This window comes from Desulfatiferula olefinivorans (assembly GCF_054657895.1).
Window position 1 is genome coordinate 1 of record NZ_BAAHXV010000010.1, and the last position, 115,343, is coordinate 115,343.

Here is a 115,343-nt window from a genome sequence, read left to right on the forward strand (position 1 = left end):
GCCAGAAAATAAAAAAACCCCCGCTCAGTCGAGCGGGGGTTTTTTGATTCATGCGATCGACGGTGCGCAGGGCACCGGGCCGATTATTGGAGAGACTGATAGTATTTGATCAGGATCTCGGCAACTTCGGGGCGTGAGAATTCTTTGGGCGGTTTGATGCCTTTGCCCAGCATTTCACGAACCTTGGTACCTGACAGGAGCACGAAGTCGTCTTTGGTGTGGCCTTCAACGCGGCTCATCATGACCACTTTGTTGAGTTTCTTGGAGTAAGCGGTGTGGTCGGCACGGTAAATGTCGATGGCCAGATCGTCTTTGGAGATGTTGTCGAAGATGGTCTGGGCGTCGAAGGGACCGTAGTAGTCGCCAACGCCGGCGTGGTCGCGGCCCACGATCAGGTGGGTACAACCGCAGTTCTGACGGAAGCAGGCATGGAGAACGGCTTCACGGGGACCGGCATAGAGCATGTCGAAACCGTAACCGGTAACCATAACGGTGTTGGGCGGAAAGTAAACTTCAACCATCTTGCGGATGCAGGCGTCGCGAACGTCGGCGGGGATGTCGCCTTTTTTCAGTTTGCCCAGCAGCATGTGGATGAGGATACCGTCGGCTTTTTCATCTTCGTAGGCCATGCGGCACAGTTCTTCGTGGGCCAGGTGCATGGGGTTACGGGTCTGGAAAGCGACAACTTTTTCCCAACCGCGCTTTTTCATTTCTTCACGGATTTCGACGGCGGTCTTGAAGGTGCCGGCGAATTCACTGGGGAAGTAAGAGAAGTTGAGAACCTGGATGGGACCGGAAATACAGACCTTGCCCACGCTGTTGAAGGTGGCCACGCCCACGTGTTCCATATCGTCGGTGCCGAAGATGGCTTTGGTCATGACGGCCATCTGGGCATCGGTGAACTCTTCGACGGCTTCTACATCCTGAATGGCGATCACGGGGTTGCCCTTGACGTTGGGGTCTTTGAGGGCGATGCGTTTGGCGCCTTTGATGGCTGCGGCGTCTTCGATCACGTTCAGAACGGGAGTCGGCCAGAACTGACCGGAGGCGGTTCTCATGTTTTCAGCCACGCCCATGGCGTCGGCCACGTTCATGTAGCCTTTGAGCGGGGTGAAGTAACCGCCGCCGAGCATAACGGCGTTACCGGCGGCAGCGGAGCTGACAACGATTGAGGGAAGGCCTTCGGCTTCCTTGATCAGAGCGGCGCGTTTGGCGTCGTCGGCCACGTACAGGGGCATCAAAGTGTCTGAACCAAGTGGTTTAATCATGTGTTTCTCCTCGGGTTGCCCGTAAGCAACGATTAAAGTATTGAATATAAAGGTTTTTTGCTAACCAATATGACCTCGATTAACCATGATGTAAGCGGCGACCGATTGAAGGCGACGGACAATCTGATTGGGCCGACAATCCGAATCTACCTTAAAAAGCCAGATTTTAATATCAATTGATCGCCCCGGTGTCAAGGGGAATCATGGCCGGTGTTGCCCCTCCCCTTCGGATGAGGGGCAACAAGCGTCAAGAAATTCAAGATATTGGACTGAATGTAAACCCAGTGTCCGGCGCCGGACCTCATTGCGCACCCAGGGGCTGGATGATGATCGACGAGGTCTGTTTGCTCAAAAACGAGGCTTTTTTCGGCTGGATCGCATAGATCAGCTCGGTGTTTCCGTCGCCGTTCAGGTCGGCCAGGGCGAAGTCGGGAATATAGCCCGGCAGCGCCTGGGTGGTCCAGGCCGTGTCAAAGGACAGCCCCGTCCAGGTGAGGGCGATGATCCGGCCTTCGACAAAGTTTCTAAGATTGCTGAACATCCGGGGGCTGGCGTTCCGGTTGGCCACCGTGACGACCTCGGTTTTACCGTCGCCGTCGACATCATCGGCCACGATCCGCGCAGGCAGGTAGAACCGTTCCTGATCAGTCGATTTCCGGGGCTCGATGAAGGCGGCCGAGCCGCCGTAGCGCTCGCTGCTTATCCAGCTTTCCTCACCGTGAAGATCGAGAACCCGGATATGGTCCGACGGGGTGTAGGCGGCCGTCAGAAGCCTGCCGGTGTTGAACAGGTCGGCCGTGTCAAAGGCGAACAGGTTCATGCCGGTGTCGGGCAGGGGGCAGGCCGATTCAACGCCATACCGGTCCGTTTTCGGATCCCGGGTCATGATCGAAATCGTATCGGCAAAATAGCCGTTGGCGAAATGCTGTTCCTGACCGAGAAGAACCGGCGCGCCGGTATCCGGACGTTTGCCCTTGCGGAAAAAAAAGTCCAGGTTTTTGGCGGTCTGGACAACATCTTTTCCGTTCCATTCGAAAACACAGGAGGCCGTCTGGCGGTTGCGGGTGTGGACGGCCGTGACGATGATCTCGTCGATGCCGTTGCCGTTGCCGTCATGGGTGTCGACGAACAGAACGGTCAGGTAGGTCAGGGCATCAAGGGGGCGGGCCGGGCCGAAGACGCCGTCTTTGAACGGCTGGATGAACACCTGATGCCGGTCGGCGAAGACGATGTCCCGGGTGCCGTCTCCGTCCACATCCCCGGTGGAAAGCGCGATGATTTCCGTGGGGTACTTGGGCGAGGTGACGGGATGGGCCGCAAGGACGGTTGACGATGTCGGCGAAGGGGCTGGGCGAGGGGTTTCGGTCCGGACCGCATCGGGTTCGGGCGCCGGCGTTTGCCCGAGGCTGACCGTTGCGGTGAATCCGGTCAGGGCGTCGAAGAGGGTGCTTTTGTCCGGCTCGATTTTGGAAAAAGCCGTCAGGGTTTCTCCCGAGCGGGTGTCGATCAGCCAGAGCGAGATGCTGACGCTCTGACCGAGAAAGGTCAGGCTGCCGGTGATCAGGGCGTCGCGGTTCTGTTCGGACGCCAAGGCAAGGGCCTTTTGCCGGTCGGCGGGGGCATCCGCCCGGGTCACGGTGAAGCCCCGTTCACTCAGGCGGCTGTCCATCAGGTCGGCCGCGCCCCGGCTGATGAAATCCATGGGGGTATCGGCGTGGACCGTCAGGGGGAAAAGCAAAAGGGTTCCGGTTTCAGCCTGACCCGTGCGGGGCAGGGCGGCAAGGATGACGGCCGCGGTTACGACAAGTGTGTAAACGATCGGGTTAAGCTTCATGACAGTGTTCTCCGCGCGATAAAGAATGGGTGATCATGGGCAACGGGAATCGATCCTAATAGATCCGCCATGCCTGGACGACAATGACGGCCGTGGGCTTTGCGAACAGTCCTTTGCCGGGCTGATTGACCGCATAGACCAGCTCGGGGCGTCCGTCGCCGTCAAGATCGGTCAGGGCCAGGTCGGCAATGGAGCCGGTGACGGTTTCGGTTTCGAACACGGGGGCGAAACCGAAATCCTTCCGTTTGAGAAAGTCGATCCGGCCCCGGCTGTAATGACGGAATCCGGAAAACAGATGGTTTGCTGTTTCCGTGTTGGCGATGCTGATCAGTTCGTTTTGGCCGTCGCCGTCCAGATCGCGGAAGATCAGCCGGGGTTCCAGGTAGAGATGAAGGGTTTTGTCCCGGTCATGGGGATCGTCCATGGCCATGAACCGGTCGCTGCCGCCGTAATCCCCGTCGCTTTCCCAGGTGAGGGCCATGGTGTCGTCGTGGACCCGGAGGCGGTGGTTGAAGGCGTAGAGGGCGTAGTGGGTGCCTCTCACATCCCGGGTGGCGGTCAGGGAGAACAGGTTGATGTCCGTCTGGGGCAGGGGCAGGGGCCGGAGCGATTCAGGGGCCGACGTCGGATCGTAAAATACCACGGGGCCGCCGAGCAGGGCGTTCAGGCCGTCGTTTTTCTGGGCGAGGACGGCCGCAGGTTCGCCGTTGGCGCGGTCCAGCCGCCGGAACAGCCAGGGGAGGTCCGATGCCCGGGTCTCAAACGATGACCCGGTAAAGGTGAGTACCCGTGAGGCGATGGTATGGCGGTCGGCACCCAGGATGGATACATAGAGTTCAGGATTGCCGTCGGCGTCCAGATCGGCCTGGTCCAGCCCCACCACATGATGATCGGCGGGCAGGGCCACATCGCGTGTCGGCGTGATGCGATCGGCGGCAAGGGAGAATACCCTGAGGCCATGGTCGTGGGCCGTGATCAGGTCCGGCTTTCCGTCCCGGTCCAGGTCGCAGATCACAAGGCCGGTGACCGCATCGCCCAGGGGGGCACTTTTCCAGGCCGACACCGATGAAAACACCGGCTGCCGCGGCGCGGTGGGCGGGGCTGATCCGGCCGGGTCCGGCATGGCGGGCGGTGTGAACAGGGCGGTGACCTGGTCCGTAAACCGGGTCAGATGGTCGAGAAGGGCGCCGTCGCCCGAACCGATGTCGTGAACATGCAGGCGAAGGCGACGGCTTGCCCGGTCGTAGACAAAGGCGTCGGTGCTCAGGGTGTCCCCCAGACGGATCACGGTGCCGTAGATCAGCACCTGCCCGTTAAGGGCCTCGAGGACCGCATGGGCCTCCTCGGGGGTCGGGGTCGTGCCTGCGGGGACAGACGGCGTGTCGGCCGGAACGTGTTTGAGTGTGCAGGTGTCACCGGAAAGACGGCTGGTTAAAAACGCGTCGATGCTTTTTCCGATCATCGTTTCCAGGTCCCGGTCCGGTGCGATGACCCGGAAGGGCAGAAGGTACAGGGCGGGCGGTTCTGCGGCCCGGAGCGCATCCGTGAAGCCTCCGGCGGTCAGAAGGCCCAGGATGAACAGAATGACGGTATGTTTTTTCAATGGTTTCCCCCCGATGATGTTCGGTTGCGGATTGAGGGTCGGTCACATGAGCCCTTAAATAGCACAGTCGGTTTTAAAATCAAACGGATTATCCGGTCGGTGCCGTGACGGAAGGGGGAGCGTCGTGTTTGAATTGTGTTAGGAATGATGATCCGGCCTGATTCATGTGATTTTCCTCTTGATCTTGGGGAAACCATGGCATATAAAAAACGACATTCACCGGCGGCCGTAAACCGATCGGTGGCTTCATGCCCAACAGGCTGTTTCTTATTAGGTTGCACATATAAAAAATTTGAAAAAAAGGAGAGGCTTCAATGAAAAGAATGATGGTTGTTTCTTTGGCGATGCTGCTTGTGGCGGCCCTGGCCCTGCCCGCGGCGGCCCTCGAAAACGAATTTGGCGGCTACTGGCGGACCCGCGCCTTCAGCCAGGTGGACATCGACGGCAACGACAGCGGCACCCTGTCCGCCGTGGACACCCGGACCCGGATCTACTACACCGCGAAATTCGACGAAAAATTCAAGTTTGTCAACAAGTTCGAATTCGACCCCGTCTGGGGTGACGATGTGGCCGGCGACATCGGCGCCGACGGCAAAGCCTGGTTCGAAATCAAAAACAGCTACGTGGACTTCATGCTCGGCGCGCACAATGTCAAGATTGGTATCCAGCCGGGCAAAATTGCCCGGGGTTTTATCTTTGATGAAGATTTTTCCGGTGTGACCGCCACCTTCAAAATCGGCGACATCAGCCTGCCGGTGATGTGGGCCAAAACGTCTGACGATGATTTGGGCGTAGGTGCTTCTATTGACAATACCAGCCGCGACTACCTGGCTTTGAATCCCGTGTTCAAGGTCAGCGATACCATGAACGTCAACCCCTACTTTGTTTATGACAAGGAACAGGGGTCCGATACGAACGTATTCTACCTGGGTGCCGACGTCGACATGAAAATGGACGCCACGAAAGTCTGGGGTACCGCGATTTTTCAGGGAGGCGAAACCGCCGGTGAGGACAATATGGCCTTCCTTCTGGCCGCCGGTGCCGACGCCGGTCTGGTTCACGGTCAGTTCTTCTACGCCAGCGGCGACGACGATGCCAACGACGGCGACAACAATGAGTTTGCCGGTGTGGCCGGTCGCACCTATTACTGGTCTGAAATCCTGGGTCACGGCCTGTTCGGCGACACGACCTTCGCCGGTAATCTGGCCGCCAACGCCCCCAACACCAAAATCAGCAACGTGATGGCCCTCAACGTGGGCACCACCGTGAAACCCATGGACAAACTGACCCTGATCGGCGATGTCTGGTACGCCATGCTGGCCGAAGAAGTGGGCGGTGAAGACGAACTGGGTCTCGAAGTGGACCTGCGGGCCTCTTACGCCATTCTGCCCAACCTCAAGCTGGATGTCGTGGCCGCCTACCTGATGGCCGGCGACGCCATCGGTGACGAGGATCCCATGGAATTCGGCACCATGCTTTCCCTGAGCTTCTAAGCGCCGCCGCAGTTTTTTAGCGAGAGCGTCTGATCATCGACCGGGCAGGAGTTCCTGCCCGGTCGTTTTTTTTGTGACCGGCGTTTCAAAGGACCCCGCGCTTGCCAAATTCTGAAAACCCTGTACAATGACAGCCAATCATGACCACGGGCGATCATTCGATACCAACGGTGCAGGCAACCATGCAAATAACGAGACGATGGACAGAGGCCGTCATCATCGGGCTTCTTGCGATGCTCATGCTGATCCCCCCTTCGTTTGCCGAAGTCTCCCCGGGTCACGACTGGTCCCTGGCGTTGATTTTTGAGAACGATTCCTTTGCCGGAACGGACATCGGGTACACCAACGGGGTGTTCATGACCTGCTCCAGCGGCTGGCGGGATGACGGCACCCTGCCTGAGGAGGACCTGATCCATGCCCTGTCCCGGCCTCTGGCCCGCACCCTTTCCGGCGCCATTGAATTCCGCAAGTGTTTTTCCTTTGGCCAGACCATGATTACCCCCAGCGACATCGAGCGGCCCGTCCCGGATCCCGAGGACCTGCCCTATGTGGGCCTTCTGTTCGGACGTTTCGGTGTGGAATACCAGAACACGACCCGGGCCACGGCCGCCACCCTGCTTCTGGGGGTGATCGGTCCCAGTTCCCAGGCCGATAAGACCCAGAAGGCCATCCACAAGATGATCGGGGTGCAAAAGCCCATGGGCTGGCATTATCAGCTCGACGACGAACCGGCGGTCAATCTGCATCTGGAACACAAATGGAAGGCGGCCGACGATTTGGCCCGGCCCGCGCTCTGGCCGCCGGGATATGACCTGACCGCCTATGCGGGCCTGGACGCGGGCAACATCATGAGCGATGTCAGGCTGGGCGGCATCCTCCGCCTGGGCAACGGCGGCAGCCGGTTTCCCGCCTCGGTCTACAAGGGCGGCATCGGGTCCACCCCGGATATCAATATCAGCACCGGAAGTACCCTGGTGGTCAACGCCCTGGCCGGGGTGGAGGTGTCCTACGTGTTCAACTCCATCATCCTTGACGGAAACACCGTCGGCGGGGTCGAACCCGAACTCGATCGGGTGCCCCTGACCGCCGACCTGTTCTGGGGCATGGGTCTGGGGTTCAGGCGATGGTGGTTTTCCATGGTCATGGTCCGGGGCACCAACATGCACGAGGCCCAGGACCGTCCCTTCAAATACGGCTCCATGACCCTGGGCTATACCTTCTGATTTCACCGATAAAACCCTTGCCTCAATCCGAACCATGTCGTATGGTTTGCCCGTTTTCTGACCCCTTGTTTTTTTAGGAGAGTGTTCATGGAGTTATCGGCCCAGCAGCACGATGCGGTCTGTCACATCGGTTCGCCCGCCCTGGTGGTGGCGGGGGCGGGATCGGGCAAGACCCGGACCCTGACGGCGAAAATGTCTTATCTGATCGATCGGGGCTTCGACCCCACACGGCTTCTGGCCATCACCTTCACCAACAAGGCCGCCGAGGAAATGAAGACCCGCCTGGTCCGCCAGACGGGCCTGCCCATCGAAAAATTCCCCTGGGTCCGGACCTACCACAGCGCCTGTTTCGCCATTTTGAAGGTCCATGCCGGACTTATGGGCTACCGTCAGCCCCTTCAGATTTTCAGCGCCTACCATCAGCAGAAGACCTACAAGGAGATCGCGGCGGCCATGAACATCGACCGGAAGAACATTCCCGGCCTGATGAGCGATATCTCCCGGGCCAAGAATTCCGGCGATCCGGAGGCCTTCATCCAGAATCTTTCCGCCATCAAACGGACCATGACCGCCAATGTGTTTCGGGCCTACGAACAGGAGCTGAAGGCGAAAAACGCCCTGGATTTCGACAACATTCTCCTTCTGGTCCGGGACCTGTTGCGGGATCATCAGACGGTCCGCGATTATTACCGGAACCTGTTTCAGTTCATTCTGGTCGACGAGTATCAGGATACCAACAATATCCAGGAGGAAATCACCGGTCTGTTTCTCGGCCACCGGAACCTGTTCTGCGTGGGCGACGACTGGCAGGCGGTCTACGGATTCCGGGGCAGCAACGTCAACCATTTCCTGTCCTTTCCGGAAAAATACCCCGACGGGAAGATCTACCGGCTGGAGCAGAACTACCGGTCCGCCGACGAGATCGTCCAGATCGCCAACCACCTGATCGGCAACAACGCCGCCCGCATGAGCAAGACCTGTTTTTCGGACAAGCGGGGCGGGCTGGTGGACATCCACGAGTTCCCCAACGAGTTCGAGGAGGCCCAGTGGGTGGCCCGGAAAATAAGGTCCATGCGTGGCATGGGCGTTCCCTATTCGTCCATGGCCGTCATGTACCGCACCAAGTCCTGTTCGCTCTGGTTTGAAAAAACCTTCCGCCGCATGGACATCCCCTACACCATGATGGGGTCCAAGGGCTTTTTTGAGCGCAAGGAGGTGCTGGACATCAACTGCTACCTGATGGCGGCCCTGTTCCCCGAGGACGATGTGGCCTTCGAGCGGATCATCAACACCCCCAAACGGGGCATCGGCCCAAGCATCCTGAAAAAGATCGCGCAAACCCGGGTGCCCGGCACCGGCCTCCAGGCCGCGGCCCGGATACTCGTGCGGGACCGTCTGCTCAGCACCAAGGTCCACGGGGCCCTGACCGAGCTTCTGGACAGCCTGGACCGCTATAAAACCATGCGCCCGGACGAGGCCATGTACGATGTGATCGATACCTTCAAATACATGGACCATCTGTCCGATTACAGCAAGACCCGGGAGGAATTCGATTCGCGCAAGGACAACGTGGATGAACTGATTTACAACGCCTCTTTGAAAGGCACCATAGAAGAGTACCTGGAGGAAATCGTCCTGATCAACGAGGACAAGGACGACGAGGCCGATAAGCGCGGGGTCCGTCTGTCGACGGTGCATGCCAGCAAGGGTCTGGAGTACGGCCTGGCCTTTGTGGTGGGGGTGGAGGAGGAGCTGTTCCCCCACTGGCGGTCGTTGATGTCCGCGTCGGAGATCGAGGAGGAACGGCGCCTGATGTACGTGGCCGTCACCCGGGCCGAACGGTATCTGTACATCACCTCGGCCCAGCAGCGACGCAACCGGCCCAGCCGGCGAAGCCGCTTCGTGGGCGAGCTGAAAAAAGCCCTGGCCGCGTGCACCTGACGGCTTTCGTTTTGATGGGCACGCTTTGCTTTGCCCATCCTGCCGTGTTGCGCCCGTAGGGTGGGCAAAGCAAAGCGTGCCCACCACCGGAATAACCGGACTTTTTTTGAAAATATGCCCCGGGAGTGTGTGATGCCCCTTCAGATCGTTCAGATTCCTTTGTCGATGATGTCCACCTTCGCCTACCTGGTGGGCGATCCGGTGTCCCGGACGGCCCTGGTCGTCGATCCGGCCGCCGATACGGGAAAAATTCTGGCCGCCGCCCGGGGTCGGGACTGGATCATCACCCGGATCGTCAACACCCACGGCCATGCCGACCATACGGCGGGCAATGCCGCCATGGCGGCGGCGACTTTCGCACCCATCCTGATTCACCGGCTGGACGCGGAGCGCATGAGGAATCTGGCCGGCAGGGCCTTCTGCCGGGTTCTGGGCGGCAAGGTGTCGCCCCCGGCCGACCGGCTGCTCGACGACGGGGATCGTCTGACCCTGGGGTCGGAAACGCTGACCGTGCTGCACACCCCCGGCCACACCCCCGGCGGGATCTGCCTTTATACCCCCGGTCATGTGATCACCGGCGACACCCTGTTTGTTTCAGGTGTGGGCCGAACCGATCTGCCCGGAGGCTCCATGGGTACGCTGACGACATCCATCCGGAAAAAAATTTTTACCCTGCCCGATGATACCCTGATCTGGCCCGGCCATGACTACGGCCCCACCCCCCAGTCCACCGTGGCCCGGGAAAAAGCGTTTCACGGCCTGGGTTGACCCGTCAGGCCTCGCCGGTGATCCGGTCCGCTTCGATCCGGAACCGCTCGAAGGCCTGTGCCGTTTCCGAAAGCGTTTTTTCGATGCGGGGCCGGTCCTCGTCGATCAAGGCGGATTCCAGACGGGCGGCAGAGGCCAGAAGCTCTTCGGCCCCGAGATTGGCGGCGGCGCCCTTGAGGGAGTGGGCCGTGAGCCGTGCCCGGGCGATATCCTCCCCCGTGAGGGCCGACCGTATCTCATCCTCAAATCCCGCAAAACAGGTCCCGTATTCCCTGAGCATGGTGTCGTAGAACTCCCGGCTCGCCCCCAACCTGGCGACGGCCTTGTCCACATCCAGCACGGGCGGCTTTGTGCGGGCTTCAGACGGACTTTCCGGCGGGGTCTCATGGTTCCGATCGCCGATCGTCAGATTTTTTTTCAGCACGGACAGCAGGCGTCGGCTGTCGATGGGTTTGGACACGTAATCGTTCATGCCGGCCTGCAGGCAGGCCTCCCGGTCGCCGGACAGGGCGTTGGCCGTCATGGCGATGACGGGCAGTTCGGCAAGGCTCAGGTCCTGACGGATGCGCCGGGCCGCTTCGAGGCCGTCCATGTCCGGCATCTGGACATCCATCAGCACGCCGTCGTAAGTGCTCTCGCGCAGTTTGTGAAGGGCCACCCGGCCCGTTTCCGCCGTATCCACCGAGGCCCCCGCCAGCCGGAGCAGTTCCATGGCGATCATGCGGTTGACCGGGTTGTCTTCGACCAGAAGCAGGTGAACGCCGGAAAGGACCCGGGCCGTGCGAGGATCGCCGCCGGGCACCCCGGACCGTTCAGGGCGAAAGCCCCGGGCGGTCATGAGGGCGTCAAACAGGGTGGATTCCTTGACGGGTTTGGAAAGGGTCAGGGCCCCCGCCGGATCGTCGTGATTCAGGTCATGGAAAGACCTGAGCAGCAGCACGGCGGGGGGGCGGGGGCAGAGGGACACAAGGCGGTCCCGGGCCGTCTTTCCGGCGTCCGGCTCAAGGGCCTCTCCGAGGATGAGAATGTCGAACGGGTCTTCCCGGTGGGCGTCGATCAGGGCCCCGGCGTTTTCAGTATCGGCGGCCGATTTGAACCGGAAGCCGAACCGGCCCAGCATCTGGGCCAGCACCTTGCGCGCCCGGGGGCTTTTGTCGGCCACCAGAATGTGGATGTCCCGTCCGTCTGACGCAAGGGCGGGCACATCCTCTTCCTCGTCCAGGTAGCCCGCCCGGATGGTGAAGGTGAAGGTGGTGCCCGCGCCGGGTTCGCCGGTCACCCGGATGTCTCCGCCCATCATGTGGATGATTTTGCGGCAGATGGCCAGCCCCAGGCCCGTGCCGCCGTATTTTCGGGTGATCGAGCTGTCCGCCTGGGAAAAGGATTCGAACAGCTTTCCGCCCAGGGCGGGATCGATGCCGATGCCCGTGTCCTCGACCTGGAACATCAGCTCGAAATCCTCTTCGGAAAAGGTGCTGACCGTGACCGACAGGCAGATCTGTCCCCGGCTCGTGAATTTGAAGGCGTTGGACACAAGATTGACCAGCACCTGACGGAGACGGTAGGGATCGGCCACGATCCGGGTCGGCACATCGGGGTCCACGTCCACGATAAATTCGATGGCAGGGTTTTGGGCCTTGACCATGAACATGTCGGAGACCTCGTCGATCAGTTCGCGGATGCTGAAGGGGGTGCTCTCGAAGTCCAGCTTGCCGGCCTCGATTTTCGAGACATCCAGAATGTCGTTGATCAGGTTGAGCAGGGACCGGGACGAGGACCTGACGATGGTGATGTATTCCTGCTGCACCGGGCTTAAGGGGGTGGTGAGCAGAAGATCGCCCATGCCGATGATGGCGTTCATGGGGGTCCGGATTTCATGGCTCATGTTGGCCAGAAATTCGCTTTTCACCCGGTTGGCCCGGTCCGCCGATTCTTTGGCGTCCTGAAGTTCCCGGTTGAGGGCCTCCAGCTCGGCGGTGCGGTCCCTGACCTTTTCCTCCAGCCGGCCGCTGTACCCCTTCAAGGCTTCGTGGGCCTCGTTCAGTTCGTCCTGATTGCGCCGCAGCTGGTCGTTCAGGCGGTTGGACCGCTCGATTTCCCGGTTGAGATTGTCGTTCTGCCGGCCCACCACCACCCCGGCCAGGATCAGAAAACCGCCCCAGGCCGTCAGATACAGGTAGTAATCCGACATCTGGTGGGGCAGGGTCATGGCTTCGGGACGGGCCAGGGTGAACAGAACCACATAGATGATGCACATCAGCGCGCCCATGGCGGCCTGGCGCGCACCCATCATGTATCCGGCGATGATTACCGGCAGGAAATAGAAATTGAAAAACGCGATCTTGTTTTCGAACAGATGGCTGATCACCAGGACGGCGGCCAGAATCGTGATCACGAAAAGCCATTCGTATTTTCGTCTGAAAAGGAATCGGATCTTATCCATGGGGTTCTTTCATCGATAGAGAATTTCGGTAACTTCGGCTTGATGTGACCAACAGCCTATCAAAGCATGAAAGTTTTTTACAGGTTTTTTACATCCTTTTTACCCGGCAGTGACATCTTTTTTTCGAAGGGGGGCTATGCTTGAGCCAAACACTTGCGCCAAACGGAAAAAAACGATAACCCATGTCAGGAAAGGAACACGTTATGAAAACAAAGATGATGACACCCATGATGAAACAGACCCTGCTGGCGGTCGTGCTGGGACTGTCGATGATGATCGCGGTATTCGCGGTGCGCTGCGATGCCGCCGCCGTGACCTGCCGGGTGGAAACGGACCGGGACGTTCTCCCGGCCGGCGAGGCCCAGACCGTGGTGCTCAAGGTGACCCTCGCCGCGCCGCCCGCGCCTGTCGCCCATCAGCGCCCGGCGGTGAACCTGTCCCTGGTGCTGGACAGGTCCGGCTCCATGTCCGGCGATAAAATTGCAAAGGCCCGGGAGGCGGCCATGGAGGCCGTACGCCGCCTGAGCCCCCGGGATATCTTTTCCCTGGTGGTCTACGATGATCAGGTGAGAACCCTGATCCCGGCCCAGCCCGTGGAAAACATCGAGGCCATCATCGCGAAAATCCGGACCATCGAACCGGGAGGCAGCACGGCCCTGTTCGGCGGTGTCAGCCAGGGGGCCGCCGAGATACGCAAGCATCTGTCGGGGGATTATATCCATCGCATCATCCTTCTGTCCGACGGCCTGGCCAATGTGGGGCCCCAGACCCCCGAGGACCTGGGGCGGCTGGGAGCGGCCCTGGTCAAGGAGAGGATCTCCGTCACCACCGTGGGCGTGGGCACCGATTACAACGAGGACCTGATGGCCCGTCTGTCCCAGCAAAGCGACGGCAACATCTATTTTGTCGAGCGGAGCGCGGACCTGCCGGGAATTTTTACGGCGGAGCTGGGCAGCGTGCTCAATGTGGTGGCCACCGGCGTCAAGCTGATCATCGAGCTGCCGGACCAGGTCAGCCCCCTGTCCATCATCGGCCGGGACGGACGGATTAGGGGCCGTGAGGTGGAACTGTTCATGAACCAGCTTTACGGCGATCAGGAAAAATACGCCCTGCTCGACGTGCGTCTGCCGCGGACGGAGAACGGAAAAAAAATGGAAATCGCCCGGGCCAGGGTGTATTATGAAAACCCCGTAACCGGGGCGAACGAAATGAGCGAGGGCGTGAAAATCGCCGGCTTTTCCACCGATGCGTCCAAAGTCAAACAGTCGACCAACATCGCCGTGGTCCGGGAATACCAGATGAATCTCAACGCCCTGGCCCAGGAAAAGGCCATCCGCCTGTCCGATGAAGGCCAGGTAAAGGAGGCGGCCAAAACCCTGAAGGAATCGGCGGCCCAGTTGAAAAGCCTGGGCGGAACCTATGCGGACACGGCCCTGCTCGAAGAGGCCGAGGCCCTGGAACAGAAAGCCGAGACCATCGAGCGGGAAGGCATGAGCAAGAAAAGCCGCAAGGTGCTTCGGACGGAAAGTTATCAGTTGAAAAACCAGCAGTATGAAAAATAAAGGTCTCGAATATGATCCATGACACCCGGCGCAGCACCGTCATCTACCTGCTGCTGTTGATCGTTCCCACCTTGATTCTGGGCGGGGCCGGGCTGCGCCTGCTGGTCCATGAAAAGGACCGCATCCGGACCCAGGCCCTGGCCTCGCTGACCGACCGGGCCGGGGCCCTGGCCGAAAGCCTGGTGCTGACGGTGTCCGAGGTCGAGGCGGGTCTGACCCGTTCCCTGTCGGCCATGAATCCCGACCGCCTGGAGGCGGACCTCCGCACCTGGCAGGAGACCCATCCCCTGGTGAGAAACGTCTTTGTCTGGACGGATTCAGGCCTGGTCTATCCCCCGGACAGCCCGGCGGCCACGGCCGAGGAGAGGCGGTTCATCCGGCGCTACGAGGCCCTGTTTACCGGACGCCTGGCCTGGGATTTCGGGTCGCCGGACCGGATGAACGAGCCTTTTGCGCCTTCCGTTTCCTCCTCCTACGGCGGAGAACTCCGGCGCATGAGCGAGGCCCGGCGGGATCTGCTGAACCTGGCCAAGGACGGCCCGATTCAGGCCGGGGCCGATTCGGACATGCGCTGGGGTTTTATTCCCTGGTTCGCCGAAAACCAGCTGTTTATCCTCGGCTGGGTTAAGCGGGAGAAGGACGGCCCCGTCTACGGCCTTGAACTGGAAACCATGGCCCTTTTGTCCCGTCTGATCGCCCAGATGCCGGTGATCAACGACGATCATGCCGCCTACGCCCTGATCGGGGGCGACGGCCGTCTGCTGCATCAATCCGGGGCGTTCCCGGTGTCGGCGGATCAGAAACCCGCGGTCAGTGTGCCGCTGTCGGGACTTCTGCCCCATTACCGCATCGCCTTTTACCTGTCCGGACCGGATCTGACCGGCGGACGGGGGCTGGTGATGGTGGCGGGGATGTTTCTGATTCTGGCCACCGCCGCCCTTTTCACCGGCGGACTCCTTCTGATCCGGGACAGCCTTCGGAGCATGAAAGACGCCATGGAGAAGACCTCCTTTGTGTCCAACGTGTCCCACGAGTTGAAAACACCGCTGACCACCATCCGCATGTATGCCGAACTTCTCCGGGAGGGCCGGGTGACCTCGCCTGAAAAAACCGGTCATTATCTGTCGGTGATCGTCTCGGAAAGCCGGCGGCTGACCCGGCTGGTCAACAACGTGCTGGATTTCGGAAAGCTGGAGCAGGGCCGCAAGCATTACACCCGTGCCCCTCTTGATCTTTCGGCGGTGGTGCGGCAGATCATCGAGGCCCACGGGGACCGGCTGCTGGACGCCGGGCTTTCGGTGCATCTGACCCTTCCGGACGAGCCCGTTGTGGTGTCCTCGGATCGGGACGCCCTCGAACAGGTGATGCTGAACCTTCTGGACAACGCGGTGAAATATGCCGCAGACGGGCATTGGCTGGGGGTGGAGCTGGGGAACGCTTCGGACGGCCGGGGCGTTGAACTGCGGATCAGGGACCGGGGGCCGGGGATTCCGCCCGGGCATCGTTCCCGGATTTTCGAAACCTTTCACCGGGTCGACAACAGCCTCACCGCCGGGCAGGCCGGGTCGGGATTGGGGCTGAGCATCGCCCGCCGGATCATGCGGGACCTTAAAGGCGACATCCTCTATCAGCCGGAGGCGGACGGCGGAAGCTGTTTCCGGGTCAGGATTTTATCATGACAAAGCCCATTCATATTCTGGTGGCCGAAGACGATGCCCACATCCGCACCGGCCTGATCGATACCCTGGAAAGCGAAGGCTACCGGGTCACGGCAGCGGCCGACGGAAACGAGGCCCTTTCGCGTTTCGAGAGCGAGACCGCAGATCTGGTGCTTCTCGATGTGATGATGCCCGGAAAAAGCGGGTTTGACCTCTGCCGGCTTTTAAGGGACCGGGACCCCGATCTGCCCATTTTGATGCTTACGGCCAAGGGCGAGGAAATCGACAAGGTGTTGGGGCTGAAGCTGGGGGCCGACGATTACATCACCAAACCCTTCGGCATCCATGAACTGCTGGCCCGCATCGAGGCGGTGCTTCGCAGGTGCCGGAAACGCGTGGAACCCTCCGGCAGTCCGGACGCGGTGTTTTTCTTCGGCGGGCGGCGGGTCGATCCCCGACGTTACACCCTGGAGAAAAACGGACAGACGATCAGTCTGACCGATCGGGAACTCAGGCTGCTGCGTCTGTTCCATGCCCATTCCGGCGAGGTGCTCAGCCGGGAGACGCTGCTCAACGCGGTCTGGGGCATCGACTATTTCGGCACCACCCGGACCCTGGACCAGCATGTGGCCCAGCTAAGAAAAAAAATAGAAGACGATCCGGCCGCGCCCATGGTGATCACCACGGTTCACGGGGTGGGCTACCGGTACCGCGCATCATGATTTGAGTTTTTTGAGAGCCTGAAACGCCGGGTGCCCCACCACGGGGTTGCAGGTGCAGGGGGCAAGGTTCAGGTTGGCGCCGCAGGACGGGCACAGCCCCTTGCACAGATCCGAACACAAAGGGTGCAGGGGAAGGCCGAGCACCACCTGTTCCTCGATGATGTGCCGAAGCTCGATCACATCCCCCGAATAGTATTCGGTGGCGATGTCCTCCTCCCCGATTTCCATGTCCAGTTCCTCCTCGCCGGGGACCGTTTCGGTGCCGTCGGTCTTGATGAATCCCAGAACGAAGGTCTGTCTGAACGTGTATTCAAAGGGCTCCAGGCACCGTCCGCAGTCCATGCGGAGGCTGGTCGCGATCCGGCCGGTCACCTCGATCACGTCGCCTGTCTGGACCTGTGCGGCCAGGGAGACGTCAATGGGGGCGGTGAAGGCGTATTCGCCTCTGTCGATCAGTTCGGCCAGGACGGGAAACTCGCGGGCATCGGCGCTGAATGACCGGGAGAGGCCCCCGTATGGGATATGGGATACGGTGATATGCATGGCGGTCCTTTCTACAGGTTCGTTGGTTCGGTTGTCCGGGTATCCTTGTCCCAGCCCATGGCCGTGCGGAAGGCGAACACCCAGAACAGAATCGACCAGCCCAGCAGCAGGTTGGTCACAACAATCTCGCTGCGCCGGGGGTGCCGGGTGAAAAGGGCGATGGCCGACGGGGCGAAGTACACGCACAGGGCGATGCCTAAAACGGTCAGCAGCATGATGTCTCCTCGTTTTGGGGTTCATGGAATTTTTCATCATCATTACCATAAAACAAGCGACTTTGAAATACGTCTTGCGACTTGAATTAGCAGGCGGGCAATGATATGGCTGGATCAACCGACCTGTCAATTATAAGAATCATAAGGATAACAAAAACGCGATGATCGAGGATATTCTTGCGGGCGGCGCTGTCCGCCTGACCACACGTCCGGTGACCGTCTCCGACGGCGTGACCCTTTCGCTCTACGATTTTCAGCCGAAAAACCCTGCCTCGCCCCTGCCGGTGCTGGTGTTCGTGCCGGGATGGGTGTCACTGATGTCCGGATGGACCGAGGTTCTGAAGGTGCTGACCCCGAAGGCTCGGGTACTGTATCTGGAAACCCGGGAAAAACGAAGCGCGCGGCTGCCCGAAGGCCCCTTGCCCGAGTTTACCCTGGCGCGGATGAGTGCGGACCTGGCCGAGGTGATTGGTCAGGAACTGCCGGAGGACACGCCGTTCGTCCTGGCGGGAAGTTCCCTGGGCGCCACGGTGATTCTGGAGTACCTGAACGGCCAAAACGCCCGCCTTCCCCGGAACACCGTCCTGATCTCACCGATTACCGAGGTGGATTTTCCGATGTGGGCCCAGTGGATCATCCGCTGGGTGCCTCCCTCGGCCTATGCCCTGATCAGGTATGTCGCCATTTTTTACCTGACCCGTTTCCGGGTCGACAAACGGAAGGAACCGGAACAGGCGGCCAAGTACACCGGCACCCTGATGGCGGCCGAACCGGTGCGCCTGAAAGCCAACGCCCGGGCCCTGTCCGGGTATTCGGTCTGGAACCGGCCGACCGGGGTCGACGCACGGATTCTTCTGGTGGGGGCGCGGACCGACAAACTCCATGGGCTTGACGATCTCCGGCGGATGGCCGAAGCCCTCCCCCAGGCCCGGCTGTCGATCATGGAAAGCAATCGGGCCACCCACAGTGCGGCGGTGGCTTATTTGCTGCTTGACGAACTTACGCTCTGACGGATCACGATCCGGGGCCGCGGGGCGGACGTCGCCGTCGACGGAGCGGCCGGGGCCTGAGCGGGGGCGGGGGGACGGCCGGTGCGGTAGGCGTCGGCCATGGCCTGGGTGGACAGGGTGGTCATGTCCGGAATCAGGGAGAAATCCGGCACCGTGATGCCCCCACGGATCTTGACCCCGTTGCCCAGGTGGCAGCCTTTTCCGATCCGAGCCCGGTCTTCGATCAGCACGTGATGCCCCATGTGGGTGGCGAAACCCACCTGGCAGTGATCGCCGATTTTGACGCTGACGCCGAACGTGCAGTCGAACCCGACGACCGTGTGATGGCCGATGCGGGTGCCGCAGCCGACAATGCATCGCGCCCCGACGAGCGTATGATCGCCGATGGCGATGGGGGCCAGAATCAGGGTGCCCGGTTCGGGCTCCACATGCCCGTAGAGCACGGCCCATCCGCCGATCATGCAGCGCTCGCCGAAGCTCAACAAATCGAAATCACTGAGAAAGGAGCTGGAGATCCCAGAACTGTAGGCCAGTTTGACGCCGAACAGTTTCAGGCAGAGGTAGCGCAGAATATCGTTGGTGAAGATGATCCGGTTGAAGGGGGTCAGCACGTATTCGGTCAGCGACCGGCTGAGAAACCAGACAAAGACGTGACGGTCCGTGTCGAATTTGTACGTGCCCGGTTTGAGTCGGGGCAGGCAGAGGGTTTTGAGGGTTCCGGCGAGGATGATCAGGCAGACCAGAAACAGGTAAAAGGCCGCAGGAACGGTGAACACCAACCAGGGAAACCCCAGCCCCATCCCCCAGCGCACCAGCGCCCAGGCGGGAATCAGGGCCAGGCCGTAGAGTAAAACACCGAAAACCATCACCATCATATCGTAGGAACGTTCGAGAAGACGCACGGTTATGCCTCCTGTTGTCGTTGGGCTTGATGGGAGGGGTTGTAACCGGTTTTGGGTTTTTTAACAAGTGTTTTATGGTCGCGGGCGGTGGGCGGAGGCGGGCACGGACACACGGACGGACACGGACAGACACGGACTTGCACGGACACACGGACGCACGGACGCACACGGACTGCCGTGAACCACCGCGTGAAGGAAACGTCCGTGCAGGCCGCTTGAAGGGCAAGTCCGTGTCTGTCCGTGCTTGTCCGTGGTCGTCCGTGTGTCCGTGGTCCCTGCCCCCCCGCCCTTGCCCCCGCACCCAAACCATGATACATTCCAATCCGTTCACCCCCGGCATCAACCCAACTGACACGGAACCGTCGACGCATGAAACACAGGCCCATCCCGACACTTTTTTTTGCCGTTCTGATCGGCATGTTTGCCCTGGCTGCCTTGCCCGGCCGGGTTACCGCAGACACCCCCGGGGTCGGAACGGACGATCCGGTGACTGTTTTCGGCCTGGAGCAGTCCATCGATCAGGCCCTGGACCGTGAAAAGGTTCAGGTCGAGACGTTTCGCCGGGAATTGGCGGATGTCAAAGAGCGGGAACGGTCCATCGGGTCGGAGCTGGCCACCCTCAAGGTCCAGTATTCGATTTACTCCAACCTCTTGATTATGCCGGAAACCCCGGTCCGAACGCTGGAGCAGAGTTTCACCGGCAACGTGGCGGCCCAGGGCAGTGCCGGGGTCCGGACGGCGGATTTCAAAGATAAACGGGAAAAGGCCCAGGTTCTTCTCACCCAGACCGACGATCAGATCAGGCTCAATGACGAGCAGCTCACGAGTATCCGGGCCCACAGGAATCCGGGGCCCGATGCCCAGGTGCTGATCGAGAAGCTCAGGCAGCTTCTCGATCAGCTCAACCGGAAAAAAAAGATTCTCGAACAATTGGCGGTCCTCTACGAGGCCTATGAACGTCATTACGCCGAGCTTCGGGATCAGTTCTCCGCACTGTCCGGCACCTTTGACCGGGAGATCCGGAGCCGCAGGAAGCAGAATCTTATCCAGCGGACACAAAATGTGCTTTTCTCGAAAACGCCGGACCAGATGCTGGCGGATCTGGCTGCACTGCGGGAGCTGCCCGGGACCCTGATGACGGAACTTTCCGCGTTTCGGGCACTGGTTTCCGGCTCGGATATTTCGGGTCCGGTGATTCTGGGGCTGTTGTTCGTTTTTCTTCAGTATGTGCTGTTCAAGATGTCGCGGGCTCTGCCCCGTCTGGACGCCCGGCCTTTTTTTCAATCGTCGGTCTGGGCGGCCATGGCCCTTGCGGTTATCCGGCGATCCCTGTTTCTTACGGGCAACAGCCTCTTTCTGATCGCCTGCGGCGCCCTGCCTCTGGTTCGGGTCAAGTATCCGATGATCGTCGCGGCCGAGCAGATGCTGACGATCGTTCTGCTCAGCCGCTGGATCATCGATATTCTGACCTTCTTTCCGTCCGATCAGACGACCTTTTTGTCTCGGCCGATCCGGGCTCGTCTGAAAGGGATCGTCCGGCTGATCCGACTGTACGCCCTGGTGTATGTGCCGTGTGTCTGGCTGCTGGATTCGGATCATATGCTGCCGGTTCTTCTGCGCGTGGTGTTCGCCGTCCTTTTGTATGTCCGTCTGATTGGCCTGGCCAAGCTTCCGGGCCGGATGACGGCCCCGTCCGAGCGGGGGCCGCGGACCGTCGCCGTGGTGTCGGCCCTGCCCGTGTCCGTCACCGTGCTGATGTTTGCCGGTTTGATTTTCGATCTGGCCGGATACACCCCGCTGGTGCTGTTCGTGGGTGCAGCGCTGTGCCGGACGGGGGTGGTGGCGGCATGGGCCGTGGTTTTCTTTTTGATTCTGAAGGATTATAAAAAGACCGGCCATGCCCTTGCCGAAGGGGACAGTGACGATGGGGCACTTCCGGTACCCAACGCCCACTGGTTCATGTCCCTGGTTTTTTCGCTGGTCTGGTTTGTCTGCGTTTTTTTGGGCATCATTTATGTCTGGGGCGGGAAACAGGCGGTGGCCCAGGGCATCTACACCGGCTACACCACACCCCTTCGCGTGGGGGACATGAGCTTCAGCCTGATGGGGGTGACGGCGGCGCTGGTCCTCCTTGTGATCACCCACGGGGCCTCCCGGCTGTGGCGGGATCTCTTGCAGAGACGGCTGCTCACGGACAGCGGGATGGATATCGGGGTCCGGGAGTCCATCGCCACGATCAGCACCTATCTGATCTGGATCGTGGGCATCCTCATGGCTCTGAACGTTTTCGGCCTGAACATGACCTCCATCACCGTGGTGCTGGGGGCTCTGGGTATCGGGCTGGGCTTTGGACTCCAGAACATCTTCAACAATTTTTTAAGCGGCATCATTCTGCTGTTCGAGCGGCCCATTCAGGTGGGTGACGATGTGGAAATCAACGGGACCTGGGCCAATGTCCGAAAGATCAATGTCCGGTCCACCGTGGTCCAGACTTACGACAACGCCACCTTGATCATCCCCAACTCGGATTTTATCAGCAATCAGGTGACCAACTGGAGTTTCAAGGACAAACGGCTCAGGCGGAACATCACGGTGGGGGTGGCCTACGGCTCCGATCTGGATAAGGTGCGCGATACCCTGCTCGGCGTTGCCGACACGACGCCCCGGGTACTCCGGCTGCCCAAACCCGATGTGATTTTCAAGGATTTTGGAGACAGTGCCCTGATTTTCGTGCTGCGTATCTGGACCCGGGTCGAGTATTTCTATTCGGTGGAGTCGGCCCTTCGCTTCGAAATCGACCGTCTGTTCCGGCAGCGGGGCATCGAGATCGCCTTTCCCCAGATGGACCTTCATTTAAGGTCCATCCCGCCGGAGCCTGTCGTCAGCTTAGGCGACGATGCGCCGCCCGAAGGGACCGCAGCTCCCGACACACCGTAATCCGGGTCAACGCCCGGTCATCAGCCCGGCGGCCAGTTCATGGACCGTCCGGCCAGCACATGCAGATGGATATGGAACACCGTCTGGCCCACGCCTTCACCATTGTTGATCACCAGCCGGTAATCGGTGACGGATTTCTCCCGGCAGATCCGGGCCGCCACGTCAAACAGGCCGCCGATCAGGGCCCGGTCCCCTTCGTTCATGGAGGACACTTTGTCGATGTGTTTCTTCGCCACCACTAAAAAATGGGTGGGGGCCTGGGGGTTGATGTCGTTGAAGGCGAAATACTGGTCGTCTTCGTACACCTTGCTGCTGGGAATCTCACCCGCGATGATCTTGCAGAACAGGCAGTCGCTCATGCATACGCTCCTTGGCTGATGGTGGGGTTAGTGGGTCATGCCCGTTCATGCTTAAAAGGATTTGACGGTTCCGTCAATACAAAAAAAACGGAGCCGGAGCGGAAAACCGCGTGCCCCGGCTCCGTGAGGAGGGACTGGAATCAGGAGGGCCAGCTGAGTTTGAAATTGTCGCCGGTGACGATCTCGGGAGGGACGGTGTCCACCCGCTCGGGCACGATGATCCGGCAGGTGCTGTTGGCCAGGATGTCCCGCTCGATGTCGATGCCCGGCACCACCTTCCACAGTTCCACCCCGGCGTCGGTCAGGCGGAAAATGCCCACGGTGGTCACGTAAAACACCTTCTTCCCCGCTTTGAGGGCCTCTTTGGCGTTGAAGGTCACCTCGTTGAGCGTGTCGACGAATTTGGGAATGCCGCGTTTCCGGAGGCGGAGTTTGCCGTCTTTCAGACTGAATTTTGCCTTGGCCATGAAACTGCCCAGGAAGATGATTTTCCTGGCGCTCGATGAAATGTTCATGAAGCCGCCGGGTCCCACGTAGTCGTAGACCCTTTTCCCCCGTTTGGACACGTTGACGTTGCCGTCGGAGTCCACCTGAAGAATGCCAAGGACGGTCATGGCCAGGTTTTCCTTGTAGTGCTCGAACATCCAGGCCGAGCTGTTCAGCCTGATGGGGTTTATGGACCCGCCGAAGTAGAGGCCCGGGGTGGGAATGCCGCCCAGGGCGCCGGTTTCGGAACTGAAGGTCAGGTCTTCATGCAATCCGCCTTCATGGATCAGACGCCCCACCTCTTCGGGCAGGCCGATGCCCAGGTTGATCAGGTCTCCCTTTTTCGCCTCTTCGGTGAACAGGGAGGCGGCCATGCGGGCCATGGTGTTCTCCACCGGGCCCCGTCGGGGCGTGATGCGGGCCAGGGTGTTGATCAGCTTGAGTTTTTTCACCGCCTCCTGAGGGTCCTCATTGGCGCCCTCGGTGAACAGGGGCCAGTATTCTTTCTGGCGGATGGCGCCGGTCTGTTCGTTCCAGGGATTGACCACGATGCCGGTGACGACCTCCTTGGGAATGCTGATGGCGCTTTCGTCCTTGTCGATGACGGCGGCCACCGTGACGAAGACCTTGCCCCCGTTGGCGTGGGCCGCCATGGCCGCCTCGTAGTTTTCGGTGATGGTGGCCGCGTGTTTGAAGTAGATGTTGCCTTCATAATCGGCGTAGGGCGCCATCATGAAGGCCACTTCGACCTTGGGCATGGTGAACCGCATGTTCCCGTTGTTTCGGGCGATGTAGCTTTTGGCCGCTCCGGCCGTGACGGCGGTGGTGCCGCCCAGGCTGGGGTCGTAAAAGGTGCCGATGCCGATCTTGCTTTCCACGGTGTCCCGCCCTTCGGCCTGGGCCGTCAGAAGGGCCGTGATCTCGCCCTGGGGCAGGGTGTGGATTTCCACCAGCTTCCGGTCACCCATCTGAAGAATGGCCTTGGCGGTTTCCACATGACCGCAGATGTACTCGCGGATCAGACCGGGAATGGCGATGTCCTCGATGGTGCCCGGCGCCTTGCCCCGGCCGCCCTGGGCGCTGACGGTGATCCAGGTAAGATTGGCGGGCCCTCCGGTCTTTTTGAACACATCGCGTACGGCCCAGTAAAAGATGGCGCATCGGCCGTGGGACGCCATACCGGTGGACATGACGGTGGCATTGTTGTCGATCCGCATGACGGCCTCTCGGGCGCTCATGAATTTTTCCGATTCCAGCCAGGCGGGGCGGTAATCGATGTCGTACACTTTCTGGGTGAGTTTGTATTTGACAAGCTTGCCGATCAGTTTGGTCGTTTCAGTCAGATTCATGGTGATACCCTTTTTCGATAATGTGGTTTTGAGCTTTTATAGACAATCGGATAAAAAACATCAATTGTTTTGATAAACATCGTAACTTCATGCATACGACGGTCCTCCGAAACGGGTGACAATGGGCCTGCCCCATTGGCTTTAGGGCGTTCGGCGTTCGGGGTGATCTAAAAACTGATATGTCAGTTTTTACCGGGTGTCAATAAAAAAGGCGGTGCGGCCGGACCGGCGGGAACGAACGATACCGGACGTTTGATGAAGCCGTTAACGATCAGGCGAGAATGACGGTCACGTCTTCGAGCAGTTGATCGAAATCGTATAACGGGGTTTCGGAGCTGGGGGCAGGCAGGGTGATCTGCACCAGTCCCTGGATCAGTGCCCAGAGAACGGGCACGCAGCGTGCCGGAGGCAGTCCTTTGAGGGTTGACTGCATGGGCGGTGCGGCCAGGGTGCTTTCGACCAGGGCCAGCAGCTGGGCCAGGACATGCCGGAGGTCATCGACCATGGCCGTGTCCAGGTGGCTGAATCCGCCGTCTTCGCGTACCGAAAAGCTGAGGATGTTGATATACTTTCCGAACCGGATGAAATAGCGTTTGTAGTGATAGGCCATCTTCCGGATCGCTTCCATGGGGTTTTTGTCGTCGATGCAGGCTTCCATGTCTTTCCGCAACATCCGGAGGTTCAAGATGAGCATGGACAGCAGCAGTTCCTCCTTGCTTTTGAAATACATGTACATGGCTCCCGACGAGAGGCCGGCCTTTTTCGCCACGTGGCGGATGGTGACGGCCTCGAGCCCTTGGTCCCGGAGGATGCTTTCAGCGACATCGATGATGGCCAGTTTGCGGTTTTCCTTTTCCTGTTGCCTCAGCTGATCAAAAATGGTGGCGGTCATGGGGTCCTCGATTTCAGCAAAACCAATGGGATGTTGAACGGCCCGGCGCTTGTTTGTGCTATGCCGTCGGGAAACGGGGAACGGTGTGCGTGCGGACCGTTGAAAATGACGGAACAGTAATACGCAATGTTTGACAGTGTATAAGCGATTGATCAACCGCTTGTAAAGATTTAAATCGCCGATATAGGCGAAGACGCGCCGCTAAGCCGGTTAAATGAACTGTGAAAGAGGGGGGTTGACGCTGATTGGTCGGAATGCTTTTTACGAAGTCGTCATTTTCGGAGAAAAGAAGGGGGAAAGATCGCCGGACAGCGGGTCAGGGTATCAATTGGGTGGCCTGCAGGGGATCGTCAGGCCGCAGGATGAATCGGCCCCCCGGTCGAAAAACCGGGGGGCCGACGGGTACGGTCATCAGGCGACATCGCTGAATTCGGCGTCGATCACCTCGTCATCCTGGGCACCGGCGCCCGGCCGGGCGTCCTGATGCGCTTCGGACGACGGCTGGGAGAGCGACTGAAGCGCCGTGTTCAGGGCCTCGGTCTGTCGTCGGATCTCCGCCGCGTTCTGACTGTTGACGGCGGTTTTCAGTTGACCGATCAGATCGCGGACGGCCTCGGCGTTGGCGCCGTCTATCGTCTGAATCTGTTTTTCGGCGGCATAGATCAGGCTGTCCGCCGCGTTTTTCGCCTCGGCCAGATCCTTTTTCTGCCGGTCTTCCTCGGCATGGACCTGGGCGTCTTTGACCAGGCGGTCGATGTCCTCTTTGGACAGGCCCGACGAGCCGGTGATACGGATGGATTGTTCCTTGCCCGTGGCCTTGTCTTTGGCCGAGACATTGACAATGCCGTTGGCGTCGATGTCGAAGGTCACCTCGATCTGGGGCAGACCCCGGGGGGCCGCCGCAATGCCGGTCAGCTCGAAGCGGCCGAGGGACTTGTTGCCTGCGGCCATCTCCCGTTCACCCTGGAGCACATGGACGGTCACGCCGGTCTGGTTGTCTTCGGCCGTCGAAAAGACCTCGCTTTTCCGGGCGGGGATGGTGGTGTTCTTCTCAATCAGACGGGTCATCACGCCGCCTAAGGTTTCGATACCCAGAGACAGAGGGGTCACATCCAGCAGCAGCACGTCCTCCACCTCACCGGAAAGAACCCCGGCCTGGATGGCCGCACCCATGGCCACCACCTCGTCGGGGTTGACGCTCTTGTTCGGTTCCTTGCCGAAAATTTTCCGGACCCTCTCCTGCACTGCGGGCATGCGGGTCATGCCGCCGACGAGAATGACCTCGGAGATGGTCCCGGCGGTCATGTTCGCGTCCTTGAGCGCGGTGGTGCAGGGGCCGTCGAGTTTGGCCAGCAGGTCTTCGACCAGGCTTTCCAGCCGTGCCCGTGTGAGTTTGACGTTCAGGTGTTTGGGTCCGCTTGCGTCCGCCGTGATGAACGGCAGGTTCACCTCGGTTTCCACGGAGCCGGACAGCTCGATTTTCGCTTTTTCGGCGGCCTCCTTGAGCCGCTGCAGCGCCATGGGGTCGGTCCTCAGGTCGATGCCCTGGTCTTTTTTGAACTCGCTTGCCAGATAATCGATGATGCGCAGGTCGAAGTCTTCGCCGCCCAGATGGGTGTCGCCGTTGGTGGCCTTGACTTCGAACACCCCGTCGCCGATTTCGAGAATGGAAATATCGAAGGTGCCGCCGCCCAGGTCGAACACGGCGATTTTTTCCTCGTGTTTCTTGTCCAGGCCATAGGCCAAAGCCGCCGCCGTGGGCTCGTTGATGATGCGCAAAACGTTCAGCCCCGCGATTTTCCCGGCGTCCTTGGTGGCCTGACGCTGGCTGTCGTTGAAGTAGGCAGGGACCGTGATCACCGCATCGGTGACCGGGCCGCCCAGGTAATCTTCCGCCGCCTTCTTGACCGAGGCCAGGATGTACGAGGAAATCTCGGCCGGGCTGTAGTCCTTGTCCTGAATGCGGATCTGGGCGTCGCCGTTGGCCGCTTTTGTGATTTTATAAGGAAGGATGGTGATGTCCTTCCGGACTTCCGCCGAATCGAAGCGCCGGCCGATCAGCCGTTTGACCCCGAAGACCGTGTTTTCGGGATTGGTGACGGCCTGCCGCTTGGCGATCTGGCCGACCAGGCGTTCTTTGGTTTTGGTCAGGGCGACCACGGACGGGGTGGTCCGCCCGCCTTCCGCGTTGGTGATGACGACGGCATCCGCGCCTTCCATGACGGCCACACAGGAGTTGGTGGTGCCCAGGTCAATTCCTATCGTTTTTCCCATGATGTGTTCTCCTTTATATAAGGTGATGCCGGTCCCCGTGGGGCCGGTGTTTTTTCATGGTTAAAACATAGGACGCATTTGGCGCTTGTCAAATAAGTAATGTAAAAAAATATGTCGAATTTAAATTTATTAATAGACTGAATTGTAAGGTTTAATCTCGTTTAACCCGCTGCGGGTTGAAGCGAAATATGGGGTTTTATTCTATATCATTACTTTTAATCCGATATCGGCATCAGGTAATGAAAGCCGGGCCGGACACCTGTCCGACCCGGGTCGGTGCGCTTCATCGGGCCGGCGGGTTCGATGCGTCAAACAGAGGGGCCAGCCGGCCATAGCCCTCCCGGACCAGGTCCTCTTTGGGAATAAAGCGAAGGGCGGCGGAGTTGATGCAGTAGCGCAGCCCCGTGGGCCGGGGGCCGTCATCGAACACATGGCCCAGGTGGGCGTCCGAGCTGCGGCTCCGGACCTCGGTCCGCACCATGAACAGCGAGGCGTCTTTTTTTTCAACCAGAGTTTCCGCCGCAATGGGGCGGGTGAAACTGGGCCAGCCCGTGCCGGAATCGAACTTATCCGTCGAGGAGAACAGAGGCTCCCCGGACAGAATGTCCACGTAAATACCTTCTTTTTTGTTGTTCCAGTAAGCGTTCTCAAAGGGCGGCTCGGTGCCGTTTTCCCGGGTCACATGGTACTGAAGGGGCGAGAGGCCCGGGTCAGGATCGGGCCGGTCCGCATTTCCTGTCGGCCCGCAGGAGGAGCCGGGGCCCCAGGTTTTCATGATAAAGGCCTCCCGGCCCGATCCTGTCCGGTAGCGTTTGTAATGCTCCGGATTCTTGCGAGCGTAGTCCTGGTGATACTCTTCGGCGGGATAAAATCCGGTAAACGGGAGAAGGGTCGTGACCAGGGGCCGGTCGAAACGGCCCGAGGCGGAAAGGGCCGCCATGTAGGCTTCGGCCTGTTTTTTCTGGGCGTCATTGTGATAGAACACGGCGGTTGAGTAGTGAAATCCCCGGTCGGCAAACTGGCCTGAAGCATCGGTGGGATCGATGCTTCTGAAAAAAACGCCCAGGAGGCTCAGGTAGGGGGTTTGCTTCGGATCGAAGGTCACCTGGACCGCTTCCCGGTGACCGGTGCGTCCATGGGCCACATCCTCGTAGCGGGGATGTTTCTCGGCGCCTCCGGCATATCCGGATTCAACCCGGATCAGACCGGGGAGTTTTTTGAAATCCGTTTCCACGCACCAGAAACAGCCTCCGGCAAAGGTGGCCTGTTCCATATGATTATCAAGAGTCATGACGGTCTCCTTTCGTGTGTCGCCGTCGGCCGACGCCGACGACGCTGAAAAAATCACGGCAAAAAACACCGCCAAGGCGGCAAAAAAGCAGGGCTTCATAGGGAAACCTCCCAGTTGATTCGACAAAGAAGAGAGACGTCGCAAAACAAGGGGCGGGTCGTATGGGATAACATAAGCACATCCCGGCCAGAGGCAAGGTGCAGCGTCATTGAAGAGATCATGCCCAGGCCATTGGCGTGACGCCGCCTGATGCCGAGCGCCATGCCTTGGGCATGGCCTTGCAATCTCTGTGTCTTGGTGTCTTCGTGAGAAATCAAAAAGACCGACTCCCCTTCGGGGAAGCCGGCTCAATGACTCTCACAGAGTCACAAAGAAACGGAGCAAAGCCCGACTTGACGGGGCATGTCGCACGGTGACGCTTATCGAAATCGGGAGCATGAACATGGCCCATGCGATTGCCCCGGGATGCGGTCTGTCAGCCGTTGACGTGAAAGCCCAGGCCAACGCGGGTGATGGACCGGTTGTAGTCGATGAGGCTTTCCCCGTATCCGCTGAAAACGGAGAAAATCACCCCGGCCCGGAGCCGGGGGACGGTGATCCGGTAGGTGAAGGAAACGGCGCCCCGGTGGTGGCGGGGATTGCCCCGGACCATGGCGTGGATCATGTGCCGGTCCCAAAAGGCCTGATAGAAGTGAATGGCGCTGTAACCCATGTAGTCGGTCAGATCGGGGTTGTCGTCGCCCTCGGGATCACCCGGATGGTCCTTGCTGCGCTCGGGCAGACGCCACCAGAGCTTGGAGTAGAGGAGGGTCCGGGTTTCGTTGTTCAGGTAGTAGGGGGACAGATACAAACAGTTCCAGCTTCGGGATTTCCCCACGGGCTGACCGTTGGACTCGTGCTCGCCGCCCACATCGACCCCCAGGTTCTCATGGAAGGCGGTGCCGGGCTGAAACCGGTAAAAAAACTCCGGATTGAAATTGGTTTCCCGGAAGGGCGAAGAGTTGCGGTGGTCGTAAGCCTGCCAGAAGGATTTTTGCGTGTAGGCGAAATAGAGCTCTTTGTATAGCTTTTGCTTGGCGCTGATCTGGAACACCACCTCGGTCTGGGCGCCGTTGTACTCCTCGCAGTAGGTGGCCGGAAGGATATACATGTCCTTGTGCAGGGACAATCCCGGTACGGCCCGGACCCGGGAATGAAAGGCCGGGGTCACGGCCGTTTCCGTATCAGCCCAACCATCCGTCAGGCCCGTCACACCAAAACCGATCAGCAACGCAAAAACAAAAGCGGTCACAGACGTTGTTCTCATGGCTCGATTCCTTATGGGGGTTGGCAGGGCCGGGACGCCATCCGCCCTCACGGATGTTCCCTGAAAAGCTATCTAAATCCCTAACGAAATCCCGCCGGTCTGTCAATCACTAATCGCGTGACACGGTTCGGTTCGCCGTAACGTGGGGCTCGCGGCGATGATGGCGGGGGGCTTGTCGGGCGTGGTGTTGGCGTTTTGCCGTCGGCGGCAGTTATCCGAAAATTCCGGATAACCGAATCTTCCTGCAACTCACTGTCTGAGAACACCTTTTTGAGGTGGCAGTTGATGGTGTGGGCCTCAACATCGTAAAGCACCCCTTACGAAATCGTTGTATCGGAAAAGTAATTTATTATATCCATTCGTTGATGAGGGACACCGATAATATCCACTCCGTTATCGCGGATAATATAAAAAATGACATGTGAGCCGTGAAGACAGCTGTAATAGCCTTCTTTAACGTCTGATCTGGGCCGTCCAATGTAAGGATTTTCAGCGATCAATTCAAAACCTTTTTCAATGGTCTTGAGATACGCGTTTCGCTGCTGTTGGCCCCACATTTCCAAGGAATAACGCCCAATGTTCACCAAATCCCGGTAAGCACGAGGTGTAATCCGATAGGTAGCCATCAATCCATATCCAATTCATTAATCAGCTTATCCATGGAAAAATCTTTGATGAATATTCCATCCCTGGCCTGGGCCTCCCCTTCTGCCAGATGCAATCTCAGAGCGGTACGTTTATCGTTTAACTCTTCCATGTGTCGCAATGCATCACGGACAACCTCACTTGCTGAACCATAACGCCCACTTGCTATTTGGTTCCTGATAAAAAGCTCCCAATGCTCACCTAAACTCAAACTTGTTGTTGCCATAATCAGACCCCATTTATATTCATATTTATTATTAATGAATATAATTCATTTTCTTTTGAAGCACAAGGTGCATCCAAACCGTTCTTGCACGTCCCTCCAATCGAAACGCCCTGGCTCTTTAACCTTAGTTAATGATTGGGTGTATCGACGAATGGCTTGAATTAAGTATGGTGCCCCCAGATCCAACAGATCTAAGATCTGTTAAAAATGTCACGATCCGTGTCGCAAATAATGTCGTGAACCTGTCGCAAGATTTTGTCACAGCAGTTGTCATAGCTTTGTCACAGCTCCTTGTCACAGCTTGTCATAGCTCCGCTAAGGCATAGTGGCGGGTTGGGTCTGTTGGTCCTGCGCCGATCTCCAAAATAAGCTGCTTATCCAGCATTCCTTTGAGGTCGCGCTGTAGGCTTCGGCGATTTACATCGGGGCAGATGTCTTCAAAATCCTGAATGGTCAGCTTGCCGTTTTGAAGCAAATACCCAAGGGCTTTCCCTTGCCGTTCATTCAGACTGTGTTTTTGAACCAATACATCGCGACGGATAACTTGCTCACCCCGTTCTTTGACTTCGATCATCTGGGTTTCAAGGCCGGTGATGAAGTAGTCGAGCCAGCCGGTCATATCCATGTCGTTTTCCCGGACACTCTGGATCTTTTTGTAAAAGGTGGGCCGGTCGCGGTCGTAATATTCGCTGATGGTGAACAGGCGCTTGAAGTCATATCCGGCTTTGTACAGACAAAGCGTCGAGAGCAGGCGCGAGGTTCGGCCGTTTCCGTCAAGGAAGGGGTGAATATGCACCAGCTGGAATTGGGCAATACCGCTGATCAGCACCGGATGAATATCAAGGTCAGCGTTCAGCCATTTGACCATTTCCGACATCATGATAGGGATCTCAATCGCTGAGGGCGGCGTATAAATCACTTCACCGGTTGAAGAGTTGGCCACATAATTCTGAATACGGCGATAGTTACCGGGATCGGCTTTGCCGCCTCGCACGCCTTCCACCAGTTTGCGGTGGATCTCCCGAATCAGTCCTTCGGTAATCGGGTCGCCGCTGTCCAGACAATCCGAAACGAATTCAAAGGCGGAACGGTAATTGAGCAATTCCCGGGTGTCATCCGGGTCGGCTTCAGGAACTGCTTCCCCGCGCCACAGACGTTCGGCCTGATCCAGGGTGAGCTGTGTGCCTTCGATGTGGGTTGTGTGATGCGCCTCTTTGATCAACGCTTCCGCCCCCATATCCCGCACCCAATCATCGGACAATCGAGCCGCTTCCAGAAAACCGCGCGCCCGTTCAATCTGCGTAATGGCGGCGGTCATCCGGTTGGTGATGGTGAATTTGGGATTAAATGCCGCCATCTAATACACCTCCTCCATCGAAAAAACTAGAAAGCTTCTTTTTAAACCGCTGAACATTCTCCTTTGGGGTGGCAATTAATTGTTCAATCATGTCATCCGCCTCATTGGAATGAACGGCAAGGTTCAACAAGGCATCTGCAAGAGCTTCCGGTCCCAGATCAATCAGTTTTTGTTTGCGGTCATTGTCCTGCTTCATCGCTTACCTCCGGAATCGATTGCATACGTTGCCGGAATGGTGTCGTAAATCACCTTGGAAAGCACCGCAAACGCTGCATCCTCAAAGGCCTTGTCATCCATGTAACGCGAGACGATCTTGTCGTTCTCGTTCATGCGCTGAATCATCAGGTCTTCCAGCATCTGACGCAAGCCTAACTGAAATTTGTCGAAGGGGTTGGCCTGACGCAGGCGGACCACTTCCGGGGTATTGGCTGCCCTTTCCTTGATCTGCTCGAAGAACAGGCGGTCTTCCTCGGTAAAGTTGGTGCCGAAGCGGTCGTTCAGCACCTCGATGATTTCGGAAAGCGGCGCCTTCTCCTCCTTGGCTTTGCCGGTGCCGACATCGGTGGGGCTCTTCACGCCGTACTCGCCCTCGCCCTCACGCAGCTCGATGGCCCCGGAAAAGACCCGTTGCAGGCGGTAGTACTGTAGGCCCACGTCATCACCCAATTTCACGACACTGGTGTCGCGCTCAAGCGGCAGGTGCGGAAGCAGAAAACGGCCGAAGCTGTAGAGCATCTCCAGATCGGGATCGCCGTAGGGGATGATCTGACTCAGGAAGCTGTATACCTTGACGTAACCGCTCAGCTTGTCACGGAATTCGCCACGCTGCTGCTCATCCTCCATCGCCTTGAAGCGATCCACCGCCGGTTGAAGATGGCGATGCAGGTGGGCGTGGTCAGCGGGGTTTTGCTTGCCTGGCACACGGTAGAAGATGCGGGCGAAGGCCTCCACCTCGCTCCAGTGGTAGATCTGAAAAGCGTTCAGCTCGTGCTTGAGCTGTTCGAGCTGATTGGGGTCCGAGCTCTCCTGAAGGCTGGTGGCGTCGTAGTAGGGTTTGAAGGCCCGGTAGATATCCTCGGCCTCATTGACAAAGTCGAGCACAAAAGGCGTCTCCTTGCCCGGCACCATGCGGTTGAGGCGCGACAGAGTCTGCACCGCCTGCACCCCGTCCAGCCGCTTGTCCACGTACATGGCCATTAAGAGCGGCTGGTCGAAGCCGGTCTGGTACTTGTTGGCCACCAGCAAGACCTGGTAATCGGGTGAGGCGAAACGCTCCGGCAACTGCTTTTCGCTGATCGGCCTGCCGCTCACCACATCGGTATTCATCCCCGGTTCGGTGTATTCCAGGCCGGTTTTCGGGTCGCGCACCGTGCCGCTGAAGGCCACCAGAGGCCGGACGTCGTTGTAGCCATGCTCGTCGATGTAGCGCTGAAAGGCCTCCATGTACGTCACCGCCTGAAGACGCGAACCGGTTACCACCATGGCCTTGGCCCTTCCGCCCAGATGGGTGCGCACACGCCCGCGGAAATGCTCGACGATCACCTCGATCTTCTGGGCGATGTTGGTCGGGTGCATCACCAGGAACTTGGCCAGCGCCCGTGCGGCCTTCTTCTTTGGTAAACACGGGTCGTCTTCCACCGCCTTGACCAGCTTGAAGTAGGTCTTGTAGGTGGTGTAGTTCTGAAGCACGTCGAGGATGAAACGCTCTTCGATGGCCTGACGCATGCTGTAGAGGTGGAAGGGCACAGGCTTTCCGCTGGCGCCGGTGCGACCAAACAGCTTCAGGGTCTTGCCCTTGGGGGTGGCGGTGTAGGCGAAAAAGCTTAAGTTCGGCTGCCGACCCCGCGAGGCCATCACCTCATTCAGGCGGTCTTCCCAGTCCGCATCCTCATCGTCACCGTTGCCGACCGTGTTTGCCCCCAGAATCGCCTTCAGCTCCCGCGCCGTCTCGCCGGTCTGGGAAGAGTGCGCCTCGTCCACAATCACCGCATAACGGCGCTTGCCGATTTCCGTCTCCCAGGCTTTGGCCTGCGCTTTGGCCGCTTCATCCGGGGTATCCGTGCTCTCGGCCCCGGCGGCATGGAGCAGGCCGCGCAGCACAAAGGGGAACTTCTGAAGGGTGGTGACGACAATCCGGGTGCCGTCGATCAGCGCTTCGGCCAGTTGCTTCGAATCCTGGTCGATGGCCTTGACCACCCCCTGGGCGTGTTCGATCTGGTAGATGGCGTCCTGCAACTGACGGTCGAGCACCTGCCGGTCGGTGATGACGATCACGCAGTCAAACACCTTGTGATCGTCAGCGTCGTGCAGGCTGGCCAGCCGGTGCGACAGCCAGGAGATGGAGTTGGTTTTGCCGCTGCCTGCCGAATGCTGGATCAAATAGTTCTGCCCCGGTCCCTCGGCACGGGCGGCGGCGATCAGTTTGCGGGTGGCGTCGAGCTGATGGTAGCGCGGGAAGATCATCGCCTCCCGGCTCACGATTCGGCTGCCCCCCTTGCCGTCCTCCACCTTTTCCTGTTTTTTTTCGATGAACACAAAGTGGCCGAGGATGTCGAGGAAACTCTTGGGCTCCAGCACCTCCTCCCAGAAATAGCCCGTGCGGTAGCCGGAGGGGTGCTGCGGATTACCCGCGCCGCACTTCACCTCGCCGGGATGGCTGCCGCGATTGAAGGGCAGGAAGAAGGTCTTGCCTCCGGCCAGGCGGGTGGTCATGTGCACCTCGTCCGGGTCGGCGGCAAAATGCACCAGCGCCCGCTGCTTGAACTCGAATAGCGGCGCGCGCGGGTTGCGGTCTTCCTTGTACTGCCGCACCGCGTTCTGCCAGCTCTGGCCGGTCCAGGGATTTTTCAGTTCGCAGGTTGCCACGGGCAGACCGTTGACGGCAAAGACCAGATCGACGGTGGCATGGTCGCCCGGATGGCAGGGCACCTGCCGGGTGACGGTGAGTCGGTTGGCCCGGTAGTGTGTCAGGACCTCTTCGTTGAGGCCGTGGGCGGGTTTGAACCAGGCCAGCCGGAAGGTCTTGCCGTAAAACTTGAAGCCGTGGCGCAGCACATGCAGCGAGCCCTTGATGGCCAGCTCTTTGACCAGCGTCGCCAGCAGCATCGTCTCCAGTTGCGCCCCGTGCTGGGTGCGCATCGCCTCCCACAACTGCGGCTGGGTGGCGGCGATGAAGTCGGTAATCGCCTGCGGGAACAACGCCCGCTCCCGGTCCCAGCCGCTCACGTTACCCTGCTGCCAGCCCTTGGCCAGCAGCATCTGTTCCACGTATGATTCGAAGGCTTTTTCGGTTGTTTGCTTCATGGTGTTTCCCCTCAGGTCATTCCGTTGATCTCGAACACCCGATACTTGAGCCACTTGGCGATACCGTCGAGATCGGGGAACAGCTGTTTGTCAAAAACGCCGTACTGGTCCAGCCGGCGGCGGATGTCGTCATGGGCGGCCTGACTGATCACCAGCTCCAGTACGTCTTTTTCTTCCAGCGGCTGCATCGGCTGATGGCAGGCCAGCAGCACGCCGTCCTGGGCGCGGATGCGCGGCGAGACGTGTGGCGGGTCGTAGATGACGTTGCCGGTGATGTCGAAGGGAGACAGCTCACCTTCTTTGGCGGGTTCCGCCTGTTCGCGGGGCCGGGTAACAATGGTTGTGTCCAGATCGTCATCAGCGATTACAGGTGTTTCATCGCTTTCATCCAAACCGAAGTCGCTGTATCCATCGTCGTCGTTTGAAAGGGGCGAAGCGGATTCCGGTTTCTCCACAGTAACCACGCCGTTCTTCTGCTGGCGGCGCAATTCGTTGAAACGCGGTGGTTCGCTGATCAGCACATAGACGGCGCTGTCATGCGGGTTGCCGTCCTTGTCCTTTTTGGAGTCACGGCAGGAAAAGTAGAGCGCCACCAAGGGGTTGGTGGTCCAGTCCATAAAACGGGTCGGCAGGCCGTGATGCTGGGCGATGGCCAGAGCCTCCCAGTCGTTGCGCGGCAGGTGGTTCACATAGGTGAGCAGATGGTTACTGAAGGTCTCCAGCACCTCGTTTTCCAACCGATCGCGTTCGGCAGGCGGCAGGCTTTTCAAATGGGCATAGCGGCCGATGGAAGGCTTGAGGTCGTAGCCCTCGAAGGCTCGCTTACTCTGACCTCGAAAATATCGGCGCTTTCGCTGGCCTTTGTGATCGGTGACGCAAATATCGTCACGAACAATACGGAGATAATCTTCAAAGCTGTTGATGGTGAACTCGTTCATGCCGCCACCTCCCGAACGTCAATTTTCCCCGTCACAGCAGCGGTGATCAGGGCGGTGCGGTACTCCTGCAACCGGGCGATGGCAGCCTCGACCTTTTCCGCCAGCCGGTCGATTTTGGCGGTTTCGCGGTCGAGGTAGGCGGCTATAGCAAACTGTTCTTTGTCAGAAGGGATTAGGAAAGAAAGTGTTTTTTGGTCGAGTAAACCTATATATGCTCTTGTTGACCCAAGCCCTGCTAACAACTTCAGTTGATCTTGCCAAAATTTGCTCTGCATTAACCAAAACAGAAATCGATTTTGGATTTCCCTTAAGCAGCGGTAATAGGTTACCTGAGGTGTCAGCATTACATATGGAAACTGACTCTTTTGGACCATGCCGACACGGCCGATTGTTCCTTTGTGAGTAAGAAGCACATCCCCCTCATTGGAAAATCCGATTCGTAGAGAATCTGCTTGTTCCTTTTCGATATAGTTGCATTTGTTAAAATCAATTTTCCCATTATCAATATGATTGGCCATAACGAAAGGAATCCCTTCACCTACGTAATCTTCTGCCTTCGGATGTAACTCCCCATGGTTCCCATCCTGCAATTCAAGATTTCGCGACACCCGTTCAATCCATACCTTTTTCACATCCCACCCCTCCGGCATTTCCCCCAGCCATTCAATTCCGGAGTCCTTGAAACGGGTGTGGGGTTCGAGGCCGAATTCGCGGGCGGCGTCTGCGGGCAGGCCTCGGGTGACGGTGCGGGAGATGAGCGCGGTGCGCTTCTCCTTGAGCAACTCGACCAGCCGTCGCTTCTTCGCCACCAGCGTATCGATCCGCCCCGTCTCCCGGTCGAGAAAATCGGCGATGTCGGTTTGTTCGGGGAGTGGGGGTAATGGTGTCAGAAAATCCTTGCAAAATTCCGGTGGCACACGCTTTTGCCCGCCCGCTCCATACATTTCCGACTCACCGAGCTTCCGGTAGCCGTCTGTGATGGTCAGGTAGAACAGAAAACGGTAATCAAGCGCCTGAGAAGCTCGCAGCACGTGCAATTCGGTTGTTCCATAGGCTGCCGAATTGACCAGGCCAGCAGCTATCGAACCTTTGCCGTTCTCGAAGCAAGGCGTGATCTTGGCGATGACGACATCCCCATTCTGAAACTCGGTGTATCCCCCACTGACCTCAGCCTTTACTCGTGTCTGTTCAAGACGAATACCGCCGTATTCGTTCACGGCATCCATTGGGACAAAGGAAACTTCTTGGTCTTCTTCCAGATTTCGGAGTAATGGTGCGGGCGGATTTACGCGCATAGTGAATCGACCGCGCTTCACCTCCCAATGCCCCGGCACCCGTCCCAGCCACTGGACACCACTCTCCTTGTATTCGGGATAAGGCTTTCGCAAGGGAGAATGGACAATGGATAATTGAGAATTGTCGTTGTTTTTTTTCCATTTTCCATTTTCCATTGTCAATGGCCCCTCCTCTCGAATCCGGAACCAAAAACGGCTTCCATCAAATAACCATCAATTAAGCAATAACCTGACATGTCTTTTGTTTTCAGTATCATACGTGTTTTGGTCGCCATCATTTCACGATTTCCATCAATTACCCGTCAATTAAAACGGCTAAGCCCAGAAGGGCACGTATTTCATCATCTTGCGAGCCGCGTCTTCGTTGACCGGCCGGATCATGTGGGCGTCCATAGCCTCCCGAATATAGCGCGAGACAGCGGCCTTGTTCTTCTCTTCCACCCCAAAACGCTCCCGAAGTGAGGCGTTGGTCAGGAAATTCCGCTGCACATAGCGCAGGCAGGCGTGCAGGTAGCAGGCGCGGATACGGTCGGCCCTGTCCATCTCCTTCAGATCCCTGTGGGCGAAGAGAACGGCACGGGTATGCTCGGATGTGGTTTCAAAAAGCGGGGCGGGGAGCTGATACAGTTCTGTTTGCATGACCACCTTATCCACGCCGCTGCCGCGCTCCTCGCAAACGCCGATGCGGCGCATGAAAGAAGCCAGGGCCTCGTTGCGTGAACGGGGCGGGCTGTCGAGAAAGCGGTCGGTCTGCACCAGCGGCAGGCCGGGGTTGGTAATCTCCATGCGATGGGAAAAGATCTCCACCATGGGGCCGGTGCCGGTGAGGTGAAAATCCTGGTGGATAATGGCATTGGCTACCAGCTCGCGGATGGCCAGTTCCGGGAACATGGGCACCTGCTTGCGCAGGGCCTGGCCGATCACCTCGTTGCTGGGCAGCAGGTTGGTGACAAAACCGATGAGCCCCTCGAATCCGGCGGCATAGCCCTTGTTGCCCTCCTGCTCGCGCACGGTCTCCACCCGGCTTTCGCCCTTGTAGAGCACCACCCGCACCGCCTTGCGGGCAAGGGTGCGGAAATCGCCTAACCGTTTGGCGAACAGCACGGCTCCGAGATGGGTGATATGCCATTTACCGCCCTTGCCCGGGGCGATCAAGTCGTCAGCCGCCAGGGCGGACAGAATGCCCTCCCGTCCTTCGGGCAACGGCAGGGAGAGCAGGTCGAAATAGGCGGGGTAATCGAGCAGCCGGAGAACCTCCTCGGCGGCGATGTTTTCGGCGGCGATCTCCTTTTCAAACGGCGTACGGTCGAACACCCGCCACAGTTCACGCTCTTTTTCCGGGTAGTCTTTCAGCCTCTTCTTGTAGGAACCTATGCGGATGAACTCCGTCCCTTTGAACTGCACCGGATGACGGAAGGCCGCGCTGATCTCCAGCAGAACGACGGGCTTGCCTTCGGCCTGAACACCGTAAAAGCGGAAGTTGATCTTGGGCGAGAGCAGGCGCAGCAACCAGCTTTCCAGCTCTTCGTTGCCGACTTTTGCGGTTGCCGGATTGAATGTGGTGCCGATGATCTCGTGGGTATCGTTATCCAGGCCCCAGACAAGCCAGGCGCTCACCTTGCCGGTCAGGGCGGCCGAATTGGCCAGAGCGGAGAGGTACTCGCCGACCTCGTCCGGGTCGGCATTGTTGTGCTTGAACTCGGCCCATTCGGTTTCGCGGGGGAGCTTACGAAGCTCGGTCAGGATGCCAAGCAACTCGTTTTCAGAATGGTCGATACTCATCTCAGATCCTTTTTCTGTGGACCAGCAAATCGAACTGTCAAGGATTCCTTGACAGTTGCCATCGCCTGCTTCTTCCAGTTGTCAAGGAATCCTTGACAACTGCCGATGACGGCAAGCCCTGCAACGGAAAGAATGCTGTTGTTCATGCGGTCACCTCCTTAAGCAGGTCGAGAATCTCGCCTTCCAATTCCTTGATCTCGGCCTCGATCTCGGATAGTTCGCGCGGCGGTTCGTAGCGGTAGAAGTGGCGGTTCAAGGGGATCTCGTAACCGATCCTGGTCTTGGCGTGGTCGATCCAGGCGTCGGGCACGTGGGGCAGGACCTCGCGCCTGAAGTATTCCTCGATGCTTTCTTTCAGCGGCACGGTCTCGGTGTCGCGCAGGTCGGTGTCCGGCTCCGGATCGCCCTTCTTGTCTTTGCAGACCTCGGCGGTTTCGTCCCGTTCACACAGGGCGGTGAGCACCGCTTTCAGCTCGGGGGCCGAAAGTTTGACGTTTCTGGCGCGATCCACTTCGCGCAGGGCCAGCAGGAATTTTTTACGGTCCTTGTACAGGGTGTCGCCGTGCTGCTCGGCAAAGGCGGCAAGCAGGTCACGGATGGTCTGCTGACGCGCCTTGCCCGCCTCGATCTCCTGTTGGCGAACGGTTTCGTTCTTCTTGCTGCTGGATGCAAGGTTCTTGAAGGCGGTCTGTTCCGAAAGCCTTGCGATGCGCTCCGTCGTGGCCTGGAAGTTGAGGCGCAGGGGGCGCTCAACGGTGATCTTGTGGTAGCCGAAGTCGTCGTTGTCGAACAGTTTGCTGACCACCAGTTCTTTCTCCTTGCCACCCTGGAGGAAGGAGCGGGTCTCGCCGTCCTGGAAGTTCACGTAGATACGGGTGATCTCGGCGATGTGGTTCGGATCTTTGGCCTTGTCCTGCGGGTCGCCGATACGGCGACGTTTGTTGCCCAGCGACTTTTCCATCGGCACCCAGAAGTTGCGGGCGTCGATGAGCTGCACCTTGCCTTTGCGCGTTTGGGTCTTGCGGTTGGTGATGATCCAGATATAGGTGGCGATACCGGTGTTGTAGAAGAGCTGTTCCGGCAGGGCGACGATGGCTTCCAACCAGTCGTTTTCGATGATCCAGCGGCGGATCTCGCTTTCGCCGCTGCCTGCGTCGCCGGTGAAGAGCGGCGAGCCGTTGAAGACAATGCCGATGCGGCTGCCGTCTTTATCGACGGGACGCATCTTGGAGATCATGTGCTGCAAAAAGAGCAGCGCCCCGTCGTTGATACGCGGGGTTCCCGCGCCGAAGCGACCGGCATAGCCGAGGGTATCGGCCTCCTGGTTGATGTATTTCTGCTGCTGTTTCCATTCCACGCCGAAGGGGGGATTGGCCAGCATGTAGTCGAAGGTCCACGTGTTGCCGTCAGAGTCGCGGTCAAAGCCGTCGCGGGTGAACGTGTCGCCGAGAATGATATTGTCGGAGTCCTCGCCTTTGATCAGCATGTCGGACTTGCATACCGCCCAGGCCTCGTCGTTCCAGTCCTGGCCGTAAAGGTGCGGGCGGGCGTCGCGGTTGAGCTGGCGGATGTACTCCTCGGCCACCGACAGCATGCCGCCGGTGCCGCATGCGGGGTCGTAGATGGTTTTCACCACATGGCTCTTGGCCAGATCCTGCTCGGGGGCCAGCAGAAGGTTGACCATCAGCTTGATCACCTCGCGCGGGGTGAAGTGCTCCCCGGCCTCTTCGTTGGATTGTTCCGCCCCGATCCGGATCAGCTCCTCGAATACGTAGCCCATCTGCATCTGATCCACCCGCTGGGGCGAGAGGTCGATTTTTGCAAAGGCCTTGACCACCTCGAACAGGATGTTTTTTTCCGCCATGTGGGCGATCTGCTCGCTGAACTTGAACTTTTCCATGATGGCGCGAACGTTTGGAGAGAAGCCGTTGATGTAGCTGTTCAGGTTCGGCGCGAGGTTGTTGGGATCGTCCAGAAGCGAATGAATCCTTTCTCCCGGCAAGGTGAGCTGCATGCGCGACAGGTTGTAAAAACGGTGGCCGGTGATCTGCTGTAACCGCGCCTGCTGGACACGCTCGGGCTTGGTCTTCAGCGACTGGAACTCTTCAAGGGCGGCCTGACGGGTCGGCTCGAGCAGGCACTCGAAGCGTCTCAAAACGGTCAGCGGCAGGATGACCTTACGGTACTCGTTGCGCTTATACGGACCGCGTAGCAGGTTGCAGATGGACCAGATAAAGTTGGCCAGTTGACTGTGGGTTTCTCCGTTCATTGCTTCTTGTCCTTATTGTCAGATCCGACATTTCCGGTCGCGTGCGACTTCATCCACTGATCGATTTCCTCCCGGTCGAAACGCCACTGGTTGCCGATTTTCGCGGCGGGAACCTCGCCGCGCTGGGCCATGCCGTAGAGCTTGGTCCGGCTCATCTTGATGTAGCCCGCCAGTTCATCCATGGTCAGCCATTTGTCGTATGTATCCATAAACTCACCGTTTGGAAGAGATTTTTAGTTGATAAAAATTGATAAAGAAAGATAGCCCCGGCAATTCATAAAGACAAGAAGAAAACAGGAAATCTTGCCGGTGGCGGATTTTTTTGCATCACATCCTGTCGTCTCTCGGTACATAAGTTAATAGAAAAACCGTACGGCAATAATTCAACCGCCTCCCCACGGATTCTCCGTTCTTTGGTGAGAAAAATGCAGGGAAAGCCGAATACGAGTTCATCCATGATGGGAGTTTTTAAGCCCGTCAGGATTTTGGCAATAGCCGATTAAAAGCAAACGCTTTCCCGGAATGCGATTTCAGGTAGGTTTCAAAAGCCAAGGCCTGATGCTTATCCTGAAAAGCGCCGTACCGGATCAGGGCCTGTGGCTTGTATTTGCATGTGTGTTTGCACTTGCCTTCATTATGTGCATGAAGACGTGAACGCAGGTCTGAAGAAAAACCGATGTAGGTTTGTTTTGGGTGTGATTGGCTGCGGAGGATGTAGACGTAGTGCATGGGTTGATGGTCAATTGTGTAACGGTTGCAAGGGGTTGGCCCGGCGAATATTTTTTTGTAACACCCCCTGCGTCGCTTTCGTGCCTCAAGCTATGCAGGCACCATGCTTTGCCCGCGAGGACGGGTTATATTGTGTCAGGTTTTTATGTATATTAACCGGTAATAATGCTTGAGAAGCTTTGCCCGTGCGTCGCTTTCGTTCCTCAAGCTATGCAGGCACCATGCTTTGTCCGCGAGGATGGGTTATATTGTGTCAGGTTTTTATGTATATTAACCGGTAATAATGCTTGAGAAGCCTTGCCCGTGCGTCGCTTTCGTGCCTCAAGCTATGCAGGGCACCATGCTTTGCCCTGACGAGCTCCTCATGGCTGCGCCATGCGTAGCCCGTCAGGGCGAAGCATGGTGGAGGTCTCAGAGCCTTACCCCAATTCGTTCTCCAATCCAAAACGCATCCGAAAACCATGTTTATTCAACATCTTACCACACATCAAACCCCTTCAGACTGCCGGACATCGAGAGAAATTTAATTCTCTACATTTTCCCGAAACAGAGAACGGACGTGGGTTCGATTCCCATTGTCATATCAAATGTAGAAAAAAACAACCCGAAACCCTGTTTCAGCCACACAACCCTGAATCAGGATTACATGATGCCTTCAGAAGCTAATTTTTAATGGTATACTCTTCACGATCATCGTTTTTATGGATGACAATAGAGACTTCTGAGCATGTCAATTTGAACACGGTGAGATAAGAATTTAATCTGATTCACCGTCCAACGCCTCTCTTACCTTTGCAGCCAAAACTTTTTTGGAAAAAGGCTTCTGTATGAAATTCACCCCCTTGTCCAGCACTCCGTGATGGGCTATTACATTGGCAGTATAGCCTGACATGAATAGCCGATTGATGTTCGGGTAGATGGCCAAAATATTTTTAGCGAGGTCCCGTCCATTCATTTCGGGCATGATGACATCGGTCATGAGCAGGTGGATCTGGCCTGGATACTCCGAAGCCTTTTGGAGGGCTTCGCCTGGTGTACTTGCTGTCACAATCGTATAGTCCAGTCTTTCCAGCATCCTTTGGGTCATCTTCAGAATTGATGGCTCATCTTCAACCAAAAGGATGGTCTCGTGGCCCTTTAGATCCTGTTTTTTGAGTATTGTCTCCTGCATTTGACGGGATTTGGCCATATGCCGGGGTAGATAAATCTTGAAGGTGGTACCCTGATTCAATTCACTGTGAACATATATAAAACCGTTGCTCTGTTTAACGATGCCAAATATTGTGGCCAATCCGAGGCCAGTCCCCTTGCCCGCATCTTTGGTCGTGAAGAAAGGCTCAAAAATATTAGCCTGCGTTTCCTGGTCCATGCCGCAACCATCGTCGCTCACTGCCAACATAACATACTCTCCGGAGACAAAACCTGCATGCTCCTTGCAGTAGTATTCATCAAAAGCTGCAGACTCTGTTTCAATAGTGATTTTTCCAACGTTGGCAATGGCATCCCTTGCGTTTACGCACAGATTGACAAGCAACTGATCGATCTGTGTCGGGTCCATATTAACCAAACCCAATTCCTTGCCTGGCCGCCAGTTTAGATCGATATCCTCTCCGATCAGCCGACGAAGCATATTAAGCATCCCTTCCACGACCTCATTCAGGTCAAGCACCTTGGGGGCAATAGTCTGTTGGCGGGCAAAAGCCAGCAATTGCCTGGTCAGGTCAGCGGAACGGTCAGCGGCATTTCTGATTTCCTCCAGATCGGTATAGATTGGCTGATCCGGATCTGTTTGTTCCAGAATCATTTCCGTATGACCAAGGATCACACTTAGCATGTTGTTGAAGTCATGTGCTACGCCACCGGCAAGGCGCCCGACAGACTCCATTTTCAGAGCCTGATTAAGCTGGGCCTCCATTCTTACTTTTTCATCTTCTGCCTGTTTGCGATCTGTAATATCCTGAGCAGCTCCTCGAAGGCCAACCGTCGCACCCTTTGCATCAAGCACCACTTCTCCGCGTACCCACATCCATCCATTGCTTTCATTCTGACGCACCGTTTCCAACTCAAGTTCATAGGGAATTCCTGTCTCTATTGTTTTTGGTAAGGCCTTGGACAACCTGTCCCAACTCTCAGGGGTAAAAATTTTATGATGCTCATTGTACGGAGGCGGGGGAAGTGATGGGTCAAAACCATACATTCTGTATAGTTCATCCGACCAGGTGACTTCATTGGTCGAGATGTCCAGTCGCCAACTGCCCACTTGGGCTATTCGTTGTGATTCCATCAGGTCTTGATCACGCTCCCGAAGTTCCTTTTCGACCTGTTTAAGACTGCTGATATCTATGAAACTCACAACAATGTGGCGCAACTCAGCCTCTTTTGTGAAGACGGGGTAGGCACTCACCATAACCCAGGTGATAGAATCCTTTACTGGCGTGTCTATCCCCAAGATATAATTATCCAATTTTTTACGTCTGGCCAGCACAATATTGACAGGATAGGCCTCCACTGGCATGAGCGACCCGTCTTCGAACAGGAAGCGCCATGAATGATCTATTGCCATTTTTCCAAGCATTTGGTCCATGGTAAGCGCAAGCGATTCACAGGCGTCATGGTTGCAAGCCAACACGCTGGTGTCAGGTGCGTGAATTACGACACCGACATGTAAGTTATCTAGAAGAATACGCTGTTCTTCCTCCCTTTCCTGCAGCTTTTCCTCTGCCTTTAGCTGGGCCAAAGCGATGGCAACTTGGGTGGCCAGACGTTCCGCCTGGATTATAAACTCAGGGGTAAAGCACCCTTTGCTCTGATCATTGAACTGTAAAAGGCCGAAACACTCACCCCCTGCCCTCAAGGGAACCAGAAAAACCGACTCGTATCCCTCTCCGTTGCAGCGGTTGCGTGTTCTCGCCTGGCGATCTGCTTCGGTAGTGGTTGCAAGCAGTTCAGTGGTCCCATTGGAAATGAAACTTCCGTAGTCGGTGAAGAAGGGCTTGGATGGATCAAAACGCCCGCAGATGACATTCCCACACATACATTCCAATACGGGGTTGCCGATTTCGTCGCGCAGGAGCTGCCCATCCACCCCTTGCACACACAGATGCATTTCGGCCTTCACAAATGAATCGGAGAAGCCGCTGACTTCATAATAGGGGAAATCTTCCCCGTCACGCAACCGAATACCAACCGCCTCACAACCTGCAAGATCTCGCATATAATTCAATATAGAGTGCATTAGGTCACGAAGAGAGGCACGACCGTTGAGTATCTCCAATAGTTTGATTGTGTTTTCACGTTCACGTTCAACCTGTTTACGCTCGGTGATGTCCCGACAGAAACAGATAAACCTCTGGAAGTTGTCAGCTTGCCATGTTACAGAAAGTTCAGCATCAAAAAAAGTCCCATCTTTTCTGCGTTGTCGTGTCGTGAACAGTTCAGATCCATTTTTAATGATTCGCTTAATCCGAGCGGCGGTTTCGTCCGGTTTTTCATCAACGTCCAGATCAGGTATGCTTAGTTGCAGAAGCTCACTTCTGGGATAACCGGTCATGCGGCAATAGGCCTCGTTGGCGTCAAGCACCTGTCCTTGTGCATCGAGCACCCAGAAGCCATCCTGTGTTGTCTCTAAAATGGTGCTGATATACTGATCCCGTTCCTGAAGGGCAATTTCAATTTTTTTGCGTTCACTGATGTCGAGGCATGTTCCGAACAGTTTGTCTGCTTTTCCATCTCGATATTCAATTTGTCCCTTGGTTTGCACATGGATGATTTGCCCGTCTTTACGTATCAGGCGATACTCCTTGGGCGTTAAAAATTCATCGCCTGAGGCAATGCCGTCTATTAACCATTTCGAAAACCGATTCAGATCATCCGGATGAAGAATATCGGAGTTGATTTTGTTATAATCAATACTCTCGCTTTTATTGTAGTGCAATAGTCTGTACATTCCATCGGACCAGTTGACAGCAGCGGTGGCAATGTCCAAGGTAAAATCGCCCATCCCTGCAATATATTGAGCCTGTCTTAACTTGGAATCACTCTCTTTAAGAATACGATATACATTCTCCTGCTGGGAAATCGTGCGGGCAAGGGACAAATTACTATAACTCAAGGAAGCTATCATCCCAGCGAGTTTGGTGAAAAAAGTCATGGCCGAATCGACGGTTTTCCGACTCAGACGTGGAACACGGTCAAGGGCGGCAAGGTATTCGGTCTCGTCAAATCCATATTTGCGAGCCTGGCGGCGAAACAAATCGTAATCGGGTGTCTCATTGTCATAAAAGAACTGTCCAATAAATATATTGCCTATATGTCGGCCATCGATTTCAATGGGGGTGACCATATCCCACAGGTTGTTTTTGCAGCGATAGGCCTTGAAGGTACCCGCTGGTACACCGCTGGAAAGAAGGGTATCGCTTTCCAGACAATTTTTTCCGGTTTCTGGGTGACACCTGTGAAATTTGGTACAGATATCCTGCCAACCGACAGCGACCAGAATATTTCCGGAAAGATCCAGCACAGCGCTGAGTATATTTGTAAGCTTGTAAAATTCTTCCAGCATCGATTGGATGGCCTCCCGGTCGAGAATGTCACCGAGACTCAACTCGCCGATATCTCCCCGGGGTTCGAGAATGGCCTGAATTTTTTTGCTTGCGGATTCCTCGCTTTCTTTAAGGGCGGCCTTTTCCTTTTCAAGCTCCCGGAAAAGTGTTGTGTAAGGTCGGGTCAAAGAGGAATGAACCAGCGCCATATAGACGAGAACAAAGGAGATAATCTTAAAAAAATGTCCAATAACATTTGATAACCCATAAACGCTGACATAGAAAGTAAACGCCAATTCAGCTGCGATTGTAATTATAATGGCTCCAACCATTAAACGCAAAAGCATTGTTTCAAAGTGATCTCGTTTTTTAAACAGCAATGCAACCGCAACAGCGAGTATCAGGATGATGAGGTATTCGGCACCTTTTTTGAAAGCTGTCAATCCCTGGCCCTCGATGTAACAATCGGGAAAAATGTGCCATAAAAATATGGCCGCTATCATTAACGATGTAATCGCAGCATAAGTTCCAAGTACTAAGAATGGCCGAATCCGCCGGGTGATAAACAGCGGAAACAGAAGCAGACTGATCGCTTCCAGTCCCCGTGCCACTATCCAGAGTTGGGTGGGGTAATTAGCTCCCAAATGGTCTGGGAAAACGCCCATCCCCTTGTAAGACAAAGTATGGATAAAATCAGTCATTCCGATGAAGAGGTAGGCAATTCCTATAAAGAGCAGGGCGTCATTGCGGGCAATCCACCTCGAGTTCCAGACCAGAAAAAAAACGCTCCATGCCACAGCGATGGCGAAAAGTTCAGCCAGTCCGTGGAACAACAAAAAATTGTATCGGCTTACCACAAAAAGCCCCACAAGGATCATCAGACCAAAACCTATCTGTTGGGCTGTTTTAACTTCCTTTTTTGAACCCACATATGATGTGTTCATGGTGCTGCTCTCCTCATTGCCCCATACACTGTCACTGTGCATTTTCGGGGGGGTAAATTCATTGACTTTCTCCTTGACCATCTTGGTTCACAGATTCCGGCAAGCTGCCGAGTGCGCAAGCCAGTGCTGCTGCAAGATCGGTTTTTCGATACGGCTTATTCAAAAATGCCTGGGGTTTCTCGGGATGGCTTTCGGACATGACTGAAGCCTCGTCGTATCCACTGGCCAGGATTACCGGGATGTCAGGCCTTACTTTTCGCACACCTTCCAAAATTTTCCAGCCATTCAGCCCCGGCATGGTTAGATCAGTGAGCACAAGCCGAATTTCTTCCTGTCGATTTTTAAAAATTTTTAGCGCATCCCTCCCGCTTTTGGCTGTAATCACCTCAAATCCGAGGCGTACTAACATATTGCTGGCCATGTTACGCATCATCTTCTGATCATCCACCAGCAAGACGATGCCACCGGTTTCAAATGTGCGTATTGCCTCGGGAACACCTGGATTCAACAGAGGGATAGATTGAATCGATAGGGGCCAATAAACCTGAAAGATGCTTCCCTGGCCAGGTACACTTTTCACGGTAATACAACCACCGCACGATTTGATGTTTCCCAGAGCCACTGCCAGCCCAAGACCACGACCAGTAAACTTATCAGTGAAAAAGGGGTCGAAAATTTTATGGATGATGTCAGGACCCATTCCACGGCCGTCGTCAATCACTTCCAGGCAGGCATAACTATCACAGGATGGTTCCCACTCGACTGGAAAGCGGTTCGTTTGCGCGATTTCATCTGCTTTGGTCGTATGGACTTTAACCTGAATCCTACCATTAACTTCCTGGGCTTCCCATGCGTTCGTGACCAGTACACCGATAACCTGATGGACCAGAGATCGATCAGCTTTAATAACCGGTCCGGAATCTGGCAGGTTTAGGATAATGGTAACACCGGTCGGAATGCCCGCCTTCAATTTGGGCATGTGTTTGCGACAGGTATACGCAAGATCCAGTTGGACAGGATTTCCCTTGTCCTGCCCAAGGAGACTCAGAAGAAACCCGCTGGTTTCGGCCGCCTGGTCGGCCGCCTGTCGCGCTTCTCTAAGATTTTCATTTTCGCTATCGTTCTTTTCGGTAGTCAAATCATCTTTGAGCATTTCAAGGTTACCGATAATCGCCGCAAGCTGATTGTTGAAAATATGGGCGATAGCACCAGCCATCCGTGAAAGGCCTTCGGTCTTTTCCACCTGCTGCAGTTTGTTCTGCAGGGAAACCCGCCTGGTTATGTCGAACAGAAATCCGTCCCACAGACAGCTACCGTCCGTTTGACGTTCAGGTGTGGAATGCCCCTCGATCCATTTTTCATTTCCATGAATCAAAAATCGAGCGAACCCGTGCCAGGGTTTTAGCGTTTGGGCTGATTTTAAAATACTTTTGTCAAACCTTACCTGATCTTCGGGCTGCATTTTGTGCAGAAAAATGTAGGCATCCTGCATCACTGATTCGGCAGAAAGGCCAGTGACATTCGGCATGACCCGGCTCAAGAAAGGAAATGAATAGGTCCCATCCGGCCTCATCCTGAATTGAAAGATCACGGCAGGTGAATTTTCCGCCAACCGTCTATATTTTGCTTCACTTTCCAATAGTTCCCGGGTCCGATCTTCCAGCAGATGTTTTATACGCAGTAAATCTCTTTCCCGCCTTGCTTTGACACATAATTCTAATAGATAAGCGGGTTCAAATGGTCTATGCAGATTAGCGGCTGCACCCTTTCTCATCCAGGCGAGCGCCAATTCGGGGGCAGGGTCCGTGGTTATCATGATGCAGACAACGTCAGGGTGGATAACTTTAAACTGTTCAAGAAGCACATCCCCATTTCCATCCGGAAGGTGATAGTCGATTACGGCCACATCATACGGATCGTTTTTGAATACAGTGATCGCCGAAGCCGCGTCTGAAACAATGTCCGCATAATATCCCTGCTGAACGAAATATTTCTTTAGGGATGCGGTATGCGTTTTGCTGTCCTCAACGATTAGAACTTTCAATTGATTTCTGTGCAATTGTCCGGCCAGCAAAGACCTTACCAAAGCAATAAAGCGTTTACCGTCAACTGGCGACGGAAGGAAGGCGTTGGCACCCAGATCTGCTGTAATGCGGGATGCCTCTTCACCAGCAAAGGTTGCTGAAACTACGAGGATGGGTACTTCATTGAACGTAGCATATTCTGGTGAACGAAGAAGGCGGCAAAGACGCCATCCGTCGATGCCCGGCATGTAAAGGTCAGTAATGATCAGATCAGGCTGAGTCAAATCGTTCATGGCTACGAGCGCGTCTTCGGCACTTTCAAATGCCATTGCATCGATGCCGTTTTTCCGCAATAGTCCGCATAGGGTGTCAAGTTGGGTGATATCGTCATTAATAACCAATGCCGTAGCCTTGTCTTTGCTGTTATCCGTCTTCATGCGTTATCCTCTTCTCCAGCATCCATATTGTCGTCATCACATTCATCCGGATAGTGTTTTTCCATGCAATCCGGGCAGATACCATGGCTAAATTCGGCGTTTGAATGTTTACTGACATAGACCTCCACCTGATCCCAATAGCCTTTGTCATCGCGAATCTTTTTACAAAAGCAACAAATAGGGACGATACCCTGAAGCGTCTTGATGTGGTCAAGCGCCTGGCGAAGCTCTCGAAACTGCACTGCCAGTTGCTCCTGCATTTCAACCATTCGTCTGCCTACTTCGACTCTGGCCCTGAGTTCACCTAAATCGAACGGTTTTGCCAGGTAGTCGTCTGCCCCTGCGTTTAGTCCGGCGATGATGTCTGCCTTTTCGCCTTTTGAAGTCAGCATGAGAATGTAAGGCGGATGTTCATCCCCCAGTGTACGGACATGCCTGAGCACTTCCAAACCATCCATCTCCGGCATCATCCAGTCAAGAATGATAAGTTTTGGGGCATCAGGCTTTTGTAATTCCGCCCATGCCTCGGCACCGTTCATAGTTTCCACCACCTCATGCCCGGCTTTTTTCAGCACAGCTGTGAGCATGCCGCGTGAAGTGAAATCGTCTTCGGCAATAAGAATTCGCATGGGCATAATCTCCTTTATGATATCAATTCCAATTTGCGCAGTTCTTCAATCAATTTTGCTTTTTCAATCGGTTTGATCAGATAGGCATCACACAAACTGCTGAACGCATCACTCAGATTTTTCATATCCTTATGCGTTGTGGTCATCACGATTTTTGAACCATGGGAGGACAGAATGCCTTTCGCCTCTTCCTGTTCGCGTATTTGACGTAACGCTTCCTGGCCGTCCATTTCAGGCATCATGATGTCCAGGCAGATAAGGTCATATGGCTCATCCGTCTGAAGAGCTAAGCGCACGGCGTCTACAGCCTCCTTACCGTTTACAGCTATATGCGAATCCCCATAGCTTTTCAAAAGTTCCTGCAGTAGCAATCGACTGGTAAAATCGTCCTCAACAATAAGTGTTTTCATGTCTTGTTCTCCTTTTTATTCGTTCAGGCCTAAATCAGCCCTGATTTCTTCAGCCAAACAATCGAAACGCTTTTTCAATTCTTCCATGCTGGCGCCAGCTGCATCCAAATTGCCAGCATTGCCCGCTTTTTCGACTGCAAGGGCAATTTCGTGCAGTGCGTCCCCCCCCACATTCGCGGCAGCACCTTTTATGGTATGGGCCTGACGCTCCACACCCTGTATATCTCCATTTTCAATGAACTGATCGAGTTTTTGGATCTGGTTGGGAATATCCCCTATAAAACCGGATATGATCGTCCTGGCCAGATCTTCATCCCCCATCAGTCGCTCCAGCATCGTCTCTTTGTCCCACACGGTTAATTCAACTACCTCTGAATTGCCCGATGCTTTTTTTTCAGGTTTAGCGTTAACTTCTTTGTAGATCTCCTTCTCGGTTGGCAGCCACTTTTCCAGAACCTCCGCTAAAGAATTGGGATTGATTGGCTTGGAGATATAGTCGTTCATTCCTGCTTCCAGGCACTTTTCCCGGTCGCCGGTCATGGCATGAGCGGTCATGGCAATCACCGGGATATTATGGTTTCGAACCCCGGACTGTGGGCTGCGAATTCGGGCAGTGGCTTCATAGCCGTCCATAACGGGCATCTGTACATCCATGAGCACCAGGTCGTAGGGTATGGATTCCAAAGCCTTTAATGACTCGGCACCGTTGGCTACTGCATCGGCCGACAGGCCAAGCTTCATGAGAATACCCACGGCCACCTGCTGGTTGGTAAAATTGTCTTCAACCAACAAAATTCGCACGTTGTATCCCGAAAACAGATTTACCGTCTCTCGGGCAGTGTGACGGGTTGTAATAGCATACGGCTGCAGCACTTCCCCATCATTTGACGCCAGCACTTGTAAAATAACAGCTTTCAGTTCAAGAGACCGCGCCGGTTTAGTCAGATATGCATTAAAACCGATTTCAGCAAAACGCTTTGTGTCACCGCGAACCCCCAGAGAACTCAACAGAACCATTCGGATCGTCGCCAGACGCCCTTCAGCCTTTATGGCGCGGCCGAGGGCTGCCCCGTCCATACCCGGCATCATCATGTCAATAACGGCCACTTGAAACGGATCGTTTTCATCCAGCGCTTTATACAAAGAGTCAAGTGCGCCTGGACCGTCCCCGGTTTCAGATACGCGCATCCCCCAGGAGGTCATGCTGGTGCTCAATATTTCCCGGTTGGTTGTATTGTCATCCACAATCAAGACGCGTACATCTTTCAAATCAAGTGGAGAAACGGTCACCTCACTACGAGCCGCTTTGGATTGCTTTTCCAGACACGCGGTGAACCAGAACTCCGATCCCATGTTTTCTTTGCTTGTCACACCTATTTCGCCATCCATCATTTCGGTCAACTGTTTGGAGATGGCCAACCCCAGGCCCGTACCACCAAATTGACGGGTGGTGGACGCGTCTACCTGGCTGAATTTGTTAAAAAGCATGCCGATTTTGTCGCTGGGAATGCCTATGCCGGTATCACGGATTGAAAAGCGCAATAAAGCAGTCTCTTCTTTTTCTGATTCCAGCGTGACGCGAATAGCCACTTCACCAGTATGGGTAAACTTAATCGCATTGCCGGTCAGGTTGGTCATAATTTGCCGCAATCGACCCGGATCACCCCTGAGCAATGTCGGCGCATCAGGCGACATGCCGCAGAGCAGCTCAATTCCCTTGTCATGTGCCTGGATCGCCAGCGTAGCCGCGAAATCATCCAGCAGGCTTTGCAAATCAAAATCCAGGATCTCCAGGTCAAGTTTTCCGGCCTCGATCTTGGAAAAATCAAGAATATCGTTTAACAAACCAAGCAGAAGTTCTCCGCTGGCGCGGACGGTTTGGGCATAATGGCGCTGAGCACTCGTCAATTCAGTGTCCAACAAAAGTCCGACCATACCGATAACACCATTCATAGGTGTTCGGATTTCATGGCTCATATTGGCCAAAAATTCACTTTTGGCGATATTGGCCAATTCAGCTTCTGTAGCCATTTGATTGGCCCGGGCCATGGCGCTCTCAAGCTGGAGATTGGTCTCCACAAGTTCCTTTTCTGCCTGTTTGGCTTGACTGATATCCATATGAGTCCCAAACATCATCAAAGGTTTGCCGTCATTTGTCCACGTAATGACCTGGCCACGATCATGCACCCACACCCAGTGACCGTTCTTGTGCTTCATCCGGCACTGGCAGTCATAGTATGACAATTCACCTGAAAAATGTTTTTCCAGCAATTCACCCGACCGTTGAAGGTCTTCGGGATGAGCAAACGATTTCCAGGTCTCGATACTGACAGGCGCCAGTTCTTCAAGCGAATACCCGATGATCTCCGCCCATTTTTCATTAAAGACTGTTTCTCCGGTCTGAACATTCCATTCCCAGATACCGGCTTGAGTTCCTTGAATTACATTCGCCAGTCGATGTCTTTCGTCCTCAAGCTTTTGTTGATCATTTTTATTTTTAGTAATATCTCCAACAAGGCCGATGATTTTGACCGGCTGCCCCGAATCATCACAATGCAACTTACCATGGGCCAAAATGTAATGAATACTGCCATCCGGCCATACGACACGATACTCCGGGTTATAGGGCACATCCTGATCGATGGTTCTGGCCAGCGCATCTTTGAGCATTTTTCGGTCATCGAGATGTACTACACTAAAAAATTCCTCGGCTGTTCCACAAAATTTTTCAGGTTCAATGCCTAAAAGATGACAGGCCTTCGTATCAAAATAGCGTTTGTTCTCAATGATATTCCAGCTCCACGCCCCCATCTGGGCGGATTGCAGCGCAAGATCAAGGCGGGATTGCCTCTCCCGTAAAGAATTTTCCAGTTGTTTGCGGTCTGTGATATCTGTCATCGATGTCAGCCAGCAGGATTTGTTGCCAACTTCAATAGGGATCACTGAGAATAATCCGATCCTCGACGCACCTTTTTTGGCACGTATAGTGACCTCCATATTCTTTACAAATCCCGACTCTTTTACCATCGACTGCACCTTGTGCCTATCCTCTGGGTTGTCAAACAGGTCCAGATCAATGGACGATTTCCCGATGATCTCATCCCGTGTATATCCCAGGGTATCCAAAAAAATCTTGTTGACGTTGATAAACAGACCGCTTTCAATTTCGGAAATAGCCATCAGGCTGGCGCCTGCGTCAAAAGCCTTTGAAAAAAGTTCCTCGGTTTCCTTGATTTTTGTTATGTCCTTTGTGACACCAAATAATGCAGGCTTGTTATTCCAGGAACCCGTGTACACACGAGTTTCTACCTGAATGAGTTGCCCTGATTTGGTAATTAATGGAACAGGGCAGAAATCAGCTGTTCCCGCGAGCATTTCGCTCACGATCCTGCCTGCTTCGGCTTGCCTGTCCTCGGGATGAACCATCAATACATTGCGCCCAACAAGCTCATTATCCGAATACGCCAGTCTACGGGAAACGGTTTCGTTCACATTGATTATGTTGCCCTGTTCGTCTAAAACAAACAGAAAATCATCTATGGAATTGAAGAACGTGCGAAAATTGGTTTCGCTTTCTTTGAGTTTTTCCTCGGCCCGCTTGCGGTTTGATATATCGTGGATTATGGAATACAACCACTGGCGGCTTCCGGAAAGAATAGGGCTGGAGGTAACCTCAACATCGCGGATTTGTCCGTTGGCCAGCTTGTGCTTGAATTCAAAGTATTGACGTTGTTCAAGCCGGGCGGCTTCCATCTCCCTTGCCACTGTATCCGGAGGGAGTGTATTGATATCTGATATCTTCATTTGGCGCATCTGTTCAAGGGCATACCCATAGAATTCACATGCAGCTGAATTGGCGTCCACTATTGCCCCATCTCCTGGATCGATTAATAATTGGATGGCTTTGTTTTTCTGGAACATGGCACGGTGCCGGTGCTCACTCTCTTGCAGTTCTGTCTGTTGCAAAACCATCGCCTGATCTGTGCGGCGCAGCAGAATAAAAATAATTGCCACCAATAGTACCAGCAGGATTAAGCAAACCATTCCGCCCAAAGTAAGTAATCGGGTAAAAGCTGCTTCAGAATCCGTAATATCGATCTGTATTATCAAATCACCAACCTCTTTGCCGGATACATCCCGCATAGGTATGGCTGAAATGCTCCATTTCCGGCCGTCAAGATTGACATTCATTATCTTGTTATGGACATGACCACCATCAGGATTGTGATCCGCCATCGACGCAAATACATCCGGCAGGTTAATCTGTGATGAATAAATGATAACACTGCCGGGCATCCGGTCCCAGATGGCTTCCCTTCCAAGAAATTTCATTCCGTCTTCCCATGTTTCCCGGTCCAGATGCTCTTTGCGGATGGCCAAAGCCAGATGGCCGTTAGATCGCTTGTGCAGATCCTGAAGGATATCCTCGATCTCTTTTCCCAACTCAACGTATCCAAGAAGCCTGTTGTCCTGAAAAACCGGTTGCACAACACGCAGAGTAAACGTGCCCAGCGGACCCAGTTCAATTCCTGAAGCAGTCTTCCCTGTCCGCTCAGCTTCCAATGCCGTAAAACGATTGATCAGGTCGCCGTTCTTCTCCGGTTTATGTACACGCAAGAGGCAGGTCCGGGTTGGGTCGAAAAAATAGAAATGGGTGATATGGTTGTCTTTATGCATGGCCTCAAACACCGGTTGCCAGTCAGAAAGGAGGCGATCCGTATCCCCTGAAAGAAGTGCTGTGCGCATGCGTTTGTCGGCGACAATAGGTTGCAGAGCAGTCGCCAAACCAGCCGCATTGATTTCAAGAGCTGAATTCAGGTCACCCGAAATCTCTGAAAGAAGCACTGTGGTAGTCACAGTGTAGTGATGCTGATATTGATACCACTCAAAAACACCCGCCACCAAAATCAAGACCAAGATCAAGATCACCAGGGGCAGCAGCAAACGATTCATGACTGGTTTGGGCGAAACATCAACACTGCGCACTGAGGACAGCAGAACGGCACCTGCACCGATGAGCAAAATAAAAAACAAACCCACGGGCAAAGCAGCCCGGCAAGCCATATCCCATTTCCATGCGCTGGCATCGATATCCATACCCATCACCGAAACCAAACCTCCGGAAGCCGGGTCGATCATTGGAACAAGCGCGGTGATCCAGGTGCCCCAGCGGTCTGTCACTGGGCCAACAGTGACAGATATTTTTTCATCAAACACGCGCAGGTATTCAGGAGAAATCTCCTCGTAGATCTGTCCTGCCGGAGACTCATCTTTTGAGCCAACGGGCTCATTATCCACGAAAAAGAAAACCCGCCCATCCGAATTGCGGCCCATAAGATAGGTGAACCGGCACCTGACATTGGCCTTTTTAACGACGGCGAGCTGTTCCTTGAGTCGTAAATAGCCTGGCGTATTCAAATCCGCAGCCGTGCCGGTGAGCGCCTGCAGACGTTCAATATTTATGGAGTTCGTCACCAGATGGGCCTGTTGGAGCAGGTCTTCACGCATCGCATGGTCAGCCCTGTTAACTGACCACCACGAATAAAGTATCCCGATGATGAGCAGCGTTATAATCATTCCGCCGATCCAGAATCTACTGTCCTTGATTCGTTTCGTCATATAGTGCTCTCCGTCAGTTAAAGGCCTGCCTGACATATGTTTGTGAAGACCCCGGATATCATAATTTTGCAAACCCCGTTAACGATCTTCAGTTGATTTTGCTGAAGCTGCAAAGGCAAAGCTGTTCTTGCCCTCGTTTTTTATAGTATACATGGCTTCATCCGCCAGTTTTATGAGTTGCTCCCTGTCAGCACTGTGATCGGGAAAAACAGCTATTCCGATACTTGCGCCAACCGTTAACTGGTTGCCATTGAAAAGGACCGGTTGCCCTATACAATCGATTATTTTTTCAGCAACCGAGGAAGAATTTTTCTTCGATTGCAGTTCCGTTAATACCAATAAAAATTCATCGCCGCCTATCCTTCCGACCGTATCAACTTCTCGGATACAGGAACCAATGCGTTTAGCAATTTCTTTGAGCAGAAAATCACCGGCATCATGGCCAAAGTTATCATTGATACTCTTGAAACCATCTAAATCGACAAACAATATTGCAACTGTGGTTTTTTTTCGTTTTGCCACCTCCAGAGCCATAGCAATGCGATCTTTTATGAGGATTAGACTGGGCAAGCCCGTCAAGGGATCATGGGTGGCCATATGTCTAATTTTCTCTTCAACCTTCTTCCGCTCGGTAATATCCATATGCGTCCCTGTCATTCGTAACGGCTTGCCATCACTATCCCAGGCGAGTACCTTACCTCTGTCAGCCACCCAGACCCAATCCCCGTTTTTATGTTGCATCCGGGCTTCAAACTCATAATAGTCTGATTTACCTTCAAAATGCATTTGCAGCAGGTTATTTGATTCTGTCAGATCATCCGGATGGCAAAGACGGGTCCATGTTTCGATGTCCGTTGGCTCAAGCTCTTTAAGCGTGTAGCCAACGATTTCGGCCCATCGTTCATTAAATACAGTTTCTCCGGTCTGGACAAACCAGTCCCAAAGCCCGGCATTGGTTCCCGTCAATGCCATATTCAACCTTTGTTCGCTTTCGTGTACGGCCCTGTCAGCTTGTTTTCTAAGCGTGATGTTAACAAGGATTTCGGAGAAGATAGATAACAGTTTAATTTCGTCGTCTGAATATGAATAATGGTCGACTACCCAATCAAATCCGACAAATCCCAATAGATCTATTCCACTGATCATGGGGACAGTAATCAGAGTTTTTATATTCTGCGGTTCCAGAATATCCTTCAGGGAGCCCTTCGGCAAAGCAGCCACATCTGGCACCAGCATGGCATGGCCGTTGAGATGAGCTTTTACCCAATCAGCAAGGCCTTCAAGAGGCACCTCCTGCAATTCATTGATTTGGGGGAGAATGTCGGTATTACACCATTCATACGTATTTGAAGTCGTATTATTTTTAAAATCATAATCAAAAACATACACCCGGTCGGCGGAAACATACCGACCCATCTCGGCCAACGCTGTTTGAACGGCTTCATCGACCATATCCAATGAAATATTAATATATTTTGAGGAAATATCCATTAATATGGACTGCATTTCTGTTTGGTTATGCAAGGCTTTTTCTGTTTTTTTCAGCTCGGTGATATCCCAGTTCACACCCGTCATGCGAATCGGTTTGCCTGTATTGTCTCGTTCAACCCTGGCAGCAGCCCGTATATTTCGGGTAATACCACCCGGCAGAGCTATTCGAAATTCAGTGTTAAAACGTGCCTTCCCCTTTACCGCCATTTCAATCAGAGTCACTGCGTCGTCCCGGTCCTCATGGTGCAGAGCATTTTTCCAGGTCTCAAAGGTTGGCATAACATCAGGAGGCACATCATAAAGGTCAAACATCATATCATTCCATGACAGGGTGTCGGTTGAAACATCCCATACCCAAACCCCAATATTTCCGGCTTTTGTGGCCAAAGCAAGTCGATTATAGGTATCCTCAAGCTCATCCTTGGTTTTCTCGTGTTCTTGAATCAGGATCTCCAGGGATGATTTTGCGGTATGGGCTCTCCACGTATCTATGGTGGCTTTCTGAAATAAAAAAATAATTGCCACAACAAGGAGTGATAGCAGGCCGCCTGCAATGGAGATAAATTCATTCAACAATGATCCGTTCCGTTCAATGAAAATAGCAGTGGGTCGACATTGCACGGTGAAAAGGTGGTCCATGATGGGTGTGCTTGCAACTGCCTCGAGATATGGCCCACGACGATGCCATCCATCCTGTTCAAAGACAGAAACATCATCTACTGAAACTGAAACAATAAAATTCTGTTGTTCTGCAGGTGTACTCTTGGTGTTAAAAAGATATTCAAGCCATTCCTGAATCCTGAAAACGGATAAGACAAAGCCTTCAAACTCACCGTGAACGAAAATGGGTGAATAAACCAAAAACCCCTTTCCCCCCTGAACCAGGTCTATCGTTGAAGTCATCGTCGGCGCTTTGCGGTTTTTGGCTTTTTCAAGAGCCAATCGTCGTTTTTCCTCGAAAGCAAGATTCAAATCCTGAGCCTTCTCGTTTCCGGCCAAGGGTACGACCCATCTTACATGGTAGCTTTTATCCACCCACTCGATTGCCTGGAAACCCGGCATATCATTCATGATTGACTGAATGTCACTGACAAATTCATTTTTCGGTATGCCTCCTCTGAGCTCCCAGCGTCTCACTATGCGCTGCAAGGATGGAATGCGATTCCGCATATCTGCTTCAATGTATGTGATTAGATTACTGGCTTCCGCATCGACTTTCTTATGAAGTGCTGTCTGCTCCTGTTCCCGGAGGACCCACCATAAGATGAATACGAGAACAAACAGAAGTGTTCCGACTAAAACCGGCATCCACATGTTTCGGATTGGAGGCTCAGTGGCCTGTGCTGTGGTATAATGATCTGCCATCGCTATCTTGCCCCCGTTCCAACTTGAGCCGCAGATTGATAAGTGGCACCGAAGATGGTGTCTCCCAGCCATTTCTTAAAGGATGGGTTGTCACTGAACTGTTTGAAGAGCTCGGTATGGTCAGCAATCAACTCCACCATGACACGGCCAAGCGCTTTATCATGTTCGATACGGGCGTTCTGCTTGTCGGAATTTTTCATGGCATTCTGATAGGCAGAATCGGCAGCAACTTTATCGGGTATTTCCTCAGCAATGACTTGTCGAATTTTGTCAGCGTCTTTCCAGTCGATGTTCCCAAAGAGGTCATTGAAGGTTTTAATGATATTGCTGAGCTGATCCAGTTCCGGTTCCGGCTTTCTCCCGCCACCAGCGGTCGGCACAGCACCCAGCTCCGCGTCTTCATCGGCAAGGGTGATATTCATGCTTGCCTGAACTTCAGCCCGGTAGCTGTCCATGTCGATCGTTTCAAGAATCCCTTTGGAGAGATCCTCTTCTTTGGGTGCGGGCAGCTTGGGAATAAGGAAATTCAGGAATATCGAGAGCTTTTCCCAGTCAGCATTGGTGTATGGCAAAATTGACGCAAGAAAGCCGTATGTCCTGACGAATGCCTTGGACTTGCCCTTGAAGTCCACCTGTCCATCTTCATCGAGGTCGCTGTTATAGACCGCAACGCAGGCGTCCAGAATTGGATCGAGTGTTTCCCGTTCCGCGCCATTCAGATAGAGTTCCACCAAGCCATCGATCTGCTCTGGTGAATAAACCTGATAGCCATCCAGATCGGACTTCAGGTCATGAAGCTTATTGGGATCAGTTTCTTCACTGAGTATGGTCGTGCGATAATAATCAGAAAACGCCTTCTGGATTACATCAACATCATTGAAGAAATCCAGAATAAAGGTGTCGTGTTTCTTGGGATGAGCCCGATTGAGACGCGACAGAGTCTGGACAGCTTTAATACCGGCAAGCGGCTTATCCACATACATGGTGTGCAAGAGCGGTTCGTCATATCCGGTGAGGAACTTGTCCGCCACAATCAGAATGCGGTATGGGTCCTCGGCAATCCGGTCTTCGATCTTATTGCTGGGGAAGCCGTTCAGCGTTGCCTCAGTAACCTTTTGACCGCCGTATTCATGCTCACCTGAGAAAGCCACGATGGTTTTGTATGGAAGTTTTTTATCAATCAGATACTTGTTGATGGCATGGAAATATTCAATGGCTCTCATGATGGCACTGGTAATGACCATCACACGCGCCTGCCCACCGATTTTTCGATGTCCCATGACCTGTGCGTGGAAATGGTCCACCATGATTTCCGCTTTTTCCCGGATCGCATGAGAGTTGGACTCCACATATTTGCGCAGCTTTTTCTGAGCTTTCTTGGTGTCGAAAAGCGGGTCGCCTTCCACCGTTTTCATCAACCGATAAAAACTCTCCACCGGGGTGTAGTTTTTCAGCACATCAAGAATGAAGCCTTCCTGAATGGCCTGCTTCATGGTGTAGCTGTGGAAGGGATGATGCTTCACCTTGCCGTCCGGTTGCGGATCAGGCTCACCAAAGATTTCCAGTGTTTTGTTTTTGGGAGTAGCCGTGAACGCAAAATAGCTGGCATTGGTCAGCATTTTGCGGCTCTCCATCAGCTCGTTGATTTTATCTTCTGTGCTTTCTTCTTCCTCAGATTCGGAGATGTCCGAAGAGAGCGCCATATTCATTTTCGAGGCAGTGCGGCCACCTTGGCTGGAGTGTGCTTCATCGATGATGATGGCAAACTTGTTCTGCCTGTGGTCGTCGCCAATCTCCGCCAGAATGAAAGGGAACTTCTGAACGGTTGTAATGATGATCTGCTTTCCTTCGTTGATGAAACGGCGCAGATCACCCGAACGCTCCGCATGACCCACCACGTTGCCAACCTGAGCAAAGGACTTGATGGTGTCCCGGATCTGCTTATCCAGAACACGCCGGTCGGTAACAACAATGATAGAGCCGAAGACCGCTTTCTTCGCCTTTTCCAACCCCACCAGCTGATGAGCCAGCCACGCAATTGAATTGGACTTACCGCTGCCAGCGGAATGTTGGATCAGGTAGCGCTTCCCGGCACCCGTTTGCTGGGCGTCTGCCAGAAGTTTACGCACCACCGTCAATTGGTGGTATCGAGGGAATATCTGCTTCTGTTTCTTTTTGCCGGTTTTCTCGTCTTTCTCTTCAACCACCTGCGCGTAGTTTTCGAGAATGTCGGTGAGACGGTCCTTGGTCAGGATCTCTTTCCAGAGATAATCGGTCGCCAGCCCGGCAGGGCTTGGCGGGTTGCCTGCACCGTCGTTATACCCTTTGTTGAAAGGCAGAAACCACGAATCCTTGCCTTTCAGGTGGGTACACATGCGTACTTCATGGTCATCAACAGCAAAGTGGACCACACATCGGCCGAACTGGAACAGGAGCTCCTTTGGGTCGCGGTCATTCTTATACTGCTGAACAGCGTCCTCGACGGTCTGCTTGGTAAGCTTGTTTTTCAGCTCAAATGTGGCGATGGGCAGGCCGTTAATGAAAACGCCCATATCCAGTGCCAACTGAGTCTCGCTGCCGCTGTAACGTAACTGACGCGTTACACTGAAAATATTCTGTCCAAACAGCTCCTTGGCCTTCTCATTGTTTGCTGTCGGGCTGCCGTAAAAGAGCGTGACGGAATCGGGGCCGTGTTTAACCCCTTTGCGCAACACATCAATAATTCCCCGTTTGGCAATTTCACCCTGTAGCCGATGAAGGAATTGTGTTCTTTTAGGTGAATCGACTTCAAGGCTGAGACGCTCAGCAACCTCCGGCTGAGTGTCCTGTATAAATGCCGTCAGCTTGGCGAGGTCAACCGCATGGGCACGATCATACTCCTGAGGATTACCTGCCTGATAACCGGCTTCTTCAATCAACGACTTGACGATGGTGGTTTCAAGTCCTGCTTCGCTTGTATCGGTAAATTTCATTCTTCGATGCCCTCCGTAATCAGTTCGTCTTCAGACTCTTCATCATCCTGAACTTCCAGATCGGTCTCTGCGGGTTCAAAGTCCGGAATTTCTACGGAGCGCACATCAACTTTTCCAGTCACGACATCGGAAACGAGGCGGGTGCGATACTCCTGAATGAGTTCAATTTCCCGTTCGGTGCGGGCAATGGTTTTATCGATGAGGGCGGTTTCTTTTTCGATATAAGCTACAATTTCTTGCTGCTCATCAAGTGGAGGTAAAACAATAGAGATGTTCTTGTATTGATCCCAATAGAGGCGTTTTCTGAAATCAGTTATCCCTCTGCTGTTACGATTCATTTCCTGAACAAATTGAGGGGTTCGAAATAGTAACTCCACAAATCGCGAGTGAATTTCTTTTTTGGGTTTTGCGACAATGTATGCGGGGCTTACCATGCCATGAACCTGAACAACACCAATTCCTCCTTGCCATGCACGCATCATGTTGAAAGCAATATCGTTCGGATAAACCCTCAGGTACTTTTCACGATCTTGAATCCTTACTTTGGCTCGAAGATTCTCTTTTTCGCTTTGTTCTTCAGTCGAAACGCCATGATGAATCGAGACACTCAATATGGGCAATTCTTTGGAACCAGCCTCTCTTCTTTCGGAGTATACCGCTTTATTTTTTGAAACATCCCAATGCGCTGGAATCTCCCCAAGCCATTCCACGCCACTGTCTTTCATTTCAACATCGGGGTTAATGCCTTTGGTCACCGCCTCATTGATAACGTTTTGCTTTTGCTCTTTCAGCAGGGCAATGAGCTTCTTCTTGGCTTTAATGAATTTATTGATTTTTGAGGTCTGCCAATCGAGGTAACGGGAGATCTGATGTTGCTCATCCTCTGTCGGAACAGGAATCATGATTGTGCGCATATCCGCATATTTGGTAGACCAAAGATCGGCAACAATTCCGCGACCGACCCTATAGAACTCTTCCTGAAATGAATGGCTCCTGAAAAAATTATGTACATAACGCCCGTGAAGGGATATTGGGGTTAAAACGGTGTTGATTAGAGAGACAGAGCCGGTGTGTGGTGAAACACCGGACGAACCTTTTCGGTCTGATCGGCTGTTGATTACAAAATCTCCACTACAGACTTTTTTCCGGTTGTCCCCGTCGTTTGATTTTGCAGCCGTATCCAGCTGAGGCAGTATCCCTTTTTTCGTGACAGACAACGGTGCAAAGTCCTTATCACTGACTTTCTGTTTACGTTCCACAAACTGCGAGCCGAGACGAAGGACTTCCCAGTGCTCTGGAACATGCTCCAACCAAGGAACCCCAGAATCCTTGTAATTCGGGTAAGCTTTCATTATTCAGCCTCCCCAACAATTTCTTCGAGCAGACCTTCTGTTTCCTGTTCAATGGCAAAAATATCCGCTTTGATTTCATCCAGTGTCCGCATGGGAATGGGCTTGTAGAAATGCTTGGTAAAAGAAATCTCATAACCGATCTGCGTTTTGGAGCCGTCAACCCAAGCATCGGGTGTATAAGGAAGCACCTCCCGTTCAATGAAGGCCGCAATACCTCCATCTTCCAGAAGCGGTACCTGCTCCGAATCCCGAAGATTGGTATCCGGTTCGTATTCAACGACCACCTTTTTACCGTCTATTATCGTGTCGTATAAACCGTAAAGCGAGTTGGGCTCCGCTTTTCCTGCCTTATGAATTTTCTTGATGACCGGTTCTGCTGATTCATCAATAACGGCCAGATTGGCTTTCATGAAATTCTTGGATTTAGCCGGGAGTTTCACCGCCATGTCTTTGGCCTTAGATTCAATAGCATCTAAGAAACTGTTGTAGTTCAGATGCGACCCCTCTCCAATTTCACCGGCTACAGCCTCAACAACTGAATAGAGAGTTGTTTCTTTGGCTTCGGTACAAAGTCGCTCGAATCGGCGCAGGATTTTTTCTGTCAGGTTTACAGATAAGCGTAGTGGACGTTCGACAATGACCTTTTGGTATCCAAATGCTTCGTTAGTGAAAATCTTGGACTGTTTGGTTTCTTCCGGTTGATTGATTAGGCTACAGATATCTTGAATATGGGTTTCATTCAGCTCACAGTTTTTCTTACCCATATTTTTGCGGAGGGACTGGTACCAACCTGTTGCATCTATCAGCTGAACTTTACCTTTGCGTTCATCCGCTTTACGGTTTGTCAGCACCCAGATATAGGTTGAAATACCGGTGTTATAGAAAATGTTCTCCGGTAAAGCGATAATCGCTTCAAGCCAGTCGTTTTCAATAATCCAGCGGCGGATATTACTTTCACCTTGCCCGGCATCACCTGTGAAAAGCGAAGAGCCATTGTGAACCTGGGCAATACGGCTGCCAAGCTTGCTCTTTTCCTTCATCTTCATCAACTTATTGACCAGAAACATCAGCTGGCCGTCGCTGGAGCGGGTGATCATTTTGTATTCAGGCTCATCCCCGTATTCCAGAATAAAGCGCGGGTCTTTCAGGTCGCTTTTGCCGCCCATTCGTTCAAGGTCGGTTTTCCAACTTTTCCCATAAGGGGGATTGGAAAGCATGAAGTCAAATTGATCAGACACGAAACCATCAGCCGACAAGGTGGAGCCATATTTGATATTTTCGGCTTCAGCTCCTTCGCCTTTGAGAAGCAAATCCGCCTTGGCGATCGCATAGGTTTCCGGCTGAACTTCTTGTCCATAGAGGTGGATGGAAACTTCTTTCCCTGCGTCTTCAGCCAGTTTCTGTAACCGTTCTTCAGCCACCGTCAGCATACCGCCAGTCCCGCAGGCTCCGTCATACACCAGATAGGTCCCGGATTCGATCTGGTCTGCAATCGGCAGGAAGATCAGATCCGCCATCAGCTTCACCACATCACGAGGGGTAAAATGCTCTCCAGCTTCTTCGTTATTTTCTTCATTGAAGCGGCGTATCAGCTCTTCAAAGACAGTTCCCATACTGTGATTATCCAGCCCGGGAAGTTTCTCGTTACCATCCGCATCCAGCACCGGTTTAGGGCTTAGATTGATGCTTGGGTTCAGATATTTTTCAATCATCGCGCCGAGGATATCAGCATCCACAAGCGTCGCGATCTGGTTTCGGAATTTGAACTTGTCCAGAATCTCTTGAACGTTGGGCGAGAAGCCATCGAGGTAGGCTTCAAAATCAGCTTTCAACTGCTGAACCTTGGCTCTGTTTTTCAGGTCTTTGAGTGTAAATGGGGAGCTATTGAAGAAAGCCTCGCCAGATGCCTGACATAAGGCCGCGTCCTGATTGGCAATCCCCGCCGAATCGAGCTGCTTTTTCATATTAAGGACAGCTTCTTTGGTCGGCTCAAGAAGGGCATCTAGGCGGCGGATAACGGTCATCGGCAGAATAACGTCCCGATATTTGCCACGGACATACACATCTCTCAGGACATCATCTGCAATGTTCCAGATGAAATTTGTTATTGTGTTATGGATACTGTAATTCATCTAAAATTCCCCTTACTCTTTGTTATCTTCCTGTGATGCCGCGCCACCGGCTTCCACCCATGCGTCGACCTGATCTTTTTTGAATTTCCACAGGCGTCCCATTCGATGAGCGGGCATCCCGTGCTTATCGATCCACTTGTAGACGGTATCCTTACCGATCCCAAGGTATTTGCATATTTCGTCCACTGACAACCAGCGATCATCTATTTCTGCCATGTCTCATACTCCTCTTGGGGGCTATTGCTTTTTGCCATGACCTCAACAGAGGCAGTTAAGGAATGCTGCAAAGACAACACTCCCAATTTAATTCACCTTGAAAATATACTGAGATGAACGCCAGATGTCAAATATTCTTTGCCGATTTAAGCCGATTTCATACTATTCTGCTGGATACCAGCGTCCAGAGGCGATCCTCTCCATATTATGGCCGAGCTTGTAATTGTACAGCCAAACAGGCCGGATCAAGTCGTTCGACTCCACCGCCACCAGAACCCGCTTATAAACACAGCGGCCATTCGGGTCGAATGCCTCCAGCCGGTCGATAGGCGGCAAATCAAAACCGGGATTGGCGAAGGTCATCAGCTCCCCATGGACCAGATCCCAATCGCCTTCGGGTTGTGTCATGGCATTTTCAGGCAGTTCGATGGTGTTCTGTGTTCGGGTATCAGCCAGCGGATCGGCGGTACCGGTGGCCAGTATGCTGCTCTCCGGGACTTCCAAGGCGGGGAATCCGGCGGGGAGCTGGTAAAGTCTGCCCCAAGTGGTGGCGGGTTCAATGTTGATGGCCCGGGTGCAGAACCGGTCAAAGTTCCAGAATCCCTTTTTCAGGGTTCCGTAGACAAAAAGCCGGAGATGGTTGTCGTTATTTTTCATGCTTTCACTCCTTCGGGTAAGGTCCCTTTACGTTCCTGACAGACAAATCTGAAAGGATGGCTCTGCCACTCTTTGAGGGCTTCATGGCGGAAGGTCAGCATGGTGAGCGGCGGTATTTCCAGCTCACGCCAGCCATGCAGGTCATCCAGAGCGGCTTCGATGTATTCCGGTTCCGAGGCATAAAGCACTGCCCTGTGTTTGCGGCTGTAACGCAGCGACAGCGGCTTGTTCCCCTTGATGACGTTAATGGCCCCGGGATCGAGTCGTGAGGCCAACACGGCGCTCATTTGGCCGCGACACAGGCGTAGGGCTTTACGGAAGCCTCTGCCATCGATGGTTCCGTCGGGTGCAAAGCGGTCGGCCAGCCGAAAAAGCAGCTCGCTGTCCACTTCGGCATAGCGCGGCAGGCCGAGCCTGCGGAACAGGTAATCGGCGTTGTAGATGGTGCCGTTGTGTGTGCCGATGATGATGCCGGAACGGATAGGATGGTTGTTGCGGCTGTTGTCTTCACTGCCCCGGGTCCGCCAGCGGGTATGCCCCATGAGGATGGTGGTCTGGTTGTCCACCTCGGCCATCAACTCATGAAAGGTCGATTCCCTGACCAGCCGGTGTGCCCGAATGGGCCGTTTGAAAAGCCGGAAGTCGCCGTCGGTCCTAAGCCATGCCATTCCGCTGGCGTGGGGACCACGCTCCTCACTGCAGAGCAGCATGCGGATAAAGACCTCGTTCAGGTATTCCCGCTCAGCGATCCGCCGTCGCTTCTGGCCGAAGATGATGCCTACTTGTCCGCACATAGATCATCCTCCTTGCCAAAGGTGTCCTCCGGCGGCAGATCGATGAAGGCGTCATCCGGCAGGAACTCCACCAACCCATGCTTCCCCAGCAGGGTCAGGAATTCAGCTGCGGCCGTTTCGGGATCTTCAGGCAACTGGAGTTTCCGGTCCGGCTCGATGCGGCCAAGCACACCGAGCATGTAATCACGGGCGGTCGCTTCGATGGTGAACGGCGTCTGGCCCTTCATGATTTCCACCAGCTCCGCGCAGTTTTTTCCTTCCAGAGCGATGCCGTCAGCGTCCAGCGGTTCGCCGTCCAGTGTCGTCGAGTGGATCAGTATCTTCATGATTCACCTCCTAAAACTTCAAAGGCCGGGATTAGCCCCGGCGTCAGTTATAACCTCAGGGGTTTGAATGGTGGTTTCGGTTTCATCCGGTTTGGGACGACCGTTCTTGAAGGCCGCGTCACCGGGCATGTTTTTCATCAGGTGTAATCGGGCGGTTTTGAACTCATCCCCGATCAGGCCGAGGTGGAGCAGGAAGACCCGGAAGTCATACTTGGCGCTTTGCGGATCGAAGTCCCGCTTGCGGCTGGATGCGGCTCTACCGTTGAGCGCCTTGGCGGCGATGCCCAAGCAGAACTGCAGGTAGGCTTTGATCTTTCCGGCATGCAGGGTTGCCTCGAACCAGCGGAACTCCACCGTGCCCCGGTACCAAACGTTGTGCAGGTTAACTCCGTGGTAGCGGGTGTTGTCGTAATGCTGGGGCTGGTTGTTGTGGTAGCCGTACCAGATGCGGTTCAGTTGGGCCTTGGTCTTGGGGCGCTGCCGTTCGATGTTTCGGATCAGCTCATCACTGACCGGTCGGGTGTAACGGCGCAGGCGGTCGCTGTTGATCCCGAGGGCATGGAGGATCAGCGGTTCCTGTTTGTACACTACCTTGGCAAGGTTACCCAGCTTGCGCCCGTCAAAGGGCTCGGCATCGATGTGGATATGAATGCCGCACTGGCTGTTGATTTTTCCACCGGCCTTGCGGATGGCCCGAACCACCTCCTGCAGCTGCTCGAGGTCGTCATAGGTCAGTACCGGGCTCACCAGCTCCGCCCGCAGGTGGGATGGAACATTGGTCAGGGAGGCGTCGTTGACCACCTTCCATTTTCGGCCCCGCAGGTCTTCCACTTCCCAAGGATCGTAGCAGGACGGTGCGCCGATATGTCTGACATGGCCGCCGACCACCGAGTGGATTGCCCAGGCTATCTGTTCCCGGGTGCGTTTTACGGTCTCGATCTCGATTCCGTATCTGAGTTCTCTTAAATCCATTCACAGTCTCCGTTTTACGGTTTCTAACTTGTTGCCGGGCTTGTGTTTAAGCCTTCAGCTTACATGTGAATGAATGCTTTAATTCCGTCAGAAAGCAAGTAGAAGAACAGAAAGAGTCGACATTTAACACGTTTATTTTCAATATGTTACGATTATGGCCGTGTTCAGGCGAGCACATCAAAAGAAACGCCCCGGAAGCGTGCGGGCGTTCCGGGGCGTTGGTTGTTTTTCACGGATGGGATGGGCTCAGGTATCCGGGCTTTCACCCGTGATCAGACTGGTGTGAATCTCCTTATTCAGGGATTCATCCTGCTTCATTTTATCCAGAAAGGCGCTGCAGGCTTCGGCCTCATCAAGCGGCAATCCGAGTTCCTCCTCCAACCGGCTCAACCTGTGGTGCAGGTTTTCGATCAGATTGAAGGAATGATCCCGGACCAGTCCTTCCCGTTTTTCCTGTGGAGACGGGATGAATTCGATCATCCCGCCACGGCGTTTTACGATCATCTCGGGTCCTCCATCAGCTCAGGGTTGCACCGAGGGTATGAATCCTCGGATAGGTCAATACGGTTCCGGTCAGCTCAGCCTTGTAGCGCACCTTGTTGCCCTGCGGATCGCTGAAGGTCCTTACCAGTGTGTATTCGGTCCAGTCTTCATCGATGGGTCGGGTGTCGTCGATAGTCATGGCTTCCCATGTTTCACCGCCATCATTGGAGGCGAACCATTGAACACTGGTGCCGCTGGGGATATCCATCTGGGTGTAGACTTTGGTGGATTCCACGCCCTGCGTCAGTTCGTTCTCACGGGTCAGATAGGTTCCTACGGTGTTGTTGAGGTAGCCGATCAGGTTGACATCCCGGAAGTTGAGCGCCGGAGTGTCGTTACCCATGCCGGTGCTGAAGCGTACCCGGACCAAGACGCCATTGGCCAGATTGGGCAGACGCTCTTCCTCGGCCGGAACAACAGCATCCCACGTCGAGCCACCGTCGGTGGAGTATTCCCAGATAAGGTGGGTGCCTTCCGGGATGGCTGAATATTCATCGATGTTCAGATCGGAGAACTGCACACCACTGACCGGCTGGAACTGGACCGTGCCTTCGTTCTCGAACTCATAGCCATAAAGTTTCATGGTGAGGTCGGAGCCGTTGAGCGGAGTCCAGGTCTCGGCATTGGAGCTTTCCAGAAGCACACCTTCCGCATAAGTCTGGCGGGTGATGATGCCCTGACGGCCGGTCTTGCCGAGAGTGGCAGTGCGCACCTTGTAGTTGGTGCTGTTGGTCAGCAGAACCACCGCGTAGCTGGTATTGGCTTCGGCGTAAAAGGGATCATCGAAGCTGATCTTGGTTTCACCACCGAGATTGATTTCCGACGGCGCAATCACCTTTTCGGCAAAGATGGTGTCGTTGGGCAAACCGGTTGTAACGCCTCGTATCTGAACCGTTACCGGAATGGAGGCATCCCGCTCGGTGAACTGAATACCCACAGCCGACAGCACCTGGTTTTCCGTGAAGCTGAAAGTCTGGGCCAGCGGATCACGGCGGACAAAGATGGTACGGGTTCTCCAGACGGTTCGCACCACCGGCACACGAACGATGCGGGTAATGATGTTGGTCTGGATAAATCGCTGAATACGGGTGATCACCAGCGGATCATTGATCTGCAGGCTGGCCCGGGCGGTGTACTGACCATCCGCCATTTCCACGATACGATTGCCGTTGCGGGCTTCCGTCGGCACCGTGAATGAGGCGGTCACACGTCCAGCATCATCACTGACCAGATTGCTGGCCATGACCCGGCCGTCACAACGCAGGACAATCCCGGAGCGATCTGGCGTGAAGTTGATGCCTGTCACCGCAATGCCGGTCTGCCCACGGCGGCCGATATTGGGCGTGACCTGCAGCATTGCTGGCGGCTTTTCAAAGACCGCATAGGGGTTGATGTTACGCTCCTCGGACCAGTCGCTCTGTTCGAGCACCACCTGTTCCGAGCCAGGCAACAACGCCAGACTGCCGAAGAAGCTGGCATCGCTACTTCCCGTATCCACCTCGAGCGGTGATGAAATAGCCGAACGATCGGGAGAGGCAAACTTGCCGAGTTCGTTTACCCGGGCATCCCACTCGGCGTGATAGATATCCGACTGCGCCGTATTGGAGAAGTCGTCCGAATAGATGCCTTTCTTGGACTGGGCGTCGCGGTTCTGCAGCTCATTGTTCATCTGATACTGGGCATCATTGTATTTCAGGTCCTCCACATCTTTGATGATGTCGTGGATCTGATCCATGGTGATGCGGGTGAGCCCGAAATTACGGATAGTCATATCGGTGGAGTTGGGCGGGCAGTCGATACTGCACAGACCCAAGGTATCCTCTGGAACGATCGGCAACTTGGGGAAATCCGCCGGAGCACCTTCGAGTCGTTTGATCTCCCGGGTGGTGGCGTAGATGATGTCCTTGCGGCCGAGGTAATAATCGTAATCGATGCTGCAGTTGGAGCCGTTGACCGGTTCATCGCCAAGTGCTCCGCGACCGAAGTTGACCACATTGAGATTACCCAGTTCGATCTGGGTCATGGACATTGAAACCGCAGCCGAGCTGCTGGCCGGTGGATTGGATGCCACGGGTTCGTCCACTGCGTCATCCATATAGGAGATGGCTTCGCTGCCCAGCTCCTTGATGCGCTGAAAGTCGGTTCTGGAGCCGTTGGCCGTGGCCCGGTAAACCCGATAGCCGTTGGCACCGTTGACCGGCAGCCATGAAAGACGGTTCATCTCACCGACCAGAGTCATTCTCGAAAGAACGCTGCCTGAATTAAAAGCGGTTTCACCCGAGCCGTCAAAAGCGGTCACCACATAATGATAGGTTCCGGATACCGGATGGGCGGTAATACCGAACCAGCCGCCGTCCACATAATCCTCGCCTTTGATCATCTGCTTGGTGTAGGTCCAGCGCACGGTATAGGTGGTTCCGATGGCCGGTTCATTTCCAGAGCCGATCCAGTCCACATGGTTGCCGGACTGCTGCCAGTCGATGCCTTCCTGAAAAATGGTGGCACCCTGACTGACTTCCAGAATATCGACGACCGGATTGGGGTCGAGCAGATCCTCACCGCCGCCGACCGAGCCACGGGTCACATTGGCGGTCATCTCCACAATGGCTTCCACCTGCGTGGTTTCTTTGAGCGGCGTGGAGTTGACCGGGTAACGGCGCTGGCTGATATTGTAGGTCTTCTGTTCACCACGCACCGACTTGATGGCCACCGACTTAGGAACCAGTGTGGAGGTGGGCAGATCCCGCTGATGACGGAAGCCCTGAATGTAAGCCCGGCCCGCGTTGGTGATTACCTCGACATCGGTATCATCCACCGAGCTGATAAAGCTGTCGAATCCGCTGACCAGATAGCTGCCCGCCTGATCGAAGGTACGCTCGGCAAGGTTCTGCAGCAACGAATTGAGACCTTCAGCGGCGGCAAAAGAGAGCTGGTCTTCGGTGATGGAGGAAACCGTAATCCGGCTGCCGGGAAGCGTACCGAGCAGGTCGCGCAGATACAGATTGGATTTTTCCTGCACCGTCGCCGTGACATCGCCGGTCTCCCGGTCGAATTTGTAGATGGGCACCACCTTGCGCTCGGTCACGTTGTTGGGAAGCGTCAGGCCGGTGGTGTCGGTGGTCTTCAGAGCCAGCACCCATTTCTCGCGCTCGGCGGTGGGTTCGCCTGTGGCCGGATTGATCAGCGACGGGTCCTGCGTGTAGCCGTAATTGTATTTGAGCAGCTCGGCATAGACATAGTCCGCGCCGCTGGTGGTGGCAGGGTCATAGGTCAAGGTGGCTCCGGCAACCGCTTCCACATGACCGTCGATATAGACCATGCCCGGCGTCAGCGTGAGCACGTTATCCTGTACCGTGACATCGAGACCGCTCAGAATCGATCCCTCCTTGAAAAGGATATCGGCAATCTTGCGGCGCTCGAGGTTGATCAGTTCCTGCTGTTCGTTCAGTTCCGAATCAAGCAGATCCCGGTCCTGATGATAGCGGATGCGTTTGTAGTTCTTGGCGGGATCGAATGTATCTCTTGAAATACTCATCTCTTTTACCTCCGGTTATATTTTGATGATCCCGACCAGCTCCACGCGGGTATCGGAAATCTTGTTGAAATCTGGAATGTTCTTCACTTCGTACAGGTAGCCCGGGCGCAGCACCTCTCCGACGGGATTGGTGTCCTGATGAAACACTCCGCCCATGGCCAGATCACCGCTCACGCTGGCGACATACTCGACGTCACCGCCGAAAAAGCCGTATTCCCTGATGGTGATGCCGTTGGCTTCGGCCTCATCAAAGCGAAAGAAAATGCCGATGGTGTTGGTCTCTTCTCCGGTTTCCAAATAACGGACCCCGTTGACCACCAACGCACCCTCGGCGTCCTCTTTGAGGAAGGTTCGTTTGTAGAGCCGCTTTCTGGCCCGCTCGTTTTTGAGGGCCGTCTGCTCGATATCCGGCGCGGGTGGATTCTGCGGTTCGGTGAATGTTTCATCTCCATCCCCGATGGCGCAGTGGGTTATGCCTTCCACTGCCTGTCCCATCAGGAGCTTTGCCGTCAATACACGGCCTGATTTGACTATGAGTCCCAATGCCATGGTCTTCTCCTTATGTTTGAATCTCGTGTTCTTCGTTGATAATCACATTGAAAATGGTCAGCCCCGCGTCGGCGGAACGGCCAAACTGCTGCTCCAGATGCTGGGCGGTGTCTGCCGTCAATGCCCGGAAACCGCTGATCCTGAGTGCTGTGTCCAGCATTGCCTCTCGGGGATGCGTCACCCTGACGGCAGCAAAAGCCAGCTGTTCGAATACCTGCGGAATGATCAGCCAGGTGTCTGAATCCCGTTCGATATTGCCCGCCACAATGGACTGACTGTCGGCCATCATCGAACGCTGGTTCGAAGCCCTGACAGATGCATCGGCCTGAATCACAATGGTGCGCCGTTGATCCCGGGGACCGAACAAGTCGAAAAAGGCACCCTGCACAGGCGGCAGGTTGACTTGAAATTCGGGTCTGCGAGTGCCCCGGATAACGGCAGGTCGAATGATTGCTCCCTTATGCACGGCCACGGCGTATCCTCCCGGTCATTTTGAAAGCCGTTCCCTTGTTGAGATTGGCCAGCGGTTGCGGAACACGCCGACCTTTCACTTGGGTTGTGGGTTTGATTTGTCCTTTAACAACAGCCATGAGCCTTACTCCTTAATCGCACACCAGCCACCGCCGGAGAGGTTGAATACCCGATAGGAATCCGAGCCGATTTCGACGGTATCTTCGGAGGCCACATTGGCTCCGCCGGTGGCATAAATTTCGATGAGTTCTCCTCGCAGCTCCTGATAGCTGTCAGCGCCGTTCATGCTGACCAGCCATGGGAAAAGAATGGTGGTGTCGTAGCGGCGTTCCGGATCGGTATCGCTTTGCAGGTTGCCGTGGGCCGCACCGCAACGGCCGCGTTGTCCGCTGGCGGAAGTCCAGCCGTCGAACTTGTTCACGGCGTAAAAGGTGCTTGGCATGTTGTAGTAACCGGTGATGACCGGCTGAGGGTCCTCGCCGATTTTTGCCCCGGCCGCATAATCGCTGACGAGTGTTTCGATGGTCACGGTATTGGGCGTGGCAACCGTATCGATGGCGGTAATTTTGACCCGTTCGATATTGACGTCGTCTTTGATGATGTAATGCTGATCGGGTGTGAAGATCGAGGCATCGTTGACCTGTGCCACCACGGCACTGCCGTTGACAATCGCTGCCTGAGTGAGGGCAACCGCCGAAGACCAGAACCGTTTGATGGAACCGCTGTAATGGCCGTAATAGGTCGAGACAATCTTGCTGACGACGAATACATGGTCGAGGTCGGCATACAGCCAGTAGATGAAATCGGCGGTGTCCTCGGCCCGGAGATAGGTGTACGAGCTGTAGAACGCTTCGCCTGCAGCGGTCTGGGCGGTGTTGTCCCAGTATTGGAAAGCGGCCACTTCAATGCGGCCGGAGCTCTGTCCGATCTGGAAGCGCAGATAGATATCTTCCGCACCGGATTCCCCGGTTGATTTGAATACATAGTATGGCCGGGCATCGGCGGACTGATCGTCATGCAATGTCCAGCCGACGGTGGTGACCAGAAAATCTTTAATCTTGTTCAGCAGGTCCAATCGGCCGCTGGCGGTTCCCTGAATACTTTGATAAGCCATGATTCACTCCTTATAAAACGGGGTTCTCTGTTCCGGTGAGGCGCAGCTTGATATCGATCTTGTTCTGGACGGGAGTGCCCGAAAGCACCGTGCAGCGACGCCAGAAAGAGATGGTCTGATTGTGGGCCTTAGCTCCGAGGTTGAGCGGAGCGCTTTGGGTGGCGGCATCGAGTCCGGCCTGCGTGAGCGCGAGTTTGTACCAGACCGATTCATCGGTTTCGAACTCGTCGATCGGGTCCACCACCAGCCCGGTATAGTCGTATCCGGAATAGACCGGCGCATCGGCCGCGTGGGATGCTGCCACGGTGTTGGCCACGGCGCGTCTTACGGTCAGATTGATGGCTCCGCCGCCGGAAAGGATCTGCATCTGCTCGGTGCCGATCACAATGTATTCCGCATCGGCAAAGCGTGGTTCAGTCAGTTCTATGTCGGTCTGGATGTCATCGATCGGTGCGGCGAGCGTGGTCTGTTCATTGGCCACGAAAATCTGCCGGTCTTTGATTTCTCCATCCGTGCCGTTGTAGTTGTCCGCATCCGGATTGCTGAAGTCGCCTTCCGAAATCTGCTGGGTCAACTGTTCATCGAGGTATAAGTGAATTGCCATAATCTCTCCTTAAACAGGCCATTGGGTTACTTGGTATTTGTTCACGGCGCTCTCTGTAGCGGCTTCCCGTGCCTCGCTGAAATCCTGCTGACGGAACAGCCATCGGTAGGATGGCTCGGTGAACCGGAAACCCGCCTGATTGAGTTTCATCTGTCCGATGCGGAGCGGTCGGGTCCGATCCACGGAGAGGCGTAAAGAGGTCGTGTTGAGAGCGCGTTGGTTGAGGCTCAGAGGCACAATCCGTGGGCGTTGGAGAGAACCTGTATCCACATAGACTTCAAGCGATGCCCGTTCTCCGGTGAGGTTCGCATTAGTCAAAGTCCGGTTGTTGAGGACATTCGCGTTGAGCTTGAATACAGGCCCTCTCCGACGCCAGCGGTTAATCAGATCGGATGCTTCGGTGACCCCGGCTTTGCATCCGGCGCTGGCAACCAGCAGCGCACTACTGTGTCCACCTTGAATGGCATTGATGACCACATCCCCGTTGAGCGGTGAGCGGCCCAGCTGGAAACATTGCCGGTTTCTCGCTTCGATGTTTAAGCCGAAGGTCTGTCTGTTCTGCAGGGCTTCCGAAGCCTCTGCCTGCAGAATTGAAAAGAGGTCTTTCTGCCGGAAGCAGTAAAGGGTTTCCGCATCGGCAAACGACAGTTTGCGGCGGTTGATATGGTCAGCCGAGAGGTTGAAGCCGGATTCGACAATATCGGTGAGGTAATCTCTGCCGGTATAGATCGGATTACAGAAAGACAGCCTGTCCTCGCGGATGGAAGTGTTCACCAGTCGTCTTTCGTTGAGCGGCCTATGATTGAGGCGCATCCTGTTTTGACGGCCATGGAAACGGGATACCTTGTTGGCGGCGCGGTCGATTTCCGGAACCATCTCCACCGTACTGGTCAACTGAAGGTAATCGTATATCCGCTGTTTGTTGGTCAGATGGCGGCAAGAGCCGAGACGGCTTCTTCCCAGCACGAAGGTTTCATCGAGAAATGCCAGAACCACACTGCGGACATGGGCGGCGTTCTGAAATTCCAGATCAGACCCGATCTCCAGAAAAGTGGCCAGCCACTGCAGGAAAAAGGCCCGGGTGCCAGCCGGGTGATGAAAAGACAATGCATCCCGTACACCTTCAGCCAGGTTGAGACTGTGAACCCGATACACTCCGAGGCTGAACACATTGCCCGGGAGTTTTGCCGAGCTCAAACGGGAGCGGGAGTTCAAACGGAGGGCGCTTCGGAAGGTTTCTTCGATCTGGCCCTCCCAACCAATTGACGCAAGACTACGATCGATGGCCGGAATGGTTCCTTTGCGTCGGTATATCTCGACAGCTTCACGAATCAGACGACGCTGGTTTTCCGGCGTGTCCGTGCCGTCATAGCGATGACCGACCAGATACGCGAGCAAGGGCAGAAACCGCTCGTCGCAGCGCTCCACATCAAAAATATCCGGGAACCTGTCGATGGCCTCCTTGATCTCATCGAGAGTGCCTGCCGGGAGTGAAAGTAGAGAACGAAGGTCGCCGCTTTCATCCTTGTGCTCATACAGCGGCGGCAGCAGATCGATAAGATTGTTCTGGAACCAGTCCGCCACTATTCGGCCCTCCGCATGTCGAGATTGACCGAGCCGAGGACCGGTATTTCACCGCGTCCGAGTTCCACGTCCATTTGGGGCGTATAGAGATGAATGTGACTGACTCCCCGAACACCATCGATCAGGGCAATGAGATCGGATGAATGGATGGTCTGCCCAAAGCTCACCTGATCGAAGGCGAAGAAATCCGCCAGTGACGATTCGATTCGACTGCGCACGCTTTCAAGAGCTTCGCCCGGCCATGCATGGACTTCACAATCGATATGGATGGACCGGTACACCGGGTCAAACAGCTTCACCTCGACGGTGATCACCTTGCGGCGTTCCAGATATTCAGCCAGATCACGCTTGAGAAGCCCAGATGGCATGCCGCCACCATTGGGCGCGATGGCCAAATGGACGTTGTAATAACGGATGTTCTGGCAGTCGTTGGTATCGAGCACCTTGGCCTTGGCGACACCGGGGTAGCCCTCAGCAAGCGCCTTGTAGTCCTGAAGCGTTACCGCCTTCCAGAGACTGCGCAGTTCGGCCGGAGCCTGATTGCGGGCATGCTGAATGGTCTCCCGGGATGAGCCGCCTGTAGCCGCCACCGGATTGGAAATGGTCAGCGGGATTTGAGCACCATCGTGATAGACGGTTGAAAGAAGCTGTGTAATACGGGCCGGACCGATATTGCCTTTGGCTCCGAGGCTTTCGAGCCAGCTCACGGAAATGGTTTTTCCGGAAGCGGGAACCGCTCCGGCTTGGCCGTCACCAAAGAGAATGGAGGTAATATCCAAGGCATCCGTGTCGGCCATAAAGTGAAGGCTGTCGCCATCGCTTTCCTGAAAATGGCGGACCTCACTCCAAGTATCATCATCGATAAGAACACGGATGGTTGCCTGCGCGATGGAAGCACCGCTCAGATGAAAACGCTGCCACGGCTTTCCCGTGGCTTCCAGCTCTTCAGATTTGCGGATTCCCTGCCGGGCGTAAATGCCGACGGAGAGTTCACCACGGGGAATGAAGGCATCCTCCACGGTTTCAAAGTCGGCCTTGCCATCTTCAAGCAGTGCCCGGCACTGAGTTCCGGCCAGAATCGGCAGATCAGACTCGAGCGGTGCAGCCAGTGAAAAACGGATGGTGGTCGTGGAAGAGACCGGCGTATCCAGCTGATAGCCGATGAGCTTACAGAGGTTGATCACATTCTGACGCTGGCGGGCTGTGGGCAGAAATGCCTCGGCAGCCTGCGCATCGAGGTAATAGGCCAGCATGTCACCGACACCACAGAACAGTTCCAGCAGAACGACTCCAAGGTCGGAGTGATTGAAATCTGTCCAGCGGTCTGTCAGCTGCGGCACTTTGGCCAGCAGTTCCTGCCGGATCGATTCATAATCCTTGTTGATATATTCAATGCTTGCGCGGCCCATTGTGCCTCCGGTTCGTTCGTCGTTTTTAAAGCGGAGCGATAAACTCCGCACACGCCGATTACTTACCGGAAGCAGTCTGGAAGTGTCGGAGGTCTAAGGAAGTTCCCGGAAGAACGGGTAAACGAGGTTTCCTTCGACCTGAGTCTGGATGACCCGATAGGAAATGATGACAGGCAGTTGATTGAGGTCCTTGTTGCGGGCGGAATCATCGAATGAAACATCCGTGATGACCACACGCTTTTCCCAGCGGCGGATCGCGTCGATGACATGATGGCGGATGAGCCCTTTAAGCACTTCATCGTTCTGTTCGAACACAAGGTCTTTCAGCTTTGAGCCGAATTCCGGGTTCATGAACCGCTCGCCGGGCCTTGTCCCGAGGATCTGGATGATACTTTCCCGGATATGCTCATGCTCCCGGGAGGTCGATGTGGAGACTTCGGCTCCGCCGGATATGGATTGAAAGTTCAGAGGGAATTTCAGCCCTGTACCGAGAAAATCGTAGTTCATAGATCACGCTCCTCACATTCAAGGTTGCAGAGTCCTTGACAGCCGGTGGAGCCGTCATTTGTTGCCGAGCCATCATCCGGAAAGCGCACAATCAGACTGGTGCCGTTTTTCATGGAAAGATGAATGGTGCCGCCGCTCTCGATGAGGCCGCCATGCCCACTCTCTTCACAGGAGAAACCCTTGGCTCCATCGGCCAGAATGCGGAGGCTGATGGTCTCACCGACACCTTCAATTCGGGCAATCCCGAGGATATCGATGCTGCCCGAGGGATTGATGACGGACAGTGTTTTCAACTGCTGATCGAGCAGTAACCTGTATGAGGCAAGCTCGATACTGAAGCGATGTTCGGTCAATTGATCCACTTGGGCCGAGATTGGGAGTCCCTCGATTCCGGCCTGTTCCAGCGTAGTCTCGATCCATTCGGGCACTAGTTCATAGATGCGGCCGGGACTGACCTCCACGGAGGTTGCCGGTCCCGGAGTAACGACATGCGGCTCGCCATCGACAATTACTGAAATGGTGTGATCATCGTTGGTCTTGAGGATTATACCGTCAGACAGGGTAAACAGACGATTGCCGTCCGGCAGGTCTTTTACTTGGCATCCTTCGGGAAGCGAGACAAAGGGATAGAAATCCGGGGGCGGCTCGGTCGTGACCTGATCCATATAATCCTGTGTGTTCTGAATGTGTGCTTCCAGCGCCTCCTGTGCCTGCTGTTTCAATGCTTCTGATGCATTGTGAGAGGCTTCGATAATGGTCTTCATGCCTGCGATTTCGGTTTTGATCCCCGCAAGCTGCAGCGCCATGTCTCTGAGGATAAAATGATTTTCACCGGAATCGGTCTGTTCGACCACGGCTCCGGCCTGAGGTTCTTCTATGGATACCATGAGCGTTCTCCTAAATTCCTACGTTGCCCGGATTCGATTCAAACTCCATCTGGTTGAGGGCGGTGATCGCTCCGGTGGTTCCGTTGATTTCAAATACATTCCAGACGGTGCCGGGTTGGTTGGGCACATTGAAGGTGTATTCCCGGCCGTCGTAATAAAACACTTTCACGGTCGCGCCTGATCCGGCCAGACCTGTGCTGGTGCTCGAGTTTCGGTTGGTGTAGTCGTGAACACTGTAGCGATAGGTTCCGGCCACCAGCCGATGCATGGTGATGGTTTCCGGCCCGTAAGATGAGGTGTCGTCCACATCCAGCTCTCCGCAATCCTGCACATAATCCGTCGAGTAATAGACATGAAAGGTGCCGCCACCCGGGCGTGGACCGCGCAGATGAGAATCAAGATCCCGGGGATTGAGTCCCCACTGCAGAACGATACGGGCCACCTGTCCGTTAAGTTCCGGAGAGAGCACAATGTTCTGGCCGGAGCTTCCTGATTCGAGGACGTTCAACAGGCCATGGGCGTCGATATAGTTGGGCGTGCTCGCCTCGTAGACATAGAGCCCTTCGAACAGCTCCATTTCATACTGCCCGGAGGCGTCAGTGATCTGCTGAGCCACGATCGGACCTTCCTCACTGCGCCGTATGGTTACCAAAACGCCTGCAAGCGGCCGGGCATTGAGTGCATCCACTACAGATCCGACAAGATGCACACTGGTGCCCAGATCGAGCAAAAAGTCCGGATGGTTAGCGAACCACGAGGGATCACGGACCTCGACATTTAAATGACGCAGGCTCTGCCGGGCATCGGAATCCCAGGCCATGATCATGGCGTTGCCAATCTGCATTCCGCTAATCAGAAAACCCTCGTCATCCACATAGGCCACTGCCGGATTGGATGAAATGAACTGCGGGTTCAAACCACTGCCACGAACAGAGAGCGGGATGCGCTGCTCGAAATAGGATAGCGAGAGGCGGACGCTCTGAGGATAGATCTCCCAATAAGCCGGGATGTCGAGTTGTTCGGTCATGAGGGCTGTCCTCCGCCCATTGGCGTGCCGTACACTTCAATCTGAACATGGCGAACACTCAAACGATCATCTGAATGCCAGACCATGACAACGGCAGCGCCGGGCTGCATACCGCAGATCACGTTTCCCGCTTCATCCACCTCGGCGACATCATTGTTGGACGATTCAAACACCGGTGACTCGACCGAGCCCCGAATCGAAAGCGGAATGGCTTGCGGCCATTCGGAGGTCGATACGCGGATCAGCTTGGGAAAAACGTCCCAGTATGGATGTGTCAGTATGGTTGATTCTTCCGGCATACAAGGCTCCTCAGTTGTCTATGGTGTTCGGGCTGCCCGCCACAATCACTGCACCGCAGGCAGTAATGTCGCCGATTCTGGCGTTGGGGCTGCCCTCGGTAATGGTGGTCATGCTTCCGGTCACTATGGGAGTAACGCCGTGCCCGGGGATGGGACAGACGTGCAGGTCACCCATGCGGGCCACCGGAATCCCGTTCACCATGGTTCGAACGGCCGAGGTAATGATCACACCGCCGTGGCTGCTGACATCTCCGAGACGTGCCTGTGGTCCGCTCATGGTTTAAGCCTCAAGGTTAAATTGATCAGATAGCCGATCAGCCCGCCGACAGCGGTGCCGACTCCCAGCGTCAACCCGATAATTTTCCACATGGTCTCCGTGCCCACCTTTTCACTGACCCGGGTGTGAAGCCGGTCAATCTCCTCGGCATGGCGGTGTAGATCGGAATTGATGCCGCGAACCAGCACCTCGACGTTCTCTTTGTCGGATTTCTTTTCGATTTCCCGTTCGATCTTTTCCAGCCGGTCCTGAATTTCACGGCGGTGGTTTTCCAGAATCCCTCGAAATTCCTTACGCCATGTGTCGAAGGTTCTGGCGAGCATCTCTTCGGATGCAGTCAGCCCGGGTTGATTTGAATCACTCATGCAATGTTCCCTTATGTGTTAATCAATACTTGGTTTGTCGATTTGATGATGATGTTGCCAACGACACCATCCATGAAAATGAGGCTTCCCGCCTTGTCGGTTGCACTGATGCTTTCCGTTCCCGGAGCCGCGTTCATTCTGACCACCTGTCCGGCTTTGTCAGTGAGACGGATCTGTTCAGCGCCTTTGGTGGAGTCGATCAGGATTTCCTGCGTACCGTTGAGTCCCCAGATGTGGACCTTTTCCCGGCCTTTGGTGGTATCGATCAGAATCTTTTGCCAGCGGGAACGGCCTTTGTCGCAGGAGAGGATGTGAATCTTTTCCTTGTCCTGCCATGCCTCCAGAAGCACCTGTTGACGGCAGAGGTCGGTGAGCTGGACCCGAGCTTTCGATCCGACGATCTGTGAAGCGATATCCAGCTGGTCGCCTTTTTCAGCATCCTTGGTGCCGCGTCTGAGGGCGTTGCCACTCTGCATTTCCGGTTTGACCTTGGCCTCCATGGTGAGGATCTGACCGGCCCGGTCGATCAGGCGCATCAATTCATCGCCGTCACGGTCATCGGCCAGAATGGTGTGGCCGGTTTCCGTCTTCATCAGCACCCTGAAACGCGGGCAGTAGTATTCCGGATGGCCGTGGTATTTCTGGTGTTCGAGATTGTCGTGGGGATTGCTCTGGTGCTCCAGCTTGTCCTCGCAGTCATGACAAAAGGCATTGCCGCAGGTTCGCTTGGATTCCTCAGGCTGTTCCCCGGGATTACTTCCCGCGAGCCAGACTCCGGTCCAGATCGGATATTGAACAATGCCGCCTTCAAACTCCGCCCAGACCGAAGCGCCTTCTTCAGGCACGAGGAACATGCCGCAATCATCATTGCCGCCATACGGAAAACAGGGAGCTGCCCAGTCCGACCAGTTTTCACGGCCCGTACCCAGCACAGCGGGGATTTCGAGCCGAACCCTTCCGAGTCGTTCCGGGTCGTTATTGTCCCGGACAAAAGCCCGGTATTTGCCATACCAGCGATTGCGATAGCGTTCTTCGGTCTGTTTGTCGGAGGTCTCAAGCATGGCTGCTTTCCCTCCGGCGGCTGTCATTCCAAGCCTTCCATCCACCCACGCGAACGGCCCAATACATCAGTCGGCGTTTCCATGCTGGGACACCGAGCTTGGTCATCAGCTCGAGAAAGATGCGATCGGCTTCAGCCCGGGTCACGAGTCCGGTGTGATAGAGAAAGTCATGCACAACGGCAGCCGGTGAATAGCGTCCCCATGGAGGCACAATTCGCCAGAACAGACGCGGCACCGATGCAAAGTCTGTTTCAAATCCGGCAGGCACAGTAATGGTGCGGCTGCCAGCGATCCTGACCTTGTAATCTTTGATCAGACGGGCGCTGCGACCATTGGGCAGCAGTTCAAATTGTAAAGGCCCGTTCAGCCCGATTCCCGAGCCGACGGTGACGGTTTTCTGAAACTCAGTCATTGCGCCACCTCGCTTTCCCGGTTGTCCGGACATCGAGATGTACCCATGACGGATAGATTCCGATGCCGCCTTGTTGGAAGGCCGGTATGATTTCCGCCGCCTGAGCCAGGTCTTCGGCTGTCATTCCATCCGGACAGGCCACATCGGCCGCCATGCCCAAGGTGTGAAAACTCCGGGCAGCACCGCCGACAGATTCATTGTGCCGGTTACAGCGAAAACCGCTGGTAATGCTCAGTGGCAGGTTCAATTGATCGCGCAGAGCCTGAAGCGCCGAAATCAGTTCAAGCTGTATCGGAGCCGAATGCCCGCAGCAGTTGGTTCCTTTGCAGGCAAATTCGGAACGACTGAAATTTTTACTCAGATCTCCCATGGTTCCTCCTAAGAAACAGCACCGGAATCCGCGTTGATGGTCACCATGGCCGGTGGCTCATTCTGCGGGGTTGCCGGTGCTTCTTTATCGTTTGGTTTTCCCTTGGTCTGGGCAGACTTGTCGCCAGCCCCTTTGCCAAGGGCGTTCTTTTTAAGTTTGATTTCACAGGAATAGCCGGATGAGCCGATGCTGTGGCGAACCGAGTGGCAGTAGTAAATGCCGGAAAACTTCCGGCCCACACCTTTCACTTCGAGGTTCTTTTTGGCACGGAGAGACGGAATGCCGATGGTGACGGCAGTGGCTTCCACCTGTTTGAGTTCGGCCTCCCTGAATTTGCCTTCGGCTGTATCCTGAGCAGGCTCCTGTGCCGGTTCTTCATGGAAGGCTTCGGAACGTTCATAAGCGGGAACGACCTGTCCGGTCTCCTGTTCTTTGAAGCTGCCTTCACCCGTGTTGCCATCCACCAGATAAGTCTGCTTGCCCAGCGAGGTCCGTTCGGGGGTCGTGTCGTTGTTGGCTTTGTGCTCCACCACATCCTTTTTGCGGGGATCGACACCGACTGATTTGGTTTCGACACCGGCACCTTTGGCTCCCTGTGATTGGGTCGATGGCCTGAAAGAGCGCAGAACGCCTTTTCGGTCGGTGAAATACTCCAGCGTCAAAAGTGGAGCTTGTTCCAGTTCCCTTGGATGGAAATGAAGCTCATCGTCCTGAATGAAAAAGGAGTAACCACTGACACCCTGACCATCCCGGTCACGGGCCTTTGCCGCCAACTCTTTGAGAAAGACGGCGTCGGACTGATTGCTCTGGGTAACGCGAAGATGATGGCCTTTGGTAGCCGTCACGACCGGCTTGAGGCCATTGGCCGAAGCGATCTGCTCGGCAATTTCGGAATAGAGAATGCCCGGCGCGGGTTTCTGCCAGACTTTCTGGTTTTCTTTTCCGGCCAGCTTGAAGCCTTTGTCATAGGCTTTGATACGGATGGTGGGGTCGCCGTTTTCAGGAAAGTCGTAATCGATATCCTTGATGACGGCCTTTTTACGGGGCGAGAGATTGCCCACATAACCGAACCGGGCAATGATCTCGTTGCCTTCCTGAAAAAGCGGATCGTCCACAAACTGCAGGTTGCGGTTGGTGATGGATAGCTCGAGAACATCCAGTTCCTCTTCATTGTCGGTGAAGACAAATGAAGTGATCTCCTGAGTGATATCCTTGGAGAGTGACTTGCCCTCTATTTGAATCAGAAATGTCGGTTTGAATGTATCGAGTTCCATGCACGTCTCCGGCTGTTCGCAGTTCACTGCTTACATACCGGAAGCGCCGATGGAGTGTCGGGGCTCAGTCGAGAATGTGCATGCTGACGTGGTCCATGGAAGGGATGCGAAGCACCGTTCCCGGTGTCAGTTCAAGGGGAAAGAAAATGTCGTTGTAGTCACAGATGAGCCACCAGAGCTTTGCGTCTCCCAGATACTTGTGGGCCAGAAGATCCAGCCGGTCACCGTCGGTCACGGTATGAAAGCGGTCATCGAATCGCGGGGATGTATCGATCGGAAAGCGCATGCCAAGGGAGTCACCGTCACTGTCTCTATACCGGAGACATTTTGCGTATCTGGAATCCTTGTCGATCATGAGCGTACCTCCGACCAGTTGACCGATTGATCGACGTATTCTTCGAGGGATATATCCACCTCGGCCCGCTGGGGAGCGAGGTTGGTCTGGTCAAAAAGGCCGAAAAAGCGGGCCTTCACCTGTCTGACAATGCAGGTTACGCCCGGATAGAGATCACCGAAAATGAGAATGACCCGGTGCGGCGCGTTCTTGAGCATGCTACCAGCGTGCTCCGGGTATTGCAGAGACCGCAGCCAGTCGACCTTTTGTTTGACCGGTCCTTTGAATAATTCGATCTTGAAGGTGATCCGGCGAGGCTCACCGGCCACATACTGATAGCGAGGGTGACTCATGCCGGGAATCTTGATGGCGGCATAGCTGGTCGATTTTTCATCGCTGATATTGTTGGGGTTGTATTGGAATTCCAGTCGCTCACCGGTGTCAGCATCGACCAAATATCCCTTTATCGGCTGTCGGTCCCAAGCCATCATTCAACCTCGTGGATTTCAACGATCGTCTTGCCGCTCTCTCTGGCATGGGAGAGCTCCTGCCGCATCCCTTTGGAGATGCCGTTTCCAGTAAACGCCCAGACTTCAGAGCAGGTCTCCATGTAAGCGAGTCCACAGCTGATACCGGAGGAACGCTCTTGCGGATCGTGGTCATCGACAAAGCGGGGATACAACAGGTGTGGCGCGAATGGCGCATAGCCTTGATCCATGGCCATGCGGCACAGCTTTTTGGCCACTTCAACGTTTCTTTCAATATCCCCGGCAAAGGGGCTGCAAATAAACACTCTTTTCATCGGTTGCCTCACAGGGTTTCATAGTTTCTTATTTTTCGTTCCCGGAGATCCTTATAGACCGCCTCGGCCATCTGACGACCATCGATATGCGTGGCCACAGAAACCTCAACTGGCCGTTCCGAAAGCGCATCGAGCTTGTTTAACAGTGCCTCCAGAAGGCTGGCCACATCGGGAACTTCCTGCTGGCCTGCAGGTGGTGATACAAACGAATTCGTTCTTGCCGCTGCCAGCTTTTCAGGCGGATGCAGTTCCGGCTGCATTACCGAAGCGGCATTGACCTCCTGCAACATGCCGGTCCCGACCGTATCCACGGAAGCTCTGACGTCAGCCGGAATACTCAACGCGGGGATCATCCCCATCGAGGGGGCGATCTGCCCGGCAATGGTCACCGGCGGAACCGAGGGAGCCGCAATAGCATCCGGGAACTGATAAGGCTTACTTACCGGAATTTTCGGTGTAATGTCGGCTGCTCCGGCTGGCCCTGCATTCACGACCGGCATTGCGGAAGCCATGACCGGCGAAAGCATAAGCACGGCGGAAAACACCGTCGGGATGAGCTTTTTTTCGAGACTCGGAATCAGAGCGAATCGACCGGCGCTTTGCTGCACAACAGCAGGTTTAGCGGAAGCGGTCTGCAATTTTGGGGCAGCCTTGGCTTCAGGTGCCGGTGAAGAGGAAAACAAGGACTTGATACCGGTCCATGCACCGCTGAGCAGTCCGGAGGCTTTCTGTTTCACCGATTGAATGACGCCGCCCACACCGGACTTAACCTGGCTCCAGAGTGCTGTTCCTTTTTCAGCTACCACAGAGATCCCCGAGCCAATGATGTTTTTCAGCCCGCTGAAGGTGGCGGTGAACGTCTGTTTGACCCCAGTCGCACCGGCAGTCAGCTTATTCCAGACGCCACTCCATGAATCCGGCAAAGACAGTTCCGGGATGAGATTACTTAACGCGCCTTTGATCAGCCCACCGGCTTTGGATACCATCGCTCCGGCACCGTCAACCAGTGATCCCCAGAGATTGCCCGCCGTTCTGAAGGGAGCAGCAAGCAGATTCATTGCGGTCTGGCCCGCTAATTTGAGCCCGTTCCAGACACCAGACAGTACAGACAGAACTCCACGAGCCGCAAAGGAGAACACTTTTGCAGGTAATGCCAGTGTGGAAAGCATTCCATCCGCCAGAGTTGTGAGCAGTGCTTTACCTGATGCTGTCAGGGTCGATAGCGGACCTTCCTTGGCATCGGAGAACGGCAGCAGGCTTCGCAGCTTGCCGAGCGCATTCTTCAGCATGCGGAATGGATAGGTAACCGCCGACCAGATGCCTTCACCCAGTGTGACGAGCATCTTTTTCCCAGCCTCGAAAAAGGTCATGTCGCCTGAGAAGAAGCTCCTCACTGTGGCGAACAGGTTCCGCAATATACTGACAATCGGCAGGTTCATGAAAACACTGACGATACGTTCACCGGCAGCCACAAAGAATCGAACCATCCCGTCGAAAACCGAGGTAATGAAGCTCCAGACGCCGCTGATGACATCGCGAGCCCACCTGAAAGGAGTTGCCAAAAAATCAAAGACCGCTCCGCCAATCGCTTTCAATCCATCCAGCAGGGAAACATCACCGGTCAGTATCTGCCAGACGGAATAGATAATCTTCCCGGCTGCCACAAACGCCTGCGCGATCAGCCGGACCGGAAGCAGAAATTTGTAGATGAACTTGGTGGCATAGATCAGTGAGCCGACAATCACCTTGCCGACCCAGACGACGCTTCGCACCACAATGGCGAGCGCTTTGACAACCATCGTGATATTCCAGACCACGATGCGGAGTGCATAGGCCAGTCCCTGCAGCAGAACACCGGCAACCGTTCCGACCACGGAACCGAACTTTCGCCACGCCGATCCGTCCACTGAATTGGCCGAGACACCGAATACTTCCACCACCGAGAAGATGGCTTTGTAGAGGGTTGCGTAGGCTGAAATCATTGCCTTTACGGCCGGTTCGAGAATGGCCCGGATTCGACCGAAGGCATGTGAGAAGGCTTCCCACAGCCCGGACAGGTATTCCCGTACCCGGTAATAGACCTTGAAGACGGTCACGACAAACCCGAGGAGCCCGGCTGACTTGAGCCGGTTGGCAAGCTCGGCCGACATCTGGCCGGTGGAGCCGCTCAAAGATGAGATGAGCGTCTTCACACCCTCGAAGACCAGTTTGATCTTGTTCCACGTCCCGAGCACCACATCCCGGATTCCTCCGAAGTTTGTCTCCCATGCCCGTTTCAGCAGGTAGACCGCCAATACCACACCGGCAATGGCGGCGGTGACCGGCAGAAAATATGTGGCAATGGCAGAGCCGACACCTGCGGCCGCTGCGCTGATGGCGACGAAACCGGCCTTGATAGCCGGAAGCATGAGACCTACGAGCCCGACGGCGGACGTGACCGCTCCGGCAACGACCAGCACCGCTCCAAGCGCCATGGAGAGCGTCAAAACTACCCGAGTGACTCCGGGCATGGATTTGGCCAGTTTCTGCAGGAACAGAATGAAGCGGGAGATACCGTTCATCACCGGAGTGACGACCGGTAATAGTGTGCGACCCAATATCTCGGTCAGGTTGGACATCTGCTGCCGGATTAATCCAAACTGGGCTCCGATATCCTGATTCATGGCACTGGCCATCTGATTGGTTACCGCTGTTCCCGTTTTCATGGCTGCGCCAACTGACTTGATATTGCTTTCGAGCGATTCCGTTCCGGCAGCCATCTGCAGGAGGAACTTGACCGCTTCATCGGAGCCAAAGGCTTTCTTCAGCTTCACCTGAGCGGCTGCCTGCGACAAATCCGGGAACTGTTGTTTGATTTCCTGCAAAATGGGAATGACGCCTTTGAGACGGCCGGTTGTATCGGTGAACGAGAGCCCGAGCTGGTCACCGGCCTCGGCTGCTTTCATGATGAATGCCTTGTAGAGCGTTCCGGCTTCTGAGCCCGGCATGGTGGTCTGCAACTGACCGAGGATCGCCAGCTGTTCCTGCAGAGGAATATTGTTGGCAGCAGCAACGGCACCGATGTTTTTGATCGCATCGGCCATCTGGGTTCCGTTGGTCTTGAACGATGCCACGGTTTGGGCCATGGCTCCTGAAAAGGCGGTGGCCCACTCCATATCGGTCATATCCGCCATGATGGGTTTGAATATGCCGTAAGCCGTGGTGAAGGTTCCGACCATCTCCTGTGTGGTCGCTTTGGTGGCTTTGGCTGTGAGACCGGCCATGTTGGTGAAGACGCCGACCGCCTCATCGCTGAGGTTGGACAGCGCCGACTTCACATCGTAGGTGGCCGTGATGAAGGCCGCCTTGTTGGCTCCCGACCACTGGTTGGTGAAGGATTCTGCGGCATCTTCAATGGCTCCGAGATCCTTGACTCCAAGTGAAGCCAACTCCCCGAGGGCTTTCTGAGTGGCAGCGGTGGATGCGACCAAGGCAACAGGCGCGGCCATGAGCGCAAGACCGGCTCCCACCATCATGGTGCCTTTCTGGATACGATCCAGATTTCTGGTCATGCGTTCACTGGCGGCCGCGACGGTTCCGTCAAGGCTTGTCATCGAACTTTCAATGCGCTGGGCGTTCTGTGAGAACGCATCCTTCATCGATACGACAATGCCCAGTCCAAGGTCGTTATTCATCATCGCTTATCCATTTGCTCCCGTTCAAAATCAATCTGCCGCTCCAAGGCTTCCACAAACTGCTGTCGAAGCCTGAGCGGCAGTGATCGGATTTCCTGATAACTCCAGTGGAGCCCGCCATAGGCGAGAAAGAAGCTGTCGCTTACAAGCGAACTCCTGGAAATAAAAAAGCCGGTTCGGCCTCGAGACGTGTTCTGATCCGGGTGCCGCATCCATCGCAGTCGACTTCGACCGTGGTGTCGATACCGGCATCCACCCAGGCCATTTCCTGTCGCAGGGCACTACGGTCGCGCATGGGCATTTCAGCGAGTGATTTCTTGCTGGGTGCCTTTCCGTCAATCTCGATGAGTCGAATCATCATGGCCGATGAAATGTTCGGCTCGCGCAAGGCGGCCAGACGCTTTTCTTTGTGGCCGTCAAGCAGGCCGAAACGGACCGCTTTCTTGGAGCCGGGCAGCTTGAATTCAAACTCACGCTCCTCGGTGTAAGGAGTGACTTTGAGATCCTCCAGATTGACCGTTACATAGTTGGTCATGCGACACGAGGCATTGGGACACGTCAGTTCCAGTTCCACTTCGTCTCCGAGGGAAATCTGGCGCAGCCTTACCAAAGCGAAAAGGCGGTCGCCCGAGAGCAGATCGAGAATATCGTTCACCGCAGGCTTGTCATTCTCGCCAAGGCGGACGGTACAGTTTCTGAGCACCTGATTGATCGCCTCTCCATTGCGGATCAGGCGTTGGTTGGTCAGGAGCTCTTCTTCGGCACCAGTCATCTCCTTGAGTTCGATCTCGATGCCACTGGGTAATTCATAGGTATACATTTCTTCACTCCTTGTTTATCAGGTCCAGTACTGGTAGCAGATGGTCAGTTTCTCGATGGTGTTTTCGGTATTGCCGCCTTCGAGCTCGTCGTATTCCAAGGTCTTGATCCATGCGCCATGCAGCGTCCAGCGTCTGGTTTCATTGCCGCTGCGGTCATAACGCACCACATCGATATCCTTCAGATAATCGGCAGGCAAACCGCCGGTCACCGCATTGACATCAACCTGCTTTTTCACCCATTCCCGGGCCGCCTCGTCAGAGCCGTCCTGAAGGATTCCCTTTTCAAGGGTGATGTCCTCAAACTTCACGCGTCCGGCCACCTTCTGGTCGAACATGGAACCAGCAGGCGCAAAGGCCACTTCCTCGAATTCCGTTTTCGGCTCCTGTCCCTTGTGAAACAGGGCCACGTCAAAGCCGTTCACCTCGATGGCAAACTGCCAGTTCTGGTAAAGGCTCTTGGGCATATTTCCACTTCTCATGGTTGTATCTCCTGATTAAATGATTTCACTAAAGTCCGCGCCGGTACCGGTCAGGATGAAATTCAGTTCGATGAATTCCGCTGTCTTGGTCGGCTTGACGAACACCCGGGCAATCATTTCATTGCGATCGATAACCGCCGGAGTGTTGGTTTCCTCATCACACTGGAAGGCGTAGTCATAGAGACCGCCTTTCTCCTTGATGTCCTGCAGGAAGGGATTGATCAGACGGCCGAGCGCCCGCCATGTCTGCGGATTGTTCGGCTCGAACACCACAAAACGGGATGACTCGGATATGGCTTCCTCCATATACATCATCAGACGACGGACATTGATTCGGTCCACCGCTGAAGGCTGACTTTGGAGTGTTTTCTGGCCCCAGATGTTGATACCGGTGTCCGGGAAAACGGCAATGACATTGACCCCTTCGGGATAGAGCACATCGCGTTCGCCACGGCTGGTCTTGTAGGCGACCGACACCGCGTTGAAAATGCGGCCACGGTCGATTCCGGCGGGAGCCCACCAGACGTAGGTCTTCTGGTCGCTTCGGGCACAGCACCCAGCTACAGCGCCACAGGGCGGGATGTATTTCTTGCGGGCGGTGATGGGATCGCTGATCTCCAGCCACGGGTAATAAAGCGCCGCGTAAGACGAGTTGAATGCCGCGTGGGTGTAGGTTCCCTGACCCTTCCTGAAGTCAACGACCTCCAGCGGTTCAAGCATGAACGGCGTGTCGGCAATGAATAACAGGTCCTTGCGGTTTTCCGCATAGGTGATTCCGGCATTGATAACCGGGACGGTTGTAACGCCGGGGACCATGAGCAGATTCAGGGCGTCGATCTCATCGAATGCATAAAGACCGGTATGCTGGGACGGGTCGCCGATATAATCTGAATCGGTCACACCAGAGAGGCCGTTATCGCCACCAACAAGCTGATAGGTGCCTGCAACGGGCCTGTCTTCAGCAGTTCCGGTACTCGGGGAAAGGTCACTGACAGTGATGTAATCGGAAACCTCATTGATCATGAGTTCCACATGATTGGCCGACGTCTCATCCATGGAGAGGTCTTTGAACACCTCGACGATATTGTCCTTGTATTTGACAACGAGATTGAAGGCGTTGGCCGGGTCCAGAGAGCCGTCCTCGACCGTCACGGAAATACGGTCGCCCCATGTTCCGGGGTTGGCCGCATTGACCTGAAGGGCCGGTGCCGGTGTCGCATTGCGATCGGCAATGGTCATGTTTGAATTCAAAGCCGTCAGCGTGCTCTTGTCGGTGATATCGGTGTAGTGGGCAATGCGGCAGACATAGAGGATCGAACCGCCATTGTCGAAAAAGGCTCTGGCCGCATAAGCCAGGTATCCTTCATTGATGTAGGAGCCGAATTTATTGATGAACTGCTCCCAGCTCGTTACCAGTACCGGTTTATTGACCGGGCCTTTTTCGGTGATGCCCACCATGGCAGCCGCCGAGGTGGAGATCTGCTTCACATAAAAACTGAAGTCGGTTTCCCGGGTGTAAATGCCGGGCGATAGATATGCTGGCATCGTTATTTCCTCCGTTTCATGGTTTTGGGTTCAGTGGTTTCAGCCGTCTCATCTGAAACGGAGGGCTTTTTCTCTTCCGGTTTTGAAAGGCCCACCAAGCCGCGTTTTTCAGCAAGCGTGATTTCTGGTGAGATATCCTTTTGTGGAATCGAGGTGCGCTCACGCGGGCCGAGATGCAATGTTCTGTCTCCGGCCAGATTGAAGGTGAGCGGTTGAAACTGAAGGTTTCTGATTTCAATCACTGTTCATCTCCTTTGGGTTCATAGGTTCGTTCTTCATTCACGCTGCCGTGAAACTGGAAAGTTCGGTCCTTGATCAGATGGCCGTTTCTGATTTCGCCATCGTAAACAGGACAGTCTTCAATGCGGATGCGTCCGGAGCTTTGCTTCAGATTGGAAAGGTTGACCCGGTTCAGGCCGCCCAGCGGAACGATCTCCGTCAGGTTGAGTTGGCCCTGATCCGTAATGGTCAAAACGGGGTTGCGCTGGACAAAGCGGGAGACCGACTCCTGAAATTCAAGGAGCTCGACCTCACGGTCCACCGTCACAATCAGGTCAAAGTCGAGATGATAGAGACGCGGAAAAGAACACTCCTCGAATGACAGAGCGTCCACGTCCTTTTCAATCAGGCGGCTTTGGCTGCGGCGCAGTTTGTTTTCGCTGACTCGCGGCCCTTGCAGAATGACGCTGGGTGTGCGCTGAACCTCAAAAACATCATCAGGCAGAACCAGCACGGCATCCGGGTGGATGTCGGCTTTGACCTGCCTGATCAGTGTTTCTGTAACGGTTCGTATTGTGCTCACGGTAGCCTCCGGTTGTTTCTGCCAGATTACTTACCGGAAGCGCTGCGGATGTGTCGGATCAGAGAATACCTTTCAGAGCGGTGCGATAATTTTGCTCAATCTCTTTGCGGTATTTCTGCATGACGGGATGAAGGAAAGGTCTGGCCGGAATGATAATGGTCGCCCCGTTTGGGTGGTTGATGGTGGCTCCGTATTCCATGACAGCGCCGATATTCACCATGCTTTCACCGTCCTTATTGACGGTTCCACGGAGCAGACCGACAAATGCCTTGTCCGCCATGATTTTCTGGGTGATGGAATTGATCAGAAAACCGGTGTCGATGAGGGCTTTGCTGGAACCCTTACGCTCAATGGTGCTGTCGGCCAGCTTGGCAAAAGCCTGCCCGCCGGGGGCCTGATTGCGGATACCGCGTTGAATCTCCCGAACAAGAAACAGGGCATTGCGGATGGTCGCCTGCTGGAGGGCCATGGCGATTCGGGGACCAAGAGTGCCATTCAGTTTGGCTTTGGCCTTGTTCCAGTCACCGGTCCGTTTAACGCCCATGGATTGTCACCAGCTTGATAGATTGGTGGGTAATGACTCCAAAGAAGTGTTCTTCTTCGAGGGTCTGTATTCTGTATGTGATTGTCTCTATCTGGAGCCTGTCCTCCGGGAGCACGTCAGCTTCCGGCAGAACAGAGACGGTGGCATCGATTTTTCCGGCGAGGTCTTCCGGAGGTGTGTGGACTATTTCAACGGGGATAGCGCCGACTGGGTTGTATTCCTGATCGTCGCTTCCGTACAGATTTTCACCGGGAACAATGCGCAACACCGTGGCGGTGATGCCGGAGGAGACAATCAGTTCTCTGACATCCTTCACGGCCTGTTCTTTTTCCCGATCTGTCAAAAGCATCAGCAGTCCTCTTCAAGGCAGATTCCCTGTTCGTAAATAACTGGCTTAAGGCCGCCGGGAGTGATGATGTAGCCATCCTCGTTGACCTCGGTTCCCGGTTTCAATGCGGCGAGTCTTTTGCGGTATTCATCCAGCAGATCCACTTCGAGTTTGGCCCAATGTTCAGGCTGCTTGGATTTATCGACCCGTTTGTCGCCGCTGGAAAACGAGAAAGCATTGGCGGTGGCAGAGCGCATCACCTGACAGGCATGTATCTGCCCGAGCAGCAGAAGCAGTTCCCTGAGCTCACCGCTGATGTCCGGCAGAATCTGCTCGCCCTCGATGGTCAGCGTAATCTCCGCATCCCAGGACAGCTTAAAAACAGCCTTCCGGACGCATCTCTCCAGTGTGGAATCCACAAAGAGAGACGCATCCGGATCGGAGAGGTCGATGCGCAAGTCGGCTATGAGCTCAGGAAGCGTCAACGTCAACCTCCGCAAGACGGTTCTTCAACGCGTCGATGACGGTTCTGCGTTTTTCACCTTCCATATAACCTTTGAGTTTGGCCGGGTCGGCTTCCTCATTGACCTTGGAAATGGCGTCGGTCGCGTTGAGCTTACTCAGATCATCATCCTGATCCTGCTTGCCCTGAGAGGAAGCATTGCCTGCTTTCTCCTTGTCGACCTGAATCACCACTCCGGTTTGAAGGCAGTGTTTGATCTGGTCTGTCTGTTCTTCAACAGGCGCAACCTCTCCGGGAAACAGCTTCAGCCCGGCATCCGGGATGATGAGAATGCCGGGACGGACATTTTTTATCGTCAACATGATTCCTCCTTCGGCATTAAACACCAAGTTTCACTCGGGCCAGAACGTCCGGGCGGGTAATGCCCTGACCGATTTCAGACCATACCAGCCAACCGGTTTTGAAGCGGGTCTTCTGGTCGATGGATTCAGCCTTGAGCTTCTCGCGGACCGGCATTTTGCCCACTTCTTCATCCGGAATGATCAGGATTTCATCGAGGGGCATGGATGCCGTCAGCAGAATGCCGCCGGTGCCATAGTTTTTAACCACGCCTTTCTGACGCAGCTCCAGTTTGGTCTGAGGATCGAGATCCCAGCCGCGCAGATCGTTGAAACGGCGACCACGCATGACGATATACTTCACCGACAACTCGAGGTCCTCGATGATGGAGATCGCCTCGTTAAGGGCTTCCTCGGTCAGTGTGTTTCCGGCCACTTCAACGGTATTGGCCGCCGGAACCGCAGCCGACAATACGGAGATGGTTCTGCGGTCCATCTCTTTTCGAATGGCATCCGAGGCACTGGTCTGGATATCCATCAGCGTGCCGATGTTGCCGTTCTTGAGGACGGAGATATCCACCATTGGATTGGAATGGATGCGGTTGGTCGGAAACTCGACTTCATCCTTGCCAATCTCCTGTTCCTGCGCTTCACCGTCCTTGCTGATCCAGTGGGCTTTGACGGTCGGCTTTTTCTGGTAAAGTGGACGTTCACCCTTGGGCAGCGTGTGTTTGGTCAGCAGCAGCGAGGAGATTTCCTTGCGCCGGATCTCCTGTTCGATCGGAGCGGCAATTGCAGCAGCCAACGCCTGCATCCCTTCCGGGGACTCAAGAGCTTCACTCATGAGCCTTGCCATGGTCTCCATGTATTCCTGGCTGTGAATGTTCATTGGGTTGTTCTTCATGTGTACAGCTCCTGTGGTTAAATAAGCAGTTTGAATTTCAAAACGCCGCTCTGGACGGAAATGGCCTGAGCGATGACAAACTCGTCATTCCCGATATTTCCGCCGGTCAACTTACCGGTGCCCGAAACCTTCAGGTCATCCCCGGGATTGATCGTCCCTTCGAAGACGTCCGTTTCGTACACACCGCCGTTGCAGTAAATGCCGGGCATTTCACCGCCTGCGTAATCCTTGATCAGGATGCCGAAAGAACGGACCTCCGGATCGGTGTTGACTGAAAACAGATCGTTTCCCGCCAGACTCACCAGATGACCAAGCTGGCCATCGCCTTGCATATAGCCGTCACCGTAAGCGAGGCCCCTGTGACATGGATTGATAAAAGACATAGCTCTTCTCCTTGTTAGTTGATTTCCACGGTTTCGTTCGATTCGTTACCGACACGGTTGTTGTAGGCAGCCATGAAGCCGCTGCGCAGGCGATCCTCGAGGGATAGCTTGCGGTCATCCACATCGTGCGGTCTCACTCCGGCAGAACTGCGCATGGGTGCTTCACTCGATGCTTTGGACTTCTGCTTGTCAGGCTCTTTTTCCGGTTCCGGCTGAGCCTTGGCATCCGCCTTGTGGCTTTTGGCCATCTTTTCATAGGCAGCCTCGGTGGCGGCAAAAGCGTCATCCGACAATTCCGCCAGACGCTTGAGTTCCGTGTCGCGGTCTTCGCCGAAATCCATGCCTTGCTTTTCGAGCTTTGAAATCAGCTTGTGGGCGCGGGCTTTCGAAGCGGCAGCCTTCTGTTCGGCTTCCAGTTCCTGAATGCGTTTCTGAAGTTCGGCCACCTGAGCTTTCAGCTGGCGGTTTTCCTTTTCCAGCTCGCCTCCGGGAGCTGGATTGTCTTCCTGCCGTTCCTGTTTTTTCTTAGCGGCGTCGGCGGACGACTCATCTGGTTTCTTGGTTTTTTCGTCCATAGTTGGATCTCCTTTGGGTTGGTGTTCAACAGATGGTTCCTGAACCGACGCCACCTGCAGAATGCGGGCATTTTCATCTGCCCCTTTGCGGTCCAGCAGGCCCAGGCCCGTAAAAGTCACGCCGTGAAGGATCTCGAAGACGGGTTTCCCATCGAGTTCACGGCCCTTAAATTTTCTGAGGTGTGTGCAGTAATCGGCTTTGCTCTTGAAGCGCTTGTGGCAGACGGAGCATTCACCTTCTTCGTAATCACACTCCATCGATACCTGCGTGATGATGCCTCGCTTCATGAGCTTGTAGGCCAGCTGGGCATTGGGCGTGTCTCCGGTATAGAGCTCACCCACGCATTCGACCCGACCGCCGATTTCATCTTCCAGATAGTCAGCCGCCACAATTCCACCGACGATGTCGCCAAACTCCTGCGAGTGCTGCAGGTCGACTTTCTTGTTGATGACGGTCATGTGCCTCGTGGCCAGCTCTTCAGCGGTGAAATGGTCACCATTTCGGTTGGTGCCGGTTCGGCAGAGGATGAAGGTAAACTGCGGATCACCCGGCAGACCTCCGCTCATCGCTTCGGCGTTCAGCCCCGCATTTTCATCGAGACAGAGTTCCACCGGGATGGATGTATGGATATTGGCGGCGGCAGCCATCGGAACAGGCTTTGCTGCCTGTTCGTTATCCGCATGGGACTGGTTACCTTTCAGGCAAACGAAAAGGCGCTCCTTGGCACTGGACGCCTCGCCATGTTTGGAGGTGATCGAGTATTTATGCTCCTTGGTCTTCATTCGGCTCTGACGCCCCAGACCGCCGATGATCTTTTTCATCTGCTGTTCGTTCGGATAGGCATGATCGCGGTATGAAATAAGCCAGTGCGGGATATGGGTGGCGTTGCCGAGGAACTCCTGAAAGAAGTCGGAGGCGTTGCCTTTGGTGACCGTCACATGGCTGGTCTCGTAGTTTTTGACCTTGGTATCCGCCTTAATGGTCAGGCCGTCCCAATAGGTCATCAGCCCTTCGACAAAGTGATAGGCTTTTTCGTAATTGGTGGTCGAAAACTCGGTGGCATACGGCGGATCAAAGTAAGCGAGGTCAGCCTTCACCTTGGGAAGGATCTCGTTAACATCCCCGCGATAGGCTTTGTTTTCCTTGCCGTTGTCGAATATCAGGGCGTTGATCCGCTCGATATTCGCTTTCAGGCGTTTTTTGAATTCATCAGGTGTGTCCTGACGCTTGCCGTAATCGGTGGAAGACGAGAAGTGCCCGAATCCGCCTTTGCCGCTCATGCAGGTTTTACCGAGGGCAAACAGCGCGATGTCCTTTTTATATCCGGACAGATCGTCACAATTGGCTCTCAACGAGTCGATGAGTGCGTGAACACCTTTGGCAAAGAAAATCCCTTTGAAATTGTCATGAACAAAGGTCTTGGCCTTGGGATTGTCCGCCAGCAGTTTTTCGATCTCTGCCTCGGACAGCCTCGTCGAGCTGTTTTCGATAATGGCTCTGGCTGCGTGGTGACTGTAGCGAAGACGGTCATTGGCAAAAACCCGCAGCCCTTTGGATTTGTACATGTAAGCAACAACAGCCGAGCCGGAAAAGGCATCCAGAACGGAGGAAACTCCGTCCGGGGTGTTACGCCAGATCCAGTCGACCAGTTTCTGTTTGCTGCCGATGTAGTTGGTGATGTACTTGGGGCGTTTCTCCGGGGGTTGCTCTTCAGGAGCCTTCTGTTCGGCTGCATCGGTCCCGAGCTCGTCGGGATCGATTGCGAGCGCCGCATCTGCCTCAAGGAGGAACGCCAGCCTTTCCAGGTCAGTGGCAAACATTTCCATCAAATTCTCCGGTTCAATCACTGTTATTTGCCCCGATCGCACCGGGCGAGCGGGAGGTTTCAGCGATTACTTACCGGAAGGCTTTGAAATGTGTCGGAAAGGCGTCTGCTTTTTTAGGCGGGAATCTTCAAAGACTGCAAAACAGCAAGCCCGCAGGCTGTTATGGACGGGTATTCCTCTGTTTCGACCGGTTCGGAAAACACGCCGTCATAGGGAGATCGGCTCTGGCGGTGATACTCCAGAAAATCATCCGGGAAGGTCAAAGCACCGCTTTCAACCAGCCGGTTGATGATCCATTCAGCCTCCTCACGACGATCCTGAATGTCGCCTCGGCTGGAGTCCGGATAGAACATTTCAATATCGAGGCCCGGGCCGGGGCCTTGCACCCAAACGCCGACAGGTCGATATTCCGGGATTGCCGCTTTGGGATCAACGAGGATGGAGTCGATCATGTATCTCAGATTCATTACCAGTCCTCCGCAATCTTGATGTGTTCGGCAAGGATCTCTGAATCCATGCGCTGGAATAGATCCCGGTTGTTTTTTCTGAATGCCAGCCATGCCTCCCACTGTTTGGCATGAGCCGGTTCGGAAACGGGTTCGATCATTTCAAGGTGGTAAATGCGGTCCAGATCATCGGTCAGCTCGACAATCAGCCATGCGTTGATGTCACGTCCCTCTGATTGCGCTGTCAGCGTGTCTTCCACGGATACTTTGACGACCTTGATTGTATGGCTGTAATTGAAACCTTCCTGATAACCAAGCTCCTTCCATAGCAACCAGAAGTCCGTTCGGATGATTTTTCCTGAAGCATCGAAGTGCGGTGCAATCCTTGTGACCGTCAGTTCTGCGGTGATGGTGTCGATAAAGTTTTCACCGCCACGTTCCCGGATCTTCAAACGGCAGCCGCGCTCATTGAACCAATGAAGCTGCTTCTGGATGCGGGCTTTTTCCTCTGCAATTATGTTTTCCATATCATTTCCTCGTGTCCCACGTACTCGGTGTGTGAATGATGTCTTCTATCTTGCGGCCGTCGGGCAGCTTCTTGATCCCACGGGAGGTGAAGCTCTTGATAATCTTTTGACGCTCAGCGGCCGAATTAGCGACGATGTATTCGATGTTATCCAGCAGCGTCACCGAATACTTGAAGATGGTTTCATTGCCACTCTTGCCTGAAAACTTTTTCCAGTCGTCGATGTTGTTGCCACGATTTTTCCGGACATAATCGTCCACAACCTTGCCGAAGGCATCGTGGCTGTAGCTGATCGCATCCATGCGACGCAACATGCTCTTTTTGAAATAAAGGGCCGGAGGGGCATCGCGGGTCGGTTTTTTCTGAATCCGGGTAAAGAAATAGCTGGCTCCGCCTGTCTGCATGTCCGCCACTGGGGACATACCGCCGGGCGGAACACCCATGCGCATCTTTTCAACCGTGCTGACCATAGCGCCATTGTTTTCAAGGATGGTTTCGACGAAATCGGACATGCCTTCATTGTTGGTCAGGCGATGAACCAGAGAGTAATCCTTCATTTTCATTTCCAGATCCTCTTCAGTGATGTCGAAGCGGTACTGGTGGCGATATCCGCCTTTCAGCCCGCGATCGAGAAAACCGGCCTGATAAGCGCCCATCGGGTCATAATCCGGCAGTTTGGTGATATCATCCACATTGAGTTCTTTTTGCCAGTAACCACGAAGAGTCTGTACCCGCTCATTGACTGATGCATCGCGGTCATCCAGCCTTTTTTGAAGCCGCTTGTATTCTGCGGTGTGGTCCACTTTCCGGATGTAAGCCATCTTTTCCAGATACATCTGCTCGGCGTTCTCGGGTGAAGAAATCCGTGCATCGATGCCGAGTTTATCCAGTTTGGTCATCAGAGCTTCGACCTTCTTGCCACTGGCATCCCCATCGATCACAATCTCCAGCTCTCCGCGCTGAGCATAAAGGTTTGTATTGTCCCATGGTCGGTATTTAAGACGTGTACCGTCGTCAAAATCGGCGGTGAATTGAAGGCCGTCCTGCATCCTCGAATCCCGGTTGAACATCCCGTAATTATCGACATCATCCATCTCGACGGTTATCTTGCCGCCGCTGATGCGCCTTTTGGTGTGAGTAACCTTGCCTTTGGTAACCTTGAAGTCCGGTTTCTTGGGCTTGGCCTGCTTCGGCAGCTCGGGAAGGTACTGTTCGAAGACACCATTGGTGGCGCGGTCCCAGTCGACTGCCTCTTTGATTTCATCCAGCCATTTGATATAGCTGTCGGCCATCTTTTTGACTTCCGGATCTTTGCTGCGGGTAAGCACAAGCAAACGGGTTCGAAGCTTCTCTGCTTTCGCCAGTTTGGTCCGGTTATAATTCCCGTCACCGACATGAAAATTGACGTTCTTGACGGCTTCCAGAATGGTCGGAAAAAAGGTGTCGTCCTGCAGAGGCTGGCCTTTCTTGAGTTCGACAAGATCCAGCTGTTCCCGAAGCAGAGCGGTGATTTTGGAATCCGTATCCGGTCGGATCTTCATTTTGACAACGGTGCGTTGTTTGCCTTTGAAGGTCTCTGTGAATATCAGCGCGTTCTGGTCTTCGACATCGCCACTGTCAAACGGCAGGGTTTTTCCCTGCCATCCGAGTTTACCGGCATCATTGATGATTTTTTCATCCGCATCCTGCAGCAGCTTTTTGATCCCGGGTTTAGTCTGCAGTGATGAGAAACTGAAATCTTTCCGGCCTAAAACATCCCCGTAATAGCGCTCGAAATCCTTCCGCAGATCATGTTTGCGCTGAAGCGCCTGCTCATAGAATTTATCCAGCCCGATTTTGTCTTTTCCGAAACGCCCCTCGGCATAGGGCCGGATGATATCGAGATAGTTGTCGTCAGATATCTTCTCGACCTCCTGAATGTATTTCAGGGTGACCTGAGGATCGAAGTTGACCTTGCCGTCCTTGGCTGCCCGAAAGACCTTATTGTAAAAAGGCTCTTCTTCACCAAAGGCGCTGTTGGGATGGTAATCCAGAGAAAGACTGTCCTTGCCAAGGTGCTTGAATGCCTGCCCCTTGTCGATGCCATAGACATGACCGTTTCTTCCACGGATGAACTGTTTGGAGTGTCCGTCGTGGTTGGCGATAAGCCAGTCAATCACATGTTCCCGCTGCAGCTGTTCAAGCTCAACGGTGGTCAGATCCTCCGGCAGTATGTTTCTGAAGTCGATCTCTGACTTCAGGTCCGTGCGCCATTTCTGAATGGAACCGGTCCTTCCGTTCAACTGGATATTTCGAACCTCGATTGCATCCGGGTCGATCAGACGCCCGATTTTGTATGCGGCTTCCTCACCATGAGCGATGAAGTTGTCCTTGGAGTTCTTGGCCGGTTTAAACAGCCATTTATCGCCATTCTCATCGGTCCAGAACTCTTTTTCATGCGCTCCGCCGACATTGGCCTTGCCTGACTTATTGAATTTTCCGGTTGCTGATTTTTCATTCCATTTCTGATCGGCGGTTTCAAATTCAGCACCTTTCTGGGCAAAGGACGGTGGTTTGGCTTTGGGTTCAACAGATGGTTTAGGCGCTGGTTTTTTCTCTTTTGCAGGAGCCGTCTTCGTTTTTTTGCCGCCATGCTTTTCAGCCCATTTCTGCCATTTACTCTCAATATTGGATTGCGCTTCTCCGATCTTCACGGGGTCAGTTTCAGTAAAGAGCGTGACGAGATCATCCTTGCTTGCCCATTGCCAGTGTTTGAGCTGCGTATCCTTGGCGATGGATTTAAGCTCCGAGGACTTGAGTTTGGATATTTGCTCCTGAAAGAGCTGCTTTTTGAGAGCGATTTCCTTGGCGTGCCCGGCAAGCAGCTCCTGAGGCACTTCCTTCGCCGATGCCAGAGCTTTTTCCGCATCAGATACCTGGCTGATAAAACTTGTGTAGTCCAACGGGGATTCCGGCAGCTGAACTCCGGCAGCAGCCTTTTCGACCAGCTCTTTCTGTTTTTTCACCAGAAGCTGTTTGGCTTCATCTGCGGCTTTCTTCTTGGCTGATTCCGCCAGATCCGTTCCGGCCTTTTTCTGGAGTGCCTCAACGAGCTGCTGCTTGTTTTTCAGGACACTGATTCCGTACTGCTTTTTCTTTGCCAGCAGTTCCTTTCCTTTCAGGGAGGTGTGGTCGATGCCCGGCTCGAGTTTATCCAGTAACTCGATGGTCTCCTGCTTGGTCATATTCAGGGAGATGCCGTTGCTTTTGGCCATCTCTTTGAGCTGAGATACCGGCATGCCATCGAGTCCTTCCACCGGTGGCAGTTTAGACATCTGCTGGGCAATGAGTTGTGCCTGTTTGAGTTCCGCCTGCTTTTGAGACAGCAGCCCGATCAAATCTTCCTTTGTCCGGAGCAGGCCGATCTTGTGCTCTTTGAGCTTTGCCTTCAGTCCGGCCCCTGAAAGTGTGCTGTGGTCTATTCCCGGCTCTGCCTGATCGAGCAGCTTGATGAAGTCGGCCTTGGTGCGGGCAATAGAGATGCCGTTTTCCTTTGAGAGTGTCTGGAGCTGTTTTACGGTGAGTGCTGTAAGGTCATCGGCGTTTCCCTTTTCGAACGCATCTTTCAGTTTGGCGTTCTCTTTCGCCTGCGCATCGGCCATTCCCTCCAGCGCATGCGGGGGCAGTATGCAGGCATCGCCCTGTGAAGCCGTGGGTGCCGCCTGTGCAGACAAGTCGGAGCCACAGATACTCATGGGCCACGCGACAAGGTTTGTGCAGCGGCAATGCGGATGTGCGGGTTGTTGGGGAAATTTATCGATGGGGAATGTCTTGCCGTCGAGAGGTCCACACACCGGGCAGGTTCTCTCATCATTCATGGCCATCCATTCAAGTCTCTGAACACCGACTCGCTCATGGAATTTAAGCCGCCCCATGTTGTGCGCCCGCAAGACTTCAGTCCGGGCGATCATTTCCATGCGGTACTGCGCCTTGCTAAACACGCGGCTGCCAGCCTGCCTGAACGAGTCTTTGTCGATGATGACTTTGCCGAGGTCCCGGACAATATCATCCGCGCCTTTGCCTGTGGCTATCCCGCTCAGAATTGTCCGTTTGATACCATCCGACAGTTCACGATGAACATCACCGGCAAGCGTAAGATTGTACTGGGTCATGAAGTCGAGGGCATTGGTATCGATGATGGAGAACACTTTGGTGGCCAGTTTATCGATACCATCAGGCTTGAGGTCGGCATAGAAAGGCAGTGATGCGGATGTCAGCTCGGTGATGCCCTGAGCGATGCCGCCTTTGAAGGCGTCCTTGGTACTTTTACGGAAGACAAGGGTCTGGTCTCGCTTCAATTGGCGCAGAACATCGTCCAACTCGCCCTGAAGTTTCTCCAGACCTTTCAACGCAGCCAGCTTGTTGTCCGGCAGAGATCCAAGACTGCGGTATTTCAATATGGCCTGAGCCACTTCCTGTTCAGCCTTGTTGAGGGACTGAGTCAGTTGGGCGGTAATGGAATCGTTGTAGCGGTTACGGGATTTCAGGCTTTTGAGCGTTGCCGCCTGAATGCGTTCTTTAAGGTCGGAAGGCATGGTCAGGATTCCCGGCGGTCAATGAATCTGCAGGCCGGGGAATCGAAAGTGCGCTCCGTGTTGTGTACCCGGCAACGGTTGGAATCGGGATTGAAGTGGCTGCATTCATCACACAGGGAAGCTGCCGCCGTTGCTTCCAGCTCCTCTGTATAGTGATTGTGTGCCTCGGTATCGAGATCATTGCCGTCAGCGGGAATACCGAGCATCTTTCTGGCGCTGGGCACACTCATGATTCCAGACACCACCATATCGACGACCGGCTTCACCTGCTTTTCATCCATCAGGTCGATGTTCTTACGTTCGGTCTCGCGGTTGGCAGCCTCGATATCCGGGTCCAGATCCATCTTGAGCTGCAGGCTGGAACGGCTGATCAGTTTGCGGTCATAGAGTTCGATGAGCAGTTTTTTGAAGTCAACGGCATCGCTTGGATCGAGGTCGTTGAAGATGAATTGCAACGACCTGTCGGCATGGCCTTTCAGCTCCATCCAGTCATCGAAAACCCAGTCGAGCAGTTTGCGGGCGGCCTGTTTGATCTCCCGGATCATGACCATCATCTTCTGCATGCTCACAGAGGCCGTGGCAAAGTTGGGACCGTCACCGGTCACCAAGGACCGTGAAAGGCCCAGCGCCACCACAATGTCTTCTTTGACCTCCTTGACCTTGTCCTCGACGTTGAGTACCTGGCCATCAGTGCCATGGGTTTCAACATTCACATAGAACGGAACCACAAGGCCGCTTTTCATATCCATCTTGTTGACCATGTCGCGGACCTGTTCCAGCATCCGCTGGTCGGGCATCACCATCTTCTGTCCGAAGGCACCGCCCACTTTGAGTAGGCGGAACGGCGTGGCCCAGCGCTTGGCAATAGCCTGTTCGGCACGGCGGTAGTCACGCAGCAGTTCAATGGCCTGAAATGCGGGCAGAACCAGTGAGTTGCCTCTTGGTGAAAAGCCCGGGGCATCCCATTTCAGGTGGATGACCTGATCCACCGGAAGATCGATGGGGTCGCTGGCGGAGCCTGAATCTTCGGCATATTGCTTGGCTTCGATAAGCTCGCCTTGGGCATACTTCACCTTCACCGAAACTGGATTGACGCATACCACTTCCTCGATGTCCTGACCGGAAGTTGCATATCGTTTGAAGCCGACGGCATCACCTTTGACGAGTAGCTGAAGGATCATGTCCTTTATGAACTCCGATACATCGAGTCGCCATGCGGTGCTGACCGCATCGTCTTTCAGCGTCTCGTCATCGCTGGTGATTTTGATTTCATCCCCGACTGCAAAGGTGCGCCATGAATTGACGCAGTTTTTTACCAGTGGTTCTTCGACATAGTATTCCCAAGCCTTTCTGGCTCGCTCTTCCCATGTGGCCGGAACCGCGTCCGACGCGTTTACCTTGCTGAAGGCTGATGCGTCGAGGGCTGCCGCTGCGGCCATGGGCACAATGGCATATCCATTGGATTCGTTGTCGGGCTGCTCGGTATCTGACTGGGCGTTTGTATCCACGTAATCCTCTCGGGTTATTTCCGGTTTAACGGCCGCACATCTCCCCGCTGTGGGGCGATCGCGGCAACACTAGGGTTACTTACCGGAGGGAGAGGGAAAACGTCGGAAAGGCGGGTTAAATAAAGACCGGCTCTGTCAGAACAGGTTTGAGCCAGACGGTCTCTTCACCGGCAAGGTCGAGGTTGCCTTGCTCCCGAATGAGCATGGCACAGCGCACCGCGTCGATGATGTGGTCGTTGCCTTTGGAGTAGATGATCTTGCCGTCTCGCAGGGTGTAGGTCTGGGTGGTGAACTGGTCTTCAATTTCCAGATCGTCTGACGGGAAGATGATCTGTTTGCGCTGTAGGGCACCGTTGATCAGGCTGGTCATCAGTTCCTTTGTCCGCTTTTTAATTTCCTTGCCATCGCGGACTGTGAGCCGGGTCATGCCGCCGAAGTCAAAGCCTTTCAGTCGGCCTTCCAGTTCCAGCTCTTTGTATTTGTCGAGGGTCAAGAGCTCCTGCACCACGGCCAGTCCGTTGCCGCCATTGTCCACGCCGATTCCCGCCGGAGTGAAATAGCGTTCGAGCAGTGCGATGGTCTGGGCAATGTGCGGATACGATACATGCTCCATGTGTAGGCGCAGCACCAGTTTCAGGATGCTACGATCACCCACCTCGGCTTCCTGAAAGATAACCAGTTCGGTCGGGTCGTTTGTATATCCAAGGTCACCGCCAATCCAGAACAGTCCGGTTCGGGGCGTGAGGTTAAGCAGTAGTTCAAGCCGGTCATAGGCGGCTTCCTCCGTTTCACAATCGCGCAGCTCGGTATCGGTAATGGTGACCTTCTGATATTCCAGCAATTCCTGTCGGCAGAGATTGAACTGCTCCACGTTGAACGTTCCGTAGGAAGGCTTCCCATGTTCCCCAGCGACCTCATGCTGCCAGCCCGAGGTATCTTTGCCACCATAGAACTCCAGCAGCTCCGACTCACGTTCAGAGGTCCAGAACGGATTGAGCCATGATGCCCAGCGGAACACCCTGAACTGTTCCGACATGGTCAGTCGATAGTAGGTAGTGTTTCGCAGGCCGTTGGGTGTGGAATAGATTTTCAGACGGCCGCCTGTTTTCAGGCATTGTCTGAGTGCCTTCCATGCGCGTTCGGAAAGCCACGCTCCTTCATCCACCCAGATCCGGCCGACATGAAGCGAGCGGAAAGCATCGCCATAGGCACCGGCCGGGCGGAAATAGAGAACCGATCCGTTGGTAAACTCCAAACGGAAATACGGCTTCCGGGTGATTTTCGGTTTGCCGTATTTCGAGAGTGCAATGCTGTTCATCAAGTCTTCATTGTGATCCAGCTGGTACTCGATTTCTTCGATGACCGTGTCGAGATGTCCCTGATGAGGAGCGGCAATCAATCCCTGTCCGCCGCGAGTCGTGAAGGCATAGTGCAGTGCATCCGTCGAAAGCACGATCGACTTGCCAACGTCACGGCCATCGAGGTGGATGATGTTTTTATGGGAGCAGCGGAGATCTTCCTTCTGATGGTCCCAATACGACCGAGCCGATCCGTCCCGGTTGTAGAGATATGCTTGTCCCCACAAAACCGGGTCACGGAGTGTTTCGGCCAGCCTGCGCTCCTTATCAGAGACACCCATCAATGCATTCCTTTGCGGATGGCAATCCCAAGAACCGATGAGATCAGCTCTGTGAGGATCTGCTGGACCGCCAATGTGTTCGTCCTGTTACTGACAGCCTCCTCAATATCCAGAATGGCCTGATCAAGTTCCTGCCATTCCACGTATTTCTGCCGGTCGGCTTCCATACGTTCGAATGCGTCGTCTATGCGCCCGGCCGCCAGCTCGGAGCCGATATCGACCAGCGCCTGACCAGCCTCCCGGATCGCATCGCTGTTTTGTTCGAGTATTTGTTTCATTGTTCACTGTCCTCCGGGTTTGTGTTCGCCCAGCTATCCAGTGAATCAATGGCTTTCTGCAGACGCAGGCCGATTCCGACCAGACGCTCTGCATCCGGATGATTGGATTCAACCAGAGCCTTGTTTGCCTCCCGGACATATTCCGGAGTGTAGCGGTTCAGGGTGGATGTTGCCGACTGAATCTGCTCAGGCGGCCTGTACGTGGCACAGCCAGCAACCATACCGGCCAGCGTCAATGGGATTACCCATTCGAGTGCTTTCTTTAACATGTTGCGCTCCTTTGTTTTAGGGTTGTTGAATTAATGCAGAAACATCTCTGCAAACACTTGATTTCCAAGAGGATATAAGCGTCATTGGACATGACGCGGGACGGTCCCGCAGAACCATAAACCGAAGCAGGAGACGCCCATGAAACAGGTAAAAAACAGCGACGACGCCAGAACGGCCTACAAAAAGCGCCAGGACAACATTGCCGAGTACATCCAGCGGATTCAGAAGAAGCTGGCCGCAGATGCCGGGCAATCGAATATCAACTGGGCTCACGTCGGGTCGCTCGGCCATGTCGAAGAGCTGCTCCAGCAAATCGATGAGTTTCTGGGTTAAGCCACCGGCTTCACAAACAAAGGAGTCAATGCCATGACAGAGATGACCATTCATGAAACCACAGCCGCCTTCATCAACCATCTTCGGGAGAACGGCAAAAAGGAACGGACGCTCTACACCTACCGGAAGGACCTCGATCTCATCGAGGGATACTTCGGCAAGGACAAGAAGCTTCAGGAGCTGCGTATCACTCAGGTTGGAAAGTTCCTCAAATGCGATGCGCTGCTGAAGCTCGGAAATGGCAATGCCCGGGCCGAGAGAACCATCGCCAAGACCATCCGCGTGTTCCGGATGATGCTGGTTTGGGCTAAGGATACCGGACTTATCGATGAGCTCCCGCTGCCAAAGAGCACCCCGATGGGACACAGCAAGCAGACGGAGGTGATTGATGCCGAACAGCAGTGATCGACTGGAAGCGGCCATAGAGCGGTTCTGTGCCCACCTGTCGGCCGAAAACAAAGCGGTGGGGACTGTGACCGCATACCGTCGTGATCTGCGGCTGGTGGCCTGTGTGGCCGAATCCTTCCAGCCCGGACTTTGCTGCCAGGATGTGACACCCGGCCTGTTGGACAGTACCTTATCCTCGCCAGAGCTTTTAACTACAGACTCGGGACCAAGGTCACCGGCATCGGTGCATCGGTTGAAGGCGGCGGTCCGCTCATTCTTCACATGGACAACCGATGCCGGGCTTACATCTGAAAACCCGGCCCGGTCGGTTCGCATGAAAAGACTGGCGCAGAAGCCGCCGGTGTTTCTTACGGCTTCAGAAAAGAAGGCGCTGCTGAAAGAGGTCAAAGGCCGCACGGGCTTTGCCGGAATGCGGGACCGGGTCATGATCGAAGTCCTGCTCGGCACCGGCATCCGTATCGGTGAGCTTGAGGCGCTGGACATAGACGATATCGACCTCGATGCAAAGCATCTGAGAGTCAGAGCTAAAGGGAATGTGGTGCAGGTCAAGTTCATAAAAACCGACCTCCGCATCCTGCTGAAAAGATATTTGAAAGAACGATCCCGGCAAAGCACAGCGCCATGCAGCGCACTGTTTCTGTCCAATAGAGGAACACGTCTTTGCCAGCGGCAGATAGCCAACCGGATAGCCTTCTGGCTGAGAAAGGCCGGTATTGAAAAGAACCTGACTCCGCATGGTCTGCGGCATACCTTTGCAACCCACCTATACGGGGCCACCAGTGATCTGCTTGTCGTGCAGAGGGCGCTGGGGCACCGGGATATTTCAACGACCCAGATTTACACCCACCTTGTCGATGGCCAGCTCGAGGATGCTCTCGAAAGACTGTGACAGCATCCTTGGCCTGAACATCCGGAGCGGCTCCTGCTGCTCCTTTTTCGTTCCCGGGCCGCATATTAAAATTGCGGCATATGCTGTTATGCGCGAACAAGGCCATACAGGCCACTTTGGGATTTATGGCGTTATGTGCGCATAAGCCAATAAAGTTGATTTTCTTATGTATGGTCTTATGTGCATAGGATTGGAGGGAAGCGATGCTGAATCGATGGTTCGCACCTTCGATTCGGGAAATTTTGTTTAACTGAAATTTCCGGGAACACGTCTTATCTGAAATTCCTGTCATCTTGAGCCTCCATAACTGCCTAATCCTTCGCGCTCTTTCTTTTCGAGGCTCTGGTGTTATCTGAACTTTTTTTTGGCTTTTTCACGGAAGCGGTCTTCTGGGCTGAGGCTTCACTCACTTTTTCAAGAAGAGCGGAGGCCCATTCGGCCGGTGAAGCCTGTGAACCTTTCGGCTCTTCACCCTCACGGGCAATCTTGGTGGTCTTGAGATCCTTCATGTGACAGCGGATCATCCGGTCGAGACTCTCAGCGGCCTGTGTGTTTCCTTCGATCTGTGCCCGGACCAGCTTCACCGAGTAGATGCCCACCAGCTCGACCTGCAGGAAGTCGCTGGATTTGTTGAACTGAAAGTCCTCGTGCAGCTTTTCGATGATGCTGTCGAACATGACTTTTTCTTCCGGAGTCAGGCAGCGGTCGGCAAAGATGCCATGCTTGAGCGTGCGAAGGTTTCCTTCTTTAGCTCCCGCCTTGCTCTTTGCGTCTTCATGATCTGTTGGTCCCTGATTACGGTGCCAGCGATCCAGATTCTGTTCGTCTTTTTTTGTAACGCCCAAGGGTTATCTCCGGTTTATCAATTTTGTTTCCAAAAGTCGGGGTTCGGGGCGGAAGGCAGATTTAGCCCGTTTTCCCGCACCTCAAGCCTTACATACCGGAAGAGTCCTCAACCTGTCGGGTATCGGTTTCTTTTCTGTGGTCCGCGAGGATCTGATTGACCCGGCGACGTGTGATACCGGCAAGGCTGGCAATTTCATCGGTTTCGATTCCCTGACTTTTCAGGGCAATGACCAGCTGCCTGCGTTCCTTGTAAAAACTGCCCGGTGCTGGAATCCAAAGAATGCCGGAATGATGTTTCTGTACCTCCTTGAGCAGCTCTCTCGGGAGGATGTGTTCGGCATTGGCGTATTTCTTAATGCTCATGGTTACTCTCCACTTTCTTCAACCACGGCTGCGGAACATCCGGGTTGTGAAACCTGAGCGTGCTGGGACGCGGTGTATCCGGGCTGTGGATGATTTCGATATATCTTTCCGTCACGGCACCGATCTTCCGGTCACCGCCGACAAAGCAGACCAGCCCATAGTCCTGACCGCAGGGGAAGCGGTATCGTCCCTGATTCTGGTATAACCTGGCTTCAGACCATTTCCGGGACATGGCTTCCTCCTTGATGGCATCAACCTTGGCCAATGCGTCGGAGCTGACTTGCTCTATACAATTCCAAGCTTCGTTTGGCGGATAAATCCAGTTGTTCTTGGGAGGTTCTGCAGGTTTCTCGGGGTTTGCCGGAACATGGCGGGGAGCTTGGTAATTCTGTGGGCTGAACTGCCGGGATGCCTGCTGTAGAGATTCCTTGCCGAATTTCTGAACCGTGTATTCCTGAAGCGGGTTGAATCGGCTTTTCAGGCTTTCCCATGTTGATTCAGGAAGCTTACCGGCTTTGAAAGCGGACTGGGCTGCCAGCATGCGTGACCGGAGCCATGCGAAATACTCCGGCTCGAGACGTCGATAGGTTTTACCATTGTATTCAACGTCGCTGGCGGACGTGACGGCCCAGTCGAATTGTGCGGTATCCAGATCGGTGGATACAAAAAGCTCGGGCTCCGGTACGCTGCTGTCATTTTCAGCAGGCGGAGCAGCTTGTTGGGAAGGCTCACACTCAGGGGAATCAAGATGCGTGAGCATGGTTTGTAAAAGACTCATGGGTGACCTCCGGAAGTTCGGGTTTATTTTTCTTCCCGTTACTTACCGGAGCCGGAGCCTGAGTGTCGGATGGTAGAAAGCGTAGAAAGGGGTTTCTACGCCAAGAGACCTTTCTACACCCCCTTTCTACATCTCTTAACAGTAGTAATAGCAGTTAGTTATAGATATTTTTGTAGAAAGTGTAGAAAGGTATAGAAATATTACTCACGCATAGCCCCTTTTTTTCAGGTATGCCTTCATCCCATGGTTTGAAAAAATGAACAGTAAGGGGGAGTAATCTCTGAAACCTTTCTACACTTTCTACGCTTGCCGCGTAAAACCATATATAACAGTAACTTGCGCTGTAGAAAGGTGCTCTTTGGACATTCTACATTGTAGAAAGGTCTTTCTACACCGGCGGCCTTTGTAATGATTTTTACAGCAAACCGCCGGTTTCTAATCGTTTTTGCAGCTTGATAATTGTTTTTGCCGGAATGGCCGGGGATATAAACAAAAAGCCCGCAGAACTGAATCCACGGGCCTGACTGAGTGAAAGTATGAAGGGCGAAGTCTATTCGACTATCTGGATGGTATAGAGCTTGGTTCCGTACCGTTTCTGGCTGATGATAACATCGAATCCGGCCTCGCGGATGGTTTCAAGGTCGTTGGCAAAGCGCTGGGCAAACTGCCTCGATGAATCCATTTCAAAGCGCAGACCGAAATCTCTGGCCACACGCTTGAGCGCCACGAACAGCTCCCGGGACAACACCTCCTTGAGGCAGCCGTCTTCTTCAAACTGCACCTGATAGCGGGCAAGGAACTCCTGAGTGTGATCCACCCGGCGATCGTTATACATGTCTTTCCGATCGGCCTCCACGGCTGTTCGCCATGCCTTGAACAAAGTCGAGAGCGCTGTTGCCGTATGGTTGGATTCCCGGGCCGTTTCACGACTGGTCTGGTTGATGGTCTGAATCTGCTGCTTGAAGGCTGGAGCCAAAGTCGACATGCCCTGTTCGATTTGATCCTGAGATGATCCGGCCAGCAGCATCAGATACATCAGGCTGAGGTATTCGTTGCAGCGCCGCTTGTCATGGTTCCCAAGGGCCTCGTGGAGCAATTTCATCGCCTGTGTCCGCATCCCGTCTTTCATCATGGCCAGCACCTCGCTGGTCCGTTTCATCAGAGCGGAAATAATCAGATCCCGGTTGCGCTGCAGGGCTGCAATCACCTCCGACTCGATGAAGCAGTCGTTGCCCTGATTACCGATATCAAAATTGATCACAAAGCTACGGGACTGAATTTCGGACAGTTCGCCGCACAACGGCTCGATGCCGGTGGTATTGAGCAGGCACTTGGTCCGCTCGGTCACGGTCTCGCTGTCGGTGCCGCTCTTGCGTTTCTCCTTGGCAATGCCGGTGATGCTGGTCAGCATGAAGGTGGTCAGGTCCTCGGTCATCTGTTTGACCTCGATGTTGTCGAGGACGATAAGCGGATTCTGGGAACCGTCGGTGTAGTTGGCCGCATCGGTGGCTTTCTTGTGCTGGGGCTCACCGTAAAGCAGAGCCGAAATCAGCTTGCTGGCAGTGGTCTTACCCGAACCGGCCGAACCTTCAAAACGGGTCATAGGACGGGTTCCGGAAAAGTCGATCAGCAGAAAACAGGTCAGCCACGACAGAATCAGAAAACGGTCACCCTGCGAACAAGTCATATTGTTGATTAGAAGATCGACCAGCAGTTTGTCGGCTTCCTCCGACGAGGCATCCTTCAGAAACTTCAACGGCTTCATTTTGCGGGAGCCGTCGAGAATGATCCCGTCGGCGTTCCCACCGTTTTTCAGAATCTCGATGCCATCGGGTGTGATCCGGGCGATCTCATGATCCTGATTGTTCAGGTTGAAATAGACCGTGAAATTGGAAATGTCCGAATGCAGCCACGAGAAATGGTCTCGCACCTGACCACGAATCATCGCCAGACTCGGCAATACCTCGAAAAAGGTGCGACCGCCGTTGGACGTCGGAACCATGCCGGTGTGCTTGTATAGCATGGCCGCATACTGTCTTTTGCGTCCGCGATCGGGTGAATCCATCCAGTAGATGGAGTTGTCGAAATACATAAAAGGCTCACCTGTCTGGGTGTGAAAGAACTGGGCTCCATTGGCGGTAAACCAGTCATAGGCCGCTTCGGCTGCAGCGGTATAATCCGGAGCGCCATTTTCGAGCTCCGTATCGATCAGCACCTCGTCGACCCGGGCGCGGCACGATCCGGGCGGTGATCCGCTGAGGCGCTTGGCTTTCTTCTTTTCTTTCTTGGCACTGTCCCGTCGATTCTGCTGGACAGAGCGAACCTGTTCTTTCAGTGTCGCCATTGGAACCGCTTTACCCAGCCGTTCCTGAACCAGTTTCAGCAGACGGCTTTGCTCCAGCGGTGAATGAGCCGAAATTTCGGCTAGAACCGGCTCGAGCTGGCGGTTTCGCTCTTCCTCCGGGGCATCCTCGGGTAAGCTTTGAATGCCGAACTCAACCGGCGTACTGGCCGCAGAAAGCAGCTCATCAAATTCGGCCTTGCCATTACCGGAAGCAAAGAAGTCGTTCACATCGATCTTGGCGTTGGCCAGTAGCGTTTCTGCCTCCCGGATATCCTCGTCTGAGTGGCCTTCGAGTAATTTGGCCAACTCCCGGGGACCGACAGCTGCCGTCAGGCTGAACCGCTCCTGCAGTTCCTGACGTGCCTGCTGCTGGGACTCATTCAGTGGAATAGTAACCAGCTTCGTATCAATCTTGTGTTCGGCCAGCGTGCGAGCAGTCTGTAAGGCTCCCTTGAGTCCGGCCTCCGAGATTTCATTGTCCTGACAGATATAGACGGTCTTGAGCCCGCGCATCTTCGGGACCAGACGCT

The 115,343-nt window shown here is 54.6% G+C and carries 96 protein-coding genes (1 of these 96 running past the window's edge); 12 read left to right on the top strand and 84 right to left on the bottom strand.

Annotation, left to right across the window (positions count from 1 at the left end):
* Positions 1-83 precede the first annotated feature (83 nt).
* The 3 genes from sat to ACYQ11_RS09060 all read right to left on the bottom strand — a co-directional run bounded on the left by sat (position 84) and on the right by ACYQ11_RS09060 (position 4,705).
* Positions 84-1,268, bottom strand: coding sequence for a sulfate adenylyltransferase (gene sat, locus ACYQ11_RS09050; protein ID WP_459923459.1), 1,185 nt, complete (start codon positions 1,266-1,268; stop codon positions 84-86).
* A 301-nt stretch (positions 1,269-1,569) separates the two neighbouring features.
* Positions 1,570-3,102, bottom strand: coding sequence for a hypothetical protein (locus ACYQ11_RS09055; RefSeq protein WP_459923460.1), 1,533 nt, complete (start codon positions 3,100-3,102; stop codon positions 1,570-1,572).
* Between the two features lie 55 nt (positions 3,103-3,157).
* Entirely contained in the window at positions 3,158-4,705 is a 1,548-nt protein-coding gene (locus ACYQ11_RS09060; protein ID WP_459923461.1) for an FG-GAP-like repeat-containing protein, read from the bottom strand.
* A 314-nt stretch (positions 4,706-5,019) separates the two neighbouring features.
* On the opposite strand from ACYQ11_RS09060, the gene ACYQ11_RS09065 reads away from it, so the two are divergent.
* The 4 genes from ACYQ11_RS09065 to ACYQ11_RS09080 all read left to right on the top strand — a co-directional run bounded on the left by ACYQ11_RS09065 (position 5,020) and on the right by ACYQ11_RS09080 (position 10,130).
* Positions 5,020-6,198, top strand: a complete 1,179-nt coding sequence (locus ACYQ11_RS09065) for an alginate export family protein (RefSeq protein ID WP_459923462.1) — start codon at positions 5,020-5,022, stop codon at positions 6,196-6,198.
* Between the two features lie 182 nt (positions 6,199-6,380).
* Positions 6,381-7,421: a lipid A deacylase LpxR family protein gene (locus ACYQ11_RS09070; protein WP_459923463.1), complete on the top strand. Its 1,041-nt coding sequence runs from the start codon at positions 6,381-6,383 to the stop codon at positions 7,419-7,421.
* A gap of 87 nt (positions 7,422-7,508) precedes the next feature.
* The gene (locus ACYQ11_RS09075; protein ID WP_459923464.1) at positions 7,509-9,362 is read left to right on the top strand and encodes an ATP-dependent helicase; all 1,854 of its coding nucleotides are present in this window, start codon (positions 7,509-7,511) and stop codon (positions 9,360-9,362) included.
* A gap of 132 nt (positions 9,363-9,494) precedes the next feature.
* The gene (locus tag ACYQ11_RS09080; RefSeq protein WP_459923465.1) at positions 9,495-10,130 is read left to right on the top strand and encodes an MBL fold metallo-hydrolase; all 636 of its coding nucleotides are present in this window, start codon (positions 9,495-9,497) and stop codon (positions 10,128-10,130) included.
* Between the two features lie 4 nt (positions 10,131-10,134).
* On the opposite strand, the gene ACYQ11_RS09085 is transcribed toward ACYQ11_RS09080, so the two are convergent.
* A complete protein-coding gene (locus ACYQ11_RS09085; RefSeq protein WP_459923466.1) occupies positions 10,135-12,573 on the bottom strand; it encodes a response regulator in 2,439 nt (812 codons plus the stop codon).
* Positions 12,574-12,776: 203 nt separating this feature from the next.
* Between ACYQ11_RS09085 and ACYQ11_RS09090 the strand changes: the two genes are divergently transcribed.
* From ACYQ11_RS09090 to ACYQ11_RS09100, 3 genes are read left to right on the top strand one after another with little or no spacing between them, the layout of a single operon-like run.
* A complete protein-coding gene (locus ACYQ11_RS09090) occupies positions 12,777-14,135 on the top strand; it encodes a vWA domain-containing protein (RefSeq protein ID WP_459923467.1) in 1,359 nt (452 codons plus the stop codon).
* Between the two features lie 11 nt (positions 14,136-14,146).
* Positions 14,147-15,814, top strand: coding sequence for a sensor histidine kinase (locus ACYQ11_RS09095; protein ID WP_459923468.1), 1,668 nt, complete (start codon positions 14,147-14,149; stop codon positions 15,812-15,814).
* Entirely contained in the window at positions 15,811-16,515 is a 705-nt protein-coding gene (locus ACYQ11_RS09100; RefSeq protein ID WP_459923469.1) for a response regulator transcription factor, read from the top strand. The genes ACYQ11_RS09095 and ACYQ11_RS09100 overlap by 4 nt, the downstream gene beginning before the upstream one ends.
* Here the strand turns inward: ACYQ11_RS09100 and ACYQ11_RS09105 are convergent.
* Together ACYQ11_RS09105 and ACYQ11_RS09110 are read right to left on the bottom strand one after the other, a co-directional pair.
* Positions 16,510-17,058 carry a YceD family protein gene (locus tag ACYQ11_RS09105; protein ID WP_459923470.1) on the bottom strand — a complete coding sequence of 183 codons (549 nt, stop codon included), beginning with the start codon at positions 17,056-17,058 and terminating at the stop codon, positions 16,510-16,512. The two genes, ACYQ11_RS09100 and ACYQ11_RS09105, sit on opposite strands and share 6 nt — an antisense overlap.
* An 11-nt stretch (positions 17,059-17,069) precedes the next feature.
* The gene (locus ACYQ11_RS09110; RefSeq protein WP_459923471.1) at positions 17,070-17,273 is read right to left on the bottom strand and encodes a superinfection immunity protein; all 204 of its coding nucleotides are present in this window, start codon (positions 17,271-17,273) and stop codon (positions 17,070-17,072) included.
* Between the two features lie 161 nt (positions 17,274-17,434).
* On the opposite strand from ACYQ11_RS09110, the gene ACYQ11_RS09115 reads away from it, so the two are divergent.
* The gene (locus ACYQ11_RS09115; protein WP_459923472.1) at positions 17,435-18,283 is read left to right on the top strand and encodes an alpha/beta fold hydrolase; all 849 of its coding nucleotides are present in this window, start codon (positions 17,435-17,437) and stop codon (positions 18,281-18,283) included.
* Here ACYQ11_RS09115 and ACYQ11_RS09120 read toward each other — a convergent pair.
* Positions 18,253-19,185 (bottom strand): DapH/DapD/GlmU-related protein, encoded by a 933-nt coding sequence (locus tag ACYQ11_RS09120; protein WP_459923473.1) that lies wholly within the window; start codon positions 19,183-19,185, stop codon positions 18,253-18,255. The two genes, ACYQ11_RS09115 and ACYQ11_RS09120, sit on opposite strands and share 31 nt — an antisense overlap.
* Before the next feature lie 369 nt (positions 19,186-19,554).
* Here ACYQ11_RS09120 and ACYQ11_RS09125 point away from each other — a divergent pair, with 369 nt between their 5' ends.
* A complete protein-coding gene (locus tag ACYQ11_RS09125) occupies positions 19,555-22,122 on the top strand; it encodes a mechanosensitive ion channel domain-containing protein (protein ID WP_459923474.1) in 2,568 nt (855 codons plus the stop codon).
* 20 nt (positions 22,123-22,142) lie between these two features.
* On the opposite strand, the gene ACYQ11_RS09130 is transcribed toward ACYQ11_RS09125, so the two are convergent.
* The 73 genes from ACYQ11_RS09130 to ACYQ11_RS09490 form a co-directional block, all read right to left on the bottom strand.
* Positions 22,143-22,481, bottom strand: a complete 339-nt coding sequence (locus tag ACYQ11_RS09130; RefSeq protein WP_459923475.1) for a histidine triad nucleotide-binding protein — start codon at positions 22,479-22,481, stop codon at positions 22,143-22,145.
* 140 nt (positions 22,482-22,621) lie between these two features.
* A complete protein-coding gene (locus tag ACYQ11_RS09135) occupies positions 22,622-24,316 on the bottom strand; it encodes a CoA-transferase (RefSeq protein ID WP_459923476.1) in 1,695 nt (564 codons plus the stop codon).
* 271 nt (positions 24,317-24,587) lie between these two features.
* Positions 24,588-25,208, bottom strand: coding sequence for a TetR/AcrR family transcriptional regulator (locus tag ACYQ11_RS09140; protein ID WP_459923477.1), 621 nt, complete (start codon positions 25,206-25,208; stop codon positions 24,588-24,590).
* A gap of 411 nt (positions 25,209-25,619) precedes the next feature.
* Positions 25,620-27,482, bottom strand: a complete 1,863-nt coding sequence (gene dnaK, locus ACYQ11_RS09145) for a molecular chaperone DnaK (RefSeq protein ID WP_459923478.1) — start codon at positions 27,480-27,482, stop codon at positions 25,620-25,622.
* Positions 27,483-27,765: 283 nt separating this feature from the next.
* Positions 27,766-28,773: a peptide-methionine (R)-S-oxide reductase MsrB gene (gene msrB, locus ACYQ11_RS09150; protein ID WP_459923479.1), complete on the bottom strand. Its 1,008-nt coding sequence runs from the start codon at positions 28,771-28,773 to the stop codon at positions 27,766-27,768.
* A gap of 475 nt (positions 28,774-29,248) precedes the next feature.
* Entirely contained in the window at positions 29,249-30,079 is an 831-nt protein-coding gene (locus ACYQ11_RS09155; protein ID WP_459923480.1) for a phospholipase A, read from the bottom strand.
* Positions 30,080-30,396: 317 nt separating this feature from the next.
* Complete coding sequence (locus tag ACYQ11_RS09160; RefSeq protein ID WP_459923481.1) at positions 30,397-30,705, bottom strand: type II toxin-antitoxin system RelE/ParE family toxin; 309 nt, start codon at positions 30,703-30,705, stop codon at positions 30,397-30,399.
* Positions 30,705-30,950 (bottom strand): type II toxin-antitoxin system ParD family antitoxin, encoded by a 246-nt coding sequence (locus ACYQ11_RS09165; protein ID WP_459923482.1) that lies wholly within the window; start codon positions 30,948-30,950, stop codon positions 30,705-30,707. The genes ACYQ11_RS09160 and ACYQ11_RS09165 overlap by 1 nt, the downstream gene beginning before the upstream one ends.
* Positions 30,951-31,254: 304 nt before the next feature.
* Complete coding sequence (locus ACYQ11_RS09170; protein ID WP_459923483.1) at positions 31,255-32,307, bottom strand: Fic family protein; 1,053 nt, start codon at positions 32,305-32,307, stop codon at positions 31,255-31,257.
* The gene (locus ACYQ11_RS09175) at positions 32,294-32,503 is read right to left on the bottom strand and encodes a hypothetical protein (RefSeq protein ID WP_459923484.1); all 210 of its coding nucleotides are present in this window, start codon (positions 32,501-32,503) and stop codon (positions 32,294-32,296) included. The genes ACYQ11_RS09170 and ACYQ11_RS09175 overlap by 14 nt, the downstream gene beginning before the upstream one ends.
* The gene (locus ACYQ11_RS09180) at positions 32,500-35,610 is read right to left on the bottom strand and encodes a type I restriction endonuclease subunit R (protein ID WP_459923485.1); all 3,111 of its coding nucleotides are present in this window, start codon (positions 35,608-35,610) and stop codon (positions 32,500-32,502) included. The genes ACYQ11_RS09175 and ACYQ11_RS09180 overlap by 4 nt, the downstream gene beginning before the upstream one ends.
* Positions 35,611-35,621: 11 nt before the next feature.
* Positions 35,622-36,548, bottom strand: coding sequence for an FRG domain-containing protein (locus tag ACYQ11_RS09185; RefSeq protein WP_459923486.1), 927 nt, complete (start codon positions 36,546-36,548; stop codon positions 35,622-35,624).
* Complete coding sequence (locus ACYQ11_RS09190) at positions 36,545-37,999, bottom strand: restriction endonuclease subunit S (RefSeq protein ID WP_459923572.1); 1,455 nt, start codon at positions 37,997-37,999, stop codon at positions 36,545-36,547. Before ACYQ11_RS09190 ends, ACYQ11_RS09185 begins: the two co-directional genes overlap by 4 nt.
* A gap of 159 nt (positions 38,000-38,158) precedes the next feature.
* Positions 38,159-39,625: an ATP-binding protein gene (locus ACYQ11_RS09195; protein WP_459923487.1), complete on the bottom strand. Its 1,467-nt coding sequence runs from the start codon at positions 39,623-39,625 to the stop codon at positions 38,159-38,161.
* Positions 39,622-39,771 (bottom strand): hypothetical protein, encoded by a 150-nt coding sequence (locus ACYQ11_RS09200; RefSeq protein WP_459923488.1) that lies wholly within the window; start codon positions 39,769-39,771, stop codon positions 39,622-39,624. Before ACYQ11_RS09200 ends, ACYQ11_RS09195 begins: the two co-directional genes overlap by 4 nt.
* On the bottom strand, positions 39,768-41,894 hold the full coding sequence (locus tag ACYQ11_RS09205) for a type I restriction-modification system subunit M (RefSeq protein WP_459923489.1): 2,127 nt from the start codon (positions 41,892-41,894) through the stop codon (positions 39,768-39,770). The genes ACYQ11_RS09200 and ACYQ11_RS09205 overlap by 4 nt, the downstream gene beginning before the upstream one ends.
* Positions 41,891-42,103: a helix-turn-helix domain-containing protein gene (locus ACYQ11_RS09210; RefSeq protein ID WP_459923490.1), complete on the bottom strand. Its 213-nt coding sequence runs from the start codon at positions 42,101-42,103 to the stop codon at positions 41,891-41,893. The genes ACYQ11_RS09205 and ACYQ11_RS09210 overlap by 4 nt, the downstream gene beginning before the upstream one ends.
* 268 nt (positions 42,104-42,371) lie before the next feature.
* Positions 42,372-42,623, bottom strand: coding sequence for a GIY-YIG nuclease family protein (locus ACYQ11_RS09215; protein WP_459923491.1), 252 nt, complete (start codon positions 42,621-42,623; stop codon positions 42,372-42,374).
* 757 nt (positions 42,624-43,380) lie between these two features.
* Entirely contained in the window at positions 43,381-48,108 is a 4,728-nt protein-coding gene (locus ACYQ11_RS09220) for an MASE3 domain-containing protein (RefSeq protein ID WP_459923492.1), read from the bottom strand.
* Positions 48,109-48,166: 58 nt separating this feature from the next.
* Positions 48,167-50,569: an ATP-binding response regulator gene (locus ACYQ11_RS09225; protein ID WP_459923493.1), complete on the bottom strand. Its 2,403-nt coding sequence runs from the start codon at positions 50,567-50,569 to the stop codon at positions 48,167-48,169.
* Entirely contained in the window at positions 50,566-51,198 is a 633-nt protein-coding gene (locus tag ACYQ11_RS09230) for a response regulator transcription factor (protein ID WP_459923494.1), read from the bottom strand. Before ACYQ11_RS09230 ends, ACYQ11_RS09225 begins: the two co-directional genes overlap by 4 nt.
* Before the next feature lie 14 nt (positions 51,199-51,212).
* A complete protein-coding gene (locus ACYQ11_RS09235) occupies positions 51,213-51,608 on the bottom strand; it encodes a response regulator (RefSeq protein ID WP_459923495.1) in 396 nt (131 codons plus the stop codon).
* A 15-nt stretch (positions 51,609-51,623) separates the two neighbouring features.
* The gene (locus ACYQ11_RS09240) at positions 51,624-57,227 is read right to left on the bottom strand and encodes a PAS domain S-box protein (protein ID WP_459923496.1); all 5,604 of its coding nucleotides are present in this window, start codon (positions 57,225-57,227) and stop codon (positions 51,624-51,626) included.
* 78 nt (positions 57,228-57,305) lie between these two features.
* Positions 57,306-60,083 carry a diguanylate cyclase domain-containing protein gene (locus ACYQ11_RS09245; RefSeq protein WP_459923497.1) on the bottom strand — a complete coding sequence of 926 codons (2,778 nt, stop codon included), beginning with the start codon at positions 60,081-60,083 and terminating at the stop codon, positions 57,306-57,308.
* Positions 60,084-60,085: 2 nt separating this feature from the next.
* Positions 60,086-63,055: a type I restriction endonuclease subunit R gene (locus tag ACYQ11_RS09250; protein WP_459923498.1), complete on the bottom strand. Its 2,970-nt coding sequence runs from the start codon at positions 63,053-63,055 to the stop codon at positions 60,086-60,088.
* Positions 63,052-64,407, bottom strand: a complete 1,356-nt coding sequence (locus tag ACYQ11_RS09255; protein ID WP_459923499.1) for a restriction endonuclease subunit S — start codon at positions 64,405-64,407, stop codon at positions 63,052-63,054. Before ACYQ11_RS09255 ends, ACYQ11_RS09250 begins: the two co-directional genes overlap by 4 nt.
* The gene (locus tag ACYQ11_RS09260; RefSeq protein ID WP_459923500.1) at positions 64,407-66,539 is read right to left on the bottom strand and encodes a type I restriction-modification system subunit M; all 2,133 of its coding nucleotides are present in this window, start codon (positions 66,537-66,539) and stop codon (positions 64,407-64,409) included. Before ACYQ11_RS09260 ends, ACYQ11_RS09255 begins: the two co-directional genes overlap by 1 nt.
* A 12-nt stretch (positions 66,540-66,551) precedes the next feature.
* Positions 66,552-66,755 (bottom strand): helix-turn-helix domain-containing protein, encoded by a 204-nt coding sequence (locus tag ACYQ11_RS09265; protein ID WP_459923501.1) that lies wholly within the window; start codon positions 66,753-66,755, stop codon positions 66,552-66,554.
* A gap of 162 nt (positions 66,756-66,917) precedes the next feature.
* Positions 66,918-67,412 (bottom strand): gamma-glutamylcyclotransferase family protein, encoded by a 495-nt coding sequence (locus ACYQ11_RS09270; RefSeq protein ID WP_459923502.1) that lies wholly within the window; start codon positions 67,410-67,412, stop codon positions 66,918-66,920.
* Complete coding sequence (locus ACYQ11_RS09275; RefSeq protein WP_459923503.1) at positions 67,409-68,206, bottom strand: class II glutamine amidotransferase domain-containing protein; 798 nt, start codon at positions 68,204-68,206, stop codon at positions 67,409-67,411. Before ACYQ11_RS09275 ends, ACYQ11_RS09270 begins: the two co-directional genes overlap by 4 nt.
* A complete protein-coding gene (locus tag ACYQ11_RS09280) occupies positions 68,191-68,532 on the bottom strand; it encodes a hypothetical protein (protein ID WP_459923504.1) in 342 nt (113 codons plus the stop codon). The genes ACYQ11_RS09275 and ACYQ11_RS09280 overlap by 16 nt, the downstream gene beginning before the upstream one ends.
* 18 nt (positions 68,533-68,550) lie before the next feature.
* Positions 68,551-69,504 (bottom strand): amidoligase family protein, encoded by a 954-nt coding sequence (locus tag ACYQ11_RS09285; RefSeq protein ID WP_459923505.1) that lies wholly within the window; start codon positions 69,502-69,504, stop codon positions 68,551-68,553.
* Between the two features lie 246 nt (positions 69,505-69,750).
* Complete coding sequence (locus ACYQ11_RS09290; RefSeq protein ID WP_459923506.1) at positions 69,751-70,008, bottom strand: hypothetical protein; 258 nt, start codon at positions 70,006-70,008, stop codon at positions 69,751-69,753.
* Between the two features lie 13 nt (positions 70,009-70,021).
* The gene (locus ACYQ11_RS09295; protein ID WP_459923507.1) at positions 70,022-73,582 is read right to left on the bottom strand and encodes a DUF4815 domain-containing protein; all 3,561 of its coding nucleotides are present in this window, start codon (positions 73,580-73,582) and stop codon (positions 70,022-70,024) included.
* 15 nt (positions 73,583-73,597) lie between these two features.
* The gene (locus ACYQ11_RS09300) at positions 73,598-74,131 is read right to left on the bottom strand and encodes a hypothetical protein (protein ID WP_459923508.1); all 534 of its coding nucleotides are present in this window, start codon (positions 74,129-74,131) and stop codon (positions 73,598-73,600) included.
* A gap of 10 nt (positions 74,132-74,141) precedes the next feature.
* Complete coding sequence (locus ACYQ11_RS09305; RefSeq protein WP_459923509.1) at positions 74,142-74,603, bottom strand: hypothetical protein; 462 nt, start codon at positions 74,601-74,603, stop codon at positions 74,142-74,144.
* Positions 74,604-74,726: 123 nt separating this feature from the next.
* Positions 74,727-75,716: a hypothetical protein gene (locus ACYQ11_RS09310; RefSeq protein WP_459923510.1), complete on the bottom strand. Its 990-nt coding sequence runs from the start codon at positions 75,714-75,716 to the stop codon at positions 74,727-74,729.
* Positions 75,717-75,726: 10 nt separating this feature from the next.
* Complete coding sequence (locus ACYQ11_RS09315) at positions 75,727-76,320, bottom strand: hypothetical protein (protein ID WP_459923511.1); 594 nt, start codon at positions 76,318-76,320, stop codon at positions 75,727-75,729.
* Positions 76,321-76,329: 9 nt separating this feature from the next.
* Positions 76,330-77,904 carry a phage tail protein gene (locus ACYQ11_RS09320; protein ID WP_459923512.1) on the bottom strand — a complete coding sequence of 525 codons (1,575 nt, stop codon included), beginning with the start codon at positions 77,902-77,904 and terminating at the stop codon, positions 76,330-76,332.
* On the bottom strand, positions 77,904-79,313 hold the full coding sequence (locus tag ACYQ11_RS09325; RefSeq protein WP_459923513.1) for a baseplate J/gp47 family protein: 1,410 nt from the start codon (positions 79,311-79,313) through the stop codon (positions 77,904-77,906). The genes ACYQ11_RS09320 and ACYQ11_RS09325 overlap by 1 nt, the downstream gene beginning before the upstream one ends.
* A gap of 93 nt (positions 79,314-79,406) precedes the next feature.
* Positions 79,407-79,820 (bottom strand): GPW/gp25 family protein, encoded by a 414-nt coding sequence (locus ACYQ11_RS09330; RefSeq protein WP_246909097.1) that lies wholly within the window; start codon positions 79,818-79,820, stop codon positions 79,407-79,409.
* On the bottom strand, positions 79,817-80,707 hold the full coding sequence (locus tag ACYQ11_RS09335; protein ID WP_459923514.1) for a hypothetical protein: 891 nt from the start codon (positions 80,705-80,707) through the stop codon (positions 79,817-79,819). Before ACYQ11_RS09335 ends, ACYQ11_RS09330 begins: the two co-directional genes overlap by 4 nt.
* Positions 80,708-80,717: 10 nt before the next feature.
* The gene (locus ACYQ11_RS09340) at positions 80,718-81,734 is read right to left on the bottom strand and encodes a DUF2135 domain-containing protein (RefSeq protein ID WP_459923515.1); all 1,017 of its coding nucleotides are present in this window, start codon (positions 81,732-81,734) and stop codon (positions 80,718-80,720) included.
* Entirely contained in the window at positions 81,731-82,033 is a 303-nt protein-coding gene (locus tag ACYQ11_RS09345) for a hypothetical protein (protein WP_459923516.1), read from the bottom strand. The genes ACYQ11_RS09340 and ACYQ11_RS09345 overlap by 4 nt, the downstream gene beginning before the upstream one ends.
* A gap of 10 nt (positions 82,034-82,043) precedes the next feature.
* Positions 82,044-82,310, bottom strand: a complete 267-nt coding sequence (locus ACYQ11_RS09350) for a PAAR domain-containing protein (RefSeq protein ID WP_028315167.1) — start codon at positions 82,308-82,310, stop codon at positions 82,044-82,046.
* The gene (locus ACYQ11_RS09355; protein WP_459923517.1) at positions 82,307-82,675 is read right to left on the bottom strand and encodes a hypothetical protein; all 369 of its coding nucleotides are present in this window, start codon (positions 82,673-82,675) and stop codon (positions 82,307-82,309) included. The genes ACYQ11_RS09350 and ACYQ11_RS09355 overlap by 4 nt, the downstream gene beginning before the upstream one ends.
* 11 nt (positions 82,676-82,686) lie before the next feature.
* Positions 82,687-83,736 carry a phage baseplate assembly protein V gene (locus ACYQ11_RS09360; RefSeq protein ID WP_459923518.1) on the bottom strand — a complete coding sequence of 350 codons (1,050 nt, stop codon included), beginning with the start codon at positions 83,734-83,736 and terminating at the stop codon, positions 82,687-82,689.
* Positions 83,729-84,148, bottom strand: coding sequence for a DUF1353 domain-containing protein (locus tag ACYQ11_RS09365; RefSeq protein ID WP_459923519.1), 420 nt, complete (start codon positions 84,146-84,148; stop codon positions 83,729-83,731). The genes ACYQ11_RS09360 and ACYQ11_RS09365 overlap by 8 nt, the downstream gene beginning before the upstream one ends.
* The gene (locus tag ACYQ11_RS09370) at positions 84,141-84,518 is read right to left on the bottom strand and encodes a YcbK family protein (RefSeq protein WP_459923520.1); all 378 of its coding nucleotides are present in this window, start codon (positions 84,516-84,518) and stop codon (positions 84,141-84,143) included. The genes ACYQ11_RS09365 and ACYQ11_RS09370 overlap by 8 nt, the downstream gene beginning before the upstream one ends.
* Before the next feature lie 8 nt (positions 84,519-84,526).
* The gene (locus tag ACYQ11_RS09375; protein WP_459923521.1) at positions 84,527-85,792 is read right to left on the bottom strand and encodes a phage late control D family protein; all 1,266 of its coding nucleotides are present in this window, start codon (positions 85,790-85,792) and stop codon (positions 84,527-84,529) included.
* A gap of 64 nt (positions 85,793-85,856) precedes the next feature.
* Positions 85,857-86,147 carry a LysM peptidoglycan-binding domain-containing protein gene (locus ACYQ11_RS09380; RefSeq protein WP_459923522.1) on the bottom strand — a complete coding sequence of 97 codons (291 nt, stop codon included), beginning with the start codon at positions 86,145-86,147 and terminating at the stop codon, positions 85,857-85,859.
* Positions 86,144-86,617: a CIS tube protein gene (locus ACYQ11_RS09385; protein ID WP_459923523.1), complete on the bottom strand. Its 474-nt coding sequence runs from the start codon at positions 86,615-86,617 to the stop codon at positions 86,144-86,146. Before ACYQ11_RS09385 ends, ACYQ11_RS09380 begins: the two co-directional genes overlap by 4 nt.
* Positions 86,614-86,928 (bottom strand): DUF7768 domain-containing protein, encoded by a 315-nt coding sequence (locus ACYQ11_RS09390; protein ID WP_459923524.1) that lies wholly within the window; start codon positions 86,926-86,928, stop codon positions 86,614-86,616. The genes ACYQ11_RS09385 and ACYQ11_RS09390 overlap by 4 nt, the downstream gene beginning before the upstream one ends.
* Before the next feature lie 8 nt (positions 86,929-86,936).
* The gene (locus ACYQ11_RS09395; protein WP_459923525.1) at positions 86,937-90,605 is read right to left on the bottom strand and encodes a phage tail tape measure protein; all 3,669 of its coding nucleotides are present in this window, start codon (positions 90,603-90,605) and stop codon (positions 86,937-86,939) included.
* A gap of 139 nt (positions 90,606-90,744) precedes the next feature.
* Complete coding sequence (locus tag ACYQ11_RS09400) at positions 90,745-91,422, bottom strand: T4 family baseplate hub assembly chaperone (RefSeq protein ID WP_459923526.1); 678 nt, start codon at positions 91,420-91,422, stop codon at positions 90,745-90,747.
* An 18-nt stretch (positions 91,423-91,440) separates the two neighbouring features.
* On the bottom strand, positions 91,441-91,902 hold the full coding sequence (locus ACYQ11_RS09405) for a phage tail protein (protein ID WP_246909030.1): 462 nt from the start codon (positions 91,900-91,902) through the stop codon (positions 91,441-91,443).
* A gap of 15 nt (positions 91,903-91,917) precedes the next feature.
* Positions 91,918-93,447, bottom strand: a complete 1,530-nt coding sequence (locus ACYQ11_RS09410) for a phage tail sheath C-terminal domain-containing protein (protein WP_459923527.1) — start codon at positions 93,445-93,447, stop codon at positions 91,918-91,920.
* A 2-nt stretch (positions 93,448-93,449) separates the two neighbouring features.
* The gene (locus ACYQ11_RS09415; RefSeq protein WP_459923528.1) at positions 93,450-93,689 is read right to left on the bottom strand and encodes a hypothetical protein; all 240 of its coding nucleotides are present in this window, start codon (positions 93,687-93,689) and stop codon (positions 93,450-93,452) included.
* Positions 93,686-94,249 (bottom strand): hypothetical protein, encoded by a 564-nt coding sequence (locus ACYQ11_RS09420; RefSeq protein WP_459923529.1) that lies wholly within the window; start codon positions 94,247-94,249, stop codon positions 93,686-93,688. The genes ACYQ11_RS09415 and ACYQ11_RS09420 overlap by 4 nt, the downstream gene beginning before the upstream one ends.
* Before the next feature lie 58 nt (positions 94,250-94,307).
* Complete coding sequence (locus ACYQ11_RS09425) at positions 94,308-94,793, bottom strand: phage virion morphogenesis protein (RefSeq protein ID WP_246909012.1); 486 nt, start codon at positions 94,791-94,793, stop codon at positions 94,308-94,310.
* Positions 94,783-95,142: a hypothetical protein gene (locus ACYQ11_RS09430; protein ID WP_459923530.1), complete on the bottom strand. Its 360-nt coding sequence runs from the start codon at positions 95,140-95,142 to the stop codon at positions 94,783-94,785. The genes ACYQ11_RS09425 and ACYQ11_RS09430 overlap by 11 nt, the downstream gene beginning before the upstream one ends.
* Complete coding sequence (locus ACYQ11_RS09435) at positions 95,142-95,540, bottom strand: hypothetical protein (protein WP_459923531.1); 399 nt, start codon at positions 95,538-95,540, stop codon at positions 95,142-95,144. The genes ACYQ11_RS09430 and ACYQ11_RS09435 overlap by 1 nt, the downstream gene beginning before the upstream one ends.
* A gap of 52 nt (positions 95,541-95,592) precedes the next feature.
* Positions 95,593-95,970, bottom strand: a complete 378-nt coding sequence (locus ACYQ11_RS09440) for a hypothetical protein (RefSeq protein WP_459923532.1) — start codon at positions 95,968-95,970, stop codon at positions 95,593-95,595.
* Positions 95,963-96,826 carry an HK97-fold major capsid protein gene (locus ACYQ11_RS09445; RefSeq protein WP_028315186.1) on the bottom strand — a complete coding sequence of 288 codons (864 nt, stop codon included), beginning with the start codon at positions 96,824-96,826 and terminating at the stop codon, positions 95,963-95,965. The genes ACYQ11_RS09440 and ACYQ11_RS09445 overlap by 8 nt, the downstream gene beginning before the upstream one ends.
* Before the next feature lie 17 nt (positions 96,827-96,843).
* The gene (locus ACYQ11_RS09450) at positions 96,844-97,209 is read right to left on the bottom strand and encodes a hypothetical protein (protein WP_028315187.1); all 366 of its coding nucleotides are present in this window, start codon (positions 97,207-97,209) and stop codon (positions 96,844-96,846) included.
* A 14-nt stretch (positions 97,210-97,223) separates the two neighbouring features.
* Positions 97,224-99,611 (bottom strand): DNA adenine methylase, encoded by a 2,388-nt coding sequence (locus ACYQ11_RS09455; protein WP_459923533.1) that lies wholly within the window; start codon positions 99,609-99,611, stop codon positions 97,224-97,226.
* Positions 99,612-99,724: 113 nt separating this feature from the next.
* A complete protein-coding gene (locus tag ACYQ11_RS09460) occupies positions 99,725-100,063 on the bottom strand; it encodes a hypothetical protein (protein WP_459923534.1) in 339 nt (112 codons plus the stop codon).
* 14 nt (positions 100,064-100,077) lie between these two features.
* A complete protein-coding gene (locus tag ACYQ11_RS09465) occupies positions 100,078-100,584 on the bottom strand; it encodes a hypothetical protein (RefSeq protein WP_459923535.1) in 507 nt (168 codons plus the stop codon).
* A 1-nt stretch (position 100,585) separates the two neighbouring features.
* Positions 100,586-105,157: a phage head morphogenesis protein gene (locus tag ACYQ11_RS09470; protein ID WP_459923536.1), complete on the bottom strand. Its 4,572-nt coding sequence runs from the start codon at positions 105,155-105,157 to the stop codon at positions 100,586-100,588.
* 2 nt (positions 105,158-105,159) lie between these two features.
* The gene (locus tag ACYQ11_RS09475; protein WP_459923537.1) at positions 105,160-106,665 is read right to left on the bottom strand and encodes a phage portal protein family protein; all 1,506 of its coding nucleotides are present in this window, start codon (positions 106,663-106,665) and stop codon (positions 105,160-105,162) included.
* Between the two features lie 115 nt (positions 106,666-106,780).
* Positions 106,781-108,304 carry a terminase large subunit domain-containing protein gene (locus ACYQ11_RS09480; RefSeq protein WP_459923538.1) on the bottom strand — a complete coding sequence of 508 codons (1,524 nt, stop codon included), beginning with the start codon at positions 108,302-108,304 and terminating at the stop codon, positions 106,781-106,783.
* Complete coding sequence (locus ACYQ11_RS09485; protein WP_459923539.1) at positions 108,304-108,582, bottom strand: hypothetical protein; 279 nt, start codon at positions 108,580-108,582, stop codon at positions 108,304-108,306. Before ACYQ11_RS09485 ends, ACYQ11_RS09480 begins: the two co-directional genes overlap by 1 nt.
* Complete coding sequence (locus ACYQ11_RS09490) at positions 108,579-108,851, bottom strand: hypothetical protein (protein ID WP_028315193.1); 273 nt, start codon at positions 108,849-108,851, stop codon at positions 108,579-108,581. The genes ACYQ11_RS09485 and ACYQ11_RS09490 overlap by 4 nt, the downstream gene beginning before the upstream one ends.
* Before the next feature lie 139 nt (positions 108,852-108,990).
* Between ACYQ11_RS09490 and ACYQ11_RS09495 the strand changes: the two genes are divergently transcribed.
* From ACYQ11_RS09495 to ACYQ11_RS09505, 3 genes are read left to right on the top strand one after another with little or no spacing between them, the layout of a single operon-like run.
* Complete coding sequence (locus ACYQ11_RS09495) at positions 108,991-109,185, top strand: hypothetical protein (RefSeq protein ID WP_459923540.1); 195 nt, start codon at positions 108,991-108,993, stop codon at positions 109,183-109,185.
* Between the two features lie 33 nt (positions 109,186-109,218).
* Positions 109,219-109,590: a hypothetical protein gene (locus tag ACYQ11_RS09500; protein ID WP_459923541.1), complete on the top strand. Its 372-nt coding sequence runs from the start codon at positions 109,219-109,221 to the stop codon at positions 109,588-109,590.
* A complete protein-coding gene (locus tag ACYQ11_RS09505; protein ID WP_459923542.1) occupies positions 109,574-110,482 on the top strand; it encodes a tyrosine-type recombinase/integrase in 909 nt (302 codons plus the stop codon). The genes ACYQ11_RS09500 and ACYQ11_RS09505 overlap by 17 nt, the downstream gene beginning before the upstream one ends.
* A 311-nt stretch (positions 110,483-110,793) precedes the next feature.
* Here the strand turns inward: ACYQ11_RS09505 and ACYQ11_RS09510 are convergent, their stop codons facing one another.
* The 4 genes from ACYQ11_RS09510 to ACYQ11_RS09525 all read right to left on the bottom strand — a co-directional run.
* The gene (locus ACYQ11_RS09510; RefSeq protein WP_459923543.1) at positions 110,794-111,327 is read right to left on the bottom strand and encodes a hypothetical protein; all 534 of its coding nucleotides are present in this window, start codon (positions 111,325-111,327) and stop codon (positions 110,794-110,796) included.
* An 88-nt stretch (positions 111,328-111,415) separates the two neighbouring features.
* Positions 111,416-111,691 carry a hypothetical protein gene (locus ACYQ11_RS09515; protein WP_459923544.1) on the bottom strand — a complete coding sequence of 92 codons (276 nt, stop codon included), beginning with the start codon at positions 111,689-111,691 and terminating at the stop codon, positions 111,416-111,418.
* Positions 111,681-112,469, bottom strand: a complete 789-nt coding sequence (locus tag ACYQ11_RS09520) for a hypothetical protein (RefSeq protein WP_459923545.1) — start codon at positions 112,467-112,469, stop codon at positions 111,681-111,683. Before ACYQ11_RS09520 ends, ACYQ11_RS09515 begins: the two co-directional genes overlap by 11 nt.
* Before the next feature lie 550 nt (positions 112,470-113,019).
* Positions 113,020-115,343, bottom strand: the 3' portion of a protein-coding gene (locus tag ACYQ11_RS09525; protein ID WP_459923546.1) for a CHC2 zinc finger domain-containing protein. It continues 979 nt past the right edge of the window; only the last 2,324 of its 3,303 coding nucleotides appear in the window; its start codon lies off the right edge, out of view; it ends in the stop codon at positions 113,020-113,022.

Coding starts and splice junctions, on each gene's coding strand:
- ACYQ11_RS09315 (WP_459923511.1), bottom strand. CDS start 76,320: ATGGCAATTCACTTATACCTCGATGAACAGTTGACCCAGCAGATTTCG.
- ACYQ11_RS09175 (WP_459923484.1), bottom strand. CDS start 32,503: ATGAAGCAGGACAATGACCGCAAACAAAAACTGATTGATCTGGGACCG.
- ACYQ11_RS09300 (WP_459923508.1), bottom strand. CDS start 74,131: ATGGCATTGGGACTCATAGTCAAATCAGGCCGTGTATTGACGGCAAAG.
- ACYQ11_RS09345 (WP_459923516.1), bottom strand. CDS start 82,033: ATGCCGGAAGAATCAACCATACTGACACATCCATACTGGGACGTTTTT.
- ACYQ11_RS09090 (WP_459923467.1), top strand. CDS start 12,777: ATGAAAACAAAGATGATGACACCCATGATGAAACAGACCCTGCTGGCG.
- ACYQ11_RS09470 (WP_459923536.1), bottom strand. CDS start 105,157: ATGCCTTCCGACCTTAAAGAACGCATTCAGGCGGCAACGCTCAAAAGC.
- ACYQ11_RS09100 (WP_459923469.1), top strand. CDS start 15,811: ATGACAAAGCCCATTCATATTCTGGTGGCCGAAGACGATGCCCACATC.
- sat (WP_459923459.1), bottom strand. CDS start 1,268: ATGATTAAACCACTTGGTTCAGACACTTTGATGCCCCTGTACGTGGCC.
- ACYQ11_RS09395 (WP_459923525.1), bottom strand. CDS start 90,605: ATGATGAATAACGACCTTGGACTGGGCATTGTCGTATCGATGAAGGAT.
- ACYQ11_RS09325 (WP_459923513.1), bottom strand. CDS start 79,313: ATGGGCCGCGCAAGCATTGAATATATCAACAAGGATTATGAATCGATC.
- ACYQ11_RS09220 (WP_459923492.1), bottom strand. CDS start 48,108: ATGAACACATCATATGTGGGTTCAAAAAAGGAAGTTAAAACAGCCCAA.
- ACYQ11_RS09335 (WP_459923514.1), bottom strand. CDS start 80,707: ATGGTATCCATAGAAGAACCTCAGGCCGGAGCCGTGGTCGAACAGACC.
- ACYQ11_RS09110 (WP_459923471.1), bottom strand. CDS start 17,273: ATGCTGCTGACCGTTTTAGGCATCGCCCTGTGCGTGTACTTCGCCCCG.
- ACYQ11_RS09070 (WP_459923463.1), top strand. CDS start 6,381: ATGCAAATAACGAGACGATGGACAGAGGCCGTCATCATCGGGCTTCTT.
- ACYQ11_RS09495 (WP_459923540.1), top strand. CDS start 108,991: ATGAAACAGGTAAAAAACAGCGACGACGCCAGAACGGCCTACAAAAAG.
- ACYQ11_RS09255 (WP_459923499.1), bottom strand. CDS start 64,407: ATGAAAGCTTACCCGAATTACAAGGATTCTGGGGTTCCTTGGTTGGAG.
- ACYQ11_RS09105 (WP_459923470.1), bottom strand. CDS start 17,058: ATGCATATCACCGTATCCCATATCCCATACGGGGGCCTCTCCCGGTCA.
- ACYQ11_RS09205 (WP_459923489.1), bottom strand. CDS start 41,894: ATGAACGGAGAAACCCACAGTCAACTGGCCAACTTTATCTGGTCCATC.
- ACYQ11_RS09115 (WP_459923472.1), top strand. CDS start 17,435: ATGATCGAGGATATTCTTGCGGGCGGCGCTGTCCGCCTGACCACACGT.
- ACYQ11_RS09200 (WP_459923488.1), bottom strand. CDS start 39,771: ATGAACAACAGCATTCTTTCCGTTGCAGGGCTTGCCGTCATCGGCAGT.
- ACYQ11_RS09085 (WP_459923466.1), bottom strand. CDS start 12,573: ATGGATAAGATCCGATTCCTTTTCAGACGAAAATACGAATGGCTTTTC.
- ACYQ11_RS09155 (WP_459923480.1), bottom strand. CDS start 30,079: ATGAGAACAACGTCTGTGACCGCTTTTGTTTTTGCGTTGCTGATCGGT.
- ACYQ11_RS09135 (WP_459923476.1), bottom strand. CDS start 24,316: ATGAATCTGACTGAAACGACCAAACTGATCGGCAAGCTTGTCAAATAC.
- ACYQ11_RS09260 (WP_459923500.1), bottom strand. CDS start 66,539: ATGAATTACAGTATCCATAACACAATAACAAATTTCATCTGGAACATT.
- ACYQ11_RS09095 (WP_459923468.1), top strand. CDS start 14,147: ATGATCCATGACACCCGGCGCAGCACCGTCATCTACCTGCTGCTGTTG.
- ACYQ11_RS09450 (WP_028315187.1), bottom strand. CDS start 97,209: ATGTCTTTTATCAATCCATGTCACAGGGGCCTCGCTTACGGTGACGGC.
- ACYQ11_RS09380 (WP_459923522.1), bottom strand. CDS start 86,147: ATGATCGACAAGGATTCCAGATACGCAAAATGTCTCCGGTATAGAGAC.
- ACYQ11_RS09295 (WP_459923507.1), bottom strand. CDS start 73,582: ATGAGTATTTCAAGAGATACATTCGATCCCGCCAAGAACTACAAACGC.
- ACYQ11_RS09180 (WP_459923485.1), bottom strand. CDS start 35,610: ATGAAGCAAACAACCGAAAAAGCCTTCGAATCATACGTGGAACAGATG.
- ACYQ11_RS09505 (WP_459923542.1), top strand. CDS start 109,574: ATGCCGAACAGCAGTGATCGACTGGAAGCGGCCATAGAGCGGTTCTGT.
- ACYQ11_RS09230 (WP_459923494.1), bottom strand. CDS start 51,198: ATGCGAATTCTTATTGCCGAAGACGATTTCACTTCACGCGGCATGCTC.
- ACYQ11_RS09360 (WP_459923518.1), bottom strand. CDS start 83,736: ATGCTTGAGACCTCCGACAAACAGACCGAAGAACGCTATCGCAATCGC.
- ACYQ11_RS09270 (WP_459923502.1), bottom strand. CDS start 67,412: ATGAAAAATAACGACAACCATCTCCGGCTTTTTGTCTACGGAACCCTG.
- ACYQ11_RS09170 (WP_459923483.1), bottom strand. CDS start 32,307: ATGGCGGCATTTAATCCCAAATTCACCATCACCAACCGGATGACCGCC.
- ACYQ11_RS09430 (WP_459923530.1), bottom strand. CDS start 95,142: ATGCTTTTGACAGATCGGGAAAAAGAACAGGCCGTGAAGGATGTCAGA.
- ACYQ11_RS09460 (WP_459923534.1), bottom strand. CDS start 100,063: ATGATCGACTCCATCCTCGTTGATCCCAAAGCGGCAATCCCGGAATAT.
- ACYQ11_RS09055 (WP_459923460.1), bottom strand. CDS start 3,102: ATGAAGCTTAACCCGATCGTTTACACACTTGTCGTAACCGCGGCCGTC.
- ACYQ11_RS09185 (WP_459923486.1), bottom strand. CDS start 36,548: ATGAACGAGTTCACCATCAACAGCTTTGAAGATTATCTCCGTATTGTT.
- ACYQ11_RS09190 (WP_459923572.1), bottom strand. CDS start 37,999: ATGGAAAATGGAAAATGGAAAAAAAACAACGACAATTCTCAATTATCC.
- ACYQ11_RS09235 (WP_459923495.1), bottom strand. CDS start 51,608: ATGAAAACACTTATTGTTGAGGACGATTTTACCAGTCGATTGCTACTG.
- ACYQ11_RS09425 (WP_246909012.1), bottom strand. CDS start 94,793: ATGGGCGTTAAACGGACCGGTGACTGGAACAAGGCCAAAGCCAAACTG.
- ACYQ11_RS09350 (WP_028315167.1), bottom strand. CDS start 82,310: ATGAGCGGACCACAGGCACGTCTCGGAGATGTCAGCAGCCACGGCGGT.
- ACYQ11_RS09275 (WP_459923503.1), bottom strand. CDS start 68,206: ATGTGCGGACAAGTAGGCATCATCTTCGGCCAGAAGCGACGGCGGATC.
- ACYQ11_RS09385 (WP_459923523.1), bottom strand. CDS start 86,617: ATGATGGCTTGGGACCGACAGCCGATAAAGGGATATTTGGTCGATGCT.
- ACYQ11_RS09080 (WP_459923465.1), top strand. CDS start 9,495: ATGCCCCTTCAGATCGTTCAGATTCCTTTGTCGATGATGTCCACCTTC.
- ACYQ11_RS09265 (WP_459923501.1), bottom strand. CDS start 66,755: ATGGCAGAAATAGATGATCGCTGGTTGTCAGTGGACGAAATATGCAAA.
- dnaK (WP_459923478.1), bottom strand. CDS start 27,482: ATGGGAAAAACGATAGGAATTGACCTGGGCACCACCAACTCCTGTGTG.
- ACYQ11_RS09310 (WP_459923510.1), bottom strand. CDS start 75,716: ATGGCTTATCAAAGTATTCAGGGAACCGCCAGCGGCCGATTGGACCTG.
- ACYQ11_RS09195 (WP_459923487.1), bottom strand. CDS start 39,625: ATGAGTATCGACCATTCTGAAAACGAGTTGCTTGGCATCCTGACCGAG.
- ACYQ11_RS09130 (WP_459923475.1), bottom strand. CDS start 22,481: ATGAGCGACTGCCTGTTCTGCAAGATCATCGCGGGTGAGATTCCCAGC.
- ACYQ11_RS09490 (WP_028315193.1), bottom strand. CDS start 108,851: ATGTTAAAGAAAGCACTCGAATGGGTAATCCCATTGACGCTGGCCGGT.
- ACYQ11_RS09520 (WP_459923545.1), bottom strand. CDS start 112,469: ATGAGTCTTTTACAAACCATGCTCACGCATCTTGATTCCCCTGAGTGT.
- ACYQ11_RS09140 (WP_459923477.1), bottom strand. CDS start 25,208: ATGACCGCCACCATTTTTGATCAGCTGAGGCAACAGGAAAAGGAAAAC.
- ACYQ11_RS09125 (WP_459923474.1), top strand. CDS start 19,555: ATGAAACACAGGCCCATCCCGACACTTTTTTTTGCCGTTCTGATCGGC.
- ACYQ11_RS09405 (WP_246909030.1), bottom strand. CDS start 91,902: ATGAGAAGTGGAAATATGCCCAAGAGCCTTTACCAGAACTGGCAGTTT.
- ACYQ11_RS09210 (WP_459923490.1), bottom strand. CDS start 42,103: ATGGATACATACGACAAATGGCTGACCATGGATGAACTGGCGGGCTAC.
- ACYQ11_RS09370 (WP_459923520.1), bottom strand. CDS start 84,518: ATGGGAGATCTGAGTAAAAATTTCAGTCGTTCCGAATTTGCCTGCAAA.
- ACYQ11_RS09445 (WP_028315186.1), bottom strand. CDS start 96,826: ATGAAGAACAACCCAATGAACATTCACAGCCAGGAATACATGGAGACC.
- ACYQ11_RS09480 (WP_459923538.1), bottom strand. CDS start 108,304: ATGGGTGTCTCTGATAAGGAGCGCAGGCTGGCCGAAACACTCCGTGAC.
- ACYQ11_RS09280 (WP_459923504.1), bottom strand. CDS start 68,532: ATGAAGATACTGATCCACTCGACGACACTGGACGGCGAACCGCTGGAC.
- ACYQ11_RS09365 (WP_459923519.1), bottom strand. CDS start 84,148: ATGACTGAGTTTCAGAAAACCGTCACCGTCGGCTCGGGAATCGGGCTG.
- ACYQ11_RS09165 (WP_459923482.1), bottom strand. CDS start 30,950: ATGGCAACAACAAGTTTGAGTTTAGGTGAGCATTGGGAGCTTTTTATC.
- ACYQ11_RS09225 (WP_459923493.1), bottom strand. CDS start 50,569: ATGAAGACGGATAACAGCAAAGACAAGGCTACGGCATTGGTTATTAAT.
- ACYQ11_RS09065 (WP_459923462.1), top strand. CDS start 5,020: ATGAAAAGAATGATGGTTGTTTCTTTGGCGATGCTGCTTGTGGCGGCC.
- ACYQ11_RS09375 (WP_459923521.1), bottom strand. CDS start 85,792: ATGGAACTCGATACATTCAAACCGACATTTCTGATTCAAATAGAGGGC.
- ACYQ11_RS09400 (WP_459923526.1), bottom strand. CDS start 91,422: ATGTATACCTATGAATTACCCAGTGGCATCGAGATCGAACTCAAGGAG.
- ACYQ11_RS09290 (WP_459923506.1), bottom strand. CDS start 70,008: ATGATCGTAAAACGCCGTGGCGGGATGATCGAATTCATCCCGTCTCCA.
- ACYQ11_RS09410 (WP_459923527.1), bottom strand. CDS start 93,447: ATGCCAGCATATCTATCGCCCGGCATTTACACCCGGGAAACCGACTTC.
- ACYQ11_RS09250 (WP_459923498.1), bottom strand. CDS start 63,055: ATGAAATTTACCGATACAAGCGAAGCAGGACTTGAAACCACCATCGTC.
- ACYQ11_RS09240 (WP_459923496.1), bottom strand. CDS start 57,227: ATGACGAAACGAATCAAGGACAGTAGATTCTGGATCGGCGGAATGATT.
- ACYQ11_RS09390 (WP_459923524.1), bottom strand. CDS start 86,928: ATGAAAAGAGTGTTTATTTGCAGCCCCTTTGCCGGGGATATTGAAAGA.
- ACYQ11_RS09245 (WP_459923497.1), bottom strand. CDS start 60,083: ATGGCAGATCATTATACCACAGCACAGGCCACTGAGCCTCCAATCCGA.
- ACYQ11_RS09515 (WP_459923544.1), bottom strand. CDS start 111,691: ATGAGCATTAAGAAATACGCCAATGCCGAACACATCCTCCCGAGAGAG.
- ACYQ11_RS09330 (WP_246909097.1), bottom strand. CDS start 79,820: ATGAACTACGATTTTCTCGGTACAGGGCTGAAATTCCCTCTGAACTTT.
- ACYQ11_RS09465 (WP_459923535.1), bottom strand. CDS start 100,584: ATGGAAAACATAATTGCAGAGGAAAAAGCCCGCATCCAGAAGCAGCTT.
- ACYQ11_RS09500 (WP_459923541.1), top strand. CDS start 109,219: ATGACAGAGATGACCATTCATGAAACCACAGCCGCCTTCATCAACCAT.
- ACYQ11_RS09485 (WP_459923539.1), bottom strand. CDS start 108,582: ATGAAACAAATACTCGAACAAAACAGCGATGCGATCCGGGAGGCTGGT.
- ACYQ11_RS09355 (WP_459923517.1), bottom strand. CDS start 82,675: ATGAGTGATTCAAATCAACCCGGGCTGACTGCATCCGAAGAGATGCTC.
- ACYQ11_RS09160 (WP_459923481.1), bottom strand. CDS start 30,705: ATGGCTACCTATCGGATTACACCTCGTGCTTACCGGGATTTGGTGAAC.
- ACYQ11_RS09455 (WP_459923533.1), bottom strand. CDS start 99,611: ATGGAAATGTTTGCCACTGACCTGGAAAGGCTGGCGTTCCTCCTTGAG.
- msrB (WP_459923479.1), bottom strand. CDS start 28,773: ATGACTCTTGATAATCATATGGAACAGGCCACCTTTGCCGGAGGCTGT.
- ACYQ11_RS09215 (WP_459923491.1), bottom strand. CDS start 42,623: ATGCACTACGTCTACATCCTCCGCAGCCAATCACACCCAAAACAAACC.
- ACYQ11_RS09340 (WP_459923515.1), bottom strand. CDS start 81,734: ATGACCGAACAACTCGACATCCCGGCTTATTGGGAGATCTATCCTCAG.
- ACYQ11_RS09285 (WP_459923505.1), bottom strand. CDS start 69,504: ATGGATTTAAGAGAACTCAGATACGGAATCGAGATCGAGACCGTAAAA.
- ACYQ11_RS09075 (WP_459923464.1), top strand. CDS start 7,509: ATGGAGTTATCGGCCCAGCAGCACGATGCGGTCTGTCACATCGGTTCG.